Source organism: Reichenbachiella agariperforans, assembly GCF_900142205.1.
GTDB classification, from domain to species: domain Bacteria; phylum Bacteroidota; class Bacteroidia; order Cytophagales; family Cyclobacteriaceae; genus Reichenbachiella; species Reichenbachiella agariperforans.
This window is the reverse complement of the sequence record NZ_FRAA01000003.1, coordinates 230,685-346,027: the sequence shown is the minus strand read 5'-3', so window position 1 is coordinate 346,027 and position 115,343 is coordinate 230,685. Positions and strand designations below refer to the sequence as shown.

101 protein-coding genes (2 of these 101 cut by a window edge) are annotated in these 115,343 nt (G+C 42.8%); 51 read left to right on the top strand and 50 right to left on the bottom strand.

The annotated features are described in order from the left end of the window. Positions 1-341, top strand: partial view of a hypothetical protein gene (locus tag BUB99_RS10655; RefSeq protein ID WP_073122316.1) — the 3' portion only. Its footprint begins 88 nt before the window's first position; 341 of the gene's 429 nt are visible here — the last part of the coding sequence; its start codon lies beyond the left edge, outside the window; its stop codon occupies positions 339-341. 324 nt (positions 342-665) lie between these two features. Here the strand turns inward: BUB99_RS10655 and BUB99_RS10650 are convergent, their stop codons facing one another. From BUB99_RS10650 to BUB99_RS10640, 3 genes are read right to left on the bottom strand one after another with little or no spacing between them, the layout of a single operon-like run. Next, positions 666-1,904, bottom strand: a complete 1,239-nt coding sequence (locus BUB99_RS10650) for a M48 family metallopeptidase (protein ID WP_073122314.1) — start codon at positions 1,902-1,904, stop codon at positions 666-668. Positions 1,905-1,946: 42 nt separating this feature from the next. Next, entirely contained in the window at positions 1,947-3,260 is a 1,314-nt protein-coding gene (locus BUB99_RS10645; protein WP_073122313.1) for an HTTM domain-containing protein, read from the bottom strand. 3 nt (positions 3,261-3,263) lie between these two features. Further along, the gene (locus tag BUB99_RS10640; RefSeq protein ID WP_073122311.1) at positions 3,264-4,301 is read right to left on the bottom strand and encodes a PorP/SprF family type IX secretion system membrane protein; all 1,038 of its coding nucleotides are present in this window, start codon (positions 4,299-4,301) and stop codon (positions 3,264-3,266) included. Between the two features lie 193 nt (positions 4,302-4,494). On the opposite strand from BUB99_RS10640, the gene BUB99_RS10635 reads away from it, so the two are divergent. From BUB99_RS10635 to BUB99_RS10625, 3 genes are all read left to right on the top strand, one after another. After that, positions 4,495-9,726 carry a PKD domain-containing protein gene (locus tag BUB99_RS10635; protein ID WP_073122310.1) on the top strand — a complete coding sequence of 1,744 codons (5,232 nt, stop codon included), beginning with the start codon at positions 4,495-4,497 and terminating at the stop codon, positions 9,724-9,726. A 34-nt stretch (positions 9,727-9,760) separates the two neighbouring features. Beyond that, entirely contained in the window at positions 9,761-10,171 is a 411-nt protein-coding gene (locus BUB99_RS10630; protein WP_084190502.1) for a carboxypeptidase-like regulatory domain-containing protein, read from the top strand. A gap of 73 nt (positions 10,172-10,244) precedes the next feature. Beyond that, positions 10,245-10,703, top strand: a complete 459-nt coding sequence (locus BUB99_RS10625) for an NUDIX hydrolase (protein ID WP_245816826.1) — start codon at positions 10,245-10,247, stop codon at positions 10,701-10,703. Between the two features lie 32 nt (positions 10,704-10,735). Here BUB99_RS10625 and BUB99_RS10620 read toward each other — a convergent pair whose 3' ends face one another. The 4 genes from BUB99_RS10620 to BUB99_RS10605 form a co-directional block, all read right to left on the bottom strand. Then, positions 10,736-11,680, bottom strand: coding sequence for a tetratricopeptide repeat protein (locus BUB99_RS10620; RefSeq protein ID WP_073122306.1), 945 nt, complete (start codon positions 11,678-11,680; stop codon positions 10,736-10,738). Further along, a complete protein-coding gene (locus BUB99_RS10615) occupies positions 11,677-12,645 on the bottom strand; it encodes a vWA domain-containing protein (RefSeq protein WP_073122304.1) in 969 nt (322 codons plus the stop codon). Before BUB99_RS10615 ends, BUB99_RS10620 begins: the two co-directional genes overlap by 4 nt. Positions 12,646-12,774: 129 nt before the next feature. Then, entirely contained in the window at positions 12,775-13,842 is a 1,068-nt protein-coding gene (locus BUB99_RS10610) for an Ldh family oxidoreductase (protein WP_073122302.1), read from the bottom strand. A gap of 2 nt (positions 13,843-13,844) precedes the next feature. Continuing rightward, the gene (locus BUB99_RS10605) at positions 13,845-14,759 is read right to left on the bottom strand and encodes a Ppx/GppA phosphatase family protein (protein ID WP_073122300.1); all 915 of its coding nucleotides are present in this window, start codon (positions 14,757-14,759) and stop codon (positions 13,845-13,847) included. 130 nt (positions 14,760-14,889) lie between these two features. Here BUB99_RS10605 and BUB99_RS10600 point away from each other — a divergent pair, with 130 nt between their 5' ends. Together BUB99_RS10600 and BUB99_RS10595 are read left to right on the top strand one after the other, a co-directional pair. Further along, positions 14,890-16,446 (top strand): acyl-CoA carboxylase subunit beta, encoded by a 1,557-nt coding sequence (locus BUB99_RS10600; RefSeq protein ID WP_073122299.1) that lies wholly within the window; start codon positions 14,890-14,892, stop codon positions 16,444-16,446. Between the two features lie 3 nt (positions 16,447-16,449). After that, complete coding sequence (locus BUB99_RS10595; RefSeq protein ID WP_073122297.1) at positions 16,450-17,520, top strand: M42 family metallopeptidase; 1,071 nt, start codon at positions 16,450-16,452, stop codon at positions 17,518-17,520. A gap of 100 nt (positions 17,521-17,620) precedes the next feature. Here BUB99_RS10595 and BUB99_RS10590 read toward each other — a convergent pair whose 3' ends face one another. Further along, positions 17,621-18,532, bottom strand: coding sequence for a hypothetical protein (locus BUB99_RS10590; RefSeq protein WP_139280972.1), 912 nt, complete (start codon positions 18,530-18,532; stop codon positions 17,621-17,623). A 281-nt stretch (positions 18,533-18,813) separates the two neighbouring features. Here BUB99_RS10590 and BUB99_RS10585 point away from each other — a divergent pair, with 281 nt between their 5' ends. Then, a complete protein-coding gene (locus BUB99_RS10585; RefSeq protein WP_084190501.1) occupies positions 18,814-19,821 on the top strand; it encodes a tetratricopeptide repeat protein in 1,008 nt (335 codons plus the stop codon). Here BUB99_RS10585 and BUB99_RS10580 read toward each other — a convergent pair. From BUB99_RS10580 to BUB99_RS10560, 5 genes are read right to left on the bottom strand one after another with little or no spacing between them, the layout of a single operon-like run. After that, entirely contained in the window at positions 19,818-20,903 is a 1,086-nt protein-coding gene (locus BUB99_RS10580; RefSeq protein ID WP_073122292.1) for a ferredoxin--NADP reductase, read from the bottom strand. The genes BUB99_RS10585 and BUB99_RS10580 overlap by 4 nt on opposite strands. 55 nt (positions 20,904-20,958) lie before the next feature. Then, positions 20,959-21,105 carry a FeoB-associated Cys-rich membrane protein gene (locus BUB99_RS10575; protein WP_084190500.1) on the bottom strand — a complete coding sequence of 49 codons (147 nt, stop codon included), beginning with the start codon at positions 21,103-21,105 and terminating at the stop codon, positions 20,959-20,961. 7 nt (positions 21,106-21,112) lie between these two features. After that, a complete protein-coding gene (locus tag BUB99_RS10570) occupies positions 21,113-21,898 on the bottom strand; it encodes an inositol monophosphatase family protein (RefSeq protein WP_073122290.1) in 786 nt (261 codons plus the stop codon). Beyond that, the gene (rsmI, locus tag BUB99_RS10565) at positions 21,895-22,572 is read right to left on the bottom strand and encodes a 16S rRNA (cytidine(1402)-2'-O)-methyltransferase (RefSeq protein WP_073122288.1); all 678 of its coding nucleotides are present in this window, start codon (positions 22,570-22,572) and stop codon (positions 21,895-21,897) included. Before rsmI ends, BUB99_RS10570 begins: the two co-directional genes overlap by 4 nt. A 5-nt stretch (positions 22,573-22,577) precedes the next feature. Then, positions 22,578-22,805, bottom strand: a complete 228-nt coding sequence (locus BUB99_RS10560; RefSeq protein WP_073122286.1) for a 4a-hydroxytetrahydrobiopterin dehydratase — start codon at positions 22,803-22,805, stop codon at positions 22,578-22,580. Positions 22,806-23,500: 695 nt separating this feature from the next. Between BUB99_RS10560 and BUB99_RS10555 the strand changes: the two genes are divergently transcribed. The 3 genes from BUB99_RS10555 to BUB99_RS10545 are packed head-to-tail and all read left to right on the top strand — an operon-like array spanning position 23,501 to position 27,408. Next, on the top strand, positions 23,501-23,914 hold the full coding sequence (locus BUB99_RS10555; protein ID WP_139280971.1) for a hypothetical protein: 414 nt from the start codon (positions 23,501-23,503) through the stop codon (positions 23,912-23,914). A 36-nt stretch (positions 23,915-23,950) separates the two neighbouring features. Next, complete coding sequence (locus tag BUB99_RS10550; RefSeq protein WP_139280970.1) at positions 23,951-26,464, top strand: TonB-dependent receptor; 2,514 nt, start codon at positions 23,951-23,953, stop codon at positions 26,462-26,464. Beyond that, a complete protein-coding gene (locus tag BUB99_RS10545; protein WP_073122282.1) occupies positions 26,452-27,408 on the top strand; it encodes a hypothetical protein in 957 nt (318 codons plus the stop codon). The genes BUB99_RS10550 and BUB99_RS10545 overlap by 13 nt, the downstream gene beginning before the upstream one ends. 29 nt (positions 27,409-27,437) lie before the next feature. Here BUB99_RS10545 and BUB99_RS10540 read toward each other — a convergent pair whose 3' ends face one another. The 4 genes from BUB99_RS10540 to rbfA are packed head-to-tail and all read right to left on the bottom strand — an operon-like array spanning position 27,438 to position 30,900. Beyond that, on the bottom strand, positions 27,438-28,745 hold the full coding sequence (locus BUB99_RS10540; protein ID WP_073122280.1) for a TRAP transporter large permease: 1,308 nt from the start codon (positions 28,743-28,745) through the stop codon (positions 27,438-27,440). Then, complete coding sequence (locus BUB99_RS10535; RefSeq protein ID WP_073122278.1) at positions 28,742-29,248, bottom strand: TRAP transporter small permease subunit; 507 nt, start codon at positions 29,246-29,248, stop codon at positions 28,742-28,744. Before BUB99_RS10535 ends, BUB99_RS10540 begins: the two co-directional genes overlap by 4 nt. 38 nt (positions 29,249-29,286) lie before the next feature. After that, the gene (locus BUB99_RS10530; protein ID WP_073122276.1) at positions 29,287-30,513 is read right to left on the bottom strand and encodes an ABC transporter permease; all 1,227 of its coding nucleotides are present in this window, start codon (positions 30,511-30,513) and stop codon (positions 29,287-29,289) included. Positions 30,514-30,522: 9 nt separating this feature from the next. Continuing rightward, positions 30,523-30,900 carry a 30S ribosome-binding factor RbfA gene (gene rbfA, locus BUB99_RS10525; protein WP_073122274.1) on the bottom strand — a complete coding sequence of 126 codons (378 nt, stop codon included), beginning with the start codon at positions 30,898-30,900 and terminating at the stop codon, positions 30,523-30,525. A gap of 92 nt (positions 30,901-30,992) precedes the next feature. Here rbfA and BUB99_RS10520 point away from each other — a divergent pair, with 92 nt between their 5' ends. Then, positions 30,993-32,420 (top strand): hypothetical protein, encoded by a 1,428-nt coding sequence (locus tag BUB99_RS10520; protein ID WP_073122272.1) that lies wholly within the window; start codon positions 30,993-30,995, stop codon positions 32,418-32,420. 331 nt (positions 32,421-32,751) lie between these two features. Here the strand turns inward: BUB99_RS10520 and BUB99_RS10510 are convergent, their stop codons facing one another. The 5 genes from BUB99_RS10510 to BUB99_RS10490 form a co-directional block, all read right to left on the bottom strand. Further along, a complete protein-coding gene (locus BUB99_RS10510; protein ID WP_073122269.1) occupies positions 32,752-33,651 on the bottom strand; it encodes a hypothetical protein in 900 nt (299 codons plus the stop codon). 100 nt (positions 33,652-33,751) lie between these two features. Further along, positions 33,752-34,456 (bottom strand): DNA-binding domain-containing protein, encoded by a 705-nt coding sequence (locus BUB99_RS10505; RefSeq protein ID WP_073122267.1) that lies wholly within the window; start codon positions 34,454-34,456, stop codon positions 33,752-33,754. Between the two features lie 549 nt (positions 34,457-35,005). Next, positions 35,006-35,437 (bottom strand): ribose 5-phosphate isomerase B, encoded by a 432-nt coding sequence (gene rpiB, locus BUB99_RS10500; RefSeq protein ID WP_073122265.1) that lies wholly within the window; start codon positions 35,435-35,437, stop codon positions 35,006-35,008. A gap of 11 nt (positions 35,438-35,448) precedes the next feature. Next, positions 35,449-36,297 (bottom strand): twin-arginine translocase subunit TatC, encoded by an 849-nt coding sequence (tatC, locus tag BUB99_RS10495; protein ID WP_073122263.1) that lies wholly within the window; start codon positions 36,295-36,297, stop codon positions 35,449-35,451. A 3-nt stretch (positions 36,298-36,300) separates the two neighbouring features. Continuing rightward, a complete protein-coding gene (locus tag BUB99_RS10490; protein ID WP_073122262.1) occupies positions 36,301-37,590 on the bottom strand; it encodes a serine hydroxymethyltransferase in 1,290 nt (429 codons plus the stop codon). A 269-nt stretch (positions 37,591-37,859) separates the two neighbouring features. On the opposite strand from BUB99_RS10490, the gene BUB99_RS10485 reads away from it, so the two are divergent. Continuing rightward, positions 37,860-40,214: a PAS domain-containing sensor histidine kinase gene (locus BUB99_RS10485; protein ID WP_073122260.1), complete on the top strand. Its 2,355-nt coding sequence runs from the start codon at positions 37,860-37,862 to the stop codon at positions 40,212-40,214. 20 nt (positions 40,215-40,234) lie between these two features. Next, positions 40,235-40,627, top strand: a complete 393-nt coding sequence (locus BUB99_RS10480) for a response regulator (protein WP_073122258.1) — start codon at positions 40,235-40,237, stop codon at positions 40,625-40,627. 19 nt (positions 40,628-40,646) lie between these two features. Here BUB99_RS10480 and BUB99_RS10475 read toward each other — a convergent pair whose 3' ends face one another. From BUB99_RS10475 to BUB99_RS10465, 3 genes are all read right to left on the bottom strand, one after another. Continuing rightward, complete coding sequence (locus BUB99_RS10475) at positions 40,647-41,672, bottom strand: nucleoid-associated protein (RefSeq protein WP_073122256.1); 1,026 nt, start codon at positions 41,670-41,672, stop codon at positions 40,647-40,649. Positions 41,673-41,711: 39 nt separating this feature from the next. Beyond that, positions 41,712-42,737: a dTDP-glucose 4,6-dehydratase gene (gene rfbB, locus BUB99_RS10470; protein ID WP_073122255.1), complete on the bottom strand. Its 1,026-nt coding sequence runs from the start codon at positions 42,735-42,737 to the stop codon at positions 41,712-41,714. Between the two features lie 129 nt (positions 42,738-42,866). Further along, entirely contained in the window at positions 42,867-44,177 is a 1,311-nt protein-coding gene (locus BUB99_RS10465; RefSeq protein WP_073122254.1) for a UDP-glucose dehydrogenase family protein, read from the bottom strand. 179 nt (positions 44,178-44,356) lie between these two features. Here BUB99_RS10465 and BUB99_RS10460 point away from each other — a divergent pair, with 179 nt between their 5' ends. The 4 genes from BUB99_RS10460 to hpf all read left to right on the top strand — a co-directional run bounded on the left by BUB99_RS10460 (position 44,357) and on the right by hpf (position 47,053). After that, a complete protein-coding gene (locus BUB99_RS10460) occupies positions 44,357-45,523 on the top strand; it encodes an acyl-CoA dehydrogenase family protein (RefSeq protein ID WP_073122252.1) in 1,167 nt (388 codons plus the stop codon). 73 nt (positions 45,524-45,596) lie between these two features. Next, positions 45,597-45,791: a 30S ribosomal protein S21 gene (gene rpsU, locus BUB99_RS10455; RefSeq protein WP_073122250.1), complete on the top strand. Its 195-nt coding sequence runs from the start codon at positions 45,597-45,599 to the stop codon at positions 45,789-45,791. 64 nt (positions 45,792-45,855) lie between these two features. Further along, a complete protein-coding gene (locus BUB99_RS10450) occupies positions 45,856-46,725 on the top strand; it encodes a tyrosine-type recombinase/integrase (RefSeq protein ID WP_073122248.1) in 870 nt (289 codons plus the stop codon). Positions 46,726-46,753: 28 nt separating this feature from the next. Beyond that, the gene (gene hpf, locus BUB99_RS10445) at positions 46,754-47,053 is read left to right on the top strand and encodes a ribosome hibernation-promoting factor, HPF/YfiA family (RefSeq protein WP_073122245.1); all 300 of its coding nucleotides are present in this window, start codon (positions 46,754-46,756) and stop codon (positions 47,051-47,053) included. Positions 47,054-47,131: 78 nt separating this feature from the next. Here hpf and BUB99_RS10440 read toward each other — a convergent pair whose 3' ends face one another. The 3 genes from BUB99_RS10440 to BUB99_RS10430 all read right to left on the bottom strand — a co-directional run bounded on the left by BUB99_RS10440 (position 47,132) and on the right by BUB99_RS10430 (position 51,653). Beyond that, positions 47,132-49,558, bottom strand: a complete 2,427-nt coding sequence (locus BUB99_RS10440; RefSeq protein WP_073122242.1) for an outer membrane beta-barrel family protein — start codon at positions 49,556-49,558, stop codon at positions 47,132-47,134. Positions 49,559-49,707: 149 nt separating this feature from the next. After that, positions 49,708-50,976 carry a sensor histidine kinase gene (locus BUB99_RS10435; RefSeq protein ID WP_073122240.1) on the bottom strand — a complete coding sequence of 423 codons (1,269 nt, stop codon included), beginning with the start codon at positions 50,974-50,976 and terminating at the stop codon, positions 49,708-49,710. After that, positions 50,973-51,653 (bottom strand): response regulator transcription factor, encoded by a 681-nt coding sequence (locus BUB99_RS10430; RefSeq protein WP_073122237.1) that lies wholly within the window; start codon positions 51,651-51,653, stop codon positions 50,973-50,975. Before BUB99_RS10430 ends, BUB99_RS10435 begins: the two co-directional genes overlap by 4 nt. A 181-nt stretch (positions 51,654-51,834) precedes the next feature. On the opposite strand from BUB99_RS10430, the gene BUB99_RS10425 reads away from it, so the two are divergent. Then, positions 51,835-52,122: an FtsB family cell division protein gene (locus tag BUB99_RS10425; protein WP_073122550.1), complete on the top strand. Its 288-nt coding sequence runs from the start codon at positions 51,835-51,837 to the stop codon at positions 52,120-52,122. 17 nt (positions 52,123-52,139) lie between these two features. Continuing rightward, positions 52,140-52,697: a hypothetical protein gene (locus BUB99_RS10420; RefSeq protein WP_139280969.1), complete on the top strand. Its 558-nt coding sequence runs from the start codon at positions 52,140-52,142 to the stop codon at positions 52,695-52,697. 48 nt (positions 52,698-52,745) lie between these two features. Here BUB99_RS10420 and BUB99_RS10415 read toward each other — a convergent pair whose 3' ends face one another. The 3 genes from BUB99_RS10415 to BUB99_RS10405 form a co-directional block, all read right to left on the bottom strand. Next, the gene (locus tag BUB99_RS10415) at positions 52,746-54,617 is read right to left on the bottom strand and encodes a hypothetical protein (RefSeq protein WP_073122230.1); all 1,872 of its coding nucleotides are present in this window, start codon (positions 54,615-54,617) and stop codon (positions 52,746-52,748) included. Positions 54,618-54,761: 144 nt separating this feature from the next. Then, positions 54,762-55,775: a hypothetical protein gene (locus tag BUB99_RS10410; RefSeq protein ID WP_073122228.1), complete on the bottom strand. Its 1,014-nt coding sequence runs from the start codon at positions 55,773-55,775 to the stop codon at positions 54,762-54,764. Positions 55,776-55,842: 67 nt separating this feature from the next. After that, a complete protein-coding gene (locus BUB99_RS10405) occupies positions 55,843-56,907 on the bottom strand; it encodes a hypothetical protein (RefSeq protein ID WP_073122225.1) in 1,065 nt (354 codons plus the stop codon). Positions 56,908-57,012: 105 nt separating this feature from the next. Between BUB99_RS10405 and BUB99_RS10400 the strand changes: the two genes are divergently transcribed. From BUB99_RS10400 to BUB99_RS10340, 11 genes are all read left to right on the top strand, one after another. Continuing rightward, positions 57,013-57,342 (top strand): ArsR/SmtB family transcription factor, encoded by a 330-nt coding sequence (locus BUB99_RS10400; protein ID WP_073122223.1) that lies wholly within the window; start codon positions 57,013-57,015, stop codon positions 57,340-57,342. A gap of 50 nt (positions 57,343-57,392) precedes the next feature. Beyond that, complete coding sequence (locus BUB99_RS10395; RefSeq protein ID WP_073122220.1) at positions 57,393-57,866, top strand: DUF6428 family protein; 474 nt, start codon at positions 57,393-57,395, stop codon at positions 57,864-57,866. Positions 57,867-57,879: 13 nt separating this feature from the next. After that, positions 57,880-58,509, top strand: coding sequence for a low molecular weight phosphatase family protein (locus tag BUB99_RS10390; RefSeq protein ID WP_073122216.1), 630 nt, complete (start codon positions 57,880-57,882; stop codon positions 58,507-58,509). 2 nt (positions 58,510-58,511) lie between these two features. Continuing rightward, positions 58,512-59,564, top strand: a complete 1,053-nt coding sequence (arsB, locus tag BUB99_RS10385; protein ID WP_073122548.1) for an ACR3 family arsenite efflux transporter — start codon at positions 58,512-58,514, stop codon at positions 59,562-59,564. A gap of 786 nt (positions 59,565-60,350) precedes the next feature. Then, positions 60,351-61,052, top strand: coding sequence for a hypothetical protein (locus BUB99_RS10380; RefSeq protein ID WP_139280968.1), 702 nt, complete (start codon positions 60,351-60,353; stop codon positions 61,050-61,052). Positions 61,053-62,228: 1,176 nt separating this feature from the next. Further along, a complete protein-coding gene (locus BUB99_RS10370) occupies positions 62,229-62,882 on the top strand; it encodes a hypothetical protein (RefSeq protein ID WP_073122211.1) in 654 nt (217 codons plus the stop codon). After that, positions 62,848-63,156: a type II toxin-antitoxin system RelE/ParE family toxin gene (locus BUB99_RS10365; RefSeq protein ID WP_073122209.1), complete on the top strand. Its 309-nt coding sequence runs from the start codon at positions 62,848-62,850 to the stop codon at positions 63,154-63,156. The genes BUB99_RS10370 and BUB99_RS10365 overlap by 35 nt, the downstream gene beginning before the upstream one ends. Beyond that, positions 63,153-63,446 carry a helix-turn-helix domain-containing protein gene (locus BUB99_RS10360; protein ID WP_073122207.1) on the top strand — a complete coding sequence of 98 codons (294 nt, stop codon included), beginning with the start codon at positions 63,153-63,155 and terminating at the stop codon, positions 63,444-63,446. The genes BUB99_RS10365 and BUB99_RS10360 overlap by 4 nt, the downstream gene beginning before the upstream one ends. A gap of 296 nt (positions 63,447-63,742) precedes the next feature. Further along, entirely contained in the window at positions 63,743-64,312 is a 570-nt protein-coding gene (locus BUB99_RS10355) for a Crp/Fnr family transcriptional regulator (protein WP_073122205.1), read from the top strand. 75 nt (positions 64,313-64,387) lie between these two features. Further along, complete coding sequence (locus tag BUB99_RS10350; RefSeq protein WP_073122203.1) at positions 64,388-64,957, top strand: hypothetical protein; 570 nt, start codon at positions 64,388-64,390, stop codon at positions 64,955-64,957. Between the two features lie 712 nt (positions 64,958-65,669). Continuing rightward, the gene (locus BUB99_RS10340) at positions 65,670-67,097 is read left to right on the top strand and encodes a CotH kinase family protein (RefSeq protein WP_073122202.1); all 1,428 of its coding nucleotides are present in this window, start codon (positions 65,670-65,672) and stop codon (positions 67,095-67,097) included. A gap of 257 nt (positions 67,098-67,354) precedes the next feature. Here the strand turns inward: BUB99_RS10340 and BUB99_RS10335 are convergent, their stop codons facing one another. Continuing rightward, complete coding sequence (locus tag BUB99_RS10335; protein ID WP_073122201.1) at positions 67,355-67,699, bottom strand: winged helix-turn-helix transcriptional regulator; 345 nt, start codon at positions 67,697-67,699, stop codon at positions 67,355-67,357. Positions 67,700-67,790: 91 nt separating this feature from the next. On the opposite strand from BUB99_RS10335, the gene BUB99_RS10330 reads away from it, so the two are divergent. From BUB99_RS10330 to BUB99_RS10315, 4 genes are read left to right on the top strand one after another with little or no spacing between them, the layout of a single operon-like run. Then, a complete protein-coding gene (locus BUB99_RS10330) occupies positions 67,791-68,465 on the top strand; it encodes an NAD(P)H-dependent oxidoreductase (protein WP_073122200.1) in 675 nt (224 codons plus the stop codon). Positions 68,466-68,472: 7 nt separating this feature from the next. Continuing rightward, a complete protein-coding gene (locus tag BUB99_RS10325) occupies positions 68,473-69,303 on the top strand; it encodes a DUF4437 domain-containing protein (protein ID WP_073122199.1) in 831 nt (276 codons plus the stop codon). 3 nt (positions 69,304-69,306) lie between these two features. Further along, a complete protein-coding gene (locus tag BUB99_RS10320) occupies positions 69,307-70,101 on the top strand; it encodes an SDR family NAD(P)-dependent oxidoreductase (RefSeq protein ID WP_073122198.1) in 795 nt (264 codons plus the stop codon). Next, on the top strand, positions 70,098-71,051 hold the full coding sequence (locus BUB99_RS10315; RefSeq protein ID WP_073122196.1) for a 2OG-Fe(II) oxygenase: 954 nt from the start codon (positions 70,098-70,100) through the stop codon (positions 71,049-71,051). The genes BUB99_RS10320 and BUB99_RS10315 overlap by 4 nt, the downstream gene beginning before the upstream one ends. 53 nt (positions 71,052-71,104) lie before the next feature. Here the strand turns inward: BUB99_RS10315 and BUB99_RS20380 are convergent, their stop codons facing one another. Together BUB99_RS20380 and BUB99_RS10310 are read right to left on the bottom strand one after the other, a co-directional pair. Continuing rightward, complete coding sequence (locus BUB99_RS20380; protein ID WP_170863777.1) at positions 71,105-71,248, bottom strand: hypothetical protein; 144 nt, start codon at positions 71,246-71,248, stop codon at positions 71,105-71,107. A 123-nt stretch (positions 71,249-71,371) separates the two neighbouring features. Next, positions 71,372-72,664: an IPT/TIG domain-containing protein gene (locus BUB99_RS10310; RefSeq protein ID WP_139280967.1), complete on the bottom strand. Its 1,293-nt coding sequence runs from the start codon at positions 72,662-72,664 to the stop codon at positions 71,372-71,374. A gap of 83 nt (positions 72,665-72,747) precedes the next feature. On the opposite strand from BUB99_RS10310, the gene BUB99_RS10305 reads away from it, so the two are divergent. From BUB99_RS10305 to tamL, 3 genes are all read left to right on the top strand, one after another. Beyond that, complete coding sequence (locus BUB99_RS10305) at positions 72,748-72,990, top strand: DUF6377 domain-containing protein (RefSeq protein WP_073122192.1); 243 nt, start codon at positions 72,748-72,750, stop codon at positions 72,988-72,990. A 253-nt stretch (positions 72,991-73,243) separates the two neighbouring features. Continuing rightward, positions 73,244-78,271 carry a translocation/assembly module TamB domain-containing protein gene (locus tag BUB99_RS10300; protein WP_073122190.1) on the top strand — a complete coding sequence of 1,676 codons (5,028 nt, stop codon included), beginning with the start codon at positions 73,244-73,246 and terminating at the stop codon, positions 78,269-78,271. Between the two features lies 1 nt (position 78,272). After that, complete coding sequence (tamL, locus tag BUB99_RS10295; RefSeq protein ID WP_073122188.1) at positions 78,273-80,537, top strand: translocation and assembly module lipoprotein TamL; 2,265 nt, start codon at positions 78,273-78,275, stop codon at positions 80,535-80,537. Positions 80,538-80,584: 47 nt separating this feature from the next. Here tamL and BUB99_RS10290 read toward each other — a convergent pair whose 3' ends face one another. The 5 genes from BUB99_RS10290 to BUB99_RS10270 all read right to left on the bottom strand — a co-directional run bounded on the left by BUB99_RS10290 (position 80,585) and on the right by BUB99_RS10270 (position 83,866). Then, entirely contained in the window at positions 80,585-81,166 is a 582-nt protein-coding gene (locus BUB99_RS10290) for a YdeI/OmpD-associated family protein (RefSeq protein ID WP_073122186.1), read from the bottom strand. A gap of 326 nt (positions 81,167-81,492) precedes the next feature. After that, positions 81,493-81,687, bottom strand: a complete 195-nt coding sequence (locus BUB99_RS10285) for a hypothetical protein (RefSeq protein WP_073122184.1) — start codon at positions 81,685-81,687, stop codon at positions 81,493-81,495. 24 nt (positions 81,688-81,711) lie between these two features. Beyond that, complete coding sequence (locus BUB99_RS10280) at positions 81,712-83,070, bottom strand: ammonium transporter (protein ID WP_084190498.1); 1,359 nt, start codon at positions 83,068-83,070, stop codon at positions 81,712-81,714. 245 nt (positions 83,071-83,315) lie between these two features. Then, entirely contained in the window at positions 83,316-83,576 is a 261-nt protein-coding gene (locus BUB99_RS10275; RefSeq protein ID WP_073122181.1) for a hypothetical protein, read from the bottom strand. 101 nt (positions 83,577-83,677) lie between these two features. Next, complete coding sequence (locus BUB99_RS10270) at positions 83,678-83,866, bottom strand: hypothetical protein (protein ID WP_073122179.1); 189 nt, start codon at positions 83,864-83,866, stop codon at positions 83,678-83,680. A 234-nt stretch (positions 83,867-84,100) separates the two neighbouring features. Here BUB99_RS10270 and BUB99_RS10265 point away from each other — a divergent pair, with 234 nt between their 5' ends. Beyond that, positions 84,101-84,622, top strand: coding sequence for an NADPH-dependent FMN reductase (locus BUB99_RS10265; protein ID WP_073122544.1), 522 nt, complete (start codon positions 84,101-84,103; stop codon positions 84,620-84,622). Positions 84,623-84,747: 125 nt separating this feature from the next. On the opposite strand, the gene BUB99_RS10260 is transcribed toward BUB99_RS10265, so the two are convergent. From BUB99_RS10260 to tyrS, 6 genes are all read right to left on the bottom strand, one after another. Next, positions 84,748-86,181: an SDR family oxidoreductase gene (locus BUB99_RS10260; RefSeq protein ID WP_073122177.1), complete on the bottom strand. Its 1,434-nt coding sequence runs from the start codon at positions 86,179-86,181 to the stop codon at positions 84,748-84,750. Between the two features lie 518 nt (positions 86,182-86,699). After that, complete coding sequence (locus BUB99_RS10255) at positions 86,700-87,020, bottom strand: type II toxin-antitoxin system RelE/ParE family toxin (RefSeq protein WP_084190497.1); 321 nt, start codon at positions 87,018-87,020, stop codon at positions 86,700-86,702. Next, a complete protein-coding gene (locus tag BUB99_RS10250) occupies positions 87,017-87,235 on the bottom strand; it encodes a hypothetical protein (protein WP_073122175.1) in 219 nt (72 codons plus the stop codon). The genes BUB99_RS10255 and BUB99_RS10250 overlap by 4 nt, the downstream gene beginning before the upstream one ends. A gap of 307 nt (positions 87,236-87,542) precedes the next feature. After that, positions 87,543-88,094: a hypothetical protein gene (locus BUB99_RS10245; protein ID WP_073122174.1), complete on the bottom strand. Its 552-nt coding sequence runs from the start codon at positions 88,092-88,094 to the stop codon at positions 87,543-87,545. Between the two features lie 555 nt (positions 88,095-88,649). After that, positions 88,650-90,734, bottom strand: a complete 2,085-nt coding sequence (locus BUB99_RS10240) for a thioredoxin domain-containing protein (protein ID WP_084190496.1) — start codon at positions 90,732-90,734, stop codon at positions 88,650-88,652. Between the two features lie 44 nt (positions 90,735-90,778). Then, entirely contained in the window at positions 90,779-92,065 is a 1,287-nt protein-coding gene (tyrS, locus tag BUB99_RS10235; RefSeq protein WP_216011054.1) for a tyrosine--tRNA ligase, read from the bottom strand. 182 nt (positions 92,066-92,247) lie between these two features. Here tyrS and BUB99_RS10230 point away from each other — a divergent pair, with 182 nt between their 5' ends. Beyond that, positions 92,248-93,480 carry a tetratricopeptide repeat protein gene (locus BUB99_RS10230; protein WP_073122170.1) on the top strand — a complete coding sequence of 411 codons (1,233 nt, stop codon included), beginning with the start codon at positions 92,248-92,250 and terminating at the stop codon, positions 93,478-93,480. A gap of 115 nt (positions 93,481-93,595) precedes the next feature. After that, positions 93,596-94,540, top strand: coding sequence for an aldose epimerase family protein (locus BUB99_RS10225; RefSeq protein ID WP_073122168.1), 945 nt, complete (start codon positions 93,596-93,598; stop codon positions 94,538-94,540). Between the two features lie 20 nt (positions 94,541-94,560). Here the strand turns inward: BUB99_RS10225 and BUB99_RS10220 are convergent, their stop codons facing one another. The 3 genes from BUB99_RS10220 to BUB99_RS10210 all read right to left on the bottom strand — a co-directional run bounded on the left by BUB99_RS10220 (position 94,561) and on the right by BUB99_RS10210 (position 96,846). Next, positions 94,561-95,223, bottom strand: a complete 663-nt coding sequence (locus BUB99_RS10220) for a DUF4159 domain-containing protein (protein WP_073122166.1) — start codon at positions 95,221-95,223, stop codon at positions 94,561-94,563. Then, on the bottom strand, positions 95,216-96,133 hold the full coding sequence (locus BUB99_RS10215; protein WP_073122165.1) for a DUF6089 family protein: 918 nt from the start codon (positions 96,131-96,133) through the stop codon (positions 95,216-95,218). The genes BUB99_RS10220 and BUB99_RS10215 overlap by 8 nt, the downstream gene beginning before the upstream one ends. An 89-nt stretch (positions 96,134-96,222) precedes the next feature. After that, the gene (locus BUB99_RS10210) at positions 96,223-96,846 is read right to left on the bottom strand and encodes a class I SAM-dependent methyltransferase (protein WP_073122163.1); all 624 of its coding nucleotides are present in this window, start codon (positions 96,844-96,846) and stop codon (positions 96,223-96,225) included. 104 nt (positions 96,847-96,950) lie between these two features. Between BUB99_RS10210 and BUB99_RS10205 the strand changes: the two genes are divergently transcribed. Next, positions 96,951-99,557 (top strand): WG repeat-containing protein, encoded by a 2,607-nt coding sequence (locus BUB99_RS10205; protein WP_170863776.1) that lies wholly within the window; start codon positions 96,951-96,953, stop codon positions 99,555-99,557. 216 nt (positions 99,558-99,773) lie between these two features. On the opposite strand, the gene tpx is transcribed toward BUB99_RS10205, so the two are convergent. After that, positions 99,774-100,271: a thiol peroxidase gene (tpx, locus tag BUB99_RS10200; RefSeq protein ID WP_073122159.1), complete on the bottom strand. Its 498-nt coding sequence runs from the start codon at positions 100,269-100,271 to the stop codon at positions 99,774-99,776. 100 nt (positions 100,272-100,371) lie between these two features. Between tpx and BUB99_RS10195 the strand changes: the two genes are divergently transcribed. After that, positions 100,372-100,710: a tRNA-binding protein gene (locus BUB99_RS10195; RefSeq protein WP_073122157.1), complete on the top strand. Its 339-nt coding sequence runs from the start codon at positions 100,372-100,374 to the stop codon at positions 100,708-100,710. A 39-nt stretch (positions 100,711-100,749) separates the two neighbouring features. Here BUB99_RS10195 and BUB99_RS10190 read toward each other — a convergent pair whose 3' ends face one another. Further along, the gene (locus tag BUB99_RS10190; RefSeq protein WP_073122155.1) at positions 100,750-101,931 is read right to left on the bottom strand and encodes an exo-beta-N-acetylmuramidase NamZ family protein; all 1,182 of its coding nucleotides are present in this window, start codon (positions 101,929-101,931) and stop codon (positions 100,750-100,752) included. Between the two features lie 107 nt (positions 101,932-102,038). Between BUB99_RS10190 and BUB99_RS10185 the strand changes: the two genes are divergently transcribed. From BUB99_RS10185 to BUB99_RS10145, 9 genes are all read left to right on the top strand, one after another. Beyond that, positions 102,039-102,788, top strand: a complete 750-nt coding sequence (locus BUB99_RS10185; RefSeq protein WP_073122154.1) for a DeoR/GlpR family DNA-binding transcription regulator — start codon at positions 102,039-102,041, stop codon at positions 102,786-102,788. Positions 102,789-102,949: 161 nt separating this feature from the next. Beyond that, positions 102,950-104,215 (top strand): MFS transporter, encoded by a 1,266-nt coding sequence (locus tag BUB99_RS10180; protein WP_073122152.1) that lies wholly within the window; start codon positions 102,950-102,952, stop codon positions 104,213-104,215. Then, the gene (locus tag BUB99_RS10175) at positions 104,212-105,885 is read left to right on the top strand and encodes a glycoside hydrolase family 3 protein (RefSeq protein WP_073122150.1); all 1,674 of its coding nucleotides are present in this window, start codon (positions 104,212-104,214) and stop codon (positions 105,883-105,885) included. Before BUB99_RS10180 ends, BUB99_RS10175 begins: the two co-directional genes overlap by 4 nt. A gap of 101 nt (positions 105,886-105,986) precedes the next feature. Continuing rightward, entirely contained in the window at positions 105,987-107,549 is a 1,563-nt protein-coding gene (locus BUB99_RS10170) for a glycoside hydrolase family 10 protein (protein WP_245816825.1), read from the top strand. Next, positions 107,546-108,445 (top strand): hypothetical protein, encoded by a 900-nt coding sequence (locus BUB99_RS10165; protein WP_139280966.1) that lies wholly within the window; start codon positions 107,546-107,548, stop codon positions 108,443-108,445. The genes BUB99_RS10170 and BUB99_RS10165 overlap by 4 nt, the downstream gene beginning before the upstream one ends. A gap of 3 nt (positions 108,446-108,448) precedes the next feature. Continuing rightward, entirely contained in the window at positions 108,449-111,700 is a 3,252-nt protein-coding gene (locus BUB99_RS10160) for an N-acetylmuramoyl-L-alanine amidase (protein WP_073122146.1), read from the top strand. 53 nt (positions 111,701-111,753) lie between these two features. Beyond that, complete coding sequence (locus BUB99_RS10155) at positions 111,754-112,539, top strand: hypothetical protein (RefSeq protein ID WP_221407499.1); 786 nt, start codon at positions 111,754-111,756, stop codon at positions 112,537-112,539. Positions 112,540-112,552: 13 nt separating this feature from the next. Then, positions 112,553-112,780: a hypothetical protein gene (locus BUB99_RS10150; RefSeq protein WP_073122142.1), complete on the top strand. Its 228-nt coding sequence runs from the start codon at positions 112,553-112,555 to the stop codon at positions 112,778-112,780. A 599-nt stretch (positions 112,781-113,379) separates the two neighbouring features. Further along, positions 113,380-115,343 carry the 5' portion of a SusC/RagA family TonB-linked outer membrane protein gene (locus BUB99_RS10145; RefSeq protein ID WP_170863775.1) on the top strand. Its footprint extends 1,120 nt past the window's final position, so 1,964 of the gene's 3,084 nt are visible here — the first part of the coding sequence; it begins with the start codon at positions 113,380-113,382; its stop codon lies off the right edge, out of view.

The following is a 115,343-nucleotide window of genomic DNA, read 5'->3' as shown; positions in this document are numbered from 1 at the left end:
TAACAATTAGCACTGGGTTTTTAGCATTATTCATTGGGTTGAAATCGGATAGCATTGAAAACGAATGTGCGAAATATTTTTTTTTAGCCACTATAATTCTACTGGTGCTAGGAATATTATTCTCTACTATTAGCCTATATCAAGAAATATACTTCATAAGAAAAAATGAAAGATTTTTGAAAAAGAAGCTCAATGAACACCTAGAAGGTAAGCTAATAGAGGAAATCCTATTCAATTATACGGATAAACCATGGTTTATCCGAGCCTGTGAATTTATTGGATATGCTGCATTTATATTATCCACCTTTGTTTTAATTGGATATGTTTACTTCTTAGAATGAGTCTAAAAAGACCCAATCGTCCTCGTCTGTGAAGAGGATGCTGTGGTAGAGCATTTGCAATGCGATCAAAAGCAGGGGTAAGGAGATTCACATTTTTGATTAGCTTTTATAGATGCCTAGAGATAGATACATAATCGCAGATCAACAAGCCATATACTTTCTGACATTTAATGTGGTGGATTGGGTTGCTGTTTTTACCCGAAAGGAACATAGATTGAAAATAGTAGAAAGCCTATCCTACTGCCAATCACACAAGTATTGATTCTATCAAGTTTTACTCTAAAATCACCAGAGACATTCCCGTAAGTAAGCCTTACCCTCAAATTACGCTACCTTTTCCATCGCTTCTATCCGCTGCTGTAGGCTGGGGTGTGAGTAGTTCACGAAGACATAGGCTGGGTGTGGAGTCAGGTTGCCTAGATTGGTGGCGGTGAGCTTTTTGAGGGCGCTGATGAGTGGTTTACGGTCGTAGGTGCGTACGGCATATTCGTCTGCTTCGTACTCATTTTTCCTGCTCAGTAGATTCATCAAGATACCGATGACGGTTGAGACTGGCGAGAACAGCATGCCGAATGCCAGTACGTTGATGTGCATGCTGGTGGAGTTAGCGCCTAGCGCCCAGGACACTTTGGAGCTAGAGATCAACAGCGAAAGCAACCAGAGCATGAATCCGATCTGAGCCACACTCAGGATCATAGACCAGACGATGTGTTTCTTCTTGTAGTGTCCTACTTCGTGGGCGAGTACAGCGACGAGTTCTTCTTCGCTGTGTTGATCGATGAGCGTATCGTAGAGTACTACTTTTTTCTTTTTGCCTAGCTCGCTAAAGAAAGCATTGGCTTTGGAGGATCTTTTGGAGCCATCGATCACGAAGATATTGTTGAGCGAGAAGCCAACTTTTTGGCTGTAGTGCGTGATGGCATCTTTGAGAGTTCCATCGCCCAGAGGAGTGAGTTTGTTGAACAGCGGGATGATTAGTGAAGTGTAGAACATGTTGATGAAGACCATCAGTACGGCTGCTACGATCCAGAAATAAATCCAGAACGTCTGTGGGAATAGTGCGACGAGCGCAATGAAGACACCCACGATTATACCACCGACGATGAGGGTCATGAGCCAGCCTTTGAGTTTGTCTAGGACGAAAGTCTTAGCAGTGGTTTTGTTGAATCCGAATTTTTCTTCAATCACAAAAGTGCCATAGATGTCGAAAGGGAGTCCCAAAATATCCGAAGCAAAGTACAAGATGCCAAAGAAGTAGAGTGACGATAGGTATTCGACTGGGGCAATGGCGCGAACTTGCGCATCCAACCAGCCAAATATGCCAAACCAGAGCATGGCGAGCATCACGGCGAAACTCAAGGTACTGCTAATCGCAGAGAACTTGAACACAGCAGTTTGGTAGCGCTGTGACTCGGCGTACTGTTCTTCATCGTAGATTCCTGTCAGTGATGCAGGGATCGGTTTTTTGCGACTCTTGTTGTTGAGGATGCCGAGGACTTTGTTGAAGACAAAGTCAAAAATGGTGATGCCGATGATCAGGTATAGAATCGTTTCGCTAGTCATACTTTCGTGTTTGTGGCAAAACTAAGAAAATACAGCGAAGGATTAATTCTTCGGTAGTATCCATTCGTTGTGTCCCCAGTAGTTCCATTTGGCCTGAGCCAGATCTACAGTCGGATCGATGAATGGCGCATATTCTCCTCGGTTGATTCTCACTTTGCTACCGATGAAATAAACCTCTGGGTGTGCTATACCTTTGGTTTGATAGTCCGCTTTGAGTATTTGAGCGAATTGCCAAGCGAAATCAGGGAAAGCACTGACGCTGTAGCGTTGCTTGGTACTGAGGTAGTCACGTTGACGGATGCTGTAGTTTTTTCCTGTATCGGGATCATGCACTTGAAAGAGCCCTTGACCATAGCGAGACCTTAGCATCATGCGCCAGCTGAGTCTATGACCTTCTTCGGTCCATAGCACATCGCCCGGGATGTGATGATGTCGCAGCGGGAGATAGATCTGCCATAGAAAATACCCTACGAAACAGTACATGATCCAGCGGTTCGACTGATGAGACTGTGTTTTGAGGGTAGGGCTGGTAGCAAAGAAAGTTGTCTGGATTTGCTTGGGATCAAAAAAGAATATGGCCAACGCCACGACCATGTAGGGAAATATCCCGATCTGAAACACTGCGGAGTTGAAGAGGTTAAAAGATATTAGACCTACAAAAGCCATCTTTCTAGTTCTCTTCCAGAGCAATAGAGGGCAGATCAGTGCATCGAACAATATCCCCGAGTAGGTCACAAACGCCTGAAACCAGGGTTTGATGAGTAGTGGGCCGATGAGGAAATAATCTCCTTTGGAGGCGAACTTCATCGTGATGAAATCTCCTGATATCCAGCTGTCAGAGAATTTGGCAACTGCCGCATAACTAAACACGACAAAGAGCTGCACGATAAAAAACAATCGATACCAATTGGGAGCATCGTATCGTGTGATACCACTAAGCCTACTGTCTAGTGATTTGCGCTGGTGTGGGTTGATCAATGCCATGAACCAGCAGAGTAGGACTGCTAGATAGTAGTGGTTGTTGTAGCTAGACTTTTGCATGAAGTAGCACCCCGTCCAGAGTAGCGCAAGCGCTAGAGAACTCCAGCGGTATTGGTAGCCTGCCGCGACCATCAGACTAGCGATTCCCATCACGACGAAATAGTAATACATGCCATCTCCCGGTAGTGGATGCAACCAGTCTACCCAGATGAATGGAAAATGATGTTCAGGGTCTATAAAGACTTTTTTGACCCAGCCTGTACCAATCGCACCAAAGGATTCGGTAGCCATGAGTAAACCAAAGAGTATCCTGAATAAGACGATCTGGCTGTTGTCAATAGGTCTGAAAAATTCAGTCCGAAACTTGGCGAGCATCTGCTAGAAGATTACAGGGACGGGACATTTGAGCTCTCTCACATCGCGAGAGGGCTTGCGAGGATCCCCCAGTCTAAAGGTGTATATAATCGATACTTCGTGCGCTCCACCCGTGTTGATGCCGAGGCTAGATAGGGTGTAGTCAAAACTATAGCCGAAGGTGAGGCTTTTTTGGGTGACCCCAAACATGAAGATGAGTGATTCACTGTTAGTGCCACTGCCTTCTGGGGTTTTGATTGGAATCCCTCGATACCATAGACCGAAGATGACAGGCTGTAATGTGAAGTACATCCCTAAGTCTAGTTGGTCAAATTCACCTTGGCTTCTATAGTTGAACGTAGGAGAGATGCTTCTTTCCATGCCTTTGGCTGTTTCACCTCTTTTGTATCCCGTCTGGATCGGGATTTTGTATCCCCCATGAAACGATAATTTGCGAGGCAGCGGACTGCCATCTCCTAGGAACGATTGGTCAGGTTCTCGGATATGATGCATCGCTGCGCCAAACCAGATCCTCTCCGAATAGACGAGACCACCTAGCCCCATGTCAAAATAGCTTACTTTGCCTGCTCCATCAAACTGCTCCGCAGTTGGGTTGCCATTGAGGCCATTGTTGTCCAACTGATCACCAAAGGTCAGGCGGTTGAAATTCAAATCTCGTAGCGTGTAGGATGCTTGGATGGCTGGACGAAAAGTCCATTTGTAGTTGACATTGACCTGATAGGCGTATTGTAGGGCGATCTCTGTAGAAGTTAGTCCTGCGATACCTTCACGATCTGAGGTGATGAGGAGCCCGACGCTGCTGTTTTTTTCGTCAAAGTTATTGTCAACGTAAGCCGAGAAAGTCTCGAAACTTGCGTCGATCGAGGGCCATTGGTTGCGGTAGTTGACTCCTGCCCGCCCGATCTGATTGACCCCTGCCAAAGCGGGGTTTAGATACAATGGAGCTGCATAGTACTGCGAAAACTGCGGGTCTTGACCGTAGCTGTCTACTGAAATCAGTAAAGTTGAAACCAAAAAAAAGACGAGGACTTTCCTGAGCATAGGGTTAAATTTCGAGACTATACCGTGTAATAATAGAATCGTTGCAAAATAGAAAATATTGTAGCAATAAAGAAACGATTTATTTTTTGTTGACATCTATAGCATAGAAATGTCATTTCGTCTCGGAACTTGATTGAATTGCCTTATTTTTAGGGAAAATTTAATTATTTGAACAATAGATAATAACCGTTTTTTGGGACAGAAAAGCATCATCAGAATCAGACCAAACCAGCTCGTATTATGGCAATGCTTTGTGATGGCAGTGCTCAGTATGGTACATTTTGGGTCTCATGCACAGGATCAAAACTATTCTGAGTACAATTGGTTATTTGGTAACTCCACCGCTGGCATCACATTCAATAAGTCAGACGCTAGAGCACAACTAGACAATATCCAACAAATCCCATACGGGATAGGTGGAGGTGCTGTGATCACTAATCCAGTGACTGGAGACCTTATCTTCTACTCGGACGGTGAGCGTGTCTTTGACATCAATCATAACCCTCTTCCTGGTAATCCATTGTTGAATGGCAACCCTGCCATCAATCGATCTGCCGTGGTTTTTCCTCTTCCTTATAGTACGGGGCAGTACTACCTCTTTACCAACTCAGGGAGTGCGGGAGTCAACGAAATTCAATACAGCATCCTAGATAGAACACTGACTGGCAATGCTGTTGCGGGAGAGCCAGTCCTAGGAGATGTGAGTAGCCTCAACAATGGGACAGGTTTGGTAGATCCCTCAGAAGCCATGACCGTCATCAAGCAAGATGCAGATAACTATTGGCTAATTTCTCAGAACCGAACCACGCTAGAGTACCGAGTCACAGCGCTCAGCAGTGCCACGGGAGTGGGAGTCACGACTACTTTTGCCATAGGAACGGTTACTGACCCTGCTTATGAAGCGGCTAGTTTTGCCTATGACGAAATCAACGGACGTTTGGCGATCGCACCGAAGGAGGAAAATCGAAATGTCTATGTCATGGATTTGGATATAGCCACTGGTACCTTGATTTTCAATCGAGCTATTCGCAATACAGGTTTTAGTGATGGAACTGGCGAAGCAGTCTATGATCTAGAATGGTCTGCATCAGGGGATCAATTGTATATTTCTCGCTTTGGTAGTTCCGCAGAGGAGGGAGATTTGTACCAGTTTGATTTTAACGATACGGTAGAGACGGTTAATTCTATTTTGTTTCAGCCTGTCTTTAGAAGTTATGGGATACAAAGAGGACCAGATCAGAACATCTATCACCTCTATCAGCAGACCAGTGGTGATGCGATAGAGATCGGACGAATCATCGAGGCGGATAGTACTTATCACGAGGATAGCTTGTTTTTCAATGTGGGCTATGACAGTTTGGCTTTTGCCCCGTCCAATATCAATGGGCGTCAGTTTCCTGCTTTTGCCGCTCCACATTTCGAGATGTTCGATACGGTGTCTTTTTTCTTACTCGATACCTGTACTTCACAGTCTACCAAATTCTTTTCGATGGTAGAGCCCACGCCAGAAAGTTACGTTTGGGATTTTGGGACTGGAGACTCTTTGTCAGGTCCAGCGCCAGTTTATACTTTCCCAGCCGCAGGCACTTATTCCGTATCGCTGACTGTCACACTCAATGGAATCGAAGAATCATATACCCGAGTGGTGTCTATTACCGAAAATGACTTGGTGATCGATCTCGGTATGGATACGGTGAGATGTCCTGGCGAAGTGTTTACCTATGATGCGGGAGACGGAGGACTGACTTACGCATGGAATACGGGAGAGACGACCCAGACGATAGATGTAGATACTACGGGGATCTTTTCGGTGGCGGTAGAGACTGCTGCAGGCTGTCGTAGTTATGGCTATGTGCAGGTCGTCACCTATGAGGACGAGTCACAGTTTCGTAACCAATGGTACTTTGGAGAGAATGCAGGGATAGATTTTAATGATCCTAATGGTACGGTGGCTATTACTGATGCCAACCTCATGACTTCACCGCAGGCGGCATCTTCGGTTTCCGATCTCAACGGAGACCTGCTTTTTTATACGAATGGTGTGACAGTCTGGAACAAAGAACATCAAATTATGGTCAACGGCACCAATATAGGTGGAGACAGTACGTCGATGCAGGGGGCGATGATTATGCCTTTTCCTGGAGATAGTACGACTTTTTATGTCTTTACGAGTGATCCAGTCTATGGGGATAATACCTACAATATGCGGTATAGCATCGTTGATATGAAACAGGATGTGATGCGTGGCGCAGTGGTACAAAAGAACCTGCCATTCTTTACGAACAGTACTGAGCGGATGACTGGAGTGGGGCTGGGGCAGGGTTTATCTTGGTTGATCACGCATGAGTTTGGTAACAATCAATTCAAATCTTATCCCGTGACAGCTACTGGTATAGGCGAACCGTTGACTTCTGCTGCGGGGAGTGTACTGCGGTTAGATGAAGAGAAGAATGCAACTGCTGAGATGCAAGTCGCTCAGGCAGGTAACTACATCGCGATGGCGATTCAGGACACCAACGAAAATTACATAGAACTATTCGAAATCGATACTTTTGGTGTGGTGAGTCAAATCGCCAAGATAGATGTAGAGGAACCATTACCGGCACTGATCTATGGGGTAGAGTTTTCTTCTGGAGCTGAAAAGCTATATGTCACGACCCATTCAAACGGGTCAAAACTTCTGCAATATGACTTAGACAGTATCCAAGCGCCCACCGCCGAAGCAGACATCATGGCGACCAAGTATGAGCTAGGAGCCAGTGCAAGCTTGGAGTTTGGAGCATTGCAGACGGGAGCGGATGCTGTGATCTATATGGCCATCGAAGGACAGACGACTATCGGTACGATCAATAGCCCTGCAGCAGATGATGACTTGGCAGGGTTTGTCGTGGATGGATTTGATCTCGAAGGGCGCACAAGTAGGTTGGGACTACCCAATTTTGCGCAGACCGTACCTTTGACAGCCATGCAACCAGGAGCACTGGTCACTAATGCCTGTCTGGGACAAGAGACTATTTTTGATGGGTCAGGGACTTCTATTATAGATAATTATTTATGGACTTTTGATGACGGGACTTCTGCCGCAGTAGAGGATACGACACACTTATACAATCTAACGGGTACTTATAACGTGTCACTACAGGTGACGAATCGATGTGGTTTGGATACCACATTTTTGCAACCCGTGGAGGTTTTTGCCATACCGACCGCACCGACGGTAGAAGATGCTGTCACGCTCTGTAATGGACCAGTGATGCTAGAAGCATGGCCTAGCGATACAGCGGCATTTTCATATACTTGGTCTACAGGAGATACCACACGCCAAATAACAGTGACGCAGGCTTCCATTGTTTCAGTCTTTATCACAGACACCACGGGTTGTCAGTCAGATCCTAGAGAGTCTTTTGTAGATGATACCAGTCCAATTGTCAATTTGGGGCCAGATCAGATGATTTGTCAGGATGTAGTATTTGCTCCTTTGGATGCACAAAATCCAGGGTCAGCGTACACTTGGAGTTTGAATGCTACTCCAAATGGAAACACACTGAGCCAGCAAGAGGTAGATACTAGTGTGCCAGGAGTCTATTTGTACGAGGTGGAGGTTGTGGACATATTCAACTGTAGTACGATTGATGATATAGAACTCACAGTACAGCCTACACCTAATTATACTTTCACGCCGACTCCTACTACTGGCTGTGGCGCTACGGATGGTGCACTGAATATCGACATCACGGATGCGGGTAGCTTTACCTATGGATTGTCAGGGCCTGTATCGGTTACATCTACAGCAATCGCAGGGCCATCTGGGGATACCCAAATCGCTAATAATCTGAGTGGTGGTGGATATACCATCACAGTGACTAATACCGTTTCGGGGTGTGCCAACCCACAGCTTGCTACGGTAGCTGATGGAGGAACATTTACGCTGAGCGTAGCACCAGTACGAGGCTGCCCTGGTGATGGAGAGTTAGAAGTCACAGTGAATGCACCCGTTACTGCTAATGTAGATTATGAGCTTTTCGATGAAGTAGGTAATTCGATATTTGCATCAAGTGCTACTTTAGATGCAGCCAATCAGTTTGCGATTACCAATCTAGATTCTGGTACTTATTCTCTCGTGGTAGAGGGAGTCGATGGATTAGGGAATGTATGTGTCGGTACACTTGACGATATTCAGCTGGACGGGAACGAAAGAGCGGACTTCAGTGTCGATCCACAGTACATTTGTGGTACAGAGGGGCAGGTAGGGATTTTGCCCGTGACCGTCAATGCTGCCGATCCAGTGTTGTACTCTTGGACAGGACCCAATATCATAGGTTCGGCACAGGGAGACTCAGTTGTAGTCGGGACGGCAGGTAGTTATTTTGTGACCTCATCGAGTACAGGTTATTGTGATTATACCCAAGAGGTCATAGTGACGCAAAATGATTTACCAGAAGTTCAGATAGACGTGACGGGTAACGAGTGTGATGGGTCACTACTACTAGAGGCGAACATTACCAGTACGCTAGTGGGTAATCCGGCCTACGAATGGGATAATGGAAACCTAACTTCTCAACGCAATGTAACCAATACAGGTACCTATACTGTGAGCGTGTTGGATCAAGGGACAGGTTGTGTCAATACCGTGGACAGGACAGTAGATGTTTTTGATGAGCTCACTGTCTTTATAGCCGCAGATCCTAACTGTGACGATAATTCAGAAGTGTTTTTGAGTGCCTATGCCAGTATCTCTGAGGATGTGACTTTTACCTGGACAGACTTGAATGGTGAAGTGTTGTCTGAGACGGGTGCAGAGATATCCATAAGCGAGAGTGGTAGCTACTCGGTCAATGTGGCTTCTGATGTGAGTGTATGCCAAGCTGACGCGAGTATAGATGTAGCAGTGACTCCAATCGATGAAGACCAACTGACGATGTCTCCAAATGAGTCTTTTTGTAGTCAAGATCCAGATCCTCAGAATAGTGAAGTAGCTTTAGACCCAGGTGCATTTACATCCTATGTATGGACAATCATTAATGATACGGATGTCTTGGGTACGGATCGCATATTAGTCGTCAATACGCCAGGTGTTTATGAGGTAACTATAGGCAATGGGTTTAGCTGTATCAGAGATATTGTAGAGGTGTTTGACAATTGTGCTCCTATCATTTATGCGCCGAATGCCTTTGCTCCGAATGGAACGAATGATCAGTTTTTTGTTTATCCCAACGACTATGTCTCCAATTTTAGCATCAAGATTTATTCGAGATGGGGGGAGTTGGTGTACTATTCTGAAAATATCAACTTTAGATGGGATGGGTATTATCGTGGACAATTGCTACAAATGGGGACGTACGCCTACATTATGACATTCGAAAGTTCGCTCCAGCCCGAGAGAGGGCAAATCCAACAACGAGGAGGAGTGATGATTGTGCGCTAAAACTTTATGGTTCAGTTAATTAAAAATATTTGGCATGGTTCATGAAGGAGTGAGAGCGAATCAATTAAGAATATGGATGGAAAAGTATTTTTCAAAAAGTGTTTTATGGATTTTGATTTTTTTACTCTCTGCGTCTTTTCAGCCGGCAGAGTTGAGGTTCTTGCCTACTAAGTTAAAAATCACGGTACTCAATGAATTGGGTAATCCTGTAGAAGGAGCAGAGGTAACGGTTTTCGCGACGAAGGATGACTACAGAGCGGAAACGAATGCAGTGTTACCCACGGACAAGACGGATGAAAACGGACAGGTATTGTTCAAAGGACTCGATCCTATTCCGTATTACATTCATGCTGACAACAGTGGTCAGAGCAATATTGGTGCAGGGGTATTGACCTCTGAACTCAAAGAAGGAAGAATCAATAAAGTAAATACAGTCATTGGATAGAAAGGAATTAATCAGGCAGATTGAATCATATCAATCTGCTTACATAGAGGAATTAGCATATAAAAGGAGGTTTTTGGACCTCCTTTCTTTTGATAACTGTTTTGAGCGCAGTCTGTCATTTGGGCACATCACCGCGTCCGCATGGGTACTGAACCCGAACCGCGATGCTGTCATGCTCTTGCATCACAAGAAACTAGATCGATGGCTACAGCCTGGTGGTCATGCGGATGGTGATGAAGATGTCGTGCGTGTTGCACAAAAGGAGCTGTCGGAAGAGACCGGGTTGACGCAAGTGAAGTTGTTGAAGGACGGTATATTCGATCTGGATATCCATGCTATCCCTGCCCGTAAGGCTGATCTTGCACATGAGCATTATGATGTACGTTTTGTATTCGTAGCATTACAGCCCGACGAAATGAAAAAGAATGAGGAGTCCAATGATTTGGCTTGGATTCCGTTAGAGCAACTCGACGATTATGTAGCGGGCGAAGCGTCTATCTTGCGTATGTTAGAAAAATCAAAGCACTTATAAGTCAGAGCAATAGGTGAAAGCACTATTGTTCCCTACCAATCGGGCTTGTCGCTACTCTGGTTGTTGGTAGGTCTTCTGCGGTTTTGCTGGATGTATTGTATCTCGCTGTTTTTGAGTGCTTCTAGGATCATTTTTGCCTTTTCTTCGGAGATATTCATTTCTTTTAGCTTATCAGAGGTGCTAGGAGGGGCTTGTCCTTCTTGCTGTTCCTGCTCTTCATTTTCTTGCCCTTCTTGTGAATCAGTATTTTGCTGATCCTGCTGTTCTTCTTGATCGCCCTCTTGGCCTTCTTGGTTCTGCTGCTGTTCTTGCTCTTGGTCGTTTTCTCCTTCTTGCTGGTTTTCTTGGTTTTGATCTTGCTCACCATCTTCTCCTTCTTGGTCTTCGGATGATTGCTCATTTTGATCTTCGGACTCTTGGCTCTCACCGTCTTCGTTCTCTCCTTGTTGGTCGCCTTCTTGGTTTTCTTGATCTTGTTTCTCTTGATCCTTCTGATCTTCGTTTTCCTGTTGGTCGTCCTTGTTTTCTTGGTCTTGATCCTGGTCCTGCTGTTCCGTTAGTTTTTTCTTGATCAGTTCATAGTTGTAGCGTGCATCTTCATTGCGAGGATTGGCTTTGAGTGCTGATTTGAAAAAAGACAGTGCTTTTTGGAGTGTTTTGGGGTCGTTAGATAGCGCGCCGAGCTGCTGATAGGCAATTGATTTGAGTTCCTCGTTCTCGGAAAGAATGAGTTTCATATATTGGTTTTGTGCCTCTTCATTTTTTCCTAATTGGAAGTAACTGTGACCTAGATTGAGGACTGCATTTTCATCATCGATATTCATCGAGTCTATGAGGTAGGAGAACTTCTCAGCTGCGAGTGTATAGTTACCCGCTTTGAATGCCTTTTCGCCTTCTTTTTTGAGACCATTGACTTTGGCAACATCACTGCCATCTATCGTCCATGTCATCAGGAAAATGAAAACTAGCTTGATCATATCGTCATGGTTTTAGTTCTAACGAGTACGTCGAAAAGCAAAAGGACGATCGCGAGTGCTAGAAAGTAAAAGTACTTATTGGCCGATACATCGACTTGTTTGGCATCTCGTAGTTCCCCCTCTATGTCTCCTATGGTATTGATGAGTTTTTTGACATCATTTTGCTTGTCATTAATCTCGAAATAAATTCCGTTGGTTGACTTAGCTAGTTTTTTTAGAGAGGTCGCGTTGAGTTTTGAGATGACTTCTTGTCCTTGGTTGTCTTTTTTGAAACCGTTTCGGGTCATAATTTTACTACCTCGTGAGGTGCCGATTCCTAGTGTGAAAAGCTTGATTCCTTCATCTTCTACTTTTTTGGCGATTGATTCGGTGTTTTCCCCGAAATCTTCCCCGTCACTGATGAGGATGATGATCTTTGATTTTTGTCTGCTGACGGTGTTTTCTTCGTCCGTGATTTTTTCTAGGGCCATACCCAGAGGAGGTCCAAAATCTGTACCCGTATTGGGTACTAGAGAGGTGTTCAGTGTTTCGATAAAGAGACCCAAGGCACTCTTGTCATAAGTCAGAGGGCACTGTACATAAGCTTCATTTGAGAACATGATCAAACCGATGCGATCCGAGCTAAATGCCTGAACGATCTCATTCAGTTCAAATTTTATTTTTTCTAACCGAGAAGGCTGGATGTCAAAGGCGTTCATGGACTGGGATAAATCCACACAGATGAAGATGTCTTTGCCTACAGATTTGATCTCTTTTTGACTGTGACCAAATGAGGGCCCCATCAAAGCAACGATAAATAGTGAGAAATAGAGGGTACGTAGTACTACTTTGTAAAACACCCTACGGTAGCTACTCTGGAGTGCACGAGCAGCATTGACCGCTCTCACGATGTAGGCGATGTATAACAATCCGAAGAGTAAGATGAAGACAATCTCCAAGGTACCGAGTGTACCATTCCAAACCATATGCTGACGCTGTTTTTAGATTCTGACAAATATAATTATCGGCTCAGCAAGCCCAAATCATCCGTGCGCTATTTAACAATTTTTAGCATTTGATTGTCTGAGAGGAAGAAATGACCGTACTAGTATACGCTACAGCTTCACACCGAATTTTTCTCCGAGTTCGTTTAGATCCGCGATGACAGCATCCAATACAGGGATGCCGTTTTTCAAACGTTCTGCCTCCATACCTCGCTCATAGTCTCCAGGGATTTGGACTGGTACATTAGGATCGATAGGCGTAGTTTGTCGGAACCTTGCGACCCATTGGTCCATGTGCTGAAGGAATTCTTCCTTAGGTCTAAAAGCATCTACGCGCATGGCTCCAAAGAAGTGTCCAAGTCCTTCGCCTACAGGATCAGCAACTGGGTCGATGAAACTCACGAAAGGAGGTACCCACGGGCCATAGTTGGCACCCGACAGTACTGCCGAAAAAATATCAACAATAGAACCTAGAATGTATCCCTTGTGAGAGGCGTGTTCGCGATCTCCGCCGAGAGGTAGCAGTGCGCCCCCCTCTTTGACCCCATGCGCATTTGAGGTAGGTGTACCATCTCCGTCTTGGATCCAGCCGAGAGGAGCATCTTCTTTTTTGCGTTGTAAAACTTCTAGTTTGCCATTGGCTGCTGTCGTAGTTGCCATATCCGCGATGAAAGGCGTCTCGTTGAGCGTAGGGATTGCCACAGATATTGGATTAGTACCCAACATACGTTCTTTTCCAAAAGTAGGAGCGACGAGGGGGCTTGCATTGGTGAGCGATATACCGATCATGTCCTCTTCGAGAGCCATCATGGAGTGAAATCCTGCGATTCCGTAGTGGTTTGAATTCTTGACACTGACCCATCCCGTACCGACTTGTTTAGCTTTGTCTATGGCTACCTGCATCGCACGCGGACCTGCCACGAGCCCTAGTGCAGCATCTGCATCGATCGTTGCGGTAGAAGGGGTTTCATGTACGATTTGGATGTTAGGCTTGGCATTGATGCGGTCTACTTCCCATAACCTGACGTATCCTTTGAGTCGAGCAATTCCATGAGAATCGACTCCTCTGATATCTGCACTGATGAGCACGTCGGCAGCACTAGCAGCGAGTTCTTCGGTGTGACCGATAGCAATGAATATTTTTTTGGCGAATGTATGTAGTTGTTCGTAGCTATACATATTTACTTGATTTTAGTCGGGAGTCCGTGATAGAGTACGCCTTCCTTGAGGGCAAATGGGGAGATTTTGATTTGATCAAACCCGCAGTTATCGAGTACGTTATGCGTGACGATGGATGCACCGACAATCATATCAACTCTCAATTCTATCATGCCCGGTATGGCTAAACGCTCTTGTTTGTTTTTAGCGATCAGCTCTTGGTGAATGGACTCAAAAAGTTCTTTGCTTAAGGTTGGTTTTTTGGTAAGGTTGGGCTGTGTTTTTTTTGATTGTATGTCCCAAAAAGTATCAAAAGAGCCAGAGGATCCGATGAGGTATTGGGCATTAAATTTTTCACTCATAGAGAAAACTTCCTGCAAGGTCTCTGTAATGAATGCGTCGAGATCATCGGCTTCTTGTGTTGTGATAGGGTCCGATTTGTGAAATTGATCGATGAGTCGCTGACCACCGATCTCGTAGCTCCTGAGCCAGAGTATGTCGTGCGCATCGGCTAGGATAAATTCGATACTCCCACCGCCGATATCCATGATGAGAGCAGGTTCTTGGATGTCAATAAATTCTTTGACGCCTTGATAGATCAAAAAGGCCTCTTCATCTCCTGACAGGACTTGGATTTCTATCCCAGTTGTTTCTCTGATAGCATCGATGAATTCCTGTTTGTTTTCCGCATTTCGAACCGCGCTGGTGGCTGTAGCGGTGGTTTCGGATACTTCGTATTCTTTGAGTTTTGTACGAAAACGTGATAGCGTTTCTATGGCTCTTTCCATAGCATCATCAGATATGAACCCCTTGCTGATTCCGTTTTTTCCTATGCGAACGGCTACTTTCTCCTTATGTAGTATTTGGTTGTTGTTTGACCGATCTACGATCAGCAGGTGGAACGTATTGGTTCCGATATCTATGACCCCTTCTCTCATGTTCTTCAAAAATTCGGGCTAATTTATGAAATAAATTGATCTTAGAGATGGACTGAGGGAGACTTGTTGCGGCATGGGAGAAATGTTTGTCGGACTACTTATATTTGATAGAAGACTAAACCCAAACAGCATGAATCTAAAGACCGAAGAAGAAAAAATCGATTATCTCGAAAAGCTGAATCGAGAGGCAGAATTAGGTGGAGGAGAGAAACGTATTGCGGCACAGCATGCCAAAGGAAAGTTGACGGCCAGAGAACGTGTAGAGCTACTGTTGGATGACGGTACTTTTCAGGAGATTGGCAAATTGGTGGTTCATAGAGCAGCTGATTTTGGTCTCGATAAACAGAAGATATTAGGGGATGGTGTGGTGACTGGCTATGGCAATGTCAATGGACGTTTGGTCTATATATATAGTCAAGATTTCACTGTGTTTGGAGGGTCTCTATCTGAAACTCATGCGGAGAAGATTGTCAAGATCATGGATTTAGCTCTTCAAAACGGTGCCCCCATCATTGGTCTCAATGACTCAGGAGGCGCTAGGATACAGGAGGGGGTAGACTCCCTAGGGGGCTATGCAGATATTTTCTTTAAGAATACGATGGCTTCTGGCGTGGTGCCTCAGATTTCTGCAATCATGGGGCCTTGTGCTGGGGGAGCGGTGTACTCGCCAGCCATTACGGATTTTGTATTTATGGTGGAGAATAGTTCTTACATGTTCGTAACAGGACCTAATGTGGTAAAAACAGTGACGCAAGAAGTCGTGACGGCTGAAGAACTCGGTGGTGCATCCGCGCATAGTGTCAAGAGTGGTGTGACGCATTTTGCCAGTACAAATGAAGTGGAGTGTTTGAGGAGTATCAAACGACTACTGAGTTTTATTCCGCAGAATTGTGAGGAGTCGGTAGGGGAAGTACCCTACGTGATCTCCGAAGAGAAACGTCCCAAGTTGAATCAAATCATACCAGCCAATCCCAACCAGCCCTATGATATTAAGGAGGTGATCATGGAGGTGGTTGACGAGAATGATTTTTTCGAAGTGCATCAAAACTATGCTGAAAATATCGTCGTAGGGTTTGCCCGAGTAGCGGGGAGGAGTATTGGGATAGTAGCTAATCAGCCACAGAGTTTGGCGGGTGTACTGGACATAGATGCGAGCAAAAAGGCCGCTCGGTTTGTACGTTTCTGTGATTGTTTTAACATTCCGTTGGTTGTATTCGAAGATGTGCCGGGCTTTTTGCCAGGTACGGATCAGGAATGGAACGGCATCATTAGCAACGGTGCTAAGTTGCTGTTTGCGTTTTGTGAAGCGACTGTACCACGGATTACAGTCATCACGCGAAAGGCTTATGGAGGAGCCTATGATGTGATGAACTCGAAGCATATCGGGGCAGACCTGAATTTTGCATGGCCGACTGCTGAAATAGCTGTGATGGGCGCAAAAGGTGCTTCGGAGATTATTTTCAAATCCGAAATCAAATCCGCTTCTGATCCTGAGGCTAAGCTGAATGAGAAAGTAGAGGAGTACACAGACAAGTTTGCCAATCCCTATATCGCTGCGAGTCGGGGCTTTATCGATGAGGTGATTGTTCCTGAGAATACACGACTAAAATTGATCGCAGGCCTGCGCATGTTAGAAAATAAAGTGGCTACTTTGCCCAAGAAAAAACACGGAAATATACCCTTGTAAGATATGAATGAGAATAGTAAGAAGTTTTTGTACAAATATTTAGATAATCCTTCACCTACTGGTTTTGAATCTTCTGGACAGAAGATCTGGTTGGAATATATGAAGTCATATACCGATGATTATATCACGGATACCTATGGTTCGGTAGCGGCGATCATCAACCCTGAGGCCAAATACAAGGTAGTCATAGAAGCACATGCCGATGAAATCTCTTGGTTCGTCAACTATATCACAGATGAAGGGTACATCTATGTGGTGAGAAATGGCGGGTCGGATCATCAAATCGCACCTTCTAAGCGAGTCAATATCTTCACAGACAAAGGAATTGTCAAAGGTGTATTTGGGTGGCCTGCCATCCACGTGCGCAAAGATAAAAACGAGAAGAATCCTGCGATGGATAATATCTTCATCGATGTAGGATGTGAGAGCAAAAAGGAAGTTGATGAGCTAGGAATCAAAGTGGGCAATGTCATTACATTCGATGATGAACTGATGGAACTCAATGGTAAATATCTCTGTGGAAGAGCTTTGGACAACCGCATAGGAGGGTTTATGATTGCCGAGGTGGCACGTAAGCTTAAAGAAAACAAAGTAGAGTTGCCATTTGGGCTTTATATCGTCAATGCGGTGCAGGAAGAGATCGGCCTCAGAGGAGCTGAAATGATGGCCGCTCGAATCAAACCTAATGTAGCGATCATCACCGACGTGTGTCATGATACGCACTCACCGATGTACGACAAGAAGCTCGATGGAGATCAGAAAGCTGGAAAAGGCCCCGTCTTGTCCTTTGGTCCTGCTGTTCAGAATAACTTACTGAAGATGATCATGGACGTGTCCGAATCTAAGGAGATACCTTATCAGCGTGCGGCTTCTTCACGATCTACTGGAACGGATACGGACGCCTTTGCTTACAGTGGAGAGGGGATTGCTTCGGCATTGATCTCATTGCCGATCAAGTATATGCATACGACGGTAGAAACGGCTCATCTTGATGATGTGGAGCATGTTATCAACCTGATGTACGAGTTCTTGGTGCAGTTATCTGAGGGACATGATTTCAGCTATTTAAAATAGAGCTATCAAGGGTTTGGGCAGTAGCCAAAATCTAAAAGAGCCGATGAATGTGAGTTCATCGGCTCTTTTAGATTAAATAGTTGTTTTGCGTGAGACTGACTTAGTCTTCTAGTTTGATGAAACTAAACTCGCGTAGAAATTTTTGTGCTTCTTGGAGGTTTTGGAATTCGTAGTTCTTGATCTCTCCTTCGTTGCTATGAAGTACGAGCTTTACTAGTACTACTTTTTTCTTGCCTGTCAAGTCTATGAACTGCGTATGTTCGTCGATGTTGAAATCATCTTCGGATTTTTCTGTAGACAGCTTGACGGTTTTACGTTTGACACGTTTGCAGTAGGAGCATTTATAGTGCTTGATCAATTCCCCGTCTTCTTCGTTAGAGGCTTCCTTAGCGATCTCTTCTTTTTCCAATTTGAGAGTCTGGAAACCACAGCGATCACACTCCATGGCACTGAGTCGACCTTCATATTTTTCAATTTGGGTATCCCCAGTTTCAGTATCGATCCATACGTCATAGTCTACAGAGAAAACGTCTTCCTCTGCCTGCATACCTTCGTCCAAGTAGGCATCCTCTTCTTCTTCGCTGAGAAGTTTCATTTCATTGCCATTCTTTGGATTGATACGGTGGGTGTATCTGTATTTTTTGAGCTTTTTGGCTTGAACGCTGGGGTAGTAGTATTTGAGCATTAGTTGCGCTACATAGCCATACAATACGCCAAAACACGCGGAGATAAAGAAGCGAATAAAAAACCATACAAAGCTCAATAGAACCGTTTCTTGTTTGTAGGTATTACAAATGAAAAATACGCCCAAACCGATTGCAGCATGCGTGATGAATAGGTAGTTGTATTCATACTTACTGACGAAATCGTATTTGGCTTTGAAAGCTTTTTTGCTGGAGAGTCTTAGTCTGTAGAAAGTATAGATGAGCACCCCTAAGAGAACCGATGAGGGCGCTAAAATGTACATAATTCTTTGCCACTCGGTAATAAAATTAATTAGGCCTTCACTCATGGTATTCGTTTTTCAGTTGATTTTAAAATTTGTATGCTATTTATTCTAATAAATATAGAGGAGAATGCGTTATTGGAGAACCATTGTTTGAAAAAGTAGTTTAACTATTTTAAATAAAGGCACACTTTTTGAATCTGTCGTAAAGAATCCTTGAATTCTGCTAGATTAGTTGTATTCATGCCTTGTTTTTGATACTATATCTTCAATATCCTTACGTTATTGATAAATTGAAAGAGTATCTTTTGGTAAAGAATCCATCAACAATTGAATAATTTTATTTTATGAGAAGCACTTGTTTATTTCTGGTACTGGCTATGCTGTTCTTACAGTCTTGTTTGAAGATTGAGAGTACGAGCTCTAGCGACCATGAAATAGATAGTGTGTCAGTAGATAATATGGTGACTGGCCTAGCTGCGCAACAAGACCAAGGCTATACTTCCCTGACGGGTAAAAGGCTACTCAGTCCTGAACTCGATCGATGGTCTCTCATGAAACGAGAAAATGAATTAGAAGAAGCCTATCAAAACTATCTGAGTTATCCAGATAGTCTGCCAATGATATACTGGTATGGTCGTCGGTTGTCTTACCTGTACCGATACCACGAGTCGATCCAAGTGTACACTGCGGGTTTGTCTAAGTTCCCAGAGTCTTACGACTTATATCGGCATAGAGGTCACCGATATCTAACCGTTCGTGATATAGACCATGCGATAGATGATCTCGAGAAGGCCGTATTTTATGTCCGGGATTTACCGACTATCATGGAAGATGATGTGGTGCAAAACGAAAGAAATATCCCGCGCAGTTCTGTTCAGTTCAATATCTGGTATCACTTGGGTTTAGCATATTACATCAAAGGAAACTTTGATAAGGCGGTCTCGGCTTATAAGAAATGCATGTTAGTGGCGGATAACCATGATATGCTCGTCTCAGCGACGCATTGGTTGTATATGACGTATCAGAAAATAGGGAATACTCCCGCTGCAGAAAGGTTGCTAGAACCTATTACCCCGAAGATGAACATTGTGGACAATGAGAGTTATCATCAACTGCTGCTGATGTACAAGGGGTTATATGAACCCGAAAAAATCTATAATGTTCAAGATACCGATGGCGAAATCTCTCAGCTCACTCTGGGCTATGGTGTGGGTAATTGGTATTACAATCACGGCAAGCCCGAACAAGCGATAGAGGTATTCGAGAAGATGATGGAAAGCCCGTATTGGCAGGCTTTCGGGTATCTGGCAGCCGAGGTAGAGTTAGCGAACCATACCGCTGTAGCAGGCTAGCCTATCGTTACTTCTATATCGTTGGATTTGGCATGGCTGACACATAGCAGGACGTATCCTTCTTCTTTTTCACTATCAGTCAGACCATCTGCATTACCTTTATCAATCTCCCCTTTGACTAATTTCCCTCTACAGGCAGTACATAGTCCACTTTGACATGAATATGGCATGTCTATCCCGTCATCTAGTCCTGCTTCTAAGATAGACTTAGAGTTAGGAACCATCACTTGGTGTGACTCACCGTCTAGATTGATGGTGACGAGTTTGTCCGCAGAGTCATCGATCACCACCTCAGTAGCACTAGCTGGTGTGAAACTCTCCTTGTGTATGATCTCTTGAGGGATATTGAGTCCTTCCAATGATTCCAATACGATATTCATCATAGGCTCTGGTCCGCAGGTCATGTATTGGACATTGGTGTATTGCTCATCCTGTGACTTGTCTAGGACTTCTTTGATGATGTCCTTGGTTAGGTATCCACTGTATCCGCTCCAGTCAGTAGGTGCAGTCTCTAGGCAGTGAATGACCTGTAGTCGGTCTCCATGCTCCGCTTTTAGTGCTTCGAGTTTGGATTTAAAAATAATGCTTTCCTCATCTCTATTGGCGTAGAGTAGGGTTACTTTGCTGTTCGGTTCGAGTTTTAAGGTTGTTTTGGCGATAGACATCAAAGGCGTGATACCGCTACCTCCTCCGAATAGGAACAAATGCTTTTTGCCTTCTGGTTTGATTTCAATCACAAAACTGCCCATAGGTGCCATGACCTCTATGGTGTCACCTGCTTTGAATGTGTCACTGACGTGGTTGGACATGCGTCCACCTTCTACACGTTTGATCGTGACGGTAGGGGATTCGTTGTACGCGGAGCTACTGGATAGCGAATAGGCTCTACGGATTTTTTTACCATCTATAGTTGATATCAATGTGAGGTATTGTCCAGGTTGATATTGGATAGCACCAGAAGCAGGTTCTTCAAAAACGACGCTCACTGCGTCTTTGGTTTCTTTCACGACTTCTTTGATCGTGAGTTGAAGATTCGTCGAATCTATAGTACTTTTTGTTTTCTTCTTGAATAAACCGAACATGCGTATTTGTTATGGTGATATAGATAGGGCAAAAGTAAGCACGGAATGCTAGAAATCAAGTGCTTTGTTTGTTCTGTGCCGTGTCACATTTGTCACAGCCTCCTGCACACCCAGCAGATGCATCTGATTTGAGAATGAACTTCTTGACCAGAAACCAAAGAGCTCCTAAGAATAAAGCCAGAACGATGAGATTTTGGATCATAATAGTACTACCAGTTTTTATTGATAACGGCCAATAGTTCGTTATGGATGTGTCCAGTGGCGACTATTTCCCTCTTGAACAGAAAGTCTTTTCCTCCAGCGAAGTTCGTGACTTGACCTCCCGCTTCTTGTACAATTAGTGCTCCTGCGGCTACATCGTAGGAGTTTAGGTTGTACTCAAAAAATGCTTCGTATCGACCGATGGCTGTGTACACCAAATCTATCGCAGCACTACCCATTCGTCGCAGACCATGTGACTCTTGCATCAAGTGGCGCAAGATGCTGATATAGCTATCCATTTTTTCAAAATTGTAATAGGGAAAGCCTGTAGCAATCAAGCTATTAGCGATCAGATTAGTAGGGGAGACCTGTATGGGCTGACCGTCTTGGTATGCACCGCCACCCTGGTAGGCATGAAAACATTCTCCCTGACCTATGTCATAAACCACACCAATCAGCAACTCTTCGCCTCGTGCAAGTGCGATACTGGTAGAGTAACAAGGCAATCCATGAATGAAGTTGGTCGTGCCATCTAGCGGGTCTATGATCCATTTGAGTTCTCGATCGTCCTCTTCTATGGTGTTTTCTTCGGTGATAAAACCAGCATCTGGTAGAATGTCCTTGAGACCCGTAACGATCATTTTTTCGGCTTCCTTATCTACATAGGATACCAAATCATTTTTGCCTTTTTCTTCGATTTTGGAGGTGTCAAAGCTCTCACCTTCTTTTTTGATAAAGGCACCTGTGGCGATGGATAGCTTGACTACTTCTTGGGTGATGTGTTTTAGATTCATTTTCCTGCTACGACGATGACGATTTCTCCTTTTACTTTTTTCTCTCCAAAGTGTTCCATGATCTCAGTTAGCGTCCCTCGGACAGTTTCTTCGTGGATTTTGGTGATCTCTCTGCTGACCGATGCCTGACGATCAGCGCCCAATACTTCGGCCAATTGGCCCAGTGCTTTGACGATACGGTGAGGAGATTCATAAAATATCATCGTACGGGTCTCCTCTGCCAATGCATCCAGTCTCGTTTTCCGTCCTTTCTTCTGTGGTAAAAAGCCTTCGAATACAAAGCGATCAGCGGGCAATCCAGAATTGACCAACGCTGGCACGAAAGCCGTCGGGCCAGGTAGGCACTCTACGCGCAGATCCTCTTGGATGCAAGCTCGCACAAGTAGAAAACCAGGATCACTGATAGCAGGTGTACCCGCATCAGAGATTAAAGCCATCTTTTGTCCATTCTTCATCGCATCGGTGAGCTGCTGTAGCATGTTGTGCTCATTGTGAATGTGGTAGCTTTTGAGTGGCTTTTTGATCTCAAAATGCTTCAAAAGAACTCCACTAGTTCTCGTGTCTTCGGCCAGAATTACATCGACCGTTTTGAGTGTTTCGAGCGCACGGAGGGTGATGTCCTGTAGGTTGCCAATCGGCGTAGGGACCAAATAAAGGGAGGAATCGAAGTTCATAGTTATTATAATTGATCGATAGCGTCTGCTAGCGCTTTGTCTTTGTCGGTGATGGTGCTGCCCGCATCGTGCGTACAGAGTTGGATGGTCACTTTGTTGTATACATTGGACCACTCTGGGTGATGCTCCATTTTTTCTGCAACGATAGCGACTTTGGTCATGAAGCCAAAAGCCTCCGTGAAGTTTTTGAAAGTGAATATTTTGACGAGTTTGTTGTCTTCTTCGTACCACATAGTTTTAGGGTTTTATGTATAACCTAAAAATACAATCTTTTAAGGGAACTGGACAACTGGCTGGTGCTAATTCAGTACAAAGACATCGAATAGATCCACGACTTTGCCAAAGGATTTATTCTTCCATTGATGTGTGCTAGTTGGATTTTTAAAGGGGAGAGAGGCAGGGGAGCGATAAGGCTTTGTGCGTACGGCTCTTGTATATGTGGAATCAAGTGTTTATCATCGTGCCAGCATTTTGAGAAACCAATAACTAACCCAAAAGTTACCCTTCTAGTAAGGGATATCAACCTGTAACTTTTAATAAATGCTTATTTTAAAAACCAACTACCAACCCACCTTATACAAGGTATAAGCAAGGTGGCTGCACTCGTAGCAATTCTATTCATTCAATTTTCCTGTGAAGAAAGAGTGGCGCCAGATTCTCAGATGGACATAGTCCAGTATGGGATGGAAAGACCTCTGGATCTAGATAATTATGAACCTACTGGTAGCATCATATAGATGGTTTGCTTGATAAAGCTGCGTTTTATACCTACATACCCACCCAAGAGTCTAAGTGAACGTGCAGAATGGTATGGGGGACACAGGAGATCACGGTAGAGAAGAGAGGTGCTAGATTAAACTTTACGCTAGAAAATTTCATCTAAAAAATAAGGCCGTTTAGTAATAAACGGCCTTTAAATAAACTTACAATGAAAAGAATATCAATGGTTCTGTTCATCCTCGTGACTTTGGTCTCATGTTCGGATGAAGAATATTTTGACGGGTATGTAGGCCCCTTATCTTTAGAGTATTTGTCACGAGATTTTCAAGGAGGTGATGAAGTGTATGTTCCTTTGTTTCTTCGCGTGTCAGCAGGGAAGTTAGATAGAGTGGAAGTGACATTGGGTTCTTTTATCGCTAACCCCAGTGTAGAAGAGCAAGTGACCAATTACGATTTTCAGACCTTATACTCAAATAAGAAATTGGACACTTTGATCTATCGTTTTGTACTGCCGGATCAGGTAGATCCTACTCCTGCCAATGAAGAGTTGAGATTGGTTATACGTGCCATAGGAAATGGATCAACTGGTAGTGTTGATTTCACTTTGAAGCCTCTCAAATGATAACAGTAATGGGATATTGTAATTTTTTGTCTTGAATTGAGAAAGTTATTTTTGGTGATCGTGGTACTGATAGGTTGTCACTGCTTTCACGCGGATGCTCAGCATGGCAACCATAGTCTCCGCATTGTGTCCAATGACGACTATGATACACCGCTGTATGGTGCTGCACTGTACGTCGATAGTTTAGGCAAGGGCGTTGTGAGTAATATCAGTGGTCATATAGCTACTAGGGACTTTCCAGAAGGTACATATAGCTGTAGGGTTAGTTTTTTAGGATTTGATCCAGTGGTGCGAACGCTTGTTTTTCCCTTGACCGAGGATGTGGTTATAGCTTTGGATGCTTCTACTCAGGAGTTAGATGGGGTGACTATAGAGGAGTCGGCTTATCGATCGGTGCAGATGCAGCAGGCCAAGTTGAGTACCATAGATGTGTCGGCCTTGAATTTGATCAATGTCCCTAGATTATTGGGGGAGCCAGATCTAATCCGGATGATCCAAAACCTGCCTGGAGTCAAGACGGAAACTGATTTTACCGGAGGTTTTTTCGTCCGAGGAGGAAGAAACGATCAAAATTTGATTTTGCTCGATGGTGTTCCTGTATATAACCCATGGCATTTGTTTGGGCTGTTCAGTGCTTTCAATACGGAGGCGATCGAAAGGGTAGAGTTGACAAAAGGGGTTTTTCCAGCACAATATGGCAGTCGGTTGAGCAGTGTGTTGGACATAGAGTTGCAAAAGGGCGACACGAGAAATGGTGCGGGCTATCTGACGATTAGTCCACTGAGTGCCTCTTTCTCCCACGGTAGACCTATCAATCAAAAAACCTCTGTACTGCTATCGCTGCGACGAACTTATTTGGATCCAGTTTTTTGGGTTTCTGATCCTATATTGTCCACTCCTGACAATAGTTATAAGAATCGATACAACTTTTTTGATTTCAATTTTAAACTGGTGCACAAGTTCAATGCAGAGCATCGTTTAGAAACAGGTGTCTTTTATGGCAATGATAAGCTAAAGGCGGAGAATACCTACACTCAAACATCTTACAGCCTATCCTCAGAGGAGTCTAAGCCCTATAGTGACAATATTTTGAACTATGGCTGGAGAAATATCACAGGTTCGGTCAAATTCATCACTGAAAAGGAGCGTTACCAATCTGTATCACATCTTTTTACTAGTTGGTATCAGGCAGATAACCAATATTATTATGGTGATTTCAATTATCTACATGAGAATTTGGATGGTCAAATTACTACAGAATTATACTTTGATCAACACTTCAAACAGTACTTTACCGACTATGGTGCTCAGCAGGATTTTACTTTTTATCTGAGCGATAGAGTCACGCTATCGACAGGTGGACAGTGGCTGTACCATGTGTTTACGGAGAGCAATGTGTTTAGGGAGCAGGAGTACGGCTATACTGGTGATCGTTCTGATTATTGGGATACTCCACCACCCTCAATAGAGCTGATGCTGAATAAAATGAACGGCGATACAGCAGTAACCAATAGCCATGAAATAAGTGGATATGTTGGTGCAGCACTGGAGTTGGGGAAGCTATCTATCTACCCAGGTGTTAGGCTCCAGTATTTCTCCCAAGGTCAATATCTACACCTGATGCCCAGAGTTAATATGGAGTATCGCGTTAACAAATCACTCATGCTGAGTGCTGGCTATGGTCATTTTACCCAGTACCTACAGTCCTTGAGTTTGGATTTTATGCGAGTTCCGGCAGATCGTTGGTTTTGGAGCAACGAGCTACGTCCTCCAGCACTGTCCAAGGCTACTACCTTGGGGGTGGGGGTGACGATCCCAAAGGTCGGGTTACTCAGTATCGAAGGGTACTACAAGTTGCAAACTGGGCTGCTCAATTTTAGTTTGGAACAGCAAGCTGGAGCAATACAAGGTGATGGATTGATCCCCCAATTCACTCAAGAAACGATAAGCGGAGAGGGAGAGGCATACGGGGTAGAGTTTCTCCTCAATCGAAAAATAGGGGACGTCACAGGCTGGGTGGGGTACACCTTGTCTTGGGCCTACAACCGGTTCGATGAGATCAATGGAGGCTTGGCTTTTCCTTCGCGACTGGACAAGCGTCACGATATTCAGACTTTTGTGAACTGGGATTTTGCCAAACACTGGAGTCTAGGGCTGTTGTTTAATTTTAAATCTGGTCAACCGCTTACTTTTTCGACGCAGTATTACTTGTATAGGAGTGATCCTTTGGGGATAGAGGACTATCATGGAAACAGTCAGGTGATTATAAAACAAAACAATTATCGCTTGCCTGCTTATCATCGTTTGGATCTAAACTTGATATGGCGTGACCGGAAGGTGTTTAAAAGAAAGAGCGAGATCTCTCTTAATGTCATCAATGTCTATAATCACTTTAATGTGCTGACGATAACAAAGGGTACGTCGCTAGATAACCTATCGAATGGCTCATTTAGAGCGTCCTCAAAGAATAAATACATCAGTCAAATGCCGATCATGCCAGTCATTAGCTTGAGAATCGGCCTAGGAAAGGATCAAAAATGGGTAGACTAATATTATTGTTTTTGGTAGTGATAGCAGTGGCTGGATGTGAAAAGGAGGCCATTGTAGATTCCAGAGAAAGATCAGTTTTGCAGGTAGAAGCGACTTTTTTTAGTGGAGAAACATTGCCTGTCGTCACGATTGGGCAAAGTGTAAACTTGCCCGGAGAGCGTATAACTGTACTCGATAGTGCCACATTTTTTATTGATGATGCAGATATTGTATTCACTTGGAATGGCGATACTGTAGACACAAGAGCCGTAGGCAAAGGCCAATACCAAGGAGTATCGGATGATACTGTGCAGGTAGGGGACGTATTTACGATATCTGTCAGAGATGGTGATAGGTCGGCTAGAGCGACAGCCATGGTTCCTGATATAGATGTTGGAGAGATAAAGGTGTCGTTTGAGGATACTGTATTGGTCGAAGAATACATGATATGGCTCGAACGACAGATTATAGTAGATACACTAGAGGATGGCACTTATCAATACGAAAGAGCAGATAGTAGTGTATGGTTGGGAGAAGCCAAGGGGCAGGCTATCATTCCATTGGTTGAGGCGTATCTTTATTTTGATGTTGCCTCCACGGATATATCTTTTTTAGACTATAGGTATCAGGATAGTCCAGATGTCGTGTCTGATTACTACAGCAATACCTCCTATGACAAAATCTATTTAGGGGAGAATTATGTAGGGTTTAGCGAGATACGTACTCAGGTGAGCTGCGTAGTAGTAATCAAGACAAATGAGGAATTGTCTATGGAGCAAAAAAAACTAACGGCGGTACAGCGGATGATAATCCCCGAACCGATATATCTGGATTTCTATCATTTGACGAGCTTGGATTTTGTTCCTATTACGGTTACCAATGTCAATGGAGGCGTAGGGTTGTTTATTGGGGCGGTCAAAAGTGAGGTAACCTATGATTTTCAAATCCCTATAAAAAAAGGATAATCCGTGAGTCTTTCGAGTGGGGTTTTATGTCAGAGTAGAAATGAAACAATCTCAGGAAACAGGATTACTAACCCCAATAAAACTACTTGAATAATTACAAAAGGGATAATTCCCCGGTAGAGCTGTCCTGTTCGGATTTCTGGTGGGGCGACTCCTTTCAGATAAAATAACGAAAACCCGAAGGGTGGGGTTAGGAAGGAGGTCTGTAGATTGAGGGCAATCAATATTCCGATCCAGATCAAATCAATCCCCATAGCACTGAATATCGGTGCAGCGACAGGTACGATGATAAAGATGATCTCGATAAAATCGATGAAGAACCCTGCAATAAAAACCACGAGCAATACCGTCAATAAGAATAAGTTGGGTGAGAGTCCCGCTTGCGTGATGGCGTCTGCGAGAATTTTGTCTCCTCCCATGGCGCGAAACACCAGAGAAAAGGAGGTAGCACCGATCAGTATCATGAATACCATGCAGGTCAGAAAGGTGGTGTCTCGCATGACTTCTTTTAAAATTTCGAAGTTTAGTTTCTTTTGTGAAGCGGTCAGAGCGATAGCGCCTAGTGCTCCTACAGCGGCGGCTTCAGTAGGAGAGGCGATTCCTAGAAAGATAGACCCAAGCACGAGTAGTATCAGTGTAAAGGGAAGCACGAAAGCGTGAATCACTTTTTTGGTACTTCCAGTAGACCAAAATGCTGCGCTCTCTTCGGCAGTGATCGCAGGTGCGGAGGCGGGGTTTAGGTGGGCAATCACGAGGATGTACCCGATATACATCCCTACGAGTAGTATACCAGGCACTAATGCAGCAGTGAATAGATCACCGACTGATACGTTGAGTACACTACCGAGTAGTACGAGTACTACAGATGGCGGTATGATCTGGCCCAGCGTACCAGAGCTAGCAATCGTGCCAGTGGCGAGTTCTGGCGAATAGCCCTTCTTGAGCATAGTAGGTAGGCTGATGAGTCCCATGGTGATCACTGTCGCGCCGACGATTCCTGTAGAGGCTGCGAGCATGCCGCCTACGATGACAACCGAGATGGCGAGCCCTCCTTTGAGTCTCCCAAATAGGTGTGACATGGTTTCGAGTAGACTCTCGGCTAGCCCTGATTTTTCGAGCATGATCCCCATGAATACAAATAGCGGTACGGCTACCAATACGAAGTTGTGCATCGTGCCAAAAATCCGTAGAGAGAGGAGGTAGAAGAAGTCTATGTCATAGAGTATCAGTCCTGTGATGACGGAGAGACCGCCGAGCGTGAATGCTACGGGATAGCCAAATAGAATAAGGATAAAAACCAGTGCAAACAGGAATAAAGGGAGGTAATCTAAGATCATGATGCGGTCGGGTTAAGTATCGTGCTGAGGTTGTCAAGCGTGATCGCCACGCCTTGGAGTGACAGAAGTATAGCACTGATCGGAATGGTTGACTTGACCAAAAACCGGTGTGGGAGTCCGCCAGGTTCTGGACTGGATTCATTGATGTTCCAAGCATCGATCACGAAAGGCACTGAAGTATAGAGCACCGCCCAACAAAAGGGCATGAGAAATATTAATGTTCCCAGGAGGTTGATCCAAGCTTTGGTTTTGATGGAGAATCGGGAGTAGAATAGGTCGACACGTACATGTTTGTCATGACGCAGCGTGTAGGCTGCTCCTAGAAGAAACAGCGCTGCAAAGAGGTGCCATTCTAGTTCTTGGTTGGCCGAACTAGTCCAGCTAAAAAGGTAACGCAGAACGACATCTATCGCGATGAGTACGACCAAAATCACGCTGATGTATGAAACCAAAGAGCCTGTCTTGTCGGTGAACAGGTTGATCCAGTTTACGATTTTATTCATTTCGGCAAATTAGACAGAATCACCAGTAAAAAGAAACGCTATTTGATTCTCAAAAACTGTGACTGACTTGCGGCACGAAGAGAGGGCTGTACACCCGCCAGAAAGGTGATCAGAATGATACTGATCGAAGTGTATACAAAATCTGAAGCGATGATTTTGATAGGATAGGCTTGCATGACGGCCGACTCCACGCCCATCGATATGATACCAAAACTCTCCTGTAACCATGCGATGCTAAACCCCAAGATCAAACCACAACCTGAACCGATAAAGGCGATGATGGCCCCTTCTGTCAGGAATATTTTTCGGATCATGGACCGGGTAGCCCCCATGGCAAAGAGTAGACTGATGTCGGCTTTCTTTTCGGTCACGAGCATAGACAGTGAGAAGAAGATGTTGATCGATGCGATGGCGACTATCAGAGAGAAGACAATGAAGACAAACAGCTTTTCGATTTTCAATATCTTGTAGAGGTCTTCATGTTGTTGATCGGCATTTCGGACGATATAGTCTGAACCCAGAGAGGCTTGGAGTGCTTCTTGAATCCTAGCTGTCGACTCGGGGGAGTCTATGCTGATTTCTAATGCGGTACGCTTGCCCTGATAGTCTAGGAATTTTTCTGCGAAAGTGATGGGGACGAAGACATAGTTGTCGTCATAGTGCTGTTCTAGTGCAAATACTCCTCCTGGTGAGATGATGGCATGACTATAATATTTGGATGGGTTAAGCGAGCCTGGCTTTACGTTTTTAGGGTAGTAGAATTCCATGAAGGTGAATTCGTTTCGTAGGGATATCCCGAGATTAAACTGTATTCCTCTGCCTACGATGGCTAGCGGGCGTTTTCCGTCTTGTAGTGCAAATTCACCATGTTTGATGGCGTTTTTCATTCTCCCCTGTTCGATGAAGTCTTCACTCAGTCCTTTGATTTTGACGACCATCTCCGAGTTGTTATACTTTAGTAAGGCATTGTCCTCGATGACTTCTGTAATTCCCATCACACCATCTATGGAGTTGATTTTGAATTTGAGATCATCGGTGTATTGAAAAGACTTTCCTTGGGCCGGCATCACTTGCACCGCTGTATCAAACTGCCCATATATCGATCGCAGTAAATCCTCCATACCGTTGAACACGGAGAGGACTATGATGAGCGCGGCGGTACCGATAGCCACCACGAGCATCGAAATGATCGCAATGATATTGATGAAGTTTTTCTTCTTTTTGGAGAAGAAATATCTACGAGATATAAACAGGGGAAGGCGCATGTAGGAGATTTATTCTTCTGACTTTCCTTTATCCTCTTTGGGGATATTGAGTCGGGATAGAATGTTGTCCATTTTTTGTGCATGATCCTGAGATTCGTCTAGGACGAAGTGCAGCTCGGGTACGATGCGGACTTGTTTGCCTATTTTGAGTCCCAGTGCTTTACGGATTTCTGGCTTTTTCTCTGCCATTTTCTCTATGAATGCCTCTCGATCGTCTATCATCATCAGACTGATAAACACTTTGGCAAAACTGAGGTCGGGACTGACGTTCACTTCTGTAACAGTGATGAAGGCATTGCCAAACCAATGACGGCTATCTTTTTGGAATATCTCGCTCAGGTCTTTTTGAATCAACCCTGCGTATTTTAGTTGTCGTGTACTGCTCATATTTTGATGCAAATATCCCTATTAATTTAAATTATACTTAATAAAACGGTATTTTCGTTTTTCGATAGACGACAGAATAAACCGCTACAGAATTGCTTTCCTACTTCAAAGCCAATGATCCCTATAGATTACTCGGGGTATTCCTCATACTGATTATCATTAGAGTGGCTGTGCTCCTCAGTGGTGTGCCGCTCATACTACCAGAGCTGAAATGGCTATTACTCGGTGAACGACTGGGCGGTGAGGGCATGATTATGTACCGAGATGTATGGGATTATACTGCGCCACTCTCTGTACTCGTCTACAAGTGGCTCGATATCCTATTCGGTAAACACCAATTGGTCTATCAGATCGTCTCTATGATATTGGTAGGGTTTCAAGCCGCGATATTCAACAATGTAATGCTTAAGAACAAAGCATACAACAGCCCGAGTTATGTCCCCGCCATCGTGTATGTACTCATGATGAATCTTTGTTTTGATTTCCTGACTCTGTCGCCTGTCCTGATGAGCATGACTTTTATTCTATTGGCTTTGAACAACCTGTTCAAACGGATGGATAATCATACGCAGGACGAGCTTTTCGTGTATACGGGGATTTATCTAGGGATTGCAGTGTTGTTTTATCTACCAGCGATATTTTATGTGCTGGTGACTTTGATCTCCCTGTTCTTGTACACAGGGTCGATTTTTAGGAGGATACTGTTGCTGATTGTTGGTTTTCTGTTGGTGTTGATTTTTAGTGGCTTATTTTTTTATTGGAATGATAGCTTTTTGGTCTACAACCATCATTTGTTTATGTCTATCTGGGCTGTAGATCCGAGTTACTTTTTGAGTGGAAAAGGGATGGTAATAATGGTTCTAGTGCCATTTTCGATATTTCTATATAGCATCTATAGGACGTTTAAGATCGGGAAATACGTTAATTTCCAGAGTAAAATTCAGAGTGTCATGCTTATGTTCTTTGTCTCAGGGATATTGGCATTTTTTATGGTCAAGGAGCGATCTACTTTTCAGTTTATTTATCTAGTGCCTGTAATGGCTTTTTTTGTAGCACATCATTTGTTGGTGATTAAAAACTGGATATTGGCTGAGGCTACATTCTTGTTGATTTTTGTCGCCATTATACTTAATCTGCTTTTTCCGCTTCGGGGGTGGTTGTTTGTGGATCAACTGGTAGGTGTAGAGCGTCTGCTAGTGCAACCGAGCCCCTATGCGGAGCTGACAGAGGGTAAGGACATATTGGTGATAGGAGAAGGCATAGAACACTACAAAGGAGCGAGTCTCGCGACTCCTTACCTAGATTGGCAGTTGTCTCAGATTCACCTTCAGCATCTCAATTATTTTGACAATAGTGCAGAGGTGTTTCTCAATTTTACTTCGGACATGCCAGAGGTGATCATAGACGAGCAAGAGGTGGTGCCTGAGCTGTTTCGCATGATGCCGACGATCGCTGCGCAGTATAGGGAGCATGCGTCACATGAAAGCGTGTATGTCAGGATAAACAAGCAAATAGACTAGTGAGTTAAGCTCGTCCTACTGATTTTCTTTCTTGTTTATGAATCTAAATGTAGACCTTCGATGGCCCATATATCGTTATTATAACTTTCTGGACTGATATCAAGACCCTTGTGCCACTGTGTGCTACAACAATCTCTTCGGCCATAGTCATTTGTTATGTCCCAACTGGTAAAAGATTCCAATCCTTCATACTGAAAATATTTAACTCCAGAAACCCCTGTGTCACAATTCACACATTTAGAGTAATTTAAATCTAATTCTGAATTTTGTGCTTTTATGTACAGTGCACATCCAATCAACATTAACGTTGCTATATATTGACGCATTTCTATTAATAATTTATAGATGTAAATGTTTCTTTGAACTCTAGACGAGCCTTTCCACTGGGAAAATTGAAAATCAGACCGTTTTTATCTAAGTCAACTAAATTCTGCCTTTCACTTAGTGTCAATTCTTTTATATAAACGATCCTCTTTATAGGGTCAACGGCAACATATTTTACACCATCTGATCTATCAAATTCCACCAGAATAAGGCCTTTATATATGTGAGTTTTTGTGATAGCGACAGTTTGGTTATCAGAAGGCAGTTCTAGTAGCTCTTTGCCGCTGTTCAAATCAATTAATACAAAACCCTCTTTAAAAAATTTATGACCGTCGTGATCTATAATTCCTCCTTTAACTACACCTATGATTCTACCTTCTTCGAAAATTACTGCCGAACGTGCATCATGTTTAAGAGTAATTGTTTGGGTGACATTTCCTTGGCTATTTACCTTTAGTATTCTTGAATCTAAACCGACAACTCCTTCTTGATCTGACAGTACAAGGGTATAGACTAGACCACATACTTCATTTTTCTCATTCTTTATCATCTTAAGTTTGTTCCTTGCCTTTTCCACAATCGCATCACCATCATTTTTTTCTAAGTAGTTTTCAAGGTTCCCAACCAAATCTTTCACTCTTATTTCCTGAGATGTGGTTCTACCTGATGCATTGCTTCCAGCTGGTGCATTGGCTGCTTGTACCTGCTTTGCAAAGGGGTTATTGGCTTCTATGTCGAAAATACCGACAGTTTCGCCCTGATCATTTTTGAATTTGATCTTTTCTACTTTGTAAGGGTTGTCCTTTTTAGCAATTGTCTCTGTTCTGTTTTGGCTCTTGCTCTGCCAGCCTAGCAGCATCAGCAAAGTGATAAGAAGAAAACCCATAGGGTTGTAGATGTGTTTCATAGTGTTAGCTATTATTTTATACTTAATTATTACTGGGTCCGACCTTCGGTCTCGTACGGGACCGACACTCGGTCTCACCCGTGACCTATCCTGTGTCTAGTTAGGACACGGTGAATTTTTGTGCGAAAATGCCCACTCTTAAGCTTTTGCCTTTGCGGGTGGTGTTCCTGATCTCCATGCGGTACTCGCCCGCTTCTAGCACAGGCGCTTGCAGGCTGAGCTCCGAAGGCAGGTTGGTGCGTACCTTCTCTGCTTTGACCTCACTGCCGTTGGCCTGGTTGATGAAGAAGATACCTTCCTCGTCGTGTGTGCCATAGAGTTTGAGGTCTTCTCCTGAGATTTCGACTATGCCCTCCGAGCTCAAGAGCTCATTGGTGCTGTCGCTGGCCCAGTCGTAGACCGTCTCTATGTTGGGTGCTACTTCCTGAGTCTTCTTGTAGGTAGGTCGTACAGCAGCTGCCGCTTTGGATAGTGCTGATCCAGGTACCAGATTGACCACCAGAGAGTGACGATCTCTATCGAAACGATCGTCTAGCGTGATGTAGACGCCACCCATTTCGAATTTGACCGTGATGAAGTCGTCACGATAGTTTTCACCCTTTTCGATAAAGCCTATGATGGTGTTCCAGTAGGCGTCTATGGAAGCGGTGGTTTCGGTAGGTTTGAGGATGGAGCCTGGTCCGGTGATAACATCGATCAGTGCCTGACGGTCGCGGATCACGTTGTTTACCGGACGGGCGATGTAGTCATTGTCTACGTCTTTGGTTAGTTTGTTTTCGTACAAACTGTAGTTTAAGCTTGACATAATAGTTGGTGTTTATAAGATTAAAAAAATGATTTACTTGCTAGACATACTTTGCGTTTTTGGTGAGATCAGCATACTTGCACACTTTTGTTACCTTATGCACTTCGGTAATCATAGTCATAACGGTTTAGACTATATTTTGTCAACTCTTCCAGCTGTTTGGCCAATTCGTCAATTCTTTTATTACACTTCAAATGAACATTGCCAATGCTGGATATAACTGTGAATAGGGTATAAAGTGCTCGCGTGTGCCATAGAGGCATGGTGGGGGTTGGTAGTAAGCTTGTTTTCATAGATATACTTTTCTAGTAGGATTTCATAAGCCTACTGATAGGGCTTATGTCATACTTAGATAAAGAAGTTTTCTCAGATGAGCTGCTTAGCTATTATAATAGATATTAGTGGAAGAGTCTATTCATTTTAGGAAAAAGTGACTGACAACGTTTTAACCTGTCTATGATGAAAAGTTGGTAGTGTCAATAGAAAGGCAATAAAAAAGCGCAACAAACTGCTGCGCTTTCTTCTAAAGTCTATTGTTTAAGCATTGGCTCAAACACAACGAATCTTATCGACTCTGGTCTGGTGTCTGCCCCCTTCGAACTCCGTGGTGACGAATTTGTCTACCATTGCGAGGGCTTTATCTAGCGAGACAAAACGAGCGGGGAGACAGATGATATTGGCATCATTGTGCTGACGAATGAGTTCAGCTACTTCTACTTCCCAGCAGAGGCCTGCGCGGATACCTTGGTGCTTGTTGGCGGTCATAGCTACTCCATTGGCACTACCACAGATCAAGATGCCTAGCTCGTTTTTGCCACCTTCGATGGAGTCAGCTACAGGGTGCACATGATCGGGGTAGTCTACCGAATCTGCAGTGTTTGGCCCGAAATCCTCTACCTCATGCCCTAACTTTTGTAAGTGAGAGATGATGTCTCTTTTGTATTCAAATCCGGCATGATCACCGCCTATTGCTATTTTCATCTTGCTGTTATTTACAATTTGATTAATTCTTTTTCTCTGTTCTTATACGCTCTCTTGGATACCGTGATACTGATCTGATAGAGCCCGATGAGGGGTATAGCTATCAGTATCTGACTAAACGGGTCTGGTGGGGTCAGCAAAGCTCCCAAAAAGAATATGACCACTATGCCATGCTTGCGGTAGGCTTTCATGATTGCAGGAGTGATGATCCCTGCTTTGGTGAGGAAGAGTACCACCATTGGGAGTTGAAACAACAATCCACAAGCCAATACCAGTGTGGTCACTGTCGATACATACGAGATGATGTCAAACTCGTTGAGAATCGAGGGATCGATCTGGTAGTTGGATAGGAAATTGACACTGAGTGGCGTCAAGATCAGATAGCCAAAGGCCACACCTATCATGAAAAGAAAGCTAACCCAAAAGACCGCTCCGCGCGCTACTTTCTTTTCGTTGATATAGAGTCCTGGGCTGATAAATCTCCAGATTTCCCAAAAGGCATACGGAAATGCACAGATCAGTCCTATCGCAAAGGAGGATGCGATGTGCATCGTAAACTGCCCCGTCATCTGTCTACTCTGTAGGATGAAGGGGAGTGTATCTATGCAAATAGCTTGCGTCTGTAGGAGGTCACCCAACTGACAGAGCCAGCGATAGGTCCAGAAGTCCGTTTTGGATGGCCCTAGAATGATGGTGCCGAAAACCAGCTCCTTGGACGCAAATGCTCCGACGGTGAATGCAGTGATCGCAATAAATGCTCTGATGATGTGCCACCGGAGTTCTTCCAGATGATCAAGAAACGACATTTCGTTTGTTTCGTGTTCGTCTGGATCCATTTGATCCAAGGGGAGGTTACTCATAGTTTATACCAAAGAAGCAAGTTGTGTGTAAAGTGGGAAGTCTTTCATCCATGTGTTTACATCGTTTTTCACTTCGTTGATTTTAGCGTCATTGTCGAGGTTCATCAAAACGGTATCCATCAACTCAACTACGCGATCCATGTCGCCATCTTTCATGTGGCGTGAAGTGATAGCGGCAGTACCTACACGGATACCTGAGGTGACGAATGGAGAACGCTCATCAAATGGTACCATGTTTTTGTTGACGGTGATTTCAGCTCTAACGAGCCCGTTTTCAGCATCCTTTCCTGTGATGCCTTTTGAACCGAGATCGATCAGCATGAGGTGATTGTCTGTGCCACCTGAGATCAGGTTGTAGCCTCTTTTGACGAAAGACTCAGCCATTACCTCTGCGTTTTTCTTGACCTGGAGTGCGTAGTGCATGTAATCATCCGTTAGCGCTTCGCCAAATGCAATGGCTTTCGCTGCGATGATATGCTCTAGCGGCCCTCCTTGTGTACCTGGGAATACACCCGAATCCAAAACAGACGACATCATGCGAGTGATGCCTTTTGGTGTTTTCAACCCCCATGGGTTTTCAAAATCTTCGCCCATCAAAATCATCCCGCCTCTAGGGCCTCTGAGTGTTTTGTGGGTGGTGGTGGTCACGATGTGACAGTGCGGCATAGGGTCTTCCAAGAGACCTTTGGCGATCAGTCCAGACGGGTGAGAGATATCAGCCAATAGCAAAGCGCCGACCGAATCAGCGATCGCTCTGAATCGTGCGTAATCCCAATCTCTAGAATAAGCAGATGCTCCGCAGATGATCAATTTAGGTTTTACAGCTTTGGCTTTCTCCTCGACTTTGTCCATGTCGATGAGTCCTGTTTCTTTTTCTACGCCGTAGAAGTTGGCGTCAAAGTATTTTCCAGAGATATTGACGGGCGAACCGTGCGAGAGGTGACCGCCGTGCGACAAGTCAAAACCTAATACTGCATCCCCTGGTTTCAAACATGCCAAGAATACCGCTGCATTCGCTTGTGCACCTGAGTGTGGCTGCACGTTGACCCATTCTGCACCGAACAGTTCTTTGGCTCTGTTTCTAGCGATGTCTTCGATTTGATCGACGACTTCACAGCCACCATAGTATCTTTTGCCTGGTAGACCTTCAGCGTATTTGTTGGTGAGTACCGTTCCTGCGGCCTCCATCACTTGCGGTGATACAAAGTTCTCAGAAGCAATAAGTTCTATTCCACTTTCTTGTCTTTCTCTTTCTTTTTCGATTAGGTTGAATACGTCAAGATCTCTCTGCATGATATAATGGTTTCTATGAGGCGCAAATTTAGAAGATGCCCTCTTATTAAGCAAAGAATGCTGGTGATGGAAATTAAAAATAATGGGATAAAATATTTGAATGTAAAATTGTGAATCTGTGAATTATGGCTTAGTCTTAAGGCTGATTTCTAAGGAATCAAGTAGCACTATTTACGAATTGGAGAAAAGTTGATCAGCTATGACTATTTCGGAATCTGCTCATGTATGTGAAAGCAAAATGGTTTAATTGATTTATTTTCGTCGCATACATGACTCCCATTGATACCAAACAAGGTTTACTGAAGATTGTAAAAGATCCCATTCTACGCATAGATTGGAGTGGCAGGGTATTGGAGTGTCATTGTCATCCTAGTAGTGATCCAGCTATTTTGGAGTTGGATTTGTACAACAATCGGAATATTAAGGATTTTGAGTTTTTAGGAGAGGTGTACAAAGCGGTTCGTGATTGTATCGAGTCTCAAGAATCACAATCTGCATATTTCTCATTAGGGAGGCTGGGGAGCAGGACGCACTACGAAGTGCTAGTAGAGCCCAATGATACAGACGAGGTTCTGGCGATCATCAAAGAAATTACGAAAAAAAGGCAGCGTGAAAACGAACTCATAGAATATTATGATTTGCTTCAGAATATCTATGAAGCGACATCTTCTTGGACGGGCACTGATTATTTGGATCAACTGACGCTACAGCTGTCCAAAGCGCTCAAGGCCGATTATACTGCGATATGTTTAATAGATGATAGACAAGATCTTTTGGAGACTGTCTCTGTTAACTTTATAGGAGGGAAAATTGAGAATGTTGAGTGGGAGATAGAAGGCTCACCCTTCGAAGAGGTCGTTACTCATTCTTATTTTGAGATTGGTCATGGCTTCAAAAATAAATTTCCGCACTTCGAACTGAACCAGTACCATGTTTTTAATGGTTTTGTAGGTATTCCCCTCTATTACAATGAGTTGTATAGCAAGCCAATAGGGTTCATTTTTGCACTTTACGAAAGACCATTGGCGTCCAGTACGCATACCGAAAAAATCTTGCAAATATTTTCGACACGTGCAGCTGCGGAGCTACAGCGTATTGAATACCAAAAGAAAATTGAAGATAGCGAAAACCGGTTCAAGGCTCTTTATAATAATACACCAGCTTATTTCTCCTCTACCAATAAGTCTGGCGTGGTGATAGAAGTGGGGGATTACTTCCTAGAGAAGACTGGCTATGCTAGAAAAGACGTGATTGGTAGACGAGCGATGCATTTTCTGACATCACGGTCTAGAAAGGATGCCGTCAAGATGTTGCCTGATTTTTTGCAAAATGGTTACTGTAAAGATGTGGCTCTGCAGTTCATCAAGAAGAATGGTGATATCATGGAGGTCATGTTCTCTGCTACCACCATCAGAGATGAGCATGGTAGATTTGTTAAGAATATTATGAGCTTGAATGATGTGACATTGTTGCGTCAGGTGGAAAGAGATCTACGTCTCAGTGAGGAGCGAGTAATAGAGGAAGCCAATCGTTTTCAGTTGCTTTTTGATAACTCTCCAGTTGGCATCATTATACATAGCAATGGTGTGATCAAACACGTAAATACGGAGACGGTTCGTTTAGCACGAGGAAATAGCATCTATGATTTTGTAGGGAAGCAAGCCATGAGTTTTGTCCATCCCGAATCTAAAGAAATCGCCCAAGCAAGAGTAGATAAGATATATAAAACCAAAAAGGCACATCGTAACGAACAGAAGTTTCTATGTGTGGATGGGTCAGTAATAGAAGTGGAGGCTATGGGTACCTTGATAGATTATCAAGGAGAAGAGTCTGTGCAAATTGCATTTTATGATATATCAGATCGTAAAGAAGCGGAACGTCATATTCTAGTTCGAGACCAAGAATTGGAAGTGCTTAACGAAAATCTCGCTCGCCAAAACAATCAGTTGGAGGAGTTTGCTCACATCGCGTCCCATAATTTGAGAGCACCGATTACCAATATGCTATCTCTGATTAAGATTAGAGAAGCGGACCCGTCAGAAGCCACACAGGCGTTCGTATGGGAGAATGTAGGAAAGACGGTTCGCAACCTAGACGAGACCATTATTGAGCTCAATGATGTCGTGAAGACTTCTTGGGAGCTAGATAAACAGAGGAAAATTTTGCATTTTGAGGAGGTGTTAGAGAAAATACTAAACAGTATTGTTGACCAAATTGCTAAGGCAGATGCGGAGTTTGTGGTTAACTTTGACATGCCTTCAATTTTTTATCCCAAAATCTATTTGGAGAGTATCTTGCAGAACCTAGTGACCAATGCGATAAAGTATCGGAGGTCTAATGAGAAGGCACTGATTAAGCTGCGAAGTTGGGAACAAAACGGTAGAGGGTATCTTTCGATTGAGGACAATGGTCTGGGGATAGATTTGGAAAAGCATGGTGACAAACTGTTTGGATTGCGAAAGACATTTCATGCACACCAAGATGCGCGGGGCGTAGGGCTATTTATCACTAGAGCACAGATAGAATCCCTAGGTGGCTTGATTTCGGTAGAAAGTAAAGAAGGAAAAGGGACTAAGTTTATTGTCGATTTTGGAACATTAAAGTTGATAAGTACAGACCATTAATATAAATTAGATTTCACATTATGGGTAAGATAAGAAAGGTAGCAGTTATAGATGATGATCAGGTGTTTCAGTTGATTATCAAGAAGCAAATCGAGATGAAAAATTTCGAATGTGAAATTCTCAGTTTTTTTAATGGGCAAGAGGCGTACGATTTTTTTAAAGAGAACGTAGATCAAGCGGATGTACTCCCAGATTTGGTTATGCTGGATGTGAATATGCCTGTTAAAAATGGTTGGGATTTTCTACAGGACTATCAGACGCTGCCTTCAGAGATGAGATCTAAGATAAAGCTATACATGGTCACTTCTTCAGTGATTCAATCTGATATTGATAAAGCCAATGACAATGAAAATATCATTTCATTTGTCAGTAAGCCTATCACCAACGAAAAACTAGAAGAGGTCTTTAGTTAAAATTCTTTTGTAGGAATCCCTAATGTTCTTCGTGAAAGTATAAAGTGTAGTAGTTGAGTTTTCGCTCATTGTCGTACCCGCGTGTAATTTGCTCTTTGTTGCCATGTACATAGACATGAAAATTTTTATCTAGCTTGATGATCGAACGGATGAATCTCTTGGTGTTCTTAATGGCTGGTTTGGATATATCGAATTGATTGGTGTCTAGGTCTGGTTCTTCTTCTTGTTTTTTTATTTGAAAGTTCTCGAATTGATCAATCAGTTCTGGTGATTGTAATACCTTTTCTTGATAATCCTCTTTGTTGAAAAATTCGTTGTTTTTTAAGTAATCAATGGATTCATTGACAAAGGAAAGCTTCTCTGGCTTTTCATTTTGTTCGAAAGCCCCTTGAGCAAATTCCTGAATGTTATTGATGAGGTTTTGTGTTTGATAATATTCGTCTACCGTTTTTTCTAGTCCCAAAAAATCATTTTGCCAGTATTGCGCACTATTTGATTTGTTTGTTATATCTACGAGCAAAACTTGATACCCACTTTCTCTACTTGTATTGAAGATAAGTACGCCTTTGTCGAGTTTATTGATGCTTATACCTTCATCGGAGATAATATTGAAATCGTTTCCTTGCCCCATGATTTTGATGTAGGTCTCTTTGTTTTCTACTTTGAACAACCCGATCACATCTGTAACTTCATCGTCGATTACGCAATCTTCAAAGTGACACACCAAGAAGTCTCCTTCTTTAATGTTTTGGTTTTGAGAAAGAGCAGAGAGGTGTGAGGCTAGTACTAATGAGTGATCGTAAAGAGATTCAGGGTTGTCAAAAATCTGACTAACCACTTCAAAAGTTTTAGGATCAATCTCCTCATTGTCGATCGCAAAATGGTATCGCTCTTCTTCCTTGAAAGACTTGAAGAAATAATTAACCAACAGTTTATTAAGGTCTTCGTCTAGCGCGTCGATACTACCAGTAGAGGTGATGAGACCTTCTTCTGCCAGTTTGTGAATGACCAATTGGTTGAGCCGAACTTCTGATGATATAACCATGAGTGATTGTGTTAAAGTCTACGAAGATAAATTAAACGACTATTTTCTGTATGCACCAGATTTAATATTGTCTAACCAAGGTTGATTGGCGAGATACCAGTCTACTGTTTTCGTGAGTCCTTCTTCGAACTGTACCGATGGCTTCCAGTTGAGTTCGTTGGATATCTTGGTAGAGTCGATCGCATACCTCATGTCGTGTCCAGCCCTATCGGTCACGAAGGTTATAAGCTGAGCAGAATACCCTTCTGGACGGCCTAGTTTGTTGTCCATGATTTTACACAGGAGTTTGACTAGGTCTATGTTTTTCCATTCGTTGAAGCCACCTATATTGTAGGTTTCTCCAATTTTTCCTTTGTGAAAAACTGCATCAATGGCCGTGACATGATCTACTACAAATAGCCAATCACGTACGTTGACACCTGCCCCATATATGGGTAGCGGCTTTTCTTCAATGATTTTTTCGATACATACTGGAATCAATTTCTCAGGAAATTGATTAGGGCCATAGTTATTGGAACAATTAGAGATTACTATAGGTAGGTTATAGGTGTTTTGATAGGCTCTTACAAAATGATCCGAACTAGCTTTTGAAGCAGAGTAGGGAGATTGAGGATCGTATGAGGTCGTTTCTAAGAAGAACTCTCCATCTTTTAGTGACCCATAGACTTCATCAGTAGAAACGTGATAAAAGAGCTTGTTGTCAAAATCTCCATTCCATTGTTTCTTCGCAGCATTGAGTAGGTTTACCGTGCCAATTATATTGGTATTGACAAAGGAAAGTGGGTCTTCAATGGAACGATCCACATGTGATTCTGCTGCCAGGTGGATGACGGCATCAATGGACTCTGAAGCGAACAACTTCTCTATGAAGTTTGCCTCGCAGATATCTCCTTTTAAGAATTTGTAATTACTATTTGTGACGTCTGTTAGGTTTTCTAGATTTCCTGCATAGGTTAGCTTATCTAGATTTATGATTTGATAATCAGGGTATTGGTTGACAAAATATCGCACAACATGCGAACCGATAAACCCTGCTCCACCAGTGATAAGTATTGATCTTTTCATTTGTTCTAATGCTTTACTATTTCGATTTGAAACTTGTGGGTTGTCAATTATACAGATAGCCTTACCTATACAAAAAGACCGAGGCATGAATGTATAATTCACACCTCGGTCTTGTATTGTTATTCAATCTTACTTTACAATCGCTCTACCGATGCTGTAATAAGTAATTCCTAATTCGGCCATCGTCTCAGTATTATAGAGATTTCTACCATCGAAAATGACATTGTCCTTGAGTGTAGACTTGATTTTGTCAAAGTCAGGTGTCCTGAATACTGGCCACTCCGTCATGATGAGAAGAGCATCTGCATCTTCTGCTGCGTCGTATTCATCTTTGCAGAACGTAATAGAATCACCGAGAAGTTCTTTGACGTTATCCATCGCTTCTGGATCGTAAGTCTTGATTTTAACACCAGCTTCTAACAACGCCTTAATATTAACAAGAGCAGGGGCTTCTCTAATGTCATCGGTATAAGGTTTGAAGGCAAGCCCCCATACTGCAACCGTTTTTCCTTTGAGATCAGAACCATAGTGGTCTTTGAGCCTGTCTATCAACTTGGTCTTTTGCTCTTTGTTTTTAGCCATTACTGCATTAAGAATCTCAAAATTATAGTTGACCTCTTTTGCAGATTTGGCTAGAGCTTGTACGTCTTTAGGAAAGCAACTACCTCCATATCCGATTCCAGCAAATAGGAATCTTTTTCCGATTCTAGAGTCAGTTCCTACTCCTTTTCTTACCATATCTACGTCAGCACCGACGAGTTCACACATGTTGGCGATTTCGTTCATGAACGTGATTTTAGTAGCCAAGAAAGAGTTGGCAGCATACTTAGTCAGCTCAGCAGACTTCTCATCCATGGTGATGATAGGATTGCCTTGTCTAACTAATGGTGCATAAAGCTCTTCCATGATTTTTTGTGCCTTAGTAGATGATGTGCCAATGACCACACGGTCGGGCTTCATGAAATCTTCTACGGCAACCCCTTCCCTCAAGAATTCTGGATTAGATACTACACTGAATTCTACCTTAGCGTTTTCAGCAATCTTTGCAGTAACCTTGTCTGCTGTGCCAACAGGTACTGTGCTTTTGTCTACGATGACAGTGTATTGATCCAGTAATGGGCCTAAATCTTCAGCTACACCAAGGATGTAGCTTAGGTCAGCTGACCCGTCTTCGCCTGGAGGTGTTGGAAGTGCTAAAAAGATGATTTTAGCACCTTTGATCCCTTCCTTCAGATTAGTCGTAAAGTCTAATCTGCCTTGTTTGATGTTTCTGTCAAAAAGGACATCCAGCCCTGGTTCATATATAGGTATTATTTTGTTTTTAAGTTTTTCAACTTTTTTCTCGTCAATGTCAATACATGTGACATGGTTGCCCGTTTCAGCAAAACATGTGCCAGTTACCAAACCTACGTAACCAGTTCCAACTACAGCTATTTTCATATTTTATTCAATTCATTTGGAGTGGTGCAAATCTAATGGTTGAATTGTTAAAATGGGAGTGTTTTGATATGAAATGAAGTGATTTTAAGTAGTAACTTAAAAATCTCACATGCGTATTTTTATTATTGCGGATAATGTTTTAATAATTGTGTTTAATAACTGATAATCAATTAAATAAAATGATAAAAAATAGCGAAAATACGCAAAATATCTCTATTCAAAACTGTGAGTTGATTGCAGATATGATTAAAAATTTTGCTGAAAAGGAGATTAAACCGCAGTTCATGCAATGGGATGAGACTCAGGAGTTTCCTATTGACTTGTTTAGGAAGCTAGGTGAAATGGGTATGATGGGGGTTCTTGTACCAGAAGAGTATGGAGGTTCAGGTTTTGGTTATCATGAGTATGTGACAGTGGTTTCGGAGATAGCAAAGATTGACGGTTCTATTGGTTTATCCGTTGCTGCACATAATTCGCTTTGTACGGGGCATATCTTACAGTTTGGGAGTGAGGGACAAAAGCAACGATGGTTGCCCAAACTTGCGTCAGGAGAATGGATAGGTGCATGGGGCTTGACAGAGCCTAATACAGGTTCTGATGCAGGTAATATGAAGACAGTTGCGAGAAAGGATGGTGACCATTGGGTGATCAATGGTACGAAAAATTTTATCACCCATGGGATTAGTGGTGATTTGGCAGTAGTGATGACAAGGACTGGTGAAGCTGGTGATTCACATGGTATGACGGCCTTTGTGGTGGAGCGAGGGACGCCTGGCTTTTCTGGAGGTAAAAAAGAGAATAAATTGGGGATGCGGGCATCAGAGACTGCTGAAATGATTTTTGAGGATTGTAGAGTGCCTGAGGAGAATATATTGGGAGAAGTTGGAGAAGGGTTTGTGCAAGCTTTGAAGATTCTTGATGGGGGGCGTATTTCTATTGCAGCATTAGGGCTTGGGATAGCTCAGGGGGCATTAGACGCGGCTGTTGCATATGCACAGGAGCGGAAGCAGTTCAATCAAGAGATTGCTAAATTTCAGGGGGTTTCGTTTAAGATAGCGGACATGGCGACTCAGGTGATGGCGTCAAGACTATTGATCAAGCAGGCTGCTGAACTGAAAAACCAAGGCAAAAGTGTAAATAGAGAATCTGCGATGGCAAAGCTTCATTCGTCAGAAACTGCTGTTTCTGTAGCCAATGACGCTGTTCAGATTTTTGGAGGCTATGGTTATGTTAAAGATTTTCCAGTCGAAAAATTCTACAGAGATGCTAAATTGTGTACGATAGGGGAGGGGACTTCAGAGATTCAGAAGTTAGTTATATCTCGTACTTTGTTTGATAAAATTTAATTAATACTAGAGGGAGTCTTGGTAAAGTCTGAATTGAATCATAAATTTGCGCTCCTTTAGAAAACAAGATATTATGTTAATTATAAACGTTAAAGAGAACGAATCAATTGATAAGGCTTTGAAAAGATTCAAAAAGAAGTTTGAAAAAACGGGTGTTTTGAAAGAATTGAGGTCTAGAGCATACTTTGAAAAGCCTTCTATTACAGAGAGAACGCAAAAGATCAGAGCTGCTTACAAGCAGAAAATGTTCGCTGACGAAAACTACTAGTCTTTGTAGTTTTTCTGGATGGTTTTTGATAAGTTAGTATAACCTTCATGTCAAGGTTATACTAATGATAGAACCTTTTATAAAACACCTTCTTAACGAAAAGCGGTACAGCATTCATACTGTACAATCATATGAAATTGACATCAATCAATTTCATGCTTTTTTAGAAGATCTTAACGAAACGCTAGAAACTGCTAATCCAAAGCTTTTGCGAACTTGGATAGTTTCTCTCATTGAAGCTGATATCAAGCCCCGATCAGTTAACAGGAAGATTGCATCCCTGCGAACTTTCTATAAATTCCTTATAAAACGAGAAGTAGTTGCCCAGAATCCTGTAGTAGGGATACGCCCGCTCAAAATACCTAAGCCTCTACCAGAGTTTATTCAAAAAATTGAAATGAATAACATGTTGGATCAGATGGTGTTTGAAGATAACTTCTCAGGCCAAAGAGACCGTTTGGTACTCGAGCTACTCTATGGTACCGGTATTAGATTGTCCGAATTGATAGGTTTAAAGGTTGCGGATGTTAATTTGTATGTTGCTACCATTAAGGTTTTAGGAAAAAGAAATAAAGAGCGTATTATTCCTCTGTCAGTTGACAACACCTCTATCATCAAAACGTATAATAAGCATAAGCAAGAAGCTGGTTTTGATAGTCCATTTTTGTTAGTGACAGATGCTGGTAAGCCATGCTATCCTATGTTGATCAATAGGATAGTGAAGCGATACCTCGGGTTGATATCAAAAATAAATAAGAAAAGCCCTCATGTGCTAAGACATACTTTTGCGACGCATATGTTAGATAATGGGGCAGACTTGAATGCGGTCAAGGATTTGCTGGGACATGCAAGTCTTGCTGCTACTCAAGTCTATACTCATAACTCTTTGGAGAAGCTAAAATCGACCTTCGATCAGGCGCATCCAAAGGCATAAATCAATTGTTTAATTAAAATTTAATCTTATGAAATTACAGATGCATTCCATTCATTTTGACGCAGATCAAAAATTGGTAAACTTCATCCAAAAGAAGGCTGACAAGTTGGAAACATTTTATGACCGTATCATTGATGGTGAGGTTATCATGAAAGTGGAGAACGCAGATTCGAGAGATAATAAGACAATAGAGATTAAGGTTAATATACCTGGGACACAGTTATTTGCTAAGAGACAATCTAAGTCTTTTGAGGCAGGGACAGATGAGGTGATAGAATCACTGAGACGTCAACTGAAAAAGAGAAAGGAAAAGATGGCGGCTCACTAAGTCGTATTACATATTAAGAATATAAAAAAAGCCGAAGTGAGAACTTCGGCTTTTTTTATATCTAATCAATTGGGCGGTTTATAGTTCCCCGTCGTTATTATTGTTTTGATTGTTGTCTTGCTTATCTTCTCTGGTTTTCTTCTGATTAAGACGGTAGGTAAAGCTGAGAATAAACTGTCTCGATCTCCATTGAAACACCGAGCTGGACTCAAAGCCTGTATCGGCAGACTCGTTTCGGTACTTTCTGGTGTTGAACAAGTCTTGTACACTGGCTGTGAGTGTGGCTTTGCCATCGAAGAAGTCACGGGTAGCACCTAAGTCAACGGTGTAGAATGCCAGTCTCTTTCCCTGAGTGGTGTTCTGCGGTCCTCTGTAGTTCAGGTTGGCCTGAAAATCAATGTCTTGAGGAAGGTCAAACTTTGTGTTGACCCGGGCACTGTAGGAGCGGGCATCTGCATCGAATGACTCGCCTCTCGCTTCCCCTGCTGTGATTCGCCTGAAAAAATTGAAGTCACCATTCATTGTCCACCAATCGGTGAAGTCCTGCGATACATTGATCTCAAAACCATAGGCATCTTCAGTCGCTAGATTGTAGAGCTTAGAATGCATCACGCCATCGTCATCTGGATTTGGGCTGGGGAAAGTCAAACGATCAATCTCATCGGTTGTATGATTGTAGTATATCCCTCCATAGAAAGAACCCGTTTCCCAATTATGGAGATACCCTAGTTCATAGGAGTCTGTCAATTCAGGGTTTAAGTCAGGGTTTCCAAAGCGTAGGTTTCTATAGTCGCTAAACCCACTAATAGGATTAAGGTTGCGGAAACTGGGTCTACGTAGACGCCGTGAGTAACTCAATTGTACATTTTGATTTTCGTTCATTTCGTAGGTGAAATGCCCGGAGGGGAAATAGTTGACATATTTTTTTGTGTTCGTGTCATCAAGTATTTCAGATTCAAGTGTTGTCTCAATGTTGGTGGCTTCTACCCGTAAGCCGAGTTGATAAGAAATCTTGCCGAATTTATTGCCATAAATAGCGTAGGCGGCATAGATGTTTTCTTGGTATTCAAAATCGTTGGACAAACTATCTTCTCTGACCCATATTTCGTTTTCTAGACTTTCGATTAGATAGTCATTTCGGATGTTTCTTAGTGAAGTTCGAATGCCGAGCTCAAATTTTCCGGTTTCTGAAAAGGGATGAATATAGTCTACCTGTGCTAGTTGAGTTTTCTCCCCTTCGTCGTTTCTCACCTTTTGGATCACATCGCTATCTGGTTTAGTCGATACCTGATCGATGTCTGACTGCTCTAATTCGCTATTGTCACGGTATTGTAGATATGCTGTTAGTTTATGATCCTCGTGATCAGAGAAAGTTTTTTCATAATTAAGGGAGGTTTCGATTAGACTTTCGTCTTCTTGCTCAGTATCATCCCTATTCGTAATGTAGCGTAGCGAATCGTAGACGTCAAAATCATGGTAGATTAGTGTAGTATTATTGGTTTCGTCTCCTACATTATAAATTCCTGTGAGGGTGAGCTTGTTATTGTCGTTGATGAAATAATCTGCACCCACTCTATAGTTTTGAGAGATGCCTCCCCGATCATGGTCGCGACGGCTATCGGTAGCGTAAGTGGTGTCTGTCTCATAGTAAGTCGTGTATGATTCTCCATAGCCGTTGTAGCGGCGGTAGCTGAGGCCTGCTCCGGCGAAGAAGTTGAACTTGCCTGACCGGTAGTTGATACTGGCATTGGGTCTGATCAGGTCAGGGTATCCAGCGTCTAGTCCGAATGTCCCGTTCAGGCCTTTTTGTGCATCTTTTTTGAGTACTATATTGATGATGCCGCCCGTGCCCTCTGCATCGTAGCGTGCCGATGGATTGGTGATCACTTCTACTCGTTCGATCATATTGCCTTGTAGCATGCGGAGTGCATCTTGACTACTCATGCCTGCCATGCCTGATGGCTTTCCATTGATTAGGATGTTGACATTGTCATTGCCCCGGAGAGAAACGTTGCCTTCTACATCTACTTGTACAGAAGGGAGATTGTCCAGTATGTCGGAAGCATTTTTTCCGATATTACTTATATTTTCATTTACATTAAAGGTCTTTTTATCGAGTGAAAATTCGACTTGTTCTTTCCTGCCTTGAACTACTACTTCTTCCAATTCTTGGCTGTCGACTGTCAGCATAATGTCTCCTAGGTTGACATCTGAGTTGCTGACTATGAAATTGATGTTTTTGGTTTCGAAGGAGATGAATTTTACTTCCAAATAATAAGAACCAGGTTTTACTTGAAGCTGGAAGGTGCCTGATTCTTGTGTGATTTGTCCATCGATTAACTCGTTAGTGGTTTTGTCATGAATAGAAGCAGTAGCATATGCCAAAGGTTCTTTTGATGAAGCATCAATTATTTTGCCTCTGACTTGGTACTCAGTGGCAGCAATGGACCAGTTCGGGATAGAAAATAGGATGGTGGTGAATACAGCAAGGAATAATGCTTTCATGTGTTCGATAATCGTACGTTTTAAATGTTTTCATCACAAAGATAGAATGCAAATCTGTGTAGAATTTGAAGTTTTACATGAGTGGGTAGATAGCCTTGGATACAAACGAAAGACTCCCAGTCATGTATGTGAGATAGTGAATAGGGTGATTAGGATAGCTCAATGGTGATTTCGTGTTGTTTTAGACTCTGATCAAAGGAATAATCAAATCCATAGTTGGATAAATCACAGATCTTTTTGATGATAGATAGACCTAAACCGATAGAATCGTTGTTGGAGCTGTCTTTTTTGAACCGTTGCATGAGTATCTCTGTCGTGGCGTGTAGATCGTATCCTGAGTTGGTTATTTTGAGTTTAGTATGGCTTAGCGATATCGTGATATTGCCGGCAGTTGATAGGTTATGTTTGATGGCATTTTGGAGAAGGTTGGTGAGTAAGATTTCGATTAGTACAGGGTCGTTTTGGATGACTGTGTCAGTTGCTAATTCTGTTTCGATATGGATGTGTCGTAGTTCAAATATGTCGGCGTTTTCTTCACAGATATGTCGGATCATATGACTGAGCTGGATGTCTGCAATATGGTTGAACTCCTTGTTTTCTATCCGGCTAAGAGTGACCAGAGATTGTTGAATCTTAGAGACCTTGTTAAGCGCCTTTTGGGACTGAATTGTCCAATCGATTTGTTGTTCGGACAGCTCACTGTTTTGCATCAGGAGGTCGAGTTTTCCTGAAGCAATAGCGAGTGGTGTACGGATCTCGTGTGCTATATTTTCGGAGAATTCTTTGAGGTTATTATAGTCTGTGACTGTTCGGTGTGTCATGTTCTCAATGAAGTCATTGAGTTTTTTGAACTCTGAAGTGCTGGCGGGTTCAGTTACGATTGGTGTAGAGGTTTGGACATTGAAGTTCTGAATAAGTTTTAGTGCTTTGTGAAAGGGTTGAAGGAGCCATTTAGATACGAAAAAGCTGTAAATCAGGGAGAATAGAATTAATGCTATAGATACGACTAGCGTAGCTTTGAAAGTTCCATAAAAGGTGTCGAGGGGTTCGATGACTGATTCGTAGATTTGGAAATGGTACCAGTCTTGGTTGATTTGAACTGTTTTTTTGATCTTTCGGTGGTGAATTATTGCCTTGGAAGGCCCGTGATAGGCTGTGGTGTCCTTGAATGCTCTCGAATGGTGCATGTCTGCACTGTCTACTATGAGTGAAATTTGTACGCGCTGATCGGTAAGGGAATCATAAGGGATTCCTTTTTCAATGAATTTGGAGAGTCTGCCTACTTCTCCATTGAGCTCATAATCGGTTTCTTTATCAATTAACTGGGTGAAGGTAATATAGTAGAAGACCCCTCCCAGAGAAAGAACAACTAAACTAAGTAGCAAGTAGAATAGCGTAAGTTTTTGAACGAGTTTCATGCGTCAATTGCGTATTTATATCCAGAGCCATAGACTGTCTGTATGAAGTCATTGCCACCTGCGGAGATGATTTTTTTTCGAAGATTTTTGATGTGTTGATAGACAAAGTCCAAAGAACCTAACGTGTCCGTGAAATCTCCCCAAAGATGCTCGGCGATCGCTAGTTTGGTTATGATTCGGTTCTTGTTAGCATAGATGTAGAGGAGCAAATCGTATTCTTTCTTGGTGAGTGGGATTAGGGTGTTGTTGATACAGACTTCTTGTTTGTCTGTGTCTATGGTGATGTTACCGATCTGTAGTTTTTGATTGCCGCCCAGCGTGTTTCGTCTGTAGAGTGCTTTGAGTCGAGCGATTAGCTCTGTCATGAAATATGGCTTAGTAATGTAGTCATCTGCACCAAGGTTGAGCCCTTCTACTTTGTCATCCAACTCATTTTTGGCGGATGCAATGAGGATGCTGATGTTGATATTTCTCGACTTGACAAACTGGATAATCTCAATACCATCTCCATCTGGTAACATTCTGTCTAGAATTAGAATGTCGTATTCGAATGCAACGAGCCGGTCTTGACAGGCTTGAATAGACGTAGCACACTCACAGAGAATACCTTCATTTTGGAGGTAGGTGAGGATGTTGTTTTGCAAATCAACGTTGTCTTCGGTCAGAAGTACTTTCATTCAAATAGAGGGTTGATGAAGGACAAATAAAACATTAGATTTTGAATTTTGTCTGAAGCTAATCAATAATGGAGATTTTCACTTGATAAGTCGGGTGGGGAGCGACGAGTAGTGAAGTGCATAATGGGTGTAGCAAAAGATACTGATATTGGTTAATTTAGTGCCATAAAATACAATGCCCATGAAACAACACATCAAGGTTACCAAGAACTTTTACTTCATCGCCACGGTGGTTTTTCTGGTATGGATGCTGTTTTTTGATTCCAATGATTTTTATTCCCAATATCAACTAAAAAGTAAGGTCGAAGAACTCGAAGATCAAAAAGCTTACTATCAGAAGAAGATTGAGCGTACGGAAGCAGACCGTGAGGCACTCCTCAATGATGATGAACTGTTGGAGAAGTTTGCTCGTGAAAAGTATTTCATGAAGAAGGATGGAGAGGATGTTTTCGTAGTAATAGAAGAGTGATGTTACAAGTAATAGATATGAAGAAATTAGTAGTGATTAGCCTGTTTTTCGCTTTGATGACTGGTGTGGCAATGGGGCAATCACGCAATGGCTATACGATAGAAGGGGATAAACGTGGTAACCAAAACCGTGAGTGGATGGATAAAGTCTATGTTGGTGGAGGTATAGGGTCGCTGTTTTTTAGTGATCGTGAGACAAATGTAGGCGTGTCTGTATTGACGGGGTATAGGTGGACCGAAAAACTCAATACTGGTGTAGGTTTGACCTATCAATATTATAAATGGAAGCCAACTAATACGAATTACAATGACTATGGAGTCAATGTGTTTGCTCAGTACGCGATCTACCCGCCATTCTTTCTGATGGCGCAGTATGAATACCTAAATCTAGATTATGTCGAAGAGCGAAGAGGATATGATGCTTTTTTTGTGGGAGGAGGGTATTCTCAGAATATTGGTGGGAAAGCGGCTATTAATTTTTACGCACTCTATAATGTGACCTATCGTACGGGTCGAGACAATGGACGCTATGCTTCTCCCTGGTCTATAGGGGTGAATATCATGGTAGGCTTCTAATAAATTGACCACTGGTTTGTGCCAGCAGTCAATTTGTTTTTCGTATCCTTATATTTTTGTCAAATCCAGGAATAGCAGTCCTTCTGGTTTTTTGCCCTGTGCTTTTGCTTTTTTGCGTTGCTGCTGTGTTTTCTTTTTGATGTAGTTTAGACTCTTGTATTTGCTATAGTAACTCTTGAAGTTTAGCTTGTCTTGCACCATCCACTGTTCATAGGTGGATAGGTTGTCTCTAAACTCTTTGTTTTCCAGGTTGGGGCTGTTAGGTCCATCGATGCGGTACTCATTGAGTAGTGCTAGTATGTACATGAGTTTTTGCTGGAGGATAAATGTTTGCTCACGGATCGACCCGAATTTGGGTAGGTCGTTGAATCCAAATGCGTTGATACCAGTGGTGATAGCAGCCATGATACCGACGAAGGGCACTAACTCACTGGCTGTAGATCCGTCATCAAAGACGTTACCACTAGCGGTATAAACAGCCAAAAACATAGAAGTCACGGATAAACCTTTTTTGAGGCTCTGGACTTTGTTTTCTCTGTCTTCCATTTCGTTGTTGATTTGAGAGAGTAGCTCTATCAATTGCACTGCATCGTCTCTGTAGTCTAGATAGGTTTCGTAGGTTACTTCGGTGTTTTCTCGGTGCTCTACAGTGATGGTAAATGCTTTCTGATCCACATAGCCATGTGGGTCTCTAACCACTAGTAGCATGTCGAATTTTTTGGGTTGCATCTCTACACCTACCACTTCAAAACCAGGAGTCCACTGAATGGATAATAGGTTGTTTTCAAAATCCCATACCATGTTTTCGGGAGCACCGATGATGTCTATTTCCAATTCAGAAAACTGATCATTTCCATCTTGAATAAAGACTTTCTTGTTTAGAGTAATACCTTCTCTGATCTGTTCGTTTTGCAGGTTTAGGATTTTTGGGGGCTCGTTTCGGATACTTTTTCTGATGAGAAATGTCTTGGAGATGGTGTTTGGGTTTTCAGGCCCTTTCTCTGTTACTTCTACCGTTACTTTCATAGGGAAGAAGCTTCTCAGTCTTCGGATTTCGTCCCCGTTGATTTTCCATGTGAATAGCCCTTTTTCAGACAATCTCGGATTACCGATTTTGCTGGGGATGATTAGCTCATAGAGTAGTGAGTCATGATCCATATCATCTGCTGATAGATCTATCGACAGGGCCTCATTTTCTGCGACGTAGTATTCATCCAAAACAGGGAATTTGAAATAGGGCAGGTGATTGTTGCTACTTAGGGCAAACATGAGCACTTCCTTGGTGACGTTATGGTATTCGTCAGTAGCGATCAGTGTGAGACGATAGTATTTCTGTTGGATTTGCAGTGCATCTGGAGACCACTCTATGTTGAGGTGATGTCCTTGGCTTTTGATGACGACATTGTCGAGAGACTTTAGTTCAGGATTTTCATTGAAATAATAGTCTAATACGGCGCCAGTAGAGTCTGCACTGTAGGGTAGATAGGCCGAAGCATATAGGTGGAAATCCGAGGCGGGGTTGATTTTGTAGACGCCATTTTGGAGAACAGCATTGCTTTTGATCGTAATCTGCGGAGCAGAAGAGGGCTGAGTGATAATGATGAATATGGACTGTGCATCTACCAATCTCTCTTCGAGATATAGATGTACTTCGACGATGGCGTTGTTTTTAGCATAATGATTTGGGATGTCCCAAAAAAAGTTGCCAGACGGGTCGAGTGTAGCACCTTCGGGTGCTTTGATCAATCTGATACGACCATAGTCAAGTGTTTTCCCTATTTGGAACTTTATTTTTTCTCCTCTTTGTGCTTGAATGAAGCTCTGGTCTATCGAGAGTTTGAGACTGTCATTGGCTTGACCAAAAGAGAAATGAGAGAATAGGCACAGGGAGAGAAGGACGAGTAATCTAGTTCTTAACATATATGTCGCAAATGATGTTTTTAGCTATATTTAGTTGCTTTCGAGATCGTGACAAGAAAAAAGTATGCCATTTTCAGTACTACAGGTGTGTTTTTTTAGTTGGGGTTGATTGTAGAATTAGGTTAGATAGATCGTGGTATATGATTAGGTGTTGAGCCATTTCCAGAATTTTTGAAGTGCATTTCCTTCTACTTTTTCTGGTTTATGTTTCTTGATTTTTGCTTTCTTTTTGGCTGGAGTATTGGTAGGGCTGGTTTTGACTTGGGATTGGTAGTATTGTTTTTTTGCTTCTTTTTCTTGCTGCAATTGACGCGCCTTTTTTCTTTGCTCTTCTTTCTCTTTGCGTCTTCTTTCTGCTTCTACTTTGTTGACAGGGTTGGGTTTCTGTGATTTTTTGTTTCGGCGAGGGTTGTGTTTTTGGGTTCTTTCACGTTTTGGCCCGCTGGTGTACACGATGGCATTAGGATCTAGCGGTTTAGATTCTTTCTCTTTTTTCTCTTGAGCTTTTTGCTCGGGCGTTTTGGGTTGTGGTAGATCGATTTTTCCCTTGATGGTGAGCCCTTGGAGCGTTTGAGCTTTTGGAGCCTTGATGATTTTGACAGATTTGTCCAATGCAAGTAGTTCGGCTCTGGCTTCTATTAATGTACCATCCTCAGCTTCTATGGGTTGATATTCTGGCTCTGGCTCTGCCGAAACTGACTCTTCTGTGATTGGGTCTATTGCTTCTTCTGGCTGTGTGTCGGGTTCATCGATCGCTTCTTTCGCTTGGACTTCTTCCACATCTGCGGTCGTAGTAGATTCGTCCATTTCGTCAGGTATTTCTTCTGCTTCCAGTACTGTTTCGGTGGGCAATATTTCGTCCTCTAGTTCCATTTCTACTTCATTGACCGTAGAACTATCGGTTTCAGGAGCGACAGCTTCTTCCAAGATGATTGTTTCGGTCGTATCTACAGGAGATTCTTCTAGGACAGGCTCTTCTTCTGTAATAGGGGCTTCTTCAGGTTCTTGGTAGTCAAATGCCTCGTGGACTAGCTCGATGGTTTCGTCCGTTAGCTTAGAATTAGTCCCCTGAGGTGTGTCAATCGATCTTTCGGATAGGAAATCCGCCAATTGATTGGGGGTGATTTTGATCTTTCTAGCTAAGGAACTCAGTCTCATACTTTAATACTTAGGCGTGTTTAGGTCGCAAATATAATGGTCAGAAAAAAAAATCAAGTGAATTATGTTAAGTAGTATCAAAAGATGATAAAAAAGTGGGATGTTTTTTTAGGTGTTTTAGCTGATTTGTCGTCAGCTGGTTAGGTTTTACGATAATCGAAATGGGAATTGCCTTTTGGAGTTTGCTGATTAGTCCCTTGTTGATGTTGTTGATTTGCTTTGTTAGGTCGGATTTGTCATCGACTAAAAACATAGCAGTGTAAAGCCCGAATCGAGCGAGTAAGGTTTCGATGAGTTGTATTAGATATTGCTCATTATCATCTGGACTGTAGATATAATCTACTGCGAGGAACCGAAATTGTTGATTGAGTAACCGGTTGAAGACCGGGATTCTACTACCAACATTGAGCAGAATTTTGCCCAATGGACTAGGTAAGCTGTGAATCTTCCATTGTTCTGGGTTGGCTTGTAGTCCAGCCAATATCTTTCCGTCCGAATCCCGTAGGACAAAGTAGTTGTCTTGATAGAATAGATTGTCTTCCGTGTAGAAGTTATAGTTCTGATAGTGAGTGCTGAGTAGTTTTCGTAGCAGTGGCTGAGTCTCGGGAGTCACTCGCTCTGGTAAGCATCGCTCTCGGGGGAAGAGTCTTCCTATCATTTGGGTCCGAAAGCTACCTATTGTCTCAAAACCAAACTCCTCGCAGAGTAGCGCCGACCTTGCATTGTTGGGGTCTACATAGGCATAGAATAGGTTGGGCGTATGACTGGCGTGAGCAAATGCCGTCCCGGTTAGTAATTCGTGTACTTCTTGTTTGAGTTGGCTGTTCTTTTTGCGTCCATTGGGCAGTCTTTTGGCGACTCTGAGTTGATCTAGGAATGAAAAGTAGCGAACATAGTAGCTAGTGAGTGGTGTTTGGTCTATCCTCGTTTCGCGTTCACAAAAACAACATACGCCCAGTAGACGATCTCCTTTTACCAGTTCAGCAAAGTGGGGTCGAGGAAGTTGACTGAGTTTTTGATCAGTGGAGAGCTGCTGGTAGACAGGTGACTGTCCCGCTGCGCCGATCACATTGGTACTGAGCATCTGTCTGATGCGTGGGCTGACTGCTTTGCTTAGATATAAAATCGACATTTTCATAGGTCGTCTGGTCGACAAATCTAAGGCAAGTCGAAAGGAGGAGAAGAAATCATGCTCAATAAGTTTGTGTAAATGGATAATGTATTCTAATATCGCTATATGGGAACAACAAAGACCGAAGGTTTCGAATCACGCATCACTGAGATGGCAGATATACTCAAGGCACTGGGGCATCCTGCTAGACTGGCCATCATGGAGTATCTAGCTAAGAGTCCTTCATGCATTTGTAATGATATCGTCGGGGAGTTGCCGCTGGCACAGCCTACGATCTCTCGACACTTGTCAGAGTTGAAAAGGGTGGGGTTGATCAAAGGGAGCATTGAGGGAAAGAATATTTGCTACTGTATCGATGAGCAGACGTGGATGCGTGTCAAGGGAGCTTTGGCAGAGATATCAGAGATATTGACTGTAAATAAAAATTGCTGTTAAATTTTTTTGTTTAACCCTATTCTAATATTGCAATATAAAAAGCTATAAATATGAAACTATCAGAAATGAAATTAGCATTGAAGGGACTGGATCAAGTCGTATTCAAATTGCCAAACGGTGAGATAGTGCCAGAGCACTTTCATGTGACAGAAGTAGGAGGGATTCATAAGAAATTCATTGACTGTGGAGGGACGATTAGAGAAGAGCAGGTGGTCAACTTCCAACTGTGGCATGCTGACGACCATGACCACAGGTTGAGCGCTTCTAAACTCGTGAATATTATATCCTTGTCAGAGGAGAAGCTAGGAATAGAAGACTGGGAGATAGAGGTAGAGTATCAGTCAGATAGCATCGGTAAGTATGGCCTGAGCGTAGTAGATGGCGAATTTGTCCTCACGACCAAGCAAACCGCTTGCCTTGCAGAGGATGCATGTGGTATTCCTGCCCAAAAGCCGAGGATAAAAATGTCAACACTACAATCAGAAAACGAAAACAGCTGCGCTCCTGGATCAGGATGTTGCTAATATTATTCAAATCATGAATCAACAAAAAACGAACAATTGGTATCCTGCCCTAGCCAAAGCTGTTGAACAAATAGATCAACGGTCTGTGTCTGAGGAGAGGAGAGAGGTTTTGCAGGTACTCATCGATTATATCCAGAAGAAAGTGGATGAGGGACAGCCCATTCATCTCAATTTCATCTGTACGCACAATTCACGTAGGAGCCAGTTTTCACAGGTTTGGGCACAGACAGCGGCAGACCGCTATGGGGTTTCGGCACACTGCTACTCTGGTGGAGTAGAGGTGACGGCATTTAACGAGCGTGCGGTGGCCTCTATCGAACGCAGTGGTTTTCAGGTGAGTTCGGTGGGAGAGGGAAATCCCAAATACACCATCACGCACTCGGAAAGCGGAAACCAAATATTGGCTTTCTCAAAACTGTTTGACGACCCTGTCAATACTGCGGATCAGTTCGCGGCGATCATGACCTGCTCACATGCGGATGACAACTGTCCTTTCATCCCTGGTACAGAGCAGCGAATCCCCGTACGCTATGAAGACCCTAAGGCTTTCGATGACACGCCTAAGGAAGTAGAGATGTACGATGAGCGATCGCATCAGATTGCTTCAGAGATGTTTTATGTTTTCTCTCAAATAAAATCATGACCATGGGGAGTTCAAAAAAATTAAGTTTTCTCGATCAGCATCTGACATGGTGGATATTTTTGGCCATGGCTGTGGGGGTTTCTATAGGATATTTGGTGCCATCCACAGCTGGTTTTATCAATTCGTTTAGTCATGGATCGACCAATGTACCCATCGCGATAGGGCTGATTTTGATGATGTATCCACCGCTGGCCAAGGTCAATTATAGGCTACTCCCAGCGGTATTTAAGAACGTCAAAGTGCTATCCGTATCGCTGTTGCTCAACTGGATTATTGGTCCTGTATTGATGTTTGTATTGGCCATCTTGTTTTTGAGTGACTACCCTGAGTATATGGTAGGACTGATTCTAATCGGACTGGCCAGATGCATCGCGATGGTGCTCGTCTGGAATGATCTGGCAGAAGGCAGTACCGAGTATGGTGCGGGTTTGGTAGCCCTCAATAGTGTTTTTCAGGTGTTCGGTTATAGCTTTTATGCATGGTTGTTTATCACTGTGCTGCCACCGTATTTTGGGTTTGAGGGAGCCATCGTTGACATATCCATAGGGACTATTGCTGAGAGTGTGGCATTGTATCTGGGCTTGCCCTTTTTGATGGGGATTTTGAGTCGAGTGATTTTGGTTAGGGTCAAAGGAGAAGACTGGTACAACAACCGTTTTATCCCAGCGATTTCGCCGATGACACTGATTGCGCTTTTGTTTACCATCGTGGTGATGTTTTCGCTCAAGGGAGAATTGATCGTAGAGATCCCGATGGATGTGGTGCGGATAGCGATTCCTTTGTTGGTTTATTTCTTTATCATGTTCTTGATTGGGTTTTTCATCAGCAAAGCAGTCGGAGCGGACTACAGTCAGAATGCCTCCATTGCTTTCACAGCTGCGGGCAACAACTTCGAATTGGCCATTGCAGTAGCTATCGCCGTGTTTGGTTTGAACTCCGGACAAGCCTTTGCTGGCGTGATTGGGCCTTTGGTAGAGGTGCCTGCGCTGATACTGCTGGTACGTGTGGCGTTTTGGCTCAAAGCCAAGTATTATGGACAACCTCGCACATCATAACATCATAAAAGGCGAGTCGACCGACTCGCCTTTTACAAGCAATGGATAAACATGACAGAGCACGGAGGATTCTTCGCTGCTCAGGCGAGCGACTACTCCTCGTTGTTATTTCCTTTTTTTGGTGGATCTGGATCTAGCGGGTACTTCTACCTCCATGATGATTTGGTCTATCTGGGTATTGAGTGCCGCGATACCCGCGATGTTGGCCATCTCTAGCCCATTGAGCAAGTGGCAGAGCGTGGTGAGTGGACTTGCAACAAAAAAGTGGACAAATAGCTAAGCTTACCTGAGCCTGAAGGTAAGCTTACCAGAGCCCCAACCTAAGCTTACTACAGGGTGGAACTAAGCTTACCTTGACCCTGAGGTAAGGCAACATGGAAGCCGAACTAAGCTTAGTTTGGATAGATCAGGTCTCACCTCACCTCCCAACCCAAAATATAGCACCCACCTCATAGCGTTTTGTGCTATTCGAAGGGGGCCGCTCGGTCACATGTCCTAATGCGACTGAAAACTTTAGAGGCATTTGAAATACCCAGAAGAAGCGATCGCAGTGCAATTGTGATCGAGCTGAACGTCAGGAGTAAATCCCGTCACACTTCACTGAATAGCCCCCTGTATCTAGGTATATATAGGCTGTACTTTGATCTTAGAGATCCGCTTGCTTGTATCTATCAGGGCTAAGGGGTATTCTTGGGGATATCAATGACTGTCGTAGTGTTGATACCAATACTATATACGCAATTGCGTATAGTGAAATGTTAGCAACAAGGAAAAACCAAAATATTTATGAGTGATTTTTTTTCGTGTTTTGATTGGGATTCATTTTTGATGAACTCATTTGTAAGTTTTATTTTCTTAATAATTAGTATCTTAATATCCATATTAGCAATACCTCATTTCACTTTAAAACTACTGAAGAAAAAAAGAAAGAAATTTATAACGACCAAAATATCCTATATTATTCAAGAGTTTTGTGGATTTATTGAAAAATCCCCTTTTAAAGATAAGGAACTAACTTCTGAACAATTATCTATTTACACCACAAAAAAAGACTTAAAAAATCATAAGTTTATTGGAATAATAGACCTAAACTTATTCATAGAAATAACTCATTTAAAAATAAGGAAATTGATTTTAAGCAAGTTTCAAAATCTAAATCCTGATGAGAAATTTGACTTAGTTACTTTAGAGAAAAAAAGATTGGACAATCTTAACACTAAATTAGAGACAATAATAGGTTTTCATTCTTTAGATATTGACCAGGAAATAATATCTGACGTAAGCCAACTTTGCGTTGAAATAAGAGCTTTTGAAATAAAATACAAATACAATAATTCGATAGATGATTTAATCGAACAAGGAATTGCCGAAAGGACTGGTGTATTTGGAACTATTGAAATATCAAATATTTATAAATTAATACTTGAATTATTTACTAAGCTTTTATCCCTAAAAATAATTGACGTAGAAATCGAAAAGAAAGAATAACCTAGTTGCTAACACGGTATAAAAAACATAGGTCATTTGTGCTAAACCGAAAGTTCTGTGAATATTAACAAAGTCCGCTAAATATAAAATTTGGCATTTATAGTAGAAAAGATAAAAGCAAAATATTTATATTTAGCTAAGTAATAAACCGAAACGCAAGTGCTTATCACCTGCCCTACGTTTCTTATACTAACCGTTACCTTCTTGAACGACCAAGCCTTGAGGTAGAAACCGGCAGGTAACATGGCGGAGAGATGCATGTGCGAACTGTACCCGCTCGGTCACATGTCCTAATGCGACTGAAAACTTTAGAGGCATTTGAAATGCCCAGAAAAAGCGATCGCAGTGCAATTGTGATCGAGCTGAATTGGTGTTCCGTCAGGTTTTTGGGGCAAGTAGGTATCAACCTAGGATTGTTGTTTGATCACTAGACTATCACTATCTTCGAAGTGTGCAGCTATCTCTATCCTGTGGGCGATTCGCCCTATTGAGAGCTGTCACTACGTAGAAAAATAAAGAACAGTATAAAGACATAGCAGATATATAAGTGCATGGTGTGCTTTATATGGTTGTTAGCTGTAACTTGATTAAAACAATGGTAAACCGACTTAAACAATTAATTCATTTTTTTAAGCGAGGTTCTGAAAAGTTAATTAATAATATAATTCTTTCGATGACCCTTGGTTTTATCATTGGTGTTTTTGTATTTAACAATACTGAACACGAGTGGGAGTATGTGAAAAAACAACTAATTCCAACTGGCGAAAATGTAATAGAGAGGCATACTTATAGAAAAATTTATTTTTATAATTATAAACCTGCATTTGTTATGTTCACGATTTCCTCTGCATTGTTTTTCCTTTATTACAACCGTTCTCTAAACTCGATAAAGATTGAGAAAAAAAACAAATTCGATGAGTGAAATATACAGCCAACATCCTGTGATCAAATCATGTGTATGTAGTGCTATTCCAAGGTTTTCTGCATTCTGGCAGCCTCGCCAATTCGCAGAACTGGCTATTTAGTAGACGATACTTTATCTTTATCAAACGCGGCTTGATTCATAGCTCTCCCAAGTTATTTAATTGATTAATTATTAGTAAAATAATTAATCAATTACTACTGTACATGACAAAGGGTTTGATACCGTGGCTTTAGTTGTAATTGAAACACCCCATGAAACCAGAACTAACACTTAATGAAGTCAATGATTATATCAAGCACCTTAAGAGTTTCATATATGACATATCAATATGTATTTCAAATATTGAGCAAATCATTAAATCACAAAATGAAGGCTTATTGCTAAAGCCAATTGAAGGATTTATTGGTCACTATGTATATCTATCATATTCTAACTGTGTTATTAATTGCTATAAAATATTTAAGAAGGGTGAAAGCTGGAGTATTCTCAAGCTATGCAACAAAATAGAAAATTCTGACTTCAATAAGGAATTAAGAGAACTTATAGAATCTAATGAAAAAACGACTGATAGTGGTGGTTCCATTAAATCGAAAGCAGAATTCATCCAAATAGTTTCAGTAATTAGAGCCTATATAGATGAACAATCAGCTATTTTAGAAAAAGTCAACAACAGACGATTAAAATTTTATGCTCATTCGGATAAAGACGCCAGCGATTTTCAACCGGAAACTTTAAGTGATCTTAAGGTTGTCAAGGATCTTGCAATTGCAGTATTTCATAAAATAAACGAAGGCTTGACCGGTGTTCATTTCATGTTCGAAATAAACATTGCTTCCATAGATTCTGTTCTGGAAGATCGAAAGCTTGTAGATGAATACTGGCAGAAAATTGGATCCAAAACTTAAGAACAAAGTAGATGAGGTTCTCTTTATGATTCGTATTGCAGAAAGAATACCCAGTAAATTCTTCAGGCATATGACAGGAACAGATGGTCTATTTGAAATACGCATTGAATATCGTAGTAACATCTACAGGGTATTTTGCTGTTTTGATAATGGGAATCTGGTAGTGCTTTTCAACGGTTTTCAAAAGAAGTCCCAAAAGACTCCAAAGAAAGAGATTGAAAGAGCATTGAGAATAAAAGAAGAATACTTTGACCTTAAAAACAAATCAAAATGAACGAACACATAACATCATTCGACGATCATTTAACTGAACAATACGGTGAAATCGGAACAGCTGAACGGGTTAATTTTGAAATCAAAGCAAAAGCCTTTGCCATTGGAGAGATAATCAGAGATGCGCGTAAAGAGGCGCATTTAACTCAGGAACAACTAGCGGAACGAACAGGCACGAAGAAAAGCTTCATTTCTAGAATAGAAAATGGGCATAGCGACATTCAGCTTTCTACGCTATACAGGCTAATGGAAGTTGGTTTAGGTAAACGAGTTAATCTGACAATCGGCTAAAAAGACGGATCACAACATGCTGTAATGAAATCATGCTTGACCCATCTCTATCTCCGCTCAGTCGCATGTCCTAATTCGACTGAAAACTTTAGAGGCATTTGAAATGCCCAGAAGAAGCGATCGCAGTGCAATTGCGATCGAACTGAAATCAGCTCCTCGTTCGTCTTGTCACTTTTGATCTATTACCCTATTTTACTTTCTTAATTACAGTTCAAAGCATACTTCATCTCCGGTTGTTAGACGTAATGGCAAAAGACTGTACAAACATTAACGGGAAGAAATATTTGATAAAATAAATGCTTGCAGAAATTTTAAAAAAGTCATTTGAAAGATACTTCAATGCACCTATTGAAGTATGGAAAGAATTTGCTGACTTATGCGAATCAATTCATTTTGCAAAGGACGAAATAATTAAACATCAACATAAAGCAGAAAAGTATTTTTATTTTATAATTAAAGGGAGTGCAGGGATTTTTTTGTGGAAAGAAAACAATTTTGTTTGTCTTGACTTTGCATTTGATAACAATTTTTGTGGGGACTATATGTCTCTGTTAACTCAAAAACCCACAGAATTGGAAGTAGTAGCCCTTGAAAAATCTGAAATGGTTAGAATTTCAAGGAATGATTTTTACATGTTAAGTCAGAAATCGGTTGGGCAGGTCATAATGCAGAAGTCGGCAGAGTCTTCTTTTGTTGAAAAACAGCAACAGCAAATTGAGCTGTTAACTAAAACAGCTGAAGAGCGATATCGGATTTTACAAACCAAATTCCCGAACATTCATCAGCGAATTGCACAAAAGCACATTGCATCATATCTTGGGATTACACCGCAAAGTTTGAGTAGAATAAGAAATCCAGCAGGTTGATTTTTTACCATATGGTAACGGCTTTCAAACAGACAGTTTTGACCTTTGCATCTTAACAATATTAAAAATGAAAAGATGCGTGGAATTTTGATTCTTACCTTAACAGTTATGGCAAATTACACATTTGCACAAACTAATTTAGACAAGAAACCAGTTGAACGAAAAGGCTTTGTAATTGGCTTAGGACTTGGTGCAGGTGCATTATCACTCAATACAAACGACACTACCGAGATAGCGTTTTCTACGACTTTACCAAACATAAAAGTGGGGTATATGCTCAATAATCGACTAGCCTTACTGGCTCTGCTGCCAGGAGCCAACTACAAATACAATGGTAAGGACAGAGGATTTGAAGGGGTAATAATCGCAGGACAATATTGGCTAAAAGAAAATTGGTGGGTATTGGGTGGTGCAGGTTTGACATTTGATGCTCCTGCATTTTACACAGTTAAAGATCCTAAAACAGCAGGTTTTTACACTGGGTTTCCAGCATTTACGTTTGCAACAGGTTATGAAATTTGGCACAAGGGGCGTTTTGCGTTGGACTTGCAATACAGAATATTTCTTGGGAAATCTAATCTTTCTAATAATGGACAAAGAGAAGGAGTTTCAAGTATGTTCATCATTGGATTCAATTGGTATTAATATGATAACTTTTTCTCAATACGGTCTAATAATTATTCTATCATTTTTTTTAGTTCTACATGTCTGCATTTTAACTAAAATGATTCCGTACAAAAATGTTTGGGGTGGACGACTAAATTCCGATAAGGAAATGTATCAGTTTGAAATTGTATCCATTTTAATCAATCTATTTTTTCTGTTTATTATATTAGTTCAATCCGAATTCTTGTCCATTCACTTTCCAAAAAGTATGATGACAATCTTGTTGTGGATTATGACGGTTCTATTTCTTTTTAATACTTATGGTAATATTATTTCAAAAAGCAAAATAGAGCTATGGGTGTTTACTCCTATCACCATTATTCTCGCTGTATTTTCACTAATTCTAGCTTTGACAATTTGATAGAAAATAGTGCAAATCCGAGTGGAAAACGGAGGCCATCACGTACCTGAACACGAAATTGAATCTCGATATCAACTTGGATTCCAGAACCTCAACGAATATTGGAAGTATTTTGACGAATTGTACTTGTTCGAAACGAGTGCCTTCAAGCAAGAGGTTTGGCCAGCACTAACTTTTACTTATCCATATTAATGCTCCTCTATTGGCAAGTTGAAAAAAAATCCCATCAGCCCGAGGGATTTTGAAATCACTAGCGTCTATACCAAAGAGGCGAGAAAAATTCATTTCGACTCATAATGAAAAAGAATTTGTTTTATCAAAATCACAACTATGATTAATATAAAAGAGCGTATTCTTCTGCATGTCACAAAAGCCATGCTATTCGTGTTGAGTTTATCCTTTTTGGCTGCATGTAATAGCGAAGAGGGGATATCTACTGATGAAGAAGAAAAAGAGGTCGTAATAGTACTAGACGATACGGAATTTGAAGCCACGGACTGGACTACAGAAACGCACAGCAAAGATGCCGATCCTAATTTTGCCGAAGTGTTTGAAGACAATGCCGTAAAGAGGCTTGATATCGTAATTTCAGAATCTCGCTGGGAAAGCATGCTAGATGATATGACCAACATGTACGGCACTTTTGGTAGGGGTAGAGGTTCATTTTCTAGCGACGATGAAGATCCTATTTTCGTTCCAGCAGAGGTTTTTTATGAAGGGATTGAGTGGTATAGAGTGGGGGTGCGTTTTAAAGGAAACTCCAGTTTGGCTTCCTCATGGGCCAGCGGCATTTTGAAACTTTCTTTCAAATTGGATTTTGATGAGTTTGAGGATGACTACCCACAGATCGACAATCAACGCTTTTATGGATTCAAGAAACTGAGCCTTAAAAACAATTACAATGACGACTCGATGCTTCGTGAGAAGGTATCGAGTGAGGTGTTTAGAGATGCGGGTTTGGTGGTTTCGCATACGGCGTTTTATACCGTTTATGTAGATCATGGTGATGGGCCTACCTATTTTGGGTTGTACACCTTGGTAGAGGAAGTAGACGATACGGTTTTGGATGAGCAGTTTTCAGACAATGACGGCAACTTGTACAAGCCAGATGGCGATGCGGCTAGTTTCGCATTGGGCACATACGATGAAGATGAGTATGTAAAGAAGACGAATGAGGATGACGCAGATTTCACGGATGTAGGAAGCTTGCTGACCATCCTTCATGACGCTACGCGCACGAGCGATGCGGCTGCATGGAGAGCTGATCTAGAAGCAGTTTTTGACACAGATGTGTTTTTGAAATACCTAGCGGTAAATACGGTAATCCAAAACTGGGATACCTATGGCAGAATGACCCACAACTATTACCTATACAACAATCCCGATACGGAAAAGTTGACATGGATACCGTGGGACAACAATGAAGCCTTGCAACAAGGTAATATGGGAGGTTCTTTGGCACTGAATTTTTCAGATTTAAGTACTTCCTCATGGCCACTGATTGGCTATCTCTACCAAGATGATGTTTATAAGGCGAAGTATGATGCCTATGTACAAGAGGTTGTAGACGGTCCTTTCAGTGTGAGTACCATCCAGGCTACTTATTCAAAATATTCCACTTTGGTAGAGGAATATGCGACCTCCGAGCTCGATGGATATACTTTTCTAAATTCTAGTTCAAGTTTTCAGTCTGCAATTAGCGAACTGAATGCACATGTGGTGCAGCGCAACTCAGCTGTGGACAGTTATTTGGATTAATAAATTTTTGTTTGAATGCTAGAGTAGGGGCTGAAACGCGGGAATTCTTTAGCCCCTTTTTTGTGATTGGAGTTGATCTACTTGCTCGACCTGATCATTGATGTACTGAGTAGCGCCTTTTGAACTAACCGCTTTGGTTTAAAGTGAGAGTAGGTGGTTTCATATTTTCTGATGTTGGTTTAGATTACTGAGATATACAAGTATGTTTCATAAGGGTGTGCATACTTGATTGTTCGCAACAATTAAAAACAATTAGCCTATTCTGAAACTTTATCACCCCATTCTGCAATAGACTCAATTATTGGAATTAAAGTCTTCCCAAAATCAGTTAAAGTATATTCTACTTTCAATGGCGGTTTTTTATTGTATACTTTCCGAATGACTAGTCCATCTTCTTCTAATGCCTTTAATTGTAGACTTAACGTACGCTCAGTTACTGTAGGCATCGTTTTCCTCAATTCATTATACCTCAACTTACCTGACATTAAATGGTATAGAATTACGGTTTTCCATTTACCGCCTATTATACCCATCGTAAGACTCGCACAACAAGGGTATTCTTTCCCTTTAAATTGTATTACTTTCTTTTCTTGCCCCTCCATTATTTCATACTATCATTTGTGACCGTTATTGTAAAGGTAGTAAACTATAATTAATATTGTTGCTATAATAATTATAGTAACAAAAAGAGTCATGAAAACACCCAGCATACAAAAAGAAGAGATTTTAAATGCATATCAATTTCGTCACGCTTGCAAAGAATTTGATTCGACTAAAAAAATAACTGATGAAAACATCAAATTTATTTTAGAAACAGCACACCTGTCCCCTAGTTCGTTCGGTTTTGAACCTTGGCACTTTATTGTTGTGCAAGATAAAGAGTTAAGAGAGTTACTTAAACCTGTAGCATGGGGCGCTCCATTAAAATTAGATACAGCAAGTCATTTCGTATTGGGCTTAAGCATGAAAGCTCCCTTGACACATCACAAATCTGACTACATAAAACACATGTTGGAAGAGGTAAAGAAAATGCCTGAAGATGTAATTGAAGTTTACAGCAAATTTTATCGCGAATTTCAAGAAAGTGATTTTAAGCTTGATGACGATAAAAAATTATTCGATTGGGCATCTAAGCAAACATATATTGCCTTGGCAAACATGATGTCTTCTGCCGCTTTAGTTGGTATTGATTCATGTCCTATTGAAGGGTTCCACCAAGAAAAAGCAGAGAAAGTGTTACAAGAAAAATTTGATGTAGACACTACCAAATACGGTCTATCATTCATGGTTGCATTTGGATACAGAAAAGAAGACCCTATTCACGCAAAATCAAGAAGAGCGTTTGACGATATCATAACTTGGAAATAATAATAGTATGAAAAACTTAACCCACACATTCCTTTTCGCTTGCTTATTAGTTTCATGTTCTACTCCAACAGAAGAAACCAACAGCACTATAACCAATCATAAAATTGTGTTGAGTTCAGATATTAAATGGGAAAAACTCAATCCAGCACGTGGAGACAAAAGCCCACAAGCAGGCACGATATGGGGAGATAGAAAAGGCGAAGTTGCAACTGGTTTTCTGGCAAAATTTGTTGATGGATTTTCGTCGCCTCCACACATCCATAATGTTACATACAGAGCAATTGTTCTTAAAGGCTTAATTCATAATGATGACCCTGAGGCAAAAACTATGTGGATGAAACCTGGGTCTTTTTGGACTCAACCAAAAGGTGAATCGCACATTACATCAGCCAAAGGAGGCGAAACTATTGCTTATGTTGAAATAGACCAAGGCCCTTACCTTGTTGAACCAATTAACGAAGCTTTTGACAATGGAGAACGACCAATCAACATTGATGTTTCTAACTTAGTTTGGTTAGGCTTTGACCAAACCAATTGGATTGAACAAAACACCAATGCAGAGCTCTGTTATTTATGGGGAAGTCAGAATGACGATAATTTAAAAGGCCTATTTATAAAATTACCAAGCGGTTTTAAAGGCAATCTTAGAAGCAATGGAGACATATTCCATAGTGTAGTTGTACAAGGAAAACTAGGTTATTCTACTACTACAAATAGTATTCTTGATGTCGGCAGTTATTTTAGTTCTACAAGTGCCGCTAATCATAGCATTGCTAATGACAGCAATAAGGAAACAGTACTCTATATAAGAACAAACGGGTCAATTAAAATCCAATAAGCCATGAAGACAATTGTAATAACTGGAAGCACCGATGGTATAGGAAAACTTGCTGCTACTCAACTTGCTTCAGAAGGACACCAAGTAATACTACACGGTCGAAACCCTGAAAAATTAAACGCTGTCAAAAAAGAAATCATCAACACCACTGGCAACCAAAACATACTGGCTTTTAATGCTGACCTATCAAATCTAAACGAGGTAAACGATTTGGCAAAAGATATTAGCCAAACAAGCTCTTCGATTGATGTATTAATTAATAATGCTGGAGTATTTAAAAGTAACAGACCTACAAACAAAGAAGGATTAGACTTACGTTTTGTGGTCAATTATCTAGCTCCTGTAGCATTTACAAATATGCTAATGCCTTTGCTCACTAAAGGCGACTCTCGAATAATAAACTTAAGCTCAGCTGCGCAAGCTCCGGTGTCAATTAGTGCCTTGTGTGGAACAGAAACCATCGACTCACAAAATTCATATGCTCAGAGTAAACTTGCTCTTACTATGTGGAGTTTTTATCTAGCAGCAAAACATCCTTCAATAACTACAATTGCTGTTAACCCAGGCTCTTTATTAAATACGAAAATGGTGCAAGAAGCATATGGCCAATATTGGAACTCCGCTGATAAAGGAGCTTCTATCCTGTGTCAATTAGCTATTAAAGAAAAGCACCTCACAGACTCAGGAAAGTACTTTGACAATGACAAAGGAAGTTTTTCTACTGCTCACCCTGATGCTTATAATCAAGAAAAAATAAATCACTTGATTTCTGAAACAAACAAAATATTAAAAGTATGACAACCATTAACGCTCTGACAAAAGCTCGTGCACTCACCTTACCTTCTCGCGAAGCATCACTTCAACGTGATATATCAGTCTCTCATTTTTGGAATAACAATAGAAATTTACTCGAAAATGCATGGGCAGAATGGGAAATCGAAAACAAAGACAATTTATTAGTTCCAGACGAAACACTCCTTGCACCAAACTTGCGACAAGCTGTTAACGAAGCATGGAAAAACCCGGAAAAAGAAAATGCTGTTGCTGATTTATGGGAAGAAATCATTCCGAATGTTTATTCTGCACAGTTTTTTGACCCTGAACGACTAGCGGATTTCCGTAATTATTTAGAAGCTGTAGTAAACTCACAAATCCCTAAACGTGCACCTTATGGTATTCAATTAAATCGTTATGGAATGATGCTTGATCCTCGATCAGAAGGGTTTCTTGCGGCACCTAATTTTCAGAATTTTTACCATGATATAATGAACCGCTACATGCGACCGATTGCGCGTTTATTATTAGGGACTTATGGGTATGATAGCCAAACATTTGGTTTTTCTATTCAGTACAACCCCGACAAGGATAAAGATTTAAAACCACACACAGATGCTTCTGCAGCCACTTTAAATATCAATATTAACTTACCCGATGAAGAGTTTACAGGCTCACAAGTTGATTTTCACGACAATACTACAGGACTAACTGTGCAAACGACTTTTGGATCAGGTAAAGCAATTATTCACACAGGGAATGTTCCCCACGCTACGCATCCAATAATTAGTGGGCAACGCAGTAACTTAGTAGTATGGTTATATGGAGACCGTATGCAAATTCCACGAGGAGGTTCAAGTAGCTATGGTATTTTTAATGATTCTTCCACATCTATTGATGCACGAGAAAACGTTACTGCTCATCAACGATGGAGTATTCCCAACAATCCTAAAGACAATTCTGCACCATTCTAATACAATTATATATTCATCGTGTATTTAGAAAGTAATAAAAAATAGTTGCCAATCTATACAGGCACTGATTCTTTCTGCATGGCAAAGTTCCCTCCTCCGTCGGGATGACACAATGGAGCGTATGCATTTAACTTAACGACATGGGGTGCGAGTTTGCAGCTCGTACCTCCACGTCTGATACAATCTATCTCAAACATTCTCTGTGGAGTGGTTAGACACAAGCTGCAAATTTGCAGCGCGGTGACTATGCGATTGATGACATCAAAAAGGCGGGTCAACCGACCCGCCTTTCACAAACAATTAATTTCCTAGCTAAAGCCTTAGAACGATGCTGGACCTCCTACAGAGATGCTGGCATTGTCATAGCTCAATGAGTAGAATATCGCATCTGGGTCAGATGATAGAGGGAGTGTAGTACCCCCGCCGTAGGCTCTTCTGACAGATAGTCCATAGCGGTTCATGTCTCCAAAGTTAAACTCTTCTAACCCTGCTCTGTCTACGAACAGTGAAGCAGGGACAGAGACATTCTGCCATCCATTTTCATCCGGAGCAAACCCCATGTCTAGCAATTCTTTCATCGTAGCGTTGTATTCATAATAGTCGCTAGAGAATCTAAATCTAAATCCAACGACCATTTGTCCGTCATCTTCATCGCCTGTATAGCCCTCTGGTAGGTCACCTACATTCATTTGGATGTTGAAATAGATGTCTTCGGGTAGTGCTGTCCCAAAGAAGTCAGAGAAAGTCCCTACCTCTTGTTCGGCTGTACCCACATAGCAGATGTAGCTGCCTGAGTACTCCGTGCTGCTGTATCCTTCCATGTGGAAGAAAGTCCCGTCGATGGCTGATGGTAGTGCGTCCGCCACGTCTGCTACGTTCGTGACATCATCACTGCGACCAAATGCTGTAGACTCTTCGGTATCTGGACTACCCGAAAAGGCCAACTCCACATCATCATTGTCAAACGTCATTCGGTATTTTTCGTCGATCATTTTGATGACGTAGAATGCATTTTGCTCCGTAGAGGTAGTGGCAGTTCCGCCTTCGTTGACGATAGTGAGCGAGCTGAGTCCTAGAGCGGAGCCTTCGCCCACGGTGATTGTTGCAGTGGTTTCGGTGGTGCCGACTACCGTTGCATCGATCTCACCAATTTTGACAGAGGAGATAGTCGCCATATCTGTACCTGTGATGATTACAGTCTCTCCCGCCTGAGCAGACATAGGGCTAATATCTGAAATGACGGCAGCTCCTACGATGATGACATTGAAGTCACCAGCGCTTTCTGCTACGCCACCTTCAGTGGTTACTCTGATTTTGCCTGTCACGGCATCTTCGGGAACAGTCGCTACGATCTCAGTAGAGGTATTGGATACGATGGCCGCATTGGCTCCACCGAATGCAACCGTCAGCGCTTCGTCTAGGTCCGTACCTGTGATCGTGATGTCGTCACCAGGCTCTCCACTCTCTGCACTGACAGCAGTAATGGTAGGAATGGGTGCCGATTTGCCTCCTTCATCTTCGCTACAGGAGATCAAAACTGTCGTGAATAGCAGAATGGCTCCCGCCACCCATGTGCTTTTGAGGTGTACTCTTTTAGATAAGTTTTTATACATAGTATATACATTTAGTTTTCTAAGCTCATAGTTAGATGGATTCAAAAAACTAAAAATCCAGAAATGGGGGTGTAATCGTACAAATGCGGTTCAATGACCTATTTGAGGAGGGTGAGCGCTTTAAACCTGCCAAAGGAGAGATTCTTAGTACCGAACTCAGGTTGTTTGCACTGATCAGAATAGGTGTCAGAGATAGTGATCGACTTGCTGGTATTTTGGGTTATTCGGTCAATACCATCTACACTTATAAGAATCGGATCAAGAATCAATCGTTGATCCCTAACAATGAGTTTGAAGCGGAGGTGATGAAAATTCAATCTAATTAGAGCTTGATTCCTTTTTCTGTCGCGTATTTAGGGGTTAGTGATTTAAGGTCGTAATTCGGTCATGTAGGGTATTTCATTTTCTCTAAACCTAAGCTGTTTTTAGTCTGTGGAGGTATGGTGGCTAACTTGAGGGTAAAGCATTAGGAATCAATGTGGCGCAGTTCTTGGATAAATCTGATCTGTAACGTAGCAGTTTGAAAACGACATAGCTTATCATTGCTGCTACGATAGCATTGGGTTGTATTAGGACTGTATGTCGATAGGGAAGAACTACAAGATTTTAAAGGGTATAGGCTGGGCCATTTCGGGGATTTTCATCCTCTTTGTGGGGATTGTACTCCTCATTCGCAGTGCGTGGGGACAAGGTCTCATTGTGACCAAAGCCCTTGATTTTGTAGCCCAGAAGACAGACACACGTGTCGAGTTGGATAGGCTGTTTATCACCTTTACGGGCAATGTCTACCTAGAAGGACTCTACGTCGAAGATCAACAACAGGACACGCTGCTCTACTCAGACAATCTGGAAGTCTCCGTTGCATTGCTCCCCATTCTCATGGATCGAACCATTGACGTGGACAAAGTCTCATGGTCTGGTCTGACCGCTCGCGTCCAACGAGCGGATAGTACGGGAGCTTTCAATTTTGATTTTCTCATCGATGCATTTGCCTCACAAGATACCACACAGACTGATCCACCTAGCGAACCATACCAGTTTGCTATTGGGGTGATTGCCTTTCGAGATTTTGACCTGTTATATGATGATCAGTATGCTGGGATGTATAGTACGCTGCAGCTCGGTGAGTTGAGGCTAGATGTAGATCGTATGGATCTGGATACGCTGACTTTCGAAGTAGACGAACTCAATATCGCCCATACTCAAGTCGTCTACGAACAGACCAAAGCAACCGCAGAGAAAGGCAGTAGTTCGAGTGATGATGCGAGTGCTTTGCCTTTTTTTCGGGTAGGGGATTTGGAGCTGGAGGACGTTACGGTGCGTTATGCCGCGAGACCAGATACTATGTCGTTGGATGCTGTGATTGGCTACTTGCTGTTGGAAGATCCTGTTTTGGATTTGACACAGCAGTATATTCAAGGAAAGAAACTACAGTTGGATGACTCGGATATTGCTTGGCATAGCATGGCTATGGAGGAGCAAGTGAGTGACACGCTGACACAGTCATCAGCATCATTCGAATGGCCAGACTGGCAAGTACAGGTGGATGACATTAGTCTGGAGCGAAACCATTTGTCCTATACTACTGGTAGCAATACCCCAACGGTTGGAGCCTTTAATCCTCAGGCAATGGATTATCGAGGATTGACCTTGCTGGCGGAGGATATCAGTCTGCAAGATCAACAAGCTCATTTGATGCTCAACCAGTTAACATTTGCTGAGGCAAGCGGATTTACATTGAGCGAACTCGCTTTTGAACTGACAGTGGATGAGCAATCTGCCGCGTTGACGGATTTCGTTTTGGCGACTGCCCAGAATAAGCTAAAGGCTGACATACATGCCGAATATGCATCCATCGATCAGTTGATCCAAAACCCCAAACAGACGAAAGTAGCCTTACAACTGAACGACATGGCGCTACAGATGCAAGAGGCTTACATATTTGCCCCTGATTTAGCACAAAACGCTACAGTCGCTGTATTTGGTGAGGAGGTTCTGTCAGGTAGGATTGACCTAGAAGCATCTCAGGCAGCGGTGACACTGCGCCATACGGAGCTACACTGGGGCGATCAGACACACATTACGCTAGATGGAGAAATTCTGAACCCTTTGGATAGCAATCTACTGAGTTTTGACATGCAGACGGTAAAGCTCCGTACAAGAAGGGCAGATGTAGACCGACTGTTAGGAGCACAGGCCTCTGGTATTCAGTATCCTGATTCGATACGGGTGACAGCAGCTGTGGTAGGCGACCTGAGCCAGGTCAAGGTCAATACAGCTGTGAATACTACGGATGGTGATGTGCGTTTGGATGGGCGGTTTTCGAAGAAGAAAATGATGTCTTTCGATGCTGACCTAGCAGTGGATCAGTTGGCGATGGGCAAATGGCTACAGAATCCTGCGCTAGGAGAAATGAGCTTTACGGCTACAGCCAAAGGCAAAGGGAATGATCTCCAGTCTCTTAATGCAGACCTCAAGACACACTTTACGGCTTTTCAAATCAAAGAAAAAGACTACTCTGATCTTACGCTCAAGGGAGAAATGAAGAACGGGAGGGCAACGGTGGATCTGATCATCGATGATGAAAATATCAAGTTGGCGCTCAACGGTCAGCTGCATCTGATCGAGGAGCGCAAAGAGATACAATTGGCTCTGGATCTAAAAGGAATAGACCTGTATGCACTTGGATTGACACAGGACGATATTCGAGCGAGAATGAAACTAGAGCTTTCGGCTGTTTTGGATTCTGCGGATAGCAGGTTGCATGCGGTGATTTCAGAAGGGCAGGTGGTCTATGACAAGGAGCCGTATTCGCTGGGGGCTTTTTCGGTCGATGGTCTGCGTGATGAAGACTCGACGAAATTAGAGATCTCGAGCCAAGTACTCAACGCCAAGCTACTGTCCAATGCCGCTCCTGAGGTGATGATTGCTGCGATAGAGCGGCACTTGTCTAGTTATTTGGAGGATACGACGGAGAGGAATATGGACAGCCCTGTGGGGATGACGCTGGATATGACCATTACCGAAACGCCCATGCTACTAGAGGTGGTTTTGGCAGATTTGGAGGAACTCGATCCAGTCAATCTACATGTGGATTTTAGCGAAGAAAAACGACTGCTGGATTTGCAGTTTTCAGCTCCTTATACCCAATACAACGGAACAGTCGTAGACAGTTTGGAGATGCATGTCCATGCAGATTCTGCTCAGTTAGCCTTTGATATGGGGTGGTATGAGATCGCGATGGATCCAGTACTGATCGAGCGTACGCGTCTGTCAGGGACGGTGGCTGAGGATCAATTGGTGTTTGATCTGGATGCCTATCGAGGAGAGGATGTGCTCGTGCATGTGCAGTCTGATGTGCATAGCATTGGCGATACGATAGTCTATCATATGCGCCCAGAGGGGTTGGTCTTGAATGGGCAGTCATGGCAAGTAGACCCTGACAATGAAATCAAACTAGCCCAGTCATTTGTGAATTTTTCAGACTTTGTATTGAGTTATCAGCAACAGCGGGTGGAACTTGACTGTGGTTTTGCGCAGGTGGATGAGCCGCACATCGGTTTGCGTTTGGCGAATTTTAGTATTGGTTCGGTGACTAGTTACCTGTCGGGAGGTGAGCCGCTGGCTGATGGAGTTATGGGTGGGGATGTGGTTTTGGTCAATCCCTTTGCTGACAAAGCGCTCCTCGCTGACCTGACAGTAAAAAACCTTCAGGCCATGGGGGCGCAGCTGGGTACACTGACCTTGTACGGTGAATCGAAAACAGCTAAAAATTATGATTTTGATCTAGGACTGAAAGGAGAATACATTGATCTGGGACTGAAAGGAGACTATCATGCGTCGGCGGATAGAGCGGCGATGAATCTTGATTTGGACCTGAGACAGTTTCAGGCGCATTTGCTAGATAGTCTCTCTGGAGGGCAGCTCTCAGATGCTTCAGGTGTGATTACGGGTAAGGCCAAGGTCAGTGGCACGACGCTAAAACCGGAATACAAAGGAAACTTGGCATTTGATCAGGTAGGTTTTCGTGTGGATGCTTTGGATGCCAAGTTTATGCTGGCAGAGGAGCAAATCAGCTTTGATACGAAACAGGTCATACTTAACCAATTTACGGTCCTCGATGAGAAGCAAAATAGCATCGAAATTGATGGGCTGATCAATACGGTCGATAGACTGAATCCGAAGTTTGATATCCGTCTTCAGGCGAAGAATTTTCATGCACTCAACTCTGACAAGAATGACCAAGAGTTGTTTTACGGGAAAGTCAATTTGGATGCGGACATGAAAGTAGGTGGAGATTTGAAAATCCCTATCATCCGTGGCAAGATCAACATCAACGAGGGGACGAACCTGACAGTTGTGATTCCAGAGTCTGAAGTGGAAGTCAAAGAAAGAGATGGCGTGGTGCTATTCGTGAACAAGCAAAACCCAGACGATATCCTCACCAGAGGCAATGAGGAAGAGCTCTCTGCTATGACACTCAAAGGCTATGATGTCAATGCCACTGTCTCGATCAACGAAAAATCAACTTTCAAAATCGTAGTAAATGAAAACACGAATGACAATTTAGAGATATCTGGTAAAGGAGATTTTAACCTTGGGTTAGAGCCGAATGGACGTACGTCCTTTAACGGGAGGTATGAGATCAGCAAAGGACACTACAAAGCCAGTCTCTATAATTTGGTAACGAAGGAGTTTGATATAGCGTCTGGTAGTCGTATTGTGTGGAAAGGTGACCCGTTGGATGCCGATGTGGATGTTCGTGCGATCTATAAAGTAACGACATCTGCTGCACCACTGATGGCCAATAAGACCTCTGGTTTAACGAGCGATGCAGCCAGTATCTATAACCGACGCTTGCCGTTTTTGGTTTATCTCAATGTGAAAGACCAGTTGCTGAAACCACAAATCTCATTCGAGCTAGATATGAAACCAGAGGATCAGAGTACCCTTGGTGGAGAGGTATATGGACAGATCAAGCAGCTCAACGAGCAAGAAGAGGAACTTAATAAGCAGGTGTTTTCACTGTTGGTTTTGGATCGTTTCTTCCCACAGGCGGGTAGTGACGGTAGTAGTGGAGGTACAGCCGCTATCGCACGAGACAATGTCTCTAAGGTGCTGTCAAGTCAACTCAATCAGGTGTCGGACAAGGTGACGGGCAATTCAGGATTGGAACTGAATTTTAATGTAGACAGCTATACGTATGATCAGGGCGAAGGGGCTGAGACGCGCACGCAGCTCGGAATCGATGCAAGGAAGAAATTTGCGGATGATCGCGTGATTGTGAAGGTCGGGAGTGATGTCAATATCCAAGGCAAAGAGCAGGAGGGACAAGGTTCGCCATTGATCGGTGACGCGAGTGTCGAGTATTTGTTGACCAAAAACGGCCGATACCGTGTCAAAGGATTTGGCAAGGATGAGTTCGATACGGTGATCGATGGGCAGTATTTCGTGACGGGTATAGCTTTTATATACAACCGCGAGTTCAACGAGTTTAGTGATCTATGGAAGAGGGCCGCCAAAGAAGAAGGGATAGATTTAGACTCAAAAAAGCAAAAGAGTTCGAAGAAAGAAGAGCAACAAACCAAGACCGACAAGAAGAAATAATATGACGACAAAGCTCAAAACATATAGCTATTTACTCTTCATCTTACTCATCATAGAAGGATGTACAGTGATGCGTTATGTGCCAGAGAATGAGCGGTTGTATACAGGAGGATCGATTGCTCTCAAGGCACCTGATGGCGAGAAAAACAAGCGAGCACTGGACAGAGAACTCGAAGAACTATTGAGGCCAAAACCCAATAAGAAGATTCTTGGGCGTAGGGTCGGTCTGATGGCGCATTATCTGGTAGAAAATGATAAAGATGATTTTGTCGTTCGTTTCATCAATAAAAAAATAGGAGAGGAGCCAGTCTATCTCTCCGATGTGAAAACAAACCGAACCGAAGAATTGATAGAAAACCGTCTCGAAAACCGAGGGTACTTCAAAAACTACATCAAGAGTGAAGAGAAAATAGGTCGCCACACTGCTCAGGTGAAATATAGCGTCGAGATGCAAACGCCATATAAGTTGCGCGAATACATTCTCAGTGCTGACAGCCTCCCAATATATAAGGTGATCGCCGAATCCATGGAGAAAACATTGCTCGACTCAGGTTCACGTTTTGATCTATATGCACTGACTGCCGAGCGGGAGCGTATCGACACCTACCTAAAGTCTCAGGGGTATTATAACTTTAGTCAGAAGCTGCTCATCTTCGAAGCAGACACCAATCAGATCGGAGACAAGAATTTCAATCTCTATCTGCGACTGAAAAAGGATGTGCCTCATGCATCCATTATTCCCTACGAGATTAGTAGTCTGACAGTCTATCCGAACTATTCGGTAGACGAGGATGCGGTAGAAGATACCGTCATGCTCGATAGTACAGCGTATGTACAGGAGGGGATTTTCTTTAAGCCCAATCGGCTGTCCGATCACATCGTATTAGCACAAGGGCAGGGGTATGACCCGACCAATGCCAAATTCACCAGCCGTAGACTCTCCTCGCTCAATACCTACAAGTATGTCAATATTGATTTTGAAGAGCAGCCCATTGATAGTACTTCTCAGCAAGGGTTTTTAGATACCAAAATCTACCTTTCACCGCTGAGCAAACGTGCGGTGCGGGCCGAATTGCAAGCGGTCATGCAGTCCAATAACTTCACGGGTCCAGCTTTGTCTCTGACCTATAGCGACCGCAATCTTTTCGCAGGGGGAGAGAAAATCAATGTCTCGGCAAAGGTGGGCTATGAAGCGCAAGTGCTCAATGGGAGCAACGAAGGGTTGACGAGTACTCAGTTAGGGGGTAATGTGGAGCTGATTTTTCCAAGACTCATCTTTCCTGGGCGATATACTGGACGGTTCAAATATTCGATTCCTAAGACGAAAGTGGCTATGGGTATGGATTTTCTGGATAGGAGTAGCTATTACCGACTGATCTCATATCTCGGGACTTTTGGCTATGCTTGGCAAGGCAACAGACGGGTGTTTCACCAGATTAATCCGATTAGCATCAACTATGTGAACCTGACCCATGTGACGAGTAGGTTTCAAGACATCCTAGATGAAAACACCTTTCTCAAGACCAGTTTTGAGCAGCAGTTTATTGCAGGGCTGACCTATACCTTCGTGTACAATGAGCTGGTAGACTCCAAGAAACCCAACGCACTGCTGATGAAAGTGAATGTAGACATAGCAGGCAACATGGTAGATCTCTTCGCTGGACAGGAGGATGGTGGAAGTAGTGATTTTTTAGGGTTAGCGTATGCGCAGTATGCTAAAATCGATATGGATATTCAGAATCATTATCGTTTTGGGCGATCCCAGGTGCTCGTTGGACGGGTGTTTGGGGGCGTGGGTTATGCCTATGGCAACTCGGTCACTATGCCATATTCCAAGCAGTTCTTTTCGGGAGGGCCTTATAGTGTGCGAGCCTTTCGCATACGGTCTTTGGGACCAGGAACGACCAGTCCTGACGATGCTCAGACCGATAGCTTTTTCGATCAGTCAGGAGATATCCGCATAGAGGCCAATGTCGAGCATCGCTTCCCATTGATTTCATTTTTGAAAGGGGCGTGGTTCGTGGATGCAGGGAACGTTTGGTTGATTAAAGAGAATGATGAATTGCCAGGAGGACGTTTTTCGTCACAGTTCCTGAGTGAACTGGCTGTGGGAGCAGGGGTCGGTCTGAGGGTCGATCTACAAGGTTTTGTGATCCGCCTTGATCTCGCTACCCCACTCAAAAACCCAAGTCTGCCTGCTGGTGAACGACTCACATTTGATCTCCGAGATTCTATCCTCAATTTTGCCATAGGGTACTCATTTTGATTGTTCTCATGAGAGGATATTGGTATGCTGGGGTTGAATCTTGTGGGTTAGCTAAATGCTTTAGGTTTGCGCTTTTGCCCTGCACTTTCTACGATATCTGTGATTCTTTTTTGTCGAGTCTCAGGTCTTTTGGCTAAGATGACCCATTGCAGTAGACTTTTTCTCGCCGATTTACTTAGACTTAGAAAGTAGTCCATGGCGCCAGTTGTCTTTTTTAGTTCTTGGTCTAAGTCTTTGGGTATGGCAAGATTTTCTACTTCATCTAGGATCGTCCATGACCCATTTTGTTTGGCTATCTCGATACACTGAAGCCCTGCATCTGTCATTAGACCTTCCTTGATCAAGAGTTCTACTTTGTCCTTGTTGATCTTTGACCATATACTGTTGGCTTTTCGTTTGCTAAAGTACTGTATGTATTTTGTCTCGTCGATGGTTTTTTTTACGCTATCTATCCAGCCAAAGCATAGTGCCTCATCTACTGATTGGCTCCAAGTAATGGTAGGGATTTGCGCTTTTTTCTTATAGAAGATGAGCCATACTGCGTCTTTGTCCACATGGTTGGTTTGGAGCCATTGTCGCCATTCTTGTTGATTGGAGGGGCAAAACTCCTCGATTGTTTTCTCTTTCATGTTGGGGTATTATCAGTGCGATCTGAATAGTGTCTATGATGCTAATTTATCCTGAATTGTATAATTCAGGAGTTAAACGTTAAAAAGAAGGTAGTTTAAAGGTAGTAATCAATGTGCTAAATAGCATTTTACTAAGCGTAAGCGTTTAACCCATTGGGTTAAGCTACAACTGACGTTCAGTTCCGAAAAAAACAAACGCTGTTAACGTTGTTCGATAGGGATAGATAAATCCTTTTGGAGGGTATGTTAGATATGGATCAAAACAAATAGTGCAAGGCTTGGAGTAGCCTTGCACTGTGTTTTTTCATTAGAGTAGTGAGTCCATCTTAGCGATGGAGGTTTTTGTTAATGTCCTTGATCGCTGCGAGCGTCGGGATCATGTTACCTTCTACATCCAGAAATTTGATCTTCTTTTGTGAGACCAATTGTACCCGTTCTATGGGACGGATTTCGCGGTATTTTTCTACACTGATCAGGTCGTATCCTGATTTTATTTTGATTGATATTTGGTGTACGGTCATATCGTGATTTTTTCTCGGTTCTACTTATTTCATCAATTGGAGCAACTCTTCTTCGCTCATTTCCATCTCTTCCTCTTCTTCGCCCATATTGGCCTCACCTCCGATGATGATACCATACTTTTCCTCATCAGGAGAGACACGCAGACCTATGGTTTTCTTGAGTAGCGTGAACATGACATAGGAAACCGTGATGGTAAAAACAAAAGCGACTGATACACCTAGTGCTTGTATGCCCAGCTGTGTTAGTCTGGAAGTTTCTGGACCGAGTTGCCCGAACAAAGCCACACACAGCGTACCCCACACGCCACAGAATCCATGGACTGGAATGGCACCTACTGGGTCGTCCAGTTTTAGCTTATAGAGGATGAGGTCATAGCCATAGTTGTGGACGAGTCCAGCCGTGAGACCGACTGCTAATGCGCCGAAGTGGTTGACATTGGCACAGCAAGCTGTGATGGCAACTAACCCACCTATGATTCCTCCGAGAAACTTAGGGTACAGGTCTTTTCTATTCTGAAACCAATAGCAATGAAAGAAGGCAACCAGACCAGCCGCCGCTCCTGCGATGTTGGTATTGAGGATGATGTCGCCTACTGCTCCATCTAGCGCCAACTGGCTACCGCCGTTGAAACCCCACCATCCAAGCCATAGGATGAGTAGTCCTAGGACACTGTAGGAGTAGTTGGCGGGCTTGAACTCCTTAGGGTTTCCGTGGCTATCGAACCTGCCGAGCCGTGGACCGATGATCCATATACCCACTAGTCCTACCCATGCACCTATCGAATGCACGACGGTCGATCCAGCAAAATCGATAAAGCCTAAGTCGGCTAGCCAAGCGGGATTGTCTTCATAAAACAGATTGCCCCACACCCAGTGTCCAAAGACCGGATAGATGACCACAGCTACGATCGCTGAGGCAGTCATGTAGGGGATAAAACCCGTACGCTCTGACATGGCTCCTGATACGATCGTCAGGGCGGTGGTCGCAAAGGCGATCTGGAATAGGAAAAAGATGGTGCCTAGGCCTGACCCTTCAGGGTTGTCCTGTACACCGATCCCAAAAAACAAATCAGTACCTATGAGCCCATAGGAAGATTTGCCAAACATAATTCCAAACCCGATAAACAGGAAGATCAGACTACCGATGATCCAGTCGATGAGGTTTTTGATGGCAACTGCATTGCCATGCTCGGCTCTGACCATTCCGACCTCAAAAGCCTTGAAGCCCGCTTGCATGAAAAATACCAGCGCGGCGGACAGTAATACCCAGATGTGATCGATGTTGAAACTAACTGTTGGGGGGGAGGCATCGGGCATAGCCCATACCTCAGACATTGTTGCATACGAAATCAGCAACAATGTTGTCATAATTTTTCTCTTCATAAATGATTTTAATGAGTGATTCTACCTACTACTAATTGCGAATATTACTAATAAGTAGTGTGTTTAAAAGCAATCAGGGCACTATATAGCAAAATATGTGAAGAGATAGTTTTCAATATGTCTAATGACCATAAAATAAGGTAATAACTAACGGTTTTAGTATGGAGGAGTGTCAGGTATTAGTTGCATGCCCTACTCATGTATGAGTCAGGCTATGACTCAAATTGGCTATACATCGGTCGGGTTTACTGACCAATGTAAATTCTTGATTCGGAGAATAAGTCATAGACTGCTACGAGAGATTCTCTGCCTGTCGAGTTGTCGTAGGGTTCGTATTGAGAGATGCTGTCTCGGTCTTCGGTATATACTGGCGAATAGCTCGACTCGAACTCATCCCAGACAATGAGGAGGTATTGATAAGATATTTTGCTCAAACGGCCCTCTTCTAACCAAGTATTGAAAAGCATTTCGTCTAGTGGTCTCGGGTAATCAGAACTATCAAACATAATTTATGGGATGCAAATCGTTTCTTTCAATAAGGTAGACAGTCTACGAATGTCTGTGCAAATCTAGAAAGTAGTTGGGGCAATTAGGTATTCGTGTGATGCTAATTTAGGCAGGTATTCATCTCCTCAAATCGTTTAATAATTTTCATAGCCGTAAATTGCTCAGTAGACTTTAGCTGGTTGACTACCGATATACTCGATTCGTCATAGTGTAGATAGTCATTTTTTAGGTCTACCCGTTGTCCCATTTTTAGGCGTTTTTCTTCGGTATTGTACCACAAGTAAATCATTTCTTATTGGACTTTAGCTGTTTGATGTTTCAAATCTGCCGTGATCTAGATCTAAAATGAAATTGTTTCGATAGAGGCCTCTAATGAGACGATGAATGAGGGTGTTGATGCTTTATATGTATGATATGGGTGGTGCCAAAGTACATTGACCAGCTTTTTTGCCTTTTGTCTAAGGCCAAAGGCAAGAATTGTAAATTCGGTTTTAACTTGCCATTGAATTATTATGCGTATTACATGATCACGATTATTAGCGGTACTAACAGAAGAAACTCTGTATCGAAGAAAATAGCACATATCTATCAATCTATCCTGAGAGACAAAGGGCAAGAAGCGGAAGTGATTTATTTGGAAGATTTGCCAACGGACTTTGTCACGACGGCACTCTACGAAAACGCTGGAAAGAATAAGCTCTTCAACCCTTTTCGTGAGCTGATCATGCAGTCACAAAAAATGATCTTCGTCGTACCTGAGTACAACGGTTCTTTCCCTGGTGTACTCAAAGCCTTCATCGACGGGATGAAATACCCTGATGCATTTCGAGGTAAGAAAGCCGCTCTCGTAGGTTTGTCTTCAGGGATACAAGGGGCAGGTCTAGCGCTGAGTCACCTTACGGATATATTCAACTACTGTGGCATGCACGTACTCGCCCAAAAGCCCAAACTATACCATATCGAAAAGAACCTGACCGAAAACAAACTGTCAACGCTGTATCATGGTCTACTCGAAGAGCAGGTCGATGCGTTGCTGACATTCTGATGAGCGCTTGCTGAGAAACGCCGAGAGACTTAAAACCATACAATACTTCTTTCTGACATGCTTTTGGTATCTAGTTTAGTTCTGTCTCTTGTTGCTCTCAGGTATGTATGTGGTATCGAAAATAGCTAACCCTGCACAGCTGGAGGTGTAGTGAGCTGTGTGATCATCCCTTTAAAGATGAATCCATGAAAGGGGAGTACTGCATACCAGTACAGTCGTCCTAGTACACCTAAGGGTCTAAAAGTAGCGGTCTGTATGAGTTGATCGTCCACTATCTTGAACTCAAGCCAAGCTTCGCCGGGTAGTTTCATCTCAGCAAATAAGAGTAACCGCCCTTCGGTTTTGTTGGCGTACAAGGTGCGCCAAAAATCGATCGTGTCACCGACATTGATAGATGAGGGATTGGTTCGTCCTCGTCTTAGTCCGACACCCCCGGAGAGTTTGTCGATAAAGCCCCTTAGGCTCCATAGCCAGTCGCCATAGTACCACCCTGTCTCTCCACCTAGACTCCATATTTTGTGAATGCATGCGGTTCGGTCTTTGATGGTGCGGGTTCTTACATCTTTGAAACATCCGTAGGAAGGGACTTGAATAAAGTCCGATATGTTAAAGCTAAGTCCGCTACTCGAATAGGCATCTTTCCAACTGGACAGGATTTCGTTGCTTTCGATTTTGTGAAAGGCTTTGGCCAAGGATTCTTGATAGCTGATAGGCTTGATCCCTAGGATGTCAGCGAGCTGATGGTCACGGCAGATCACTTCTATTTTCATACTGTTGACGAGGGATATGGCCAGTTTGTAGGAGGTGGAGGTGACGAAGTATAGCCAGTAGGAGGAGAGTTTTGGGGTCATCACGGGCACAGTGATGATGGTACGCTTAAGGTTTCGTGCTTGGCCAAACTCCAGCAGCATGCTTTTGTATGACAATACATCTGGCCCACCGATATCAAAGTTTTGGTTATAGGTTTTTGGGTTGAAGAGTGACTTGGAGAGAAAACCAAGGACATCCGAGATGCCTATGGGTTGACACTTGGTGTTGAGCCACTTGGGGGTGATCATGACAGGTAGTTTTTCTACCAGGTCACGTATGATTTCGAAGGAGGCACTGCCCGAGCCAATGATGATCCCTGCTCGTAATGCAGTGAAACTATAGTCCCCTTTGCTCAGTTCTATTTCTACATTTTTTCGAGAACTGAGGTGTTTCGAAAGCTCTGATTCGTTGACTATTCCGCTGAGATAGATGACATGCTGGACACGGGTTCTATTCAGTGCCTGTCTGAAATGGATGGCGGATGTCTCTTCGAGGGACTGATAATCGGCTGACGCGGACATGGAGTGTACCAGATAATATGCGGCATCTATGTCCTCGGGGATATGTGCTAGTGATGCCTCATCCAGTAGGTCTAGTTGTAGTATGGAGATATTGCCATGCAGTGACGCAGGGGGATTGAATCTTTTAGGGTCTCTGACACAGCAAATGACCTCATGGCCAGCTTCCACGAGAATGGGAAGCAGTCGTTTGCCAATGTATCCTGTAGCTCCTGTTAGTAGTATTTTCATAGGGTAGGGTTGTACTCCATTGTTACAGCGGTAGCCTTGGGTTTAGGTGAAGATAAAGGATCGGTTGGCCAATAACCAAAATATGGCTAGAGGTTCCCTACCGATAGACAATGGAAATGCGATCGAACGTGGGGAGAACTTTTTCCAAAATGCTATCTTTTATTGTCCTGAAAAGTTCAATTCTTTTGAGACGACTATTCGATTGTCTCATCGTCAGGCAACCCGTTTACTTGGTTTTTCGACTCGCTGATTTCTGGTTTTATACCCCGATGGCCGCTTGGTTTGGGTTGTATATTGCAGTGATGGGAGCATACCCAAAAAGGTAAGCTTACTAGGAGTATAAGGTAAGGCAACACACACCTCAACTAAAGCTTACTTGGAGCCCATGGTAAGGCAACATACACCCCAACTAAAGCTTACTTGGATCTCATGGTAAGGCAAGCTTTGGATCTTGTATAGTCCAGTATTGAAAAACGGTCAATGTACCTTGGGCTTATCGTTCACGGCCGTCTACTTGATTAGCGATTTTTTTTAATCTCCTTTAGTAGTTCTTTTGGATTTTGTCGATTATCACTAAGAGTAATTATTTCTATATCAAGTCCTTTAATTCTGTAATAAAAAGATGTTTGTTTGGAAATAACACATTTGTAAAACCCGCCCATTAAATTAGTTTTAGGAGAGGATTCAGGGAATTTTTCAATTCTTCGGATTGCTGAATCTAAATCTTTAAGAAAATTTGATTTAGATTGATGTCCCCACTCAGAATTTAGATATTCAAGGAGTTTATCTAGTTTTAATTCTGCAACAGGAGATAAGTAAATAGTATGCTTACTACTCACGAAACTTTCTTCAAATAATCATCAAATGAGGTTCTACTTCCTTTATCTAGAAGATTTAAAGCAATTTCAATTTCTTCGGTTTCAGACTTTGTTAATTCTTCTCCGAAATCTTCATACTGACTTTGTATTAAGTCCTTAATCTTTTGAAGAATAGAGGGATTCTCTAAGTTTAAAATAAGTTTTGCTAATTCTATTTTAGATGTTTGTAAATCCATACTACAATTTACGAAAAAGTATGATTGAATTTGTCTGAAGTAGATTTATTAGATGTTAATTTTCGCTATCGCCCATGTATGAGGCATGTGCTCACACTTTGGACGAAGTGGCAAAATCTTCCAGCGCATCGAAAGTATTGGAAAGCACTGCGTTTAGAAAGATGAAAACTCCTACGAACCGGAGGTCCCTTGCGAGCAGGCCTGTAGGGTAACCGTACGCTGGGTGGTGTGAGAGGCGCACTGGCGGTCATTTGATCGTCAGCCGTCTACTTGATTGGCAACCGTTTTTTATCAGCTAGTTATAAAACTATTTAATTGTATCAGAATTCTTTAGAATCTTATTCTGCAAATTATCAATAGTTTCGTTGTCTTTAATTAAAGTTGATTCTTGATTTTGAATTTCATCAGCTTGTTGTTGGGTTTCTATTTCTTTATTTGGGATAATTCCAAAATCTTTCAATAAGCTAATACCACTATAAATTCCACCAAAAGAACCTAAAATTAATACTGGGATAAATGTTTTGGCTTTTATTTTTGAAATTTGAAAATCCAATTCCGCCTTTCTTTCCTTTCTATTTTGGGTTTTAAAATAATCATCAAAATCAAAACCATAAGAATTGGATGTCCTTAAAATCAAAGCCCATCCAATTTGAGACTGTTCAAATTTTCCTGCCTCTGCTTTGTCAAAAATATTTGCAAATCTTCTGAATTCAGTATCTAAATCATTATTATTATTATTGAAATTTTGCTTAAAATCCTTTGGTAAGCTGTCAAAATCAATTCCATTGCTATTTATTGGCTTAATCAATTCTGACAATAAACCTTTTAAAATTGGGATATCTTTCTTTTCTATTTTCATTCTAAATGGTTGCCAACAACCGAATATAGTTCACTCCACAGTTTATACGTATAATTACACGTATAAAACACGACTACCATCAGGCTGTTTGTTTTGATTCCTCCAAGAATAAGCCATTCTTCACAATCCCATACCAACACCTGGCTTGAAAATCACGCGAATCATGAAAAACCCCCAAATCTAGGTAGCGAATCAAAGGCTCGCTCTTTTCATCTTTCAGATAGCTTTGAGGAGAGTAATAAAGGTTTGGGTTTCTGCTTGCGCAAGCAGAAGATCCACCTTGGGCAAGCAGGCAGTTGAGCTTGCCCAAGCACAGGCTCCCCCTTGCGCAAGGGGAGCGTCGACCTAGCGCAAGACCAGAGCTGAGTCAATGGCTGTACAAGCGCTACAAAACAATATCCCACCCTTGGAGGCTTGTCTACTACGGAGAGTTGCCCTCTTCTTCCAAAAGCCTGACTGAGTACCTGTCCAGATTCGATATACTCCTAACCCTTCAAGATTTATCTTCACTTAGACAGAAATCTTGAAGGGTTTAGTGGGCTATAAAGGCATTTTTTACTTCTTGATTTGTTTCAAGGCTTGGTCTACTGTCTGTGTGGGCAGTTGGCAGGATTTGTTTTGGCAGACGTAGAGGAAGGTGGCACCTTCGGAGTGTTTTCCTGCTAATAGCGCGAGCGTTCCTTCTGTTTTGCCGCCTAGGAGTATCTTGTTGGGGATGTAGTGCTGGGCTAGCGCATCGCGTTTGGCGGCTGCCTCGTCTCCTACGATGGCTACTTCGTAGTGTGTTTCTCCTAGTAGGGTGTAGAGTCGCGCCCAGTTGCTGTAGTAGAAGGGGTATTCGCTGAAGTTGGCTTGGCTGTTGGCGATCATTTGTGCAGCATGCTGGATGTCTTCTTCTTGGTAGAAGTACTGCCCCAGCAGGATGAGTGCATGCGCCATGGCGGAGTTAGAACTGGGGATGACGTTGTCCGAGAGTTCCATCTTTCTCGCGATCAGTTTCTGATCCGTGTCAGAGGTGTAGTAGTACATTTTGGATTTTGGATCCAAAAAGTGTGCATTGACAAAGGTCTTCATCTCTTGTGCCTGGAGTAGCCAAGCCTCGTCAAAGGTCGCTTCGTACAGCTTGACGAAAGCGAGGATGGTAAAGGCATAGTCATCTAAGAAACCATGTATGGTCGATTTGCCATTATTGAAGTTTCTATTGATTTGATTCGCGTCAAAGATTTGCTGGGTCAGTAAGAAGTTTCCTGTTTCTAGGGCTTGCGTTTTGTACGCCTGTTTGCCCGTCGCAAAGTATGCATCCGTCAGTGCGGTGACCATGAGTGCGTTCCATGAGGTCAGGATTTTGTCATCCAGTCCTGGGCGTATGCGCTGGTCTCGTGCAGTGATCAGCGTGGCTTTGCAGTCATCGATGATGCGTTGGATTTCGGTCTCCGTGCGGCCATAGTCTACCGATAGCGTTCTGACAGAGGTTTTGCGTTCTAGGATGTTCTTTCCTTCAAAATTCCCTTTGGGCGTGATGCCATAGTAGGTCTTGAATATTTGGGCTTTTTCACCCAGTAGGCTATCGATCTCACTGGCCTGCCATACGTAGAATTTGCCTTCCTCTCCATCGCTATCGGCATCTAGTGACGAGTAGTATCCGCCGGATGCGTCTTTGAGCTCACGGTTACAAAACGCGATCGTTTCCTCTACGGTCTGTAGGTAGGTATCATCACCATAGTGTTGATAGGCGTGACTGTACAGGCTGATCAACTGGGCATTGTCATAGAGCATCTTCTCAAAATGCGGAACCGTCCACGTCGCGTCGACCGAATAGCGCGCAAAACCACCGCCGAGGTGATCGTAGATACCGCCATTGGCCATGTGATCTAGCGTCGTGCGTATGGCTTGGTTGACTGTGTCGTTGTTTCGGTAGTAGCTCTCTGCCATCAGGTATTCATAGACCGTCGGCATGGGGAACTTAGGCGCTTCGTTTTTGCCTCCTAGTTCTAAGTCTATCCCGGCGAGTAGGTTTTGAGCGATTTGGATGGCGGTGTCTGAGGAGTAGTCGCCAGCAGTTTCGTTGAAGGTAGGCATCTCGTTGTTAGAGATGCCTTCGGTTACTTTGTCGGCATGCTCACGGAGCTTTTCGGGTTCGCTTTGGTAGATTTTAGAGAAGTGGTTGAGCACTTTCTCCCAGTTGTCCCGAGGGAAGTAGGTCCCTGCAAACACAGGTTTGCCATTCGGCAAAGCGATGATATTGAGCGGCCAGCCACCACGGCCAGTCATGAGCTGGGCGGCATCCATGTAGATTTGGTCGATATCGGGGCGTTCTTCTCGGTCTACTTTGATGGAGACGAAGTTGGTATTCATGTTCGCTGCGATCAGGCTATCCTCGAACGACTCGTGCTCCATGACATGACACCAGTGACAGGCGGCATAGCCTATGCTGATGATGACGAGCTTGTCTTCTTTTTGTGCCTCGGCTAGGGCTGGGTCTCCCCAGGGCTGCCAGTTCACGGGGTTGTGTGCATGCTGGAGCAGGTAGGGGCTGCTTTCGTGGATCAGGGCGTTGGTGTACTTATGTTCTTGGTTCATAGGGGTACAGGCATGGATGAGTAGCAGGGCGATGAGCCCTGCTAAAAATTGCTTTTTCATAATCTTGGTATTTGGATTCCCAAACGCCCCAATCTACGCGTCTATTAGGACGCGACAGTGATCAGGTAGTAGTTTTTCTTGCCCTTCTGTGCAAGCAGGTATTTGTCATTGAGTAGACTGAAGTCAACCGCTTGATCCGCAGATTCTACTTTGGTTTTGTTGATGCTGACACCACCGCCTTTGATCATGCGTCGCGCCTCTCCTTTGGAGGGGAATACTACGCCATCGCTGCCTTCGGATAGTAAGTCGGTCACGTTTTCTAGCGCCGCATAGTCCGCTTGGCTGATGGTAGCCTGTGGTACGCCTTCGAATACAGACAGCAGTGTTTTTTCGTCCAGAGAAGCCAGATCCTCAGCAGTTGACTTGCCGAATAGGATGCTGGATGCTTTGATGGCCATCTCCAGATCCTCTTGAGAATGTACTCTGACCGTGATGTCCTCGGCGACTGCTTTTTGGAGTATTCTGAGGTGTGGCGCTTCCTTATGCTCTGCGATCAAGTTGTCAATCTCTTCTTTCTCTTTGAGGGTAAAGATCTTGATGTAATTTTCTGAATCTTCGTCCGATGAGTTGAGCCAGTATTGGTAAAACTCGTACGGAGACGTTCTGTCCTTGTCCAGCCATACATTGCCACCAGCCGTCTTACCAAACTTAGTTCCGTCTGCCTTGCGGATGAGTGGCGTAGTGATCGCCCATGCTTCGCCTTGTGCTTTTCTTCGGATCAGTTCGGTACCGGTGACGATATTGCCCCACTGGTCAGACCCGCCCAGTTGTACTTTGCAGTTTTTGTTTTGGTTGAGCCAGTAGAAGTCATAGCCCTGCACCAGTTGGTAGGTGAACTCGGTGAAAGACATGCCTGTCTCTAGTCTTGTTTTGACAGAGTCTTTGGCGAGCATGTAGTTGACAGAGATGTGTTTGCCTACATCACGGATGAAGTCAAGGAAGTTGAAATCCTTGAACCAGTCGTAGTTGTTGACCATCTCGGCAGAGTTGTCCCCACAGTCAAAATCCAAGAACTGCTCTAGTTGTTTTTTGACACTTGCCAGGTTGTGATTGAGGATGTCCTCGGACAGCAGGTTTCTTTCAGCAGACTTGCCAGATGGGTCACCGACCATGCCTGTCGCACCACCGACCAGTGCTAGTGGCTTGTGTCCTGATCTCTGTAGATGTACGAGCGTCATGATCTGTACCAAGTGTCCGATGTGTAGCGAATCAGCCGTCGGGTCAAATCCAATATAGGCAGACACCATTTCTTTATTCATTTGCTCTTGTACCCCAGGCATCTTATCGTGTATCATGCCTCTCCACGTCAGTTCTGCTACAAAGTCTTTTATCATTATTCTAATAATATTCTGTAAGTATTCTTGAGATTTTGAACTGACAAAGATAGAAGTAAAAAATAGGATTGGATAAGGATTTTTAATTAAGCCAAAAAATAAATTATTCAATCTGTAATCCGTATTTTGGGCGTTAAAATCTACTGTGACCAGCTATCTAACATAACTAAAGCCATGATATGCAGCTAAAACTAACGCTAACGATTTTAACATTTCTCACATCTTTTATAGCCCTAGGTCAGGGGCAAGATTCTTATTCGAGCCGAGCAGAAAAGGAGGCCGCTGCTGCCCGATACTATCAACAAGCGAACGAAGCGGTGCTCCAAGCCAGATATGAGCTAGGCGTGATCTACTACGATAGTGCGATCCAGTTGGACAGTCGCCAGTCAGACTATTATATTTCCAGAGGACAGGCCAAAGAACTGGAAGGGGATGAGGTCGGTGCTTTGATTGATTTTGAGTCCGCTCGCAAAGTAGACCTTATGAACTATGCTTCGGTGTTTAAGCGAGCTTTGATCTACTATAACAGAAAGAACTACAAGCAGGCAGCGTCTGATTTCACTTTCCTGATCGACAACATGGAGACCATCGAGACGCGTGCGGTGATTTTTAAAGGCGTGTCCTATGAGGAAGATGGAGAGGTCAAACTATCAGGAATCTCTACGATGGAGGAAATGAAGGCGGATGTCTATATTCATCGTGCGATGACCTATGAAAAGCTAGGGTACAATACGCCAGCGATGTTGGATTTTGATGCGGCGATCGAGTTGAATGGTTTCGACCCGAACTATTATGTGAGTCGGGGGATGTACCGGTTGGATCGTGGAGACAAAACAGGTGCGATAGCAGACTATCGTCGTGCACTCAAGATCAATCCGCATCACCGCAATGCACTATATAATCTAAGCTTCCTCGTAGATGAAGACGAACGTGATGAGATCAATCAGATATTGTTTGGTAAGGGGGATTTTGCCAAGGTATACTCCAAACGGGCATTTGAGCGCTTTCAGAAAGGGCAGTATGAAGCGGCCCTGTTGGACTATGATTCTGCTTTGCTCATCAAGGCTGACAATGCCAGTGACCTGATGAATCGTGGGATTGTTAAATCCAAACTGGGAAAGTATGAGTCGGCTATCAAAGATTTTAATTCATCCATCTATGCGGATAATTCACTGCTGAGGAACTTTGTGCTCATCGGCAATGCGCAGCAGGAGCTAGGAGACTATGGCTATGCGATCAAGTATTATCAAAGGTTTCTAGACAATGCAGGACCAGACGCGTCAGTATTCTACAATATGGGATTGGCTTATATGAAGGATAGCCAGGATGATGAGGCTTGCAAGACTTTTCGTAAGGCGATAGAGTTAGGAGAAGAGCGAGCAGAAAAACCGATGGATAAGGTTTGCTTCTAAATGTTGCATCTGGATTCAATTTCTATCGGGTATCTAGGTTGCATTCCACTCAATATGATATATTCGCTATCAGTAGATATAAAACGTATTAGGTACGGGTATTAAAACACAAAGCATGTACGAAGTAAAAAAAGCGCCAATCGGTAGGTTTGAAGCCTATCGTTTGACGAACACAGCAACTGGCGAGTATTTGGAGGTATTGTCGGGTTTTGGAGCAGGGATCAATGATTTAGTGGTCGAGAACGGCAAAGGAGATTTGGTGTCTATCATAGATGGATACCGCAGCGAGGAAGAGGTGATGCGTACCCATCATTCAGCCTTCAAAGGCTCTAAGCTTTCACCGTTTCCTAATCGACTGACTGCTGGGCAATACAGTTTTGAGGGTGAGGATTACCAGATGATAGTCAATGAAATCGATCGCAACAATAACCTGCACGCATTGTTGCACTGCAGACCCTTTGAGGTGGTAGATACGGTGGATGGCTCTGACAACTGTCAGTTGGTACTTCGCTATCAATACCTCGGTACCGATCAAGGTTATCCATTTGCTTACGCGATGACTGTCACGATTTCGTTCGGAAAGGAAGGTACACGTTTCGACACGTCGATAGAGAATATAGGGCAAGGCAGCATGCCGATAGGTGACGGATGGCATCCTTACTTTCAGTTCGACAATGGTGTAGGGCAGTTGACATTAGAGATGGGAGCTGCCAAGCGTATCTTTTCCCTTGCAGGCAATGCCGTTTCGGACACACATGGTTTCGAGTCAGGTCAGGAGCTAGTCGATATGGCTTTAGATGATTGCTTTCAAGTGACGGATACCAATGTGCCTTTTGTAGTGTCAATGACAGACCCATCGAATGAGATGAAGGTACAATTGTTTCAAGAGAAAGAGTATGGGTACTGTCAAATCTATTCGCCTGATTCGCGCAAGACACTGGCTGTAGAGCCTGTGACGTGTCCTCCGAATGCCTTCAATACAGGGGAAAGCTTAGTCGTTTTAAAGCCAAATGAGAAGTGGGAGTTAGGCTTTGGAATCAAAGTATTGAAGACTCAATAAAATTTAGCCAGCGTTATTAGTTACTCAGAGAAAGCGTAACTAATGATGTTGGCGCCCATGCGCAGTGCTTCTTCTCTTTTGTTGGCGGGATCGTTGTAGATGATTTGATCCTCCCAGCCATTGCCGAGATCGGATTCATAGGAGTAGAAACAGACCAATCGTCCTTCGTAGATCAGACCGAACCCTTGTGCAGGTTTGCCATCATGTTCGTGGATTTTGGGTAGACCTCCAGGGAACTGGTATAGCTGTCGGTATATCGGGTGGTCATGCGGCAGCTCTACGAATGCTAGATTAGGAAAGACTTTCTTCATTTCGAGTCGGATGAATTGATCCAAACCATAGTTGTCATCGATGTGCAAAAAACCTCCTGCTATGAGATAGTTGCGCAGATTACTGGCGTCATTGGGTGAGAAGACTACATTGCCATGCCCCGTCAAGTAGACATAAGGGTACAAAAATAAATTTGGACTACCGACCTCTACCACTGCATCTTCTGGATCTAGGTTGGTATGAAGTCGCTGATTGCAGAAAGTGGCTAGGTTGGGTAGTGCGGTCTTATTGCCATACCAGTCTCCCCCTCCGTCGTATTTGACTTTGGCAATCTGTATTTTGTTTTGCGCAAATGCGCTACTGCAGGAGATCAGCAGTACCATCAGTATGTTTCGTAGTTTGTGATCAATCATACGCACCCCGTTTGCCAAGTATTTTGCCTTTTCTGCCTCTTCCTTTTTTTGATTTGAATACATCTTTTGGGAGGTAAACCTCTAGGTTGACATTCATCAGAAAGTAAGAATCGAGTTTCCCATTGCCACGTTGCTGTCCAGGAATCATTTCATCAAACGCGTCTTGGTTGATGATGTAGACATTGTCTTCGAATTTACGATTACTGAGAGATGCATCGATCGTGCCGTCGGGATAGCCCTGTCCGTCACCGTTGGGATTAGCATAGTCACCGTACACATCATCCAGATGACCTGTGAATGCATACCTATAGCCAACGTCTACGCCTAAGTTGATGAATTCAGTGATCACTAGTTTTACACCGATATTGACGGGAATGATCCATGCCCAGCCCTTGTAGCTTTCGGTTTCGGTTTGGTAGTCGCGTAGTGTGTAGGTGGTGGATTTGCCTTCTGAGTTGGTCAAATCTGCTTTTGGGTTGAAGAAAGTTTGTCCTCCACCTATGGCGATGTAGGGTTCATAGACTCTGCGTTTGTAGTATTTTCCTTTGTACTTGAACAGATAGTAGACCATCTGTAGTTGCCACTCATGGTTTTGAGAATGAAAGGAGAGGTTGCGCTGCCTGTTGTAGGAGCTGTCTGCGGCGTTACGGTCTGAGCCTTCTAGTTTGTAGGTGGCATATTGGGCACGAACCGCAATTTTGGAGTAGAGACGCGCTTCTGCACCTACGTTGAAATGTGATAGGCCAGAGGTAAGGGGTGATCCATTGGTCAAGTCTCCTAAGTAGCCTGTCCATCCCGTCCCAGCGAATACCGAGAAATACCGATCGTGATAGCGCCAGTCAAAGAAGTTTTGGGACTGGCTTGCAAAGGCGGAAAGGAAGAAAATAACAAATAGACTCGTGCGAAGCATATAATTTTTTTAACCCTTCAAAAGTATGGTATACACGCAATAGTTGCTGTTTGAAGAGGTAGTAATATTACGAATTATTGTTGCCAAGATTACAGTTCGATTTGGTTTTTTCTCAAAACCAAGGTTGTCATGCATCGCTTTCTGTCGACGAGTACAGATTTGGTAGCTTCTATAGGGCTATAGTTATAGTCATTTTGGAGTTGCTCGATAATGCTCTCGGTGATGAGGAAACGAACACTGCCATCGGGTAGCGCATGCTGCTCTCCTTGTGGGCTGATAACATCCTCCAGCCCCATGATGGCTGTCATACGGATGAATAGCATACCTCCAGGTCTGAGGACGCGTGTCATCTCTTTGACCCCCGCCCAAAAAGTAGCGGTGTCTGGAGAGAAGTGCAGTACAGCACTGCTGATGACCAAGTCGAAACATTGGTCAGGATAGGGCATGTCGTGGATTTGACCTTCTATGAAGTTTCCTTTGGGTTGATCGGGATAGTTGCTGCCTGCGATGAACTGTAGCATGCGAATCGCATCAGGATTTTGGTCTATCCCGTGTACATTGTAGCCATTGTTGAGGAAATAGATCAGGTTTCGACCTTCTCCACAGCCTGCATCTAATACCCGCACAGTGGGTGGTATATTGGCTTTGAGGATTTGATCTAAAAGGTAGAGGTCTATATTGCCTAATTCCTTGTTGAGCTGTTGTATGGTCATGGATTGATATTTGATTCAAAAATAATGGAGGAATCCTATCTATGACTTGTCGTTGCTCTAAAATTGAATTGATTAATTTCGCATGACAACCAATGCTGTATTTTTTGAATAAAAGTAAATATATCCTCTTATTGCTGCTATGCATGGCGCATGTCTTGCTGGCAGATCGGTCCAAACAAGCACTCCGTGCCATTGAAAAGGAAGACTATGAAAAGGCGAAGGAATATCTGATTCGGTCTTATGATGTAGATAGTCTGAACCCACTGGTCTCCTATGCCTACGCTAAGTTCTATGTCGCACCGAGCAACGAACAGGGTGACCTAGATACAGCGCATGATTACATCCTAGCGGGGATGAACATGTTGCCAGACCGTACGGAAGATCATAGTGATGAGATGGATAAGTCCGATGTGACGGAGGAATCATTCTCAGTGCTGAAAATGTATATTGACAGTCTGGCTTATCAACGAGCAGTAGCTGTAGATGAAATTGAAGCGTATGCGTTTTTTATCAATCACTACCCTAATGCTGAGGAGTTAGGCTTGGCTAAGTCTCGTCGGAATGAACTCCAATTTCGAGTCATTGTGAAGGAAGGGACGTGGGAGGCTTATCAGGATTTTGTGTTGCGATACCCTGAGGCTGCACAGTATGCGGAGGCCAAAGAGCGTTTTGATCGACTGGTGTTCGAGGAGAAAACACGATCCAACCAACTAGCGGATTTAGAACAGTTTTTAGTCGATTTTCCAGATACTCCGTATCGTGATGAGGTAGAGACCATGATCTATCAAAAGAAAGTTGCGGGCTTGTTAGCCGAAGATATTATGGATTTTGTCAACCACTACCAAAACCCTCGACTAACCCAAAAAGCACTTGGGTTGCTCTATCATTCGGGAGGGATAGATGCGGATCAATTGGCTTCCTTTAACCGAACGGTATATCATCACTTCATGGATTCTGTTGCAGCATTAGAGGCGCTGAATGCGGTTGTGCTTTATCCATTTTACAAGGAGGGTAAGTATGCATTTTTTGATCTGGAGGGCAGCGCTTTTTTGGGAGGTCCTTATGAAGATATAAGTTTTTCATATTTGTGCGGCGGTGTAGAGGAAGAAGTTCTGGAGGTAAAACAAAATGGGCTATATCAGCTGATCAATCGTGCGGGGACGGTTATTTATGAAGGTGCGTTAGATAGCTATCGTGATCTGGGAAACGGGATATTGGCGGTGATCAAAGAGGGGAAAGAGGGAGCGATTACACTCACAGGAGATTTGATTCTACCCAATGTCTATGAAAAGATTGATGTGCTGGATGATAGACTGATCGTGTTTCAACAGGATGGTAAAAAGGGTTTGGCGGGAATTACGGGTCAAGTGTTTTTGGAACCCGCCTATGATGATATCTATCTCGAAGGATCCTTTTGGGTGGTCGAAGTAGATGGTGTTTTTGGTGTGACTAGTCTGGACGAAATACTCCATGACCAAAGAGAGATCGAACTTGCCTACGAGGAGGTAGAATTGATCAACGAAGATTATATAGTAGGCTATACGGCAGATCATGAGTTCTTGATCAATGGCGGTCTGCAAGTCGTTTCGCCAGAAGCCACGATTAGTATCAATACGCTTTATGAAACTTGGGTCTTTCGGGTAGAGGCTGGGTACTATGTATATGACAAAAAGTTTGGACACTATTCCGAATTGATCTATGATGATATATTGCAAAATTACGAGTGGATAGGACTAAATGCGAAAGGAGCTTGGTCTGTGCATAATAAGAGCATGGATGACGAACCGATTTTAAATATTGATTCGCTGAAGCTGATAGGGGATGATATAGCGATTGTATTTAGTGGAGAGAGAGGTACGGCTATCTTCCCGAATAAGAAAGTCGTAGAGGTGGAGGAAGGAGAGTATCTACAAACCGTGAGTTCTAGCCGCAGGACTGAAGTACATTATCTGGTGATACGTCGTGACGGGATACTGTACCTGTATAAAGATGGCGTGTTACAGTTTCGCTGTGATTATGATGAGATAGGCTTTGTTGCAGATGGCGTGTTTTCCGTCAAGGAGGGAAATAAGTATGGTGCTGTAGATGCCAAAGGTAAACTCATTATGAAGGTAAACTATGATGCAATTAGTGAGGCAAAAGATGGTGTGTCTCATGTACTGCTGGATGGTGAATTCGGAGCATTTGATTTCAATAAAAGACAGTTGCTTACCATTGGATTTCAAGAGAAATTTAGACGCTACAATGAAGCGTTGTTCGTTGTGAAAGAGGAAGATGGCTATGGTTTGTTAGGGATAGATAATCAGCAGCGTATTGATGGTGTTTACGACCAGATCGAGTATTGGACTGATAGTGCTGTGCTAGCTCATCGCAATGGACAATGGGAGGTAAGGGCGATCTATAGTGATGAGGTATATGTGAGCGGTATCGACGGTTATCAGTATTTTAGTGACTCCAGTTCGGTCAAAACCATAGAGGTTCGGATAGATAACAAATATGGGGTCTATCATGCTGAGAGAGGGCTAATCATCCCCGCAGTTTTCAACGATATCTACAATGTCGGGAGTTTACAGCAGAATGTATACTTTGCTGAGCGGGTATTTCCAGAGGGAGATTTCTATGTAGTCGTGTATTATGATGCCACGGGGAATAAAATCAGATCAGAAGCGTATAGAGGTAATGAGTATGAACTAATCGTCTGTGATGACTAGTCCAACTCATTAATTTTTCTCTCCTCTAACTCCAAATGCTGCTGGTTGTAATTTTGAAAAGATCTCGATGGAACGATATCATTTAAATAAAATCGTTTCAGTTACAACTCAAACCAAGGATGAGAAATAGCCTCCAGTTTGATAACTGGAAGCTAATAGTTTTTCCAAACCTATTCCACAATGCCTATGTTATTTCTATAATAATACATTGTGAATTTATAGTGCTGCGAGTGCTTGCTCGTAGTTGGGTTCTTCGGTAGTCTCAGCGACTTGTTCTGTGTAGACTACTTTTCCACTTTCGTCTACTACGACGATGCTACGTGAGTGTAGTCCTTGTAAAGGACCATCGATGATATCTAGGTTGTAACTCTTGCCGAATGCTCCATCTCTGAAATCAGACAGCATTACCACGTTTTCGATTCCTTCTGCTCCGCAAAATCTGCCTTGTGCGAATGGAAGGTCTCTAGAGATGCAAAGTACTTTGGTGTTGTCTAGTTTGGCAGCCTTTTCATTGAATGTCCTGACCGAAGTAGCACAAGTGCCTGTATCTACACTTGGGAAGATGTTGAGGATGAGCTTCTGTCCCGCAAAGTCAGCTAACTTAGCCTCTGAGAGATCTCCTTTAACCAAAGTGAACTCTGGCGCCGTTGAACCTGTAGCAGGTAATTGACCAGACGTGTGAATTTCGTTTCCTTTTAATGTAATCGTTGACATGTTTCTGTTTCTTGATTGATAATAGGTAAATATACTAATGCATACCCCGATGGATGGAGATATGTTTTGACTTCTTGCTAGTTTTGATCAAAAAAATGTCGTGAATCAGGATTTAAGTTGGAGTGATTTTCAGAAAGTAGATATTAGAGTTGGAGTGATTGTCAGAGCTGAGATGTTTGAGGAGGCGATTAAGCCTGCTTATAAACTGACGATAGATTTTGGTGTACTGGGACAGAAAAAGACCTCTGCGCAGATCACTAAACTGTATGAACCTGAATCACTCATCGGTAAGCAGATACTCGCCGTAGTTAATTTCCCGCCAAAGCAGATTGCCAATTTTATGAGCGAATGCTTAGTGCTGGGAGCAGTAGGAGAGGAGGGACAGGTGACCTTGATTCAGCCTGAGCGTGAGGTGGATAATGGCCTTAGAATAGCATAGTGGTCTAGAAATCCTCTGTGTAAAACATTGCCGCCAAGACTAATAGATCAAAATCTGGTCACGCTGTTTCAGATAGTCTCCTCTACCTATCATGTCGAGTTCTTCCAGTTTGGAGAGGCTCCCATTGGACTCTATCCATTGTCTCACTTGGTCTGTGCCATTCAGGATGTCGATGGGCAGTAGGTTATACTCATACTCATAGGGCGGTTGCTTCCATTGGAATGCCTGTCCAAGGTGATGATAAAATGCTTTGCATAGAATCTGACCAACCTTCCATGGTTCGAATGTTTGAAGATCTGTTACATGAACCTGATAGCCTTGGCAAGGTATACCATGGTGTTTTTGAAAGGTGGGTATGAACGTAACGGGTCTGAGTACAAAGCCTTCTAGTTTCGCTTCTCTAAACATGGGGGTTAATGTTTTTAGCAGGTCAAAATGTTTGATATCAGGATGTCCAATGATTTCGAGACCTCTGGATGTGCCACGCCCTTCCGAGATGTTAGTTCCTTCAAACAGTACCGATCCAGGAAAAATGTATGCCCCATCTACTGTGGGAAGGTTAGGCGATGGAAGAACCCATGGTAGACCTGTATCGAAAAAGCTCATTTGGCGATCATATCCAGTCATCTTAATGACGTTTAATTCGCATTTGACATCCCAGTGTGTGGTAGCCATCTGTGCTACTTCTCCTATGGTCAACCCATGTCTCATGGGCATTGGGTAGCGACCGATAAATGAACGATACTGCATATCAAGAACATTGCCCTCTACATGAACTGTATCGATAGGGTTAGGTCTATCCAAAACCGTCACAGGAATACCTAATTCTCCACAGGCTTCCATCATATAGATCATCGTGTAGATGTAGGTGTAAATTCTAGTGCCTACATCTTGCAGGTCGATGATGACATGGTCTAAGTTGTCGAGCATCGATGGGGTAGGTTTGCGTGTTTCGGAGTAGAGGCTGTAGACGGGTAGATGATAATGCGAATGCTCAAAGTGATCTGATTCTACCATGTTATCCTGCACGTCAGCAGATAGTCCATGTTGAGGAGAGAATAACTTGGTCAGTCGTTCGCCAAAGATAGATTGCAAGACGTCTATACCGTGCTGAATGTTAGTGTCGATAGAGGCAGCATGGCATAAGTAACCAATATTTCCTTTGATGTCTTGTTGTGCAGTTTTGTTGCTGCTCAATATATCTAAACCAGTTTTTACCATAATATGATATGTTTTTGCCCTTGTTAGTGTAAATCTAAACTATGCATTGCATTTATATGCAAATAAATGTTACATTTGGGTATTATACATGCAAAAAAGATGCAAATATGCTAAAACGAGAAAGGCAAGATCAGATATTGAAATTGCTTAGGGAGGAGAAAAAGGTATATTCTACTGACCTCAGTGTTCGGCTGAACGTGTCAGAGGATACAATTCGACGTGACCTCAAGGAACTAGCCAATGAAGGTAAGTTACTAAAAATCCATGGTGGAGCGCTAAATACCTCTCAAAAGGTTTACTCTTATCAAGAGGAAGAGATTTTTGACCATGACAAGAAATTAGTGATGGCTGAAAAGGCACTGGAGTTGATCGAAGACAATGACGTACTAATTATCGGTGGAGGAACGACCAATTTCGAATTGGTCAGTCTTATGCCTCCTGATTTAGGTGTGACAGTGTTTACCTACAGTTTGCCGATCGCAATGAGATTATCGGAACATCCGAAAATTGATGTGATCTTGTTTGGAGGTAAGCTGATGAAGAGTGCACAGGTGACGATTGGTCTAGATATGATTCAGTATATCTCAAAGATTAGAGCTGACAAGTGCTTTTTAGGGGCTAGTGGTATTGATATGAATACGGGGCTAATGGAGATCGATTGGGAAGTGTCTCAGTTGAAAAAAGCCATTATTGCTGTTTCGGATCAAGTGGTGGTCATGTCAACTTCAGAAAAGATCGATACCAAGCAACGATTTAGAGTTAGCGGTTTAGAGTCCATACATACACTGATTACAGAGGTGGATTCATACGATGGGAAATTAGCTGGTTATAGGTCAAGAGGTATACAAGTGATATAATTAACTGTATGTAATACAGTTGTTTATGTCTTGAAAAAAATACTGTTTCACTTTGTTCAAAATTGAAACACGGACTTTCTATGTCTTTTTTTTGATATAGAAGCATTGATATTAGTCTGCATTGCATGTAGCTATTAGTAGAAAAATAAGATTAAACCACAATGATAAAAGCAAACACCAATCCTTGGAATTGGATACCTACGCTCTATTTTGCTCAAGGGCTGCCTTACGTGATGGTGATGACCGTATCGGTGATCATGTATAAGAACCTGGATATTAGTAATGGGGAAATAGCTTTCTATACGAGTTGGCTTTATCTACCATGGGTAATCAAACCCATTTGGAGTCCACTGGTAGATATCATTGGTAGCAAAAGGAGATGGGTAGTGATGATGCAGTTACTCTTGGGTGCATCATTGGCTTGTGTAGCACTGACCATTCCAATGGATAGTTTTTTTCAGTATTCTTTGGCCTTTTTGTGGTTAATGGCTTTTAGTTCTGCCACACACGATATAGCAGCGGATGGATTATATCTCATCGCATTGAATTCTGGTCAGCAATCCTTCTTTGTAGGGATTAGGAGTACATTTTACCGTATATCTATGATAGCAGGTCAGGGTCTCTTGGTCGTTCTGGCGGGATATTTTGAAGAGACTATGCCGAGTATACAAATGGCGTGGAGCACTGTTTTTGGAGTTGTATCAGCATTGTTCTTTGGTTTTTTTATTTATCACCAGCTCTTTCTACCCAAAGCAGAAGAGCCCGTTACCGTTAAGAAGACAGGTCGTCAAGTGTTGGCAGAGTTTTTCGAGACTTTCCGTCTCTTTTTTACCAAGCCAGATTTATTGATGACGATTGCATTTTTGATGACCTACCGTCTTGGCGAATCTCAGTTGGTCAAACTATCATCTCCTTTTTTGTTGGATGATGTGACCGTCGGAGGGTTAGGTTTGAGTACCCAAGAGGTGGGTGTGATGTATGGGACTTTTGGGGTGTTGGCGTTGACTATTGGAGGTATTGTAGGTGGGGTATTGGCATCTAGAAATGGTTTGAAACATTGGATCTGGTGGATGATGTTAGCCATCAACTTGCCTAACCTTGTTTATGTGTATTTATCCTTTTTTCAGCCAGAATCTTATGTGTTGATCACCACGGCAGTAGTAGTCGAGCAATTCGGATATGGCTTTGGATTTACAGGTTATATGCTATACATGCTGTATGTCTCTCAGGGGAATTATAGTACGGCTCATTATGCTATTGCTACAGGTTTTATGGCTTTGGGTATGATGTTACCTGGTATGGTGAGTGGATGGGTACAGGAGTTAGTAGGGTACAAATATTTCTTTATATGGGTTATGATCGCTACGATTCCATCTTTTGTGATCACTAGGTTTTTGAAAATAGATAAAGATTTTGGAAAGAAATGAAAAACGATATTAAAGTAGGTCAGGAAGATAGCCAAGCTCAAAGCTGGGCGAGTCAAATGCTTAGTGGATTTTCTGTCGAACAAAAAATTGGACAATTGATACATGTCGCTACATGGTCTAATAAGAACGATGAGCACACTACCTATATCAAAGATCTCATACAAAAGTATGGAGTGGGAGGGTTAATATTCTTTCAGGGAGACCCTGTGAGTCAAGCACGTTTGACCAATGAATATCAGTCATCTAGTGAAACACCCCTGATGATCTCTATCGATGGTGAATGGGGACTGGGGATGCGACTGGATAATGCTGAGCCTTTTCCATATCAAATGACGTTAGGTGCAATAGAGGATGAAAAAGCCATTGAAGAAATGGGGGGAATCGTTGCTCGCCAGATGAAAAGGATAGGAATTCACGTCAATCATGCCCCTGTTATTGATGTGAATACGAATCCCGATAATCCAGTAATTAATTTTCGTTCGTTTGGTCAGGACAAAATAAAAGTAGCTCAAAAGGGTACCGCTTACATGAAAGGGATGCAATCTGAAGGGATTTTGGCTGTAGCCAAGCATTTTCCAGGGCATGGTGATACAGCATCAGATTCGCACAAGGAGCTGCCTAAATTGGACAAGTCTCGTGCAGAACTGGAAGAGACGGAACTCTACCCGTTTAAGAAGCTATTTGCAGCAGGTTTGGGGGCCGTCATGGTCGCGCATTTGCAGATTCCACAGTTGGAGCCAGATACCAAACGCGCCTCTACTTTGTCTCGCTCTATTGTACAAGATTTGCTAAAAGGTGACATGGGGTTTGAAGGTCTGGTATTTACAGATGCGTTGGATATGAAGGCAGTAGCAGATCACTATGCAATAGGAGAGGTGGATGTAGAAGCGTTCAAAGCTGGCAATGATGTACTGCTCTTTGTGCAGGATGTCGAAGCAACTATACAACAGTTCAAAGTTGCATTAGCGGACGGCAGTATCACTGAAGAACAGTTAGACGAGAGATGTTTAAAGCAACTCGTAGCTAAATATAACATGGGGCTGGATCAGATAGAGCCTATCAAACTAGAAGGGATATTAGAGGATATTAATCGAGATACGCGTACGATCAATGAACAGTTGTATGAAGCTTCGATGACGCAGGTGAAGCATACTGAAGGGTTATTGAACGATGAATCTATTGGTATGCTGTCTCTATTTGCTAATGGGGATCAGGCCGAACAAGGCGCGCTGAGTCACCATACTTTGCTCAAAGGAACTCTGGATCAAACAGGAACGCCACTATTTGAACAGTTGGTTACAAAAGATTTGGGAATTGAGAAAAGCATTTCTCTACGTTTTGATCAAATCGAGAGTAAGAAGGAGAAAGTGATTAGTGAACTCAAAGAAAAGCAAGCAGTCATTGTAGCGATACACAATGTGAAACTCAAAGCACCAGACAATTTTGGGATAACTGCAGAGATGGCTCAGCTGGTTGCTGATTTGTCTAATGCGGTGCCAGTTTACCTCGTCTTCTTTGGCAATGCCTATGCGGTCTCTAAGTTGGGTAGTTTAAACCATGTGAAGTCTATGTTGCTGGCCTATCAGGAGAACGAATACACGCATCGTCTGGCATATGAAATAGTGAGTAATAAAAAAGAAGCAAAGGGAATACTGCCTGTAAGTATTTAACCGCAGGGAGATAATCCCTTCGGTCTAAGTATATGGCTGATTAGAAGGTTAATATCTCGTGGACTTGTCACGAGGATGATTTATTGAAAAGTGGTAACACAATGAGAGGAAATAGAAAAATGAAAGGAATTGAGAAGAGGGTGTTGGTAGTGATGATTGCTCTAGTGAGTGGTCTATCTGCTTTCGCCCAGACTGCACCAAAGCGCGAGTTTAGAGCAGCGTGGATTGCAACGGTCAAGAATATTGATTGGCCCTCTAAACCAGGACTAACTGTAGAGGATCAAAAAGCTGAATACCGAAAACTGTTGGATCATCACGAAATGACGGGAATCAATGCGGTTATTGTGCAGGTTAGACCATCGGCGGATGCATTGTATTATTCAGAAAAGGAACCTTGGTCTAGATACTTGACAGGAGTGAGTGGCCAAGCGCCTGACCCATATTATGACCCGCTGACTTTTATGATCGATGAGGCGCATGATAGAGGAATGGAATTTCATGCTTGGTTCAATCCGTACAGAGCATTGGTGGACTTTGAGGAAATGCCAGAGGACTCTACTAACCTGCTCTACACTAAGCCCGAATGGTTTGTGACCTATGGAGATCGTATGTATTTTGATCCAGGAATTCCAGAGGTCAAGTCTTACGTGACGGATGTGATCAAGGACGTGACGGTTAGGTACGATATTGATGCAGTACATTTCGATGATTATTTTTATCCCTATAGAATATGGGGGAAGGAATTTCCCGATTCTCTTTCTTTTGCTACCTATGGTCAGGATTTTGAACTGGAGCAAAAAGATGACTGGAGACGTGAAAATGTAAATACCGTCATACAAATGCTCAATGACACGATCAAAAGTGTCAAGCCTTGGGTCAAGTTTGGGATTAGCCCTTTTGGTGTCTGGAGAAATATAGCTGATGATCCGAGAGGATCTGACTCGGATGCTGGTCAAACGAACTATGACGATTTGTTTGCAGACGTACTGTTATGGATGGAAGAAGGCTGGATCGATTATGTACTACCTCAGTTGTATTTGCACATAGACCATCCAAAGCTCTCGTATAGCAAGGTGCTCAAGTGGTGGAACGAGCAACCGTTCAATGGGCACGTCTATGTGGGACATGCTTCTTACCGAATTGGACTGGAAGGTGCAGATAGTGCTTGGCAAAATCCTTCAGAGGTTCCCGATCAGATTCGTTTGTCCAGAGAACTAGAAAATATTCAGGGCGGTGCCTACTTCAGTGCTAAGTCTATGCTACAAAACCCACTAGGTTTTAGTGATTCACTCAGGACAGACCTATACAGTACAAAGGCTCTCATTCCAGCGATGAGTTGGTTGGGACGAAAAATACCTACGATGCCTGACAGTATTTCTGCGCAAAATGAGTTCGATGGCGTGTATCTAAACTGGCAAATGCCTGATAGTACGGCTAAGTATGTAGCGATATACCGTTTCGAAGGCAAGGAGACAGGAGACTTTGAGGATCCAAAGAATATCCTAGATATCCAACGTGCCAGTACCACGTTTTATGTAGATAAGTCCGTTCAGCGCCGCAAAAAATATACTTATGCTGTGACGGCACTGAGTCGCTTGTACAACGAGAGTAAGCCGAGCAAAGGTGTAATGATAAAAGTGTCACTTAAAAATCCGAAAAAATGAGAAAATTGATTGTTTTAATGTTGATTCTACAAGTAGTTAGCTGCTCCCCGTCTAAAGAGGGAGCAGCTAATGAAACGAACCAAGTCGGTCAAGAAACCGCTGTTCAAGAGGTCGTGGAAGAGAAAGAAGAAACGCCTGTTTCTAACGGGTCATATACTGCAGAGCTATTGGAGCCTACAGGTTATTTCCCTCAGTTTTCCACTGAGGGAAAGATTTTGCTCTATACTGATCAAAAGTACGAAGGTCTTTGGATGCTAGACTTGACCACTAATGAGGTAACGCAACTAACGGATCAACGAGGTGCTGGATATCTACCGGTAATTTCTGGTGATAAGGTTACCTATCAAGTCAAAGGCAAAACGAAGCGATTGGAACAGATCGATATGAAAACCAAAGAAGTGACTAAGGTGGCTTCAGAGTTTGCAAGATTTTCTCCACAGGAGTACCACAAAAGTCTCTCTGGAGAGACAACTGTATCGTTAGCAGAGGATCTGTCTGGGATCATGGTGAGCGGTGAGGAGCAACCGGTTAAACCACAAGGTGAAGGAAACTATCTATATGCAGTTTTGTCTCCTGATGGGAAAAAAATACTTACCAAATCGGCAGGGAATGTAGCGGTCATCTGTGACTTGAAAGGAAATATCATGCATGAATTGGCAGATGTACATGCCGATATTTGGATCAATAACCAAACCGTACTATATGCTAAAACGACTGATGACGGTATGCAGCAGCTGTCTGCAGAAATCGGCGTGTTAGATATTCAAAATAATAAAATGACTCCTGTTGGGAGTGATTTAGATGTAGCCCTCGAAAACCCAAATTTTGATACCGCTACGCTACAGATCACAGCGAATACACCCGAAGGACAGATGTATATTTTTAAACCAGAGTAAAATATGAAAACAATAACTCAAAAAACACTGTGTTTGATGCTGTTATGCTTTTGTGCGATCTTTTCGTCCAAAGCACAGGAGCCACTAGATGGGATTAGGATTTGTCTAGATCCTGGTCATGGAGGTCACGACAGCAATGATAGACCTACCGAACTAGGGTTGGGTGTGACGTACTACGAGTCGGATGCGAACTGGGAGGTCGTAGGCTACCTAGATACACTACTGCAAAAATTGGGAGCAGAGGTGAAGGTGACTAAAGTGACCAATGATCCCGAAGCGGAAGATCGAGATCCGAGTTTATCAGATCGCGTTCAAGTAGGCAATGCCTTTGAATCCGATTATTTTCACTCGTTTCACACCAATGGAGTAGATAATCAGACGGTTAACTATACGCTCGTGTTATACGCAGGGCCAGAGGATGGTACCGCAGATTATCCCGAGTCATACGAGATGGCAGAGATCATGGATGATGAGTTGTTTGCCTATATGCGTACGACCACTAAGTATGCTCGTGCAGATATTCCATTTACTGGATATACTAATGGTTTGGGTGTGCTTAACAATCTAAACATGCCTAGTACATTGTCCGAAGCGTCATTTCATAGTAATCTAAACGAAGGAAGAAGGTTGATGAGCAGTAGCTATCGTAAAGCGGCAGCTTGGAGTATTGTTAAGTCATTTTTAGCCTATTTCGAACAGCCAGATCTAAGCGTAGGAGAGGCTGGTGGATTAGTGCTAGACAGAGATGGAGCAGCGCTCAATGAAATTACAGTTACACTTCAGCCAGGTACTGAGGACGAACAGGTGTTCGAAGGAGATGTGTTTCTCAATGGGTTTTATTTCTTTGATTGGTTAGCACCTGGTTCGTATGAAATGAAGGTTGAGAAGTTTGGATATGATGCCAAAATTCAGACCATCGATATAGTGGCAGGAGAGTATACCGAGACAGATTTCGAACTGACCGAAGTAGGAGGAGCTCCAGCTGTGCCACAAATGTTAGCTTTAGAAGCTGTCGGTACGTCTGGCGTTTCGGTGAAGTGGGCTGCCAATACGGAAGAAACATTATTGGGTTACCGGCTATACTATGCGACTGACGATACCATGGAGAATTGGACGTTGGCAGCTGACGAAACGACACTCGATGAAACGACTACATCTGTTGTACTTGCTTCAGACGCAGATTTTAAATACACGCCTCAGGAAGAAGCTTATCATTTTGAGTTGCGTTCGGTTGCAGAGTCAGGAGCGGAGAGCGAAGGAGGACAAGTCTTTTCACGTCTAGGAGCTACGGCTGATCAAGTGTTGATCGTCGATGGTTTCGATAGACGTAGCGGTTCGTATACGGAAGAATACCATACTTTTATCTCAGACTATATGATGGCGATACGTGATATGCGACTAGCGGGTATCTCATCTTCTACGAACGAGAGCGTAGTGGACGGAAAGGTAAGTTTGTCTGATTATGATTTGGTCGTCTGGATATTAGGTGATGAGTCTACGACTAACGAAACATTCAGTACTAGTGAGCAAGCCCTTATAGCGGATTATCTAGATGCTGGAGGAAACTTATTGGTCTCTGGATCTGAGATAGGCTGGGACTTGGGGATCAAAGGTGATGCAGCAGATCAAGCGTTTTATGCTTCATACCTCAAGGCAACATGTATCGGTGACGGATCTGTGACGTTTTCGCCAGCGACAGGGCTAGAAGGGACATTGTTCGGTGGTCAGACCATAGATTTTGGGATTACTTATCCAGAAGATTATCCAGATGATATAGCAGCTGTCGAAGGTGCCGAAGAGGTGTTTTCTTATGCAGTCGAAGGAGCGCATGGAGGGGTTGGTTACAAAGGAGTTTTTGGCAATTCTACTGAAGCAGGTGGTGTGCTGTATTTTTCCTTCCCGATAGAAACAACTTCTACGCTTGATCAACAGTTTTTGCTCAAAAGCGCCATGGATTATCTAGAAGTGGGGTCATATTATGATTATACACCTAATAGACCTACACTATTGTCAGCCACTGAATCAGAAGCAGGTAGAGTGTTGTCATGGACTGCTAGCAGTGACGATGCGTTGCTATCTGGATTTAGAGTTTATTATTCTTTGGATGATGATTTGAGTACACGTGTTTTATTAGCCGATGAGAGTGAATTGACTTCAACTACCTATGAATTGGTATTGGTTGACGAATATTTCACCGATCATTCTGCCGATGAGGTGTCTGTGTTCAGTGTGGTAGCTGTAGCAGACGGAGGGTCGGAGAGTCTATCTAGTGATACTTATGCAGTTAAAAGCAGTGATGTTGCTTTTAAAACATTGATCGTTGATGGGTTTGATAGAGTTTCGGGTTCGTACAAATCAGGTAATCATGATTTTGCTGCTCGATACTATTTAGGTGCCAGTGCTGCATATGATGGAACTGTACATACAGTAGCCAATGAGCAGGTAGCTGATGGAGTGGTTAGTTTGATGGATTACGATCGTGTATTCTGGTTTTTGGGTGATGAATCTACAGTTTACGAGACACTATCAGACGGAGAACAGGTTCTATTGCAGGCCTATTTAGATCAGGGAGGTCAATTGTTTATATCAGGAAGTGAAATAGGCTGGGATTTGTATTCCAAAGGAACAACAACAGACCAAGCCTTCTATACTAATTATCTAAAAGCAGTGTATCAGTCCGATGGAGGACCGAGCTTTACAGTGGCTGAAGGTGTCGCTGGCGGCTTGTTCGAAACACTTAATGTGCCTATAGGTGTTGTGTATCCAGAAGATTATCCAGATGAGATTTCTGCTACAGAGGATGCTGAGAATATATTCTCTTTTAATGATAGTGAACACTTTTCTGGTGTTGCCTATGAAGGAGCTTTTGGGGGAGAGGCCACTGGGGCAGTGATTTATATTTCTTTTCCATTAGAGACAGCTGTGCAGTCTGATTTGGAGGCAGTGATTGCTCAAGTTTCAGCTTACTTAAAAGGAGAAGAAGAGGTTTTAGCGAGTTTAGAACAAATAGATCAAGCTTGGGTTTTATATCCAAACCCATCGTCAGGAGATGCAACCTTGCAGATCGGTAACGCAGCGGATCAAATCTATACCATAGCAGTGTATGACATACAGGGGCACAAACACAATCAATGGATGATTCAGTCGGTTGATCATCAGATTTCCTTGCCTACTGCAGAATTGTCGTCAGGCATGTATTGGCTTTCGATCCAAAGTGATGATGCGAAATCAATGATTCGGTTTCTGAAACAATAATGAGTATTGACATTAAAGACGAAAAGATGAAAAAAGCGATATTAATTTTTCTGATGAGTGCAATAGCACTCGGTGCTAATAGCCAGTCGGTTCATGTGATAGGAGTAGAAAAACTGGATGTAACGGGGTATTACCCTCAGTTCGTCCCAGGCTCTGATGATATAATAGTCACAGGTCAAAATTTCAAAGGTTTGAAAACTTATAACCTCACAACAAAGGATGAGATAGTTATTTCTGAGGAGTCAGGAGCGGGGTATGAAGCCGTTGTTCAATCTGATGAAGTAAGGTTTGATACCAAAGACCATGGGAGTTATTCTTATGTTTGGTCTAGTGGCTCACGTAGCAAAATCTCTGAGGAATCATTGGTTTCTGCACGACGAATCGGAACTGGTGTTTTTGCAGAAGCAACTCGTGACTTGAGAGCGATCGAAGTGAATGGTTTACAGGGTACAAAAGTTATTAAGCCATTGGGAGAAGCAGATTACCTTAATGTTTCGGTCTCTCCTGATCAAACCAAACTTGCGTTTCGTGTATCTGGTTTAGGTTCTTTTGTGACCGATATGGATGGAAATGTATTGCGTGAATTAGGTGATGTTGAGTTTCCTAAATGGGTAGATAACCACACGGTGCTTTATACCAATACCAAAGATGACGGCTATCAGTATGTTTCTTCTACTGTCATGATAGCTTCTTTGGATAACATCGAAGGAGCTAGTCGTTTGACTGATTTGAACAAACAAATTGCTCTTTTCCCAGCGGTTAATTCATTAGGAACCAAAGTGCTATTTCATACGCCGAATGGTGAGATCTATCTGCTCAATGTTGATAGAGAGCAATAGGGAGGATTAAAAGATGCCTTTATTCAAGACTATACATCAGGTCAGTGCCATAGTTTTCGCACTGATCACCACAACAACAAGCTATGCCCAGACGAATGATGTCGTCTGGGTACCTAGGGTAGATTTGAATGAGAGCATGCCTCAGTCAGTCCGGTATTTCGAGAGCAAAACTGATTTGCTATACGAAAATGGGGTGAATGAAAAATTTAATGTCTTTTTGCGTGATAGCCGATTTGAGTGAGGTTGAAATATATACTTATCAATTACCTTAATAGTGGAGTAATATAGAAACCAGTAGTTATAGTCAATTATTGCCATTATCAGTGAGTGGAGTGCATGTATTGAAGGTGTTGACCAGTGATGGGGAGTATATGTTACGGAAAATTGTTGTTTTGTAAGTTTTTAATAGGAAACAATTACTTATCGGGAGTGAAATACCGCATAAAAAAAGCGAATCAATTAGGTTCGCTTTTTTTATGCGTAGATGTTAAAAACAATTGGTTTTGAGTTGTTTAGATGCTTTTGTTCTTCTGTTCCCTAGGCTTGAGCCTAACTGTAAGGTTTATAAACCCCACTTATAAATAGGTTATGCGTGTTTTTCTGATATTGTTAAACGCTGTATCTCTAGTGGTTAAAGACAGTTATCCTGTTTTGGCATGGTGTACCTTCAGGCTTCTAATGTGAGTGTTTCTTTGCTTTGTTTTATGGTTTTTGTCATGTGTATATGTGTTTGTTGTTGTTTTTGCATAAAAAATGCATAAAACATGCATTAATATTGCGTTAAGCCTGAGTTATTGATTATATTGCTGTATGATTCTTAACAAAAATGAACATAGCTGCATGAAATCGATAAGAGTACTACTGATTTTGAGTTTTTGCTCAATGATATCACTGGTTCACGCACAGAGCGTGACAGTTAAAGGTCAAGTTCTGGATGAAAGTGACAATTCTTCATTACCTGGTGTTTCTGTACTGTTGAAAGGAAGTTCGACGGGTACGGTGACGGATTTGGATGGTAACTATTCTATTGCTGTTGATGTCAGTCAAAAGCCAGTTTTGGTTTTTTCTTTTATTGGCTTCCAAAAGCAAGAGATTTCTGTAGGGAGTAAAAAAGTCGTGGATGTTCGCATGTCTGTAGATGCTACAGAGCTGAATGAAGTAATCGTGACTGCAATGAATATCACGCAAAATAAGCGAGACCTGAACTATGCAGCCCAGGACATCAAGTCAAAGGAGATTACAGAATCTCAACAACAAAATCTCGTCAATGGAATGCAGGGTAAAATAGCTGGAGTGCAAGTCACTGCATCTTCTGGATCACCAGGAGCCTCGTCATCTATTGTCATTAGAGGGGGGACTTCTATCTCTGAGGGAAGAAGTAATGAGCCGTTATTTGTAATAGATGGTATCATCATGGATAACTCCACCTTTGAAGGAAGTGGTAATGCTGCGATGGATATTAACCCGGATGATATCGCTTCGATGACAGTTCTCAAAGGACCTAGTGCTGCGGCTCTATATGGTATAGGCGCAGGTAATGGCGCAGTGATTATAACCACTAAAACAGGGCAAGCAGGAAAGATCCAAGTAACTTTTGGGTCAACGGTTGCGCTGGATAGAAAATTTAAAACCCACGAAGCACAAACGACTTATAGTAGAGGGCTGAGTGGCGTGGTAGATAATGACACTTATCAAATGTGGGGACCTGCCTATCTGCCGTCTGACAAGACTTATGACAATATCGATGAGTTTTTTCAAACAGGTGTTCAGCAAAAGTACGATTTGAACATCAATGGTGGATCTGAGAAAGCTAAATTCTACATGTCTGTTTCGAATAACAACCAAACAGGTATTGTCCCAGGTGAAAGCTATAACAGGTTCAATTTCCTCCTAAAAGGATCTTCGCAGTTGCGTCATAATTTGAATGTTACTGCATCTGTCAATAGTATCTGGTCTGAGAATGTAAGAGGTGGATCGGGAAGTATGTACAACGTATTTAACTGGCCTTCTGATGACCAAATGTCTGACTACCTCAATGCAGATGGGAGTAAAAAGTGGCTGATACCAGCGGATAACCCGACTGACCTAATGGGTAGAAATAGAGAGAATCCCTATTGGTATGTGAATAACAATCTGCCAGAGTATGATGTTAATCGTACGATTAGTCAAGTGTTTTTTGATTGGGATATTATAAAGCCTTTGAAGTTGACCTATAGAGTAGGTATGGATCGTTCGGGTCAGTATTATAAAAACCCAACTGTTCCAGAAAGCGCAGGTAATTATTTTGGTCGCCTCTATGAGTCTGATCTCTCTAAGGAAAGGTTGACCTCAACGCTCAACCTTAGTTTTTCTAAGATGTTTAACGAGACATGGGATGTATATGTGTTAGGAGGGGCGAACGTTGATATGACCGAAGCGCGTAAGCTTAGTTATACAGGGTCTAATTTTTTACTTCCTAACCTTATTAGTATTAATAATACTGATCCAGAAGCTTTTTTGTTGCCAGTTCAAGGTACTACCAGGCGAAGAGTACTGGGGACATATGGTGAGGTTAGAGTAGACTACAAAGGGATAGCTTCCTTAGGGGTCACTGGACGTAATGATTGGACTTCAACGATCGCTCCAGGTAGTAATTCCTTCTTTTATCCATCGGTGACGGCAGGCTTTGTGTTTACTGAGGCATTGGGGGGGATTTTAGACCCAGTACTTTCATTCGGTAAGTTCAGAGCGAGTTGGTCAGAATCTGGTCAAGATGCTAACGCAGAGAGTTTGGATGTAGTACTGGAGCAGTATCCAGGCCCAGG

Coding starts and splice junctions, on each gene's coding strand:
- BUB99_RS10545 (WP_073122282.1), top strand. CDS start 26,452: ATGGGTAGACTAATATTATTGTTTTTGGTAGTGATAGCAGTGGCTGGA.
- BUB99_RS10260 (WP_073122177.1), bottom strand. CDS start 86,181: ATGAAAATACTACTAACAGGAGCTACAGGATACATTGGCAAACGACTG.
- BUB99_RS10190 (WP_073122155.1), bottom strand. CDS start 101,931: ATGGTAAAAACTGGTTTAGATATATTGAGCAGCAACAAAACTGCACAA.
- tamL (WP_073122188.1), top strand. CDS start 78,273: ATGACGACAAAGCTCAAAACATATAGCTATTTACTCTTCATCTTACTC.
- BUB99_RS10390 (WP_073122216.1), top strand. CDS start 57,880: ATGAATCAACAAAAAACGAACAATTGGTATCCTGCCCTAGCCAAAGCT.
- BUB99_RS10150 (WP_073122142.1), top strand. CDS start 112,553: ATGCCTTTATTCAAGACTATACATCAGGTCAGTGCCATAGTTTTCGCA.
- BUB99_RS10415 (WP_073122230.1), bottom strand. CDS start 54,617: ATGTTAAGAACTAGATTACTCGTCCTTCTCTCCCTGTGCCTATTCTCT.
- BUB99_RS10270 (WP_073122179.1), bottom strand. CDS start 83,866: ATGATTTACTTGTGGTACAATACCGAAGAAAAACGCCTAAAAATGGGA.
- BUB99_RS10450 (WP_073122248.1), top strand. CDS start 45,856: ATGATAGAACCTTTTATAAAACACCTTCTTAACGAAAAGCGGTACAGC.
- BUB99_RS10305 (WP_073122192.1), top strand. CDS start 72,748: ATGCGGTTCAATGACCTATTTGAGGAGGGTGAGCGCTTTAAACCTGCC.
- BUB99_RS10615 (WP_073122304.1), bottom strand. CDS start 12,645: ATGGTTTGGAATGGTACACTCGGTACCTTGGAGATTGTCTTCATCTTA.
- BUB99_RS10465 (WP_073122254.1), bottom strand. CDS start 44,177: ATGAAAATAGCTGTAGTTGGAACTGGTTACGTAGGTTTGGTAACTGGC.
- BUB99_RS10180 (WP_073122152.1), top strand. CDS start 102,950: ATGATAAAAGCAAACACCAATCCTTGGAATTGGATACCTACGCTCTAT.
- BUB99_RS10170 (WP_245816825.1), top strand. CDS start 105,987: ATGAGAGGAAATAGAAAAATGAAAGGAATTGAGAAGAGGGTGTTGGTA.
- BUB99_RS10540 (WP_073122280.1), bottom strand. CDS start 28,745: ATGATCTTAGATTACCTCCCTTTATTCCTGTTTGCACTGGTTTTTATC.
- BUB99_RS10530 (WP_073122276.1), bottom strand. CDS start 30,513: ATGCGCCTTCCCCTGTTTATATCTCGTAGATATTTCTTCTCCAAAAAG.
- tpx (WP_073122159.1), bottom strand. CDS start 100,271: ATGTCAACGATTACATTAAAAGGAAACGAAATTCACACGTCTGGTCAA.
- BUB99_RS10240 (WP_084190496.1), bottom strand. CDS start 90,734: ATGAAAAAGCAATTTTTAGCAGGGCTCATCGCCCTGCTACTCATCCAT.
- BUB99_RS10425 (WP_073122550.1), top strand. CDS start 51,835: ATGAAACAACACATCAAGGTTACCAAGAACTTTTACTTCATCGCCACG.
- BUB99_RS10365 (WP_073122209.1), top strand. CDS start 62,848: ATGAATACTGGCAGAAAATTGGATCCAAAACTTAAGAACAAAGTAGAT.
- BUB99_RS10485 (WP_073122260.1), top strand. CDS start 37,860: ATGACTCCCATTGATACCAAACAAGGTTTACTGAAGATTGTAAAAGAT.
- BUB99_RS10310 (WP_139280967.1), bottom strand. CDS start 72,664: ATGTATAAAAACTTATCTAAAAGAGTACACCTCAAAAGCACATGGGTG.
- BUB99_RS10585 (WP_084190501.1), top strand. CDS start 18,814: ATGAGAAGCACTTGTTTATTTCTGGTACTGGCTATGCTGTTCTTACAG.
- BUB99_RS10645 (WP_073122313.1), bottom strand. CDS start 3,260: ATGCTCGCCAAGTTTCGGACTGAATTTTTCAGACCTATTGACAACAGC.
- BUB99_RS10400 (WP_073122223.1), top strand. CDS start 57,013: ATGGGAACAACAAAGACCGAAGGTTTCGAATCACGCATCACTGAGATG.
- BUB99_RS10590 (WP_139280972.1), bottom strand. CDS start 18,532: ATGAGTGAAGGCCTAATTAATTTTATTACCGAGTGGCAAAGAATTATG.
- BUB99_RS10185 (WP_073122154.1), top strand. CDS start 102,039: ATGCTAAAACGAGAAAGGCAAGATCAGATATTGAAATTGCTTAGGGAG.
- BUB99_RS10315 (WP_073122196.1), top strand. CDS start 70,098: ATGACAACCATTAACGCTCTGACAAAAGCTCGTGCACTCACCTTACCT.
- BUB99_RS10320 (WP_073122198.1), top strand. CDS start 69,307: ATGAAGACAATTGTAATAACTGGAAGCACCGATGGTATAGGAAAACTT.
- BUB99_RS10570 (WP_073122290.1), bottom strand. CDS start 21,898: ATGAATCTAAAACACATCACCCAAGAAGTAGTCAAGCTATCCATCGCC.
- BUB99_RS10165 (WP_139280966.1), top strand. CDS start 107,546: ATGAGAAAATTGATTGTTTTAATGTTGATTCTACAAGTAGTTAGCTGC.
- rpsU (WP_073122250.1), top strand. CDS start 45,597: ATGTTAATTATAAACGTTAAAGAGAACGAATCAATTGATAAGGCTTTG.
- BUB99_RS10475 (WP_073122256.1), bottom strand. CDS start 41,672: ATGGTTATATCATCAGAAGTTCGGCTCAACCAATTGGTCATTCACAAA.
- BUB99_RS10370 (WP_073122211.1), top strand. CDS start 62,229: ATGAAACCAGAACTAACACTTAATGAAGTCAATGATTATATCAAGCAC.
- BUB99_RS10610 (WP_073122302.1), bottom strand. CDS start 13,842: ATGTATAGCTACGAACAACTACATACATTCGCCAAAAAAATATTCATT.
- BUB99_RS10435 (WP_073122240.1), bottom strand. CDS start 50,976: ATGAAACTCGTTCAAAAACTTACGCTATTCTACTTGCTACTTAGTTTA.
- BUB99_RS10650 (WP_073122314.1), bottom strand. CDS start 1,904: ATGACTAGCGAAACGATTCTATACCTGATCATCGGCATCACCATTTTT.
- BUB99_RS10555 (WP_139280971.1), top strand. CDS start 23,501: ATGAAAAGAATATCAATGGTTCTGTTCATCCTCGTGACTTTGGTCTCA.
- BUB99_RS10215 (WP_073122165.1), bottom strand. CDS start 96,133: ATGCTTCGCACGAGTCTATTTGTTATTTTCTTCCTTTCCGCCTTTGCA.
- BUB99_RS10600 (WP_073122299.1), top strand. CDS start 14,890: ATGAATCTAAAGACCGAAGAAGAAAAAATCGATTATCTCGAAAAGCTG.
- BUB99_RS10265 (WP_073122544.1), top strand. CDS start 84,101: ATGATCACGATTATTAGCGGTACTAACAGAAGAAACTCTGTATCGAAG.
- BUB99_RS10595 (WP_073122297.1), top strand. CDS start 16,450: ATGAATGAGAATAGTAAGAAGTTTTTGTACAAATATTTAGATAATCCT.
- BUB99_RS10410 (WP_073122228.1), bottom strand. CDS start 55,775: ATGAGACTGAGTTCCTTAGCTAGAAAGATCAAAATCACCCCCAATCAA.
- BUB99_RS10225 (WP_073122168.1), top strand. CDS start 93,596: ATGTACGAAGTAAAAAAAGCGCCAATCGGTAGGTTTGAAGCCTATCGT.
- tatC (WP_073122263.1), bottom strand. CDS start 36,297: ATGAGTAACCTCCCCTTGGATCAAATGGATCCAGACGAACACGAAACA.
- BUB99_RS10210 (WP_073122163.1), bottom strand. CDS start 96,846: ATGACCATACAACAGCTCAACAAGGAATTAGGCAATATAGACCTCTAC.
- BUB99_RS20380 (WP_170863777.1), bottom strand. CDS start 71,248: ATGTTTGAGATAGATTGTATCAGACGTGGAGGTACGAGCTGCAAACTC.
- BUB99_RS10630 (WP_084190502.1), top strand. CDS start 9,761: ATGGTTCATGAAGGAGTGAGAGCGAATCAATTAAGAATATGGATGGAA.
- BUB99_RS10245 (WP_073122174.1), bottom strand. CDS start 88,094: ATGAAAATAGAAAAGAAAGATATCCCAATTTTAAAAGGTTTATTGTCA.
- BUB99_RS10155 (WP_221407499.1), top strand. CDS start 111,754: ATGAGTGCAATAGCACTCGGTGCTAATAGCCAGTCGGTTCATGTGATA.
- rsmI (WP_073122288.1), bottom strand. CDS start 22,572: ATGAACTTCGATTCCTCCCTTTATTTGGTCCCTACGCCGATTGGCAAC.
- BUB99_RS10355 (WP_073122205.1), top strand. CDS start 63,743: ATGCTTGCAGAAATTTTAAAAAAGTCATTTGAAAGATACTTCAATGCA.
- BUB99_RS10620 (WP_073122306.1), bottom strand. CDS start 11,680: ATGATCAAGCTAGTTTTCATTTTCCTGATGACATGGACGATAGATGGC.
- BUB99_RS10330 (WP_073122200.1), top strand. CDS start 67,791: ATGAAAACACCCAGCATACAAAAAGAAGAGATTTTAAATGCATATCAA.
- BUB99_RS10430 (WP_073122237.1), bottom strand. CDS start 51,653: ATGAAAGTACTTCTGACCGAAGACAACGTTGATTTGCAAAACAACATC.
- BUB99_RS10340 (WP_073122202.1), top strand. CDS start 65,670: ATGATTAATATAAAAGAGCGTATTCTTCTGCATGTCACAAAAGCCATG.
- BUB99_RS10580 (WP_073122292.1), bottom strand. CDS start 20,903: ATGTTCGGTTTATTCAAGAAGAAAACAAAAAGTACTATAGATTCGACG.
- BUB99_RS10160 (WP_073122146.1), top strand. CDS start 108,449: ATGAAAACAATAACTCAAAAAACACTGTGTTTGATGCTGTTATGCTTT.
- BUB99_RS10285 (WP_073122184.1), bottom strand. CDS start 81,687: ATGACCGTACACCAAATATCAATCAAAATAAAATCAGGATACGACCTG.
- BUB99_RS10350 (WP_073122203.1), top strand. CDS start 64,388: ATGCGTGGAATTTTGATTCTTACCTTAACAGTTATGGCAAATTACACA.
- BUB99_RS10405 (WP_073122225.1), bottom strand. CDS start 56,907: ATGTCGATTTTATATCTAAGCAAAGCAGTCAGCCCACGCATCAGACAG.
- rbfA (WP_073122274.1), bottom strand. CDS start 30,900: ATGAGCAGTACACGACAACTAAAATACGCAGGGTTGATTCAAAAAGAC.
- BUB99_RS10280 (WP_084190498.1), bottom strand. CDS start 83,070: ATGAAGAGAAAAATTATGACAACATTGTTGCTGATTTCGTATGCAACA.
- BUB99_RS10300 (WP_073122190.1), top strand. CDS start 73,244: ATGTCGATAGGGAAGAACTACAAGATTTTAAAGGGTATAGGCTGGGCC.
- BUB99_RS10380 (WP_139280968.1), top strand. CDS start 60,351: ATGAGTGATTTTTTTTCGTGTTTTGATTGGGATTCATTTTTGATGAAC.
- BUB99_RS10220 (WP_073122166.1), bottom strand. CDS start 95,223: ATGATTGATCACAAACTACGAAACATACTGATGGTACTGCTGATCTCC.
- BUB99_RS10490 (WP_073122262.1), bottom strand. CDS start 37,590: ATGCAGAGAGATCTTGACGTATTCAACCTAATCGAAAAAGAAAGAGAA.
- BUB99_RS10460 (WP_073122252.1), top strand. CDS start 44,357: ATGATAAAAAATAGCGAAAATACGCAAAATATCTCTATTCAAAACTGT.
- BUB99_RS10480 (WP_073122258.1), top strand. CDS start 40,235: ATGGGTAAGATAAGAAAGGTAGCAGTTATAGATGATGATCAGGTGTTT.
- BUB99_RS10420 (WP_139280969.1), top strand. CDS start 52,140: ATGAAGAAATTAGTAGTGATTAGCCTGTTTTTCGCTTTGATGACTGGT.
- BUB99_RS10605 (WP_073122300.1), bottom strand. CDS start 14,759: ATGAGAGAAGGGGTCATAGATATCGGAACCAATACGTTCCACCTGCTG.
- BUB99_RS10290 (WP_073122186.1), bottom strand. CDS start 81,166: ATGAAAGAGAAAACAATCGAGGAGTTTTGCCCCTCCAATCAACAAGAA.
- BUB99_RS10275 (WP_073122181.1), bottom strand. CDS start 83,576: ATGTTTGATAGTTCTGATTACCCGAGACCACTAGACGAAATGCTTTTC.
- BUB99_RS10535 (WP_073122278.1), bottom strand. CDS start 29,248: ATGAATAAAATCGTAAACTGGATCAACCTGTTCACCGACAAGACAGGC.
- BUB99_RS10175 (WP_073122150.1), top strand. CDS start 104,212: ATGAAAAACGATATTAAAGTAGGTCAGGAAGATAGCCAAGCTCAAAGC.
- rpiB (WP_073122265.1), bottom strand. CDS start 35,437: ATGAAAATAGCAATAGGCGGTGATCATGCCGGATTTGAATACAAAAGA.
- rfbB (WP_073122255.1), bottom strand. CDS start 42,737: ATGAAAAGATCAATACTTATCACTGGTGGAGCAGGGTTTATCGGTTCG.
- BUB99_RS10505 (WP_073122267.1), bottom strand. CDS start 34,456: ATGTCAAGCTTAAACTACAGTTTGTACGAAAACAAACTAACCAAAGAC.
- BUB99_RS10395 (WP_073122220.1), top strand. CDS start 57,393: ATGAAACTATCAGAAATGAAATTAGCATTGAAGGGACTGGATCAAGTC.
- BUB99_RS10230 (WP_073122170.1), top strand. CDS start 92,248: ATGCAGCTAAAACTAACGCTAACGATTTTAACATTTCTCACATCTTTT.
- BUB99_RS10335 (WP_073122201.1), bottom strand. CDS start 67,699: ATGGAGGGGCAAGAAAAGAAAGTAATACAATTTAAAGGGAAAGAATAC.
- BUB99_RS10510 (WP_073122269.1), bottom strand. CDS start 33,651: ATGAAACACATCTACAACCCTATGGGTTTTCTTCTTATCACTTTGCTG.
- BUB99_RS10360 (WP_073122207.1), top strand. CDS start 63,153: ATGAACGAACACATAACATCATTCGACGATCATTTAACTGAACAATAC.
- hpf (WP_073122245.1), top strand. CDS start 46,754: ATGAAATTACAGATGCATTCCATTCATTTTGACGCAGATCAAAAATTG.
- BUB99_RS10575 (WP_084190500.1), bottom strand. CDS start 21,105: ATGATCCAAAATCTCATCGTTCTGGCTTTATTCTTAGGAGCTCTTTGG.
- BUB99_RS10440 (WP_073122242.1), bottom strand. CDS start 49,558: ATGAAAGCATTATTCCTTGCTGTATTCACCACCATCCTATTTTCTATC.
- BUB99_RS10325 (WP_073122199.1), top strand. CDS start 68,473: ATGAAAAACTTAACCCACACATTCCTTTTCGCTTGCTTATTAGTTTCA.
- arsB (WP_073122548.1), top strand. CDS start 58,512: ATGGGGAGTTCAAAAAAATTAAGTTTTCTCGATCAGCATCTGACATGG.
- BUB99_RS10560 (WP_073122286.1), bottom strand. CDS start 22,805: ATGTGGTACGAAGAAGACAACAAACTCGTCAAAATATTCACTTTCAAA.
- BUB99_RS10640 (WP_073122311.1), bottom strand. CDS start 4,301: ATGCTCAGGAAAGTCCTCGTCTTTTTTTTGGTTTCAACTTTACTGATT.
- BUB99_RS10250 (WP_073122175.1), bottom strand. CDS start 87,235: ATGGATTTACAAACATCTAAAATAGAATTAGCAAAACTTATTTTAAAC.